The 115,343-nt window shown below is 64.3% G+C and carries 95 protein-coding genes, 1 tRNA gene and 1 other RNA gene (2 of these 97 cut by a window edge); 60 read left to right on the plus strand and 37 right to left on the minus strand.

Annotated elements, in window-relative coordinates; all coding sequences use genetic code 11:
- On the minus strand, window positions 1-750 hold the 5' end (the start) of the coding sequence (locus VOI18_RS09750) for a marine proteobacterial sortase target protein (protein WP_323762216.1). The gene continues 1,473 nt to the left of window position 1, outside the view; the window shows 750 of its 2,223 coding nt (coding positions 1-750); its start codon is at window positions 748-750; its stop codon lies off the left edge, out of view.
- A gap of 293 nt (window positions 751-1,043) precedes the next feature.
- Here VOI18_RS09750 and VOI18_RS09755 point away from each other — a divergent pair, with 293 nt between their 5' ends.
- Window positions 1,044-2,249 (plus strand): pyridoxal phosphate-dependent aminotransferase, encoded by a 1,206-nt coding sequence (locus VOI18_RS09755; protein ID WP_323762217.1) that lies wholly within the window; start codon window positions 1,044-1,046, stop codon window positions 2,247-2,249.
- 118 nt (window positions 2,250-2,367) lie between these two features.
- A complete protein-coding gene (locus VOI18_RS09760) occupies window positions 2,368-2,835 on the plus strand; it encodes a DNA starvation/stationary phase protection protein (RefSeq protein WP_323762218.1) in 468 nt (155 codons plus the stop codon).
- Between the two features lie 435 nt (window positions 2,836-3,270).
- Here the strand turns inward: VOI18_RS09760 and VOI18_RS09765 are convergent, their stop codons facing one another.
- The 5 genes from VOI18_RS09765 to VOI18_RS09785 all read right to left on the minus strand — a co-directional run bounded on the left by VOI18_RS09765 (window position 3,271) and on the right by VOI18_RS09785 (window position 8,126).
- Window positions 3,271-4,164, minus strand: a complete 894-nt coding sequence (locus VOI18_RS09765; RefSeq protein ID WP_323762219.1) for a LysR family transcriptional regulator — start codon at window positions 4,162-4,164, stop codon at window positions 3,271-3,273.
- Between the two features lie 65 nt (window positions 4,165-4,229).
- Window positions 4,230-5,432, minus strand: a complete 1,203-nt coding sequence (locus tag VOI18_RS09770; protein ID WP_323762220.1) for a DUF547 domain-containing protein — start codon at window positions 5,430-5,432, stop codon at window positions 4,230-4,232.
- A gap of 173 nt (window positions 5,433-5,605) precedes the next feature.
- The gene (gene trxB, locus VOI18_RS09775) at window positions 5,606-6,550 is read right to left on the minus strand and encodes a thioredoxin-disulfide reductase (RefSeq protein ID WP_323762221.1); all 945 of its coding nucleotides are present in this window, start codon (window positions 6,548-6,550) and stop codon (window positions 5,606-5,608) included.
- 116 nt (window positions 6,551-6,666) lie between these two features.
- Complete coding sequence (locus tag VOI18_RS09780; protein WP_323762222.1) at window positions 6,667-7,110, minus strand: beta-lactamase hydrolase domain-containing protein; 444 nt, start codon at window positions 7,108-7,110, stop codon at window positions 6,667-6,669.
- 41 nt (window positions 7,111-7,151) lie between these two features.
- Complete coding sequence (locus VOI18_RS09785) at window positions 7,152-8,126, minus strand: mitochondrial fission ELM1 family protein (RefSeq protein ID WP_323762223.1); 975 nt, start codon at window positions 8,124-8,126, stop codon at window positions 7,152-7,154.
- A gap of 150 nt (window positions 8,127-8,276) precedes the next feature.
- Here VOI18_RS09785 and VOI18_RS09790 point away from each other — a divergent pair, with 150 nt between their 5' ends.
- From VOI18_RS09790 to VOI18_RS09800, 3 genes are all read left to right on the plus strand, one after another.
- Entirely contained in the window at window positions 8,277-8,669 is a 393-nt protein-coding gene (locus VOI18_RS09790) for a BlaI/MecI/CopY family transcriptional regulator (RefSeq protein WP_323762224.1), read from the plus strand.
- The gene (locus VOI18_RS09795; RefSeq protein WP_323762225.1) at window positions 8,666-10,621 is read left to right on the plus strand and encodes a M23/M56 family metallopeptidase; all 1,956 of its coding nucleotides are present in this window, start codon (window positions 8,666-8,668) and stop codon (window positions 10,619-10,621) included. The genes VOI18_RS09790 and VOI18_RS09795 overlap by 4 nt, the downstream gene beginning before the upstream one ends.
- Before the next feature lie 169 nt (window positions 10,622-10,790).
- On the plus strand, window positions 10,791-11,960 hold the full coding sequence (locus tag VOI18_RS09800; protein ID WP_323762226.1) for a saccharopine dehydrogenase family protein: 1,170 nt from the start codon (window positions 10,791-10,793) through the stop codon (window positions 11,958-11,960).
- Window positions 11,961-12,338: 378 nt separating this feature from the next.
- Here the strand turns inward: VOI18_RS09800 and greA are convergent, their stop codons facing one another.
- Window positions 12,339-12,812: a transcription elongation factor GreA gene (greA, locus tag VOI18_RS09805; RefSeq protein ID WP_323762227.1), complete on the minus strand. Its 474-nt coding sequence runs from the start codon at window positions 12,810-12,812 to the stop codon at window positions 12,339-12,341.
- Between the two features lie 55 nt (window positions 12,813-12,867).
- Window positions 12,868-16,125: a carbamoyl-phosphate synthase large subunit gene (gene carB, locus VOI18_RS09810; protein WP_323762228.1), complete on the minus strand. Its 3,258-nt coding sequence runs from the start codon at window positions 16,123-16,125 to the stop codon at window positions 12,868-12,870.
- A gap of 446 nt (window positions 16,126-16,571) precedes the next feature.
- Between carB and VOI18_RS09815 the strand changes: the two genes are divergently transcribed.
- Together VOI18_RS09815 and VOI18_RS09820 are read left to right on the plus strand one after the other, a co-directional pair.
- Entirely contained in the window at window positions 16,572-17,141 is a 570-nt protein-coding gene (locus tag VOI18_RS09815; protein ID WP_323762229.1) for a DUF2975 domain-containing protein, read from the plus strand.
- Window positions 17,138-17,374, plus strand: a complete 237-nt coding sequence (locus VOI18_RS09820) for a helix-turn-helix transcriptional regulator (RefSeq protein WP_323762230.1) — start codon at window positions 17,138-17,140, stop codon at window positions 17,372-17,374. The genes VOI18_RS09815 and VOI18_RS09820 overlap by 4 nt, the downstream gene beginning before the upstream one ends.
- On the opposite strand, the gene VOI18_RS09825 is transcribed toward VOI18_RS09820, so the two are convergent.
- The 3 genes from VOI18_RS09825 to carA all read right to left on the minus strand — a co-directional run bounded on the left by VOI18_RS09825 (window position 17,371) and on the right by carA (window position 20,951).
- A complete protein-coding gene (locus tag VOI18_RS09825; RefSeq protein ID WP_323762231.1) occupies window positions 17,371-18,012 on the minus strand; it encodes a hypothetical protein in 642 nt (213 codons plus the stop codon). The two genes, VOI18_RS09820 and VOI18_RS09825, sit on opposite strands and share 4 nt — an antisense overlap.
- Window positions 18,005-19,510, minus strand: a complete 1,506-nt coding sequence (locus VOI18_RS09830; protein WP_323762232.1) for a peptide ABC transporter substrate-binding protein — start codon at window positions 19,508-19,510, stop codon at window positions 18,005-18,007. The genes VOI18_RS09825 and VOI18_RS09830 overlap by 8 nt, the downstream gene beginning before the upstream one ends.
- A gap of 268 nt (window positions 19,511-19,778) precedes the next feature.
- On the minus strand, window positions 19,779-20,951 hold the full coding sequence (gene carA / locus VOI18_RS09835) for a glutamine-hydrolyzing carbamoyl-phosphate synthase small subunit (protein WP_323762233.1): 1,173 nt from the start codon (window positions 20,949-20,951) through the stop codon (window positions 19,779-19,781).
- Between the two features lie 218 nt (window positions 20,952-21,169).
- Between carA and VOI18_RS09840 the strand changes: the two genes are divergently transcribed.
- The 5 genes from VOI18_RS09840 to VOI18_RS09860 all read left to right on the plus strand — a co-directional run bounded on the left by VOI18_RS09840 (window position 21,170) and on the right by VOI18_RS09860 (window position 28,874).
- Window positions 21,170-23,359 (plus strand): tetratricopeptide repeat-containing sulfotransferase family protein, encoded by a 2,190-nt coding sequence (locus VOI18_RS09840; RefSeq protein ID WP_323762234.1) that lies wholly within the window; start codon window positions 21,170-21,172, stop codon window positions 23,357-23,359.
- 260 nt (window positions 23,360-23,619) lie between these two features.
- Window positions 23,620-24,084, plus strand: coding sequence for a GatB/YqeY domain-containing protein (locus VOI18_RS09845; protein WP_323762235.1), 465 nt, complete (start codon window positions 23,620-23,622; stop codon window positions 24,082-24,084).
- Between the two features lie 107 nt (window positions 24,085-24,191).
- The gene (dnaG, locus tag VOI18_RS09850; protein WP_323762236.1) at window positions 24,192-26,033 is read left to right on the plus strand and encodes a DNA primase; all 1,842 of its coding nucleotides are present in this window, start codon (window positions 24,192-24,194) and stop codon (window positions 26,031-26,033) included.
- A 53-nt stretch (window positions 26,034-26,086) separates the two neighbouring features.
- Window positions 26,087-28,219, plus strand: coding sequence for an RNA polymerase sigma factor RpoD (gene rpoD / locus VOI18_RS09855; protein ID WP_323762237.1), 2,133 nt, complete (start codon window positions 26,087-26,089; stop codon window positions 28,217-28,219).
- Window positions 28,220-28,451: 232 nt separating this feature from the next.
- The gene (locus tag VOI18_RS09860) at window positions 28,452-28,874 is read left to right on the plus strand and encodes a secondary thiamine-phosphate synthase enzyme YjbQ (protein ID WP_323762238.1); all 423 of its coding nucleotides are present in this window, start codon (window positions 28,452-28,454) and stop codon (window positions 28,872-28,874) included.
- Window positions 28,875-28,893: 19 nt separating this feature from the next.
- Here VOI18_RS09860 and VOI18_RS09865 read toward each other — a convergent pair whose 3' ends face one another.
- The 4 genes from VOI18_RS09865 to VOI18_RS09880 all read right to left on the minus strand — a co-directional run bounded on the left by VOI18_RS09865 (window position 28,894) and on the right by VOI18_RS09880 (window position 34,169).
- On the minus strand, window positions 28,894-31,350 hold the full coding sequence (locus tag VOI18_RS09865) for an ATP-binding protein (RefSeq protein WP_323762239.1): 2,457 nt from the start codon (window positions 31,348-31,350) through the stop codon (window positions 28,894-28,896).
- A 102-nt stretch (window positions 31,351-31,452) separates the two neighbouring features.
- Entirely contained in the window at window positions 31,453-32,406 is a 954-nt protein-coding gene (locus VOI18_RS09870) for a DUF4349 domain-containing protein (RefSeq protein WP_323762240.1), read from the minus strand.
- Between the two features lie 96 nt (window positions 32,407-32,502).
- Complete coding sequence (locus VOI18_RS09875) at window positions 32,503-33,408, minus strand: M23 family metallopeptidase (RefSeq protein WP_323762241.1); 906 nt, start codon at window positions 33,406-33,408, stop codon at window positions 32,503-32,505.
- Window positions 33,408-34,169 (minus strand): hypothetical protein, encoded by a 762-nt coding sequence (locus tag VOI18_RS09880; protein ID WP_323762242.1) that lies wholly within the window; start codon window positions 34,167-34,169, stop codon window positions 33,408-33,410. The genes VOI18_RS09875 and VOI18_RS09880 overlap by 1 nt, the downstream gene beginning before the upstream one ends.
- Window positions 34,170-34,436: 267 nt before the next feature.
- Here VOI18_RS09880 and panD point away from each other — a divergent pair, with 267 nt between their 5' ends.
- Window positions 34,437-34,802, plus strand: a complete 366-nt coding sequence (panD, locus tag VOI18_RS09885) for an aspartate 1-decarboxylase (RefSeq protein ID WP_011644060.1) — start codon at window positions 34,437-34,439, stop codon at window positions 34,800-34,802.
- A gap of 6 nt (window positions 34,803-34,808) precedes the next feature.
- On the opposite strand, the gene VOI18_RS09890 is transcribed toward panD, so the two are convergent.
- Window positions 34,809-35,516: an SIMPL domain-containing protein gene (locus VOI18_RS09890; protein WP_323762243.1), complete on the minus strand. Its 708-nt coding sequence runs from the start codon at window positions 35,514-35,516 to the stop codon at window positions 34,809-34,811.
- A 215-nt stretch (window positions 35,517-35,731) separates the two neighbouring features.
- Here VOI18_RS09890 and VOI18_RS09895 point away from each other — a divergent pair.
- Both VOI18_RS09895 and VOI18_RS09900 read left to right on the plus strand, forming a co-directional pair.
- A tRNA-Ile gene (locus VOI18_RS09895) sits at window positions 35,732-35,808 on the plus strand.
- 434 nt (window positions 35,809-36,242) lie between these two features.
- Window positions 36,243-38,066: an ATP-binding protein gene (locus VOI18_RS09900; protein WP_323762244.1), complete on the plus strand. Its 1,824-nt coding sequence runs from the start codon at window positions 36,243-36,245 to the stop codon at window positions 38,064-38,066.
- Window positions 38,067-38,069: 3 nt separating this feature from the next.
- On the opposite strand, the gene VOI18_RS09905 is transcribed toward VOI18_RS09900, so the two are convergent.
- From VOI18_RS09905 to VOI18_RS09925, 5 genes are read right to left on the minus strand one after another with little or no spacing between them, the layout of a single operon-like run.
- On the minus strand, window positions 38,070-39,623 hold the full coding sequence (locus VOI18_RS09905; protein WP_323762245.1) for an acetolactate synthase large subunit: 1,554 nt from the start codon (window positions 39,621-39,623) through the stop codon (window positions 38,070-38,072).
- Window positions 39,624-39,669: 46 nt separating this feature from the next.
- Complete coding sequence (locus VOI18_RS09910) at window positions 39,670-40,815, minus strand: alpha-hydroxy acid oxidase (protein WP_323762246.1); 1,146 nt, start codon at window positions 40,813-40,815, stop codon at window positions 39,670-39,672.
- A gap of 20 nt (window positions 40,816-40,835) precedes the next feature.
- Window positions 40,836-43,979 carry an efflux RND transporter permease subunit gene (locus VOI18_RS09915; RefSeq protein WP_323762247.1) on the minus strand — a complete coding sequence of 1,048 codons (3,144 nt, stop codon included), beginning with the start codon at window positions 43,977-43,979 and terminating at the stop codon, window positions 40,836-40,838.
- A complete protein-coding gene (locus VOI18_RS09920; protein ID WP_323762248.1) occupies window positions 43,976-45,052 on the minus strand; it encodes an efflux RND transporter periplasmic adaptor subunit in 1,077 nt (358 codons plus the stop codon). Before VOI18_RS09920 ends, VOI18_RS09915 begins: the two co-directional genes overlap by 4 nt.
- Window positions 45,049-45,600, minus strand: a complete 552-nt coding sequence (locus VOI18_RS09925) for a TetR/AcrR family transcriptional regulator (protein WP_323762249.1) — start codon at window positions 45,598-45,600, stop codon at window positions 45,049-45,051. Before VOI18_RS09925 ends, VOI18_RS09920 begins: the two co-directional genes overlap by 4 nt.
- 267 nt (window positions 45,601-45,867) lie before the next feature.
- On the opposite strand from VOI18_RS09925, the gene VOI18_RS09930 reads away from it, so the two are divergent.
- Entirely contained in the window at window positions 45,868-46,767 is a 900-nt protein-coding gene (locus tag VOI18_RS09930) for a S1/P1 nuclease (protein ID WP_323762250.1), read from the plus strand.
- A gap of 3 nt (window positions 46,768-46,770) precedes the next feature.
- On the opposite strand, the gene VOI18_RS09935 is transcribed toward VOI18_RS09930, so the two are convergent.
- Window positions 46,771-47,697, minus strand: a complete 927-nt coding sequence (locus VOI18_RS09935; RefSeq protein WP_323762251.1) for an SIMPL domain-containing protein — start codon at window positions 47,695-47,697, stop codon at window positions 46,771-46,773.
- A 189-nt stretch (window positions 47,698-47,886) separates the two neighbouring features.
- Here VOI18_RS09935 and VOI18_RS09940 point away from each other — a divergent pair, with 189 nt between their 5' ends.
- Both VOI18_RS09940 and VOI18_RS09945 read left to right on the plus strand, forming a co-directional pair.
- Window positions 47,887-48,939: an SDH family Clp fold serine proteinase gene (locus VOI18_RS09940; RefSeq protein ID WP_323762252.1), complete on the plus strand. Its 1,053-nt coding sequence runs from the start codon at window positions 47,887-47,889 to the stop codon at window positions 48,937-48,939.
- A 91-nt stretch (window positions 48,940-49,030) separates the two neighbouring features.
- A complete protein-coding gene (locus VOI18_RS09945) occupies window positions 49,031-49,504 on the plus strand; it encodes a GAF domain-containing protein (protein WP_323762253.1) in 474 nt (157 codons plus the stop codon).
- A gap of 132 nt (window positions 49,505-49,636) precedes the next feature.
- Here the strand turns inward: VOI18_RS09945 and VOI18_RS09950 are convergent, their stop codons facing one another.
- Both VOI18_RS09950 and VOI18_RS09955 read right to left on the minus strand, forming a co-directional pair.
- Window positions 49,637-50,551, minus strand: a complete 915-nt coding sequence (locus VOI18_RS09950; RefSeq protein WP_323762254.1) for an OmpA family protein — start codon at window positions 50,549-50,551, stop codon at window positions 49,637-49,639.
- Between the two features lie 2 nt (window positions 50,552-50,553).
- Window positions 50,554-51,699: a hypothetical protein gene (locus VOI18_RS09955; RefSeq protein ID WP_323762255.1), complete on the minus strand. Its 1,146-nt coding sequence runs from the start codon at window positions 51,697-51,699 to the stop codon at window positions 50,554-50,556.
- Window positions 51,700-51,798: 99 nt separating this feature from the next.
- Between VOI18_RS09955 and VOI18_RS09960 the strand changes: the two genes are divergently transcribed.
- Both VOI18_RS09960 and VOI18_RS09965 read left to right on the plus strand, forming a co-directional pair.
- A complete protein-coding gene (locus VOI18_RS09960) occupies window positions 51,799-52,407 on the plus strand; it encodes a TetR/AcrR family transcriptional regulator (RefSeq protein WP_323762256.1) in 609 nt (202 codons plus the stop codon).
- Entirely contained in the window at window positions 52,404-53,126 is a 723-nt protein-coding gene (locus VOI18_RS09965; protein WP_323762257.1) for a SprT family zinc-dependent metalloprotease, read from the plus strand. Before VOI18_RS09960 ends, VOI18_RS09965 begins: the two co-directional genes overlap by 4 nt.
- Here the strand turns inward: VOI18_RS09965 and VOI18_RS09970 are convergent.
- Both VOI18_RS09970 and VOI18_RS09975 read right to left on the minus strand, forming a co-directional pair.
- Window positions 53,123-55,381, minus strand: coding sequence for a DPP IV N-terminal domain-containing protein (locus tag VOI18_RS09970; protein ID WP_323762258.1), 2,259 nt, complete (start codon window positions 55,379-55,381; stop codon window positions 53,123-53,125). The two genes, VOI18_RS09965 and VOI18_RS09970, sit on opposite strands and share 4 nt — an antisense overlap.
- A gap of 814 nt (window positions 55,382-56,195) precedes the next feature.
- Window positions 56,196-57,341 carry a hypothetical protein gene (locus VOI18_RS09975; protein WP_323762259.1) on the minus strand — a complete coding sequence of 382 codons (1,146 nt, stop codon included), beginning with the start codon at window positions 57,339-57,341 and terminating at the stop codon, window positions 56,196-56,198.
- Between the two features lie 85 nt (window positions 57,342-57,426).
- Here VOI18_RS09975 and ettA point away from each other — a divergent pair, with 85 nt between their 5' ends.
- From ettA to VOI18_RS09990, 3 genes are all read left to right on the plus strand, one after another.
- Window positions 57,427-59,094, plus strand: a complete 1,668-nt coding sequence (ettA, locus tag VOI18_RS09980) for an energy-dependent translational throttle protein EttA (RefSeq protein ID WP_323762260.1) — start codon at window positions 57,427-57,429, stop codon at window positions 59,092-59,094.
- Window position 59,095: 1 nt separating this feature from the next.
- On the plus strand, window positions 59,096-59,803 hold the full coding sequence (locus VOI18_RS09985; protein ID WP_323762261.1) for a helix-turn-helix transcriptional regulator: 708 nt from the start codon (window positions 59,096-59,098) through the stop codon (window positions 59,801-59,803).
- An 89-nt stretch (window positions 59,804-59,892) separates the two neighbouring features.
- The gene (locus tag VOI18_RS09990; RefSeq protein WP_323762262.1) at window positions 59,893-60,636 is read left to right on the plus strand and encodes a CPBP family intramembrane glutamic endopeptidase; all 744 of its coding nucleotides are present in this window, start codon (window positions 59,893-59,895) and stop codon (window positions 60,634-60,636) included.
- 83 nt (window positions 60,637-60,719) lie between these two features.
- Here VOI18_RS09990 and VOI18_RS09995 read toward each other — a convergent pair whose 3' ends face one another.
- A complete protein-coding gene (locus VOI18_RS09995; protein ID WP_323762263.1) occupies window positions 60,720-61,988 on the minus strand; it encodes an FAD-dependent oxidoreductase in 1,269 nt (422 codons plus the stop codon).
- A gap of 98 nt (window positions 61,989-62,086) precedes the next feature.
- Here VOI18_RS09995 and VOI18_RS10000 point away from each other — a divergent pair, with 98 nt between their 5' ends.
- The 5 genes from VOI18_RS10000 (at window position 62,087) to VOI18_RS10020 (ending at window position 66,435) form a co-directional block, all read left to right on the plus strand.
- Window positions 62,087-63,040, plus strand: a complete 954-nt coding sequence (locus tag VOI18_RS10000; RefSeq protein WP_323762264.1) for a metalloregulator ArsR/SmtB family transcription factor — start codon at window positions 62,087-62,089, stop codon at window positions 63,038-63,040.
- A 66-nt stretch (window positions 63,041-63,106) separates the two neighbouring features.
- Window positions 63,107-63,748: a hypothetical protein gene (locus VOI18_RS10005; protein WP_323762265.1), complete on the plus strand. Its 642-nt coding sequence runs from the start codon at window positions 63,107-63,109 to the stop codon at window positions 63,746-63,748.
- A gap of 208 nt (window positions 63,749-63,956) precedes the next feature.
- Window positions 63,957-64,430 (plus strand): ATP-dependent zinc protease, encoded by a 474-nt coding sequence (locus VOI18_RS10010; protein ID WP_323762266.1) that lies wholly within the window; start codon window positions 63,957-63,959, stop codon window positions 64,428-64,430.
- A gap of 65 nt (window positions 64,431-64,495) precedes the next feature.
- Window positions 64,496-65,401: a 30S ribosomal protein S6--L-glutamate ligase gene (gene rimK / locus VOI18_RS10015; protein WP_323762267.1), complete on the plus strand. Its 906-nt coding sequence runs from the start codon at window positions 64,496-64,498 to the stop codon at window positions 65,399-65,401.
- Entirely contained in the window at window positions 65,398-66,435 is a 1,038-nt protein-coding gene (locus VOI18_RS10020) for a succinylglutamate desuccinylase/aspartoacylase family protein (RefSeq protein ID WP_323762268.1), read from the plus strand. The genes rimK and VOI18_RS10020 overlap by 4 nt, the downstream gene beginning before the upstream one ends.
- 48 nt (window positions 66,436-66,483) lie before the next feature.
- Here VOI18_RS10020 and VOI18_RS10025 read toward each other — a convergent pair whose 3' ends face one another.
- Window positions 66,484-67,275, minus strand: coding sequence for a helix-turn-helix transcriptional regulator (locus VOI18_RS10025; protein WP_323762269.1), 792 nt, complete (start codon window positions 67,273-67,275; stop codon window positions 66,484-66,486).
- A 34-nt stretch (window positions 67,276-67,309) separates the two neighbouring features.
- Here VOI18_RS10025 and VOI18_RS10030 point away from each other — a divergent pair, with 34 nt between their 5' ends.
- Window positions 67,310-67,810, plus strand: a complete 501-nt coding sequence (locus VOI18_RS10030; RefSeq protein ID WP_323762270.1) for a hypothetical protein — start codon at window positions 67,310-67,312, stop codon at window positions 67,808-67,810.
- Window positions 67,811-67,874: 64 nt separating this feature from the next.
- Here VOI18_RS10030 and VOI18_RS10035 read toward each other — a convergent pair whose 3' ends face one another.
- Window positions 67,875-68,411 carry a fasciclin domain-containing protein gene (locus tag VOI18_RS10035; RefSeq protein ID WP_323762271.1) on the minus strand — a complete coding sequence of 179 codons (537 nt, stop codon included), beginning with the start codon at window positions 68,409-68,411 and terminating at the stop codon, window positions 67,875-67,877.
- Between the two features lie 284 nt (window positions 68,412-68,695).
- Here VOI18_RS10035 and VOI18_RS10040 point away from each other — a divergent pair, with 284 nt between their 5' ends.
- Entirely contained in the window at window positions 68,696-70,306 is a 1,611-nt protein-coding gene (locus VOI18_RS10040) for an FAD-dependent oxidoreductase (protein WP_323762272.1), read from the plus strand.
- A 38-nt stretch (window positions 70,307-70,344) separates the two neighbouring features.
- Here the strand turns inward: VOI18_RS10040 and VOI18_RS10045 are convergent, their stop codons facing one another.
- A complete protein-coding gene (locus VOI18_RS10045; protein WP_323762273.1) occupies window positions 70,345-73,935 on the minus strand; it encodes a hydantoinase B/oxoprolinase family protein in 3,591 nt (1,196 codons plus the stop codon).
- 153 nt (window positions 73,936-74,088) lie between these two features.
- Here VOI18_RS10045 and VOI18_RS10050 point away from each other — a divergent pair, with 153 nt between their 5' ends.
- The 28 genes from VOI18_RS10050 (at window position 74,089) to ligA (ending at window position 104,908) form a co-directional block, all read left to right on the plus strand.
- Window positions 74,089-74,790: a molecular chaperone DjiA gene (locus VOI18_RS10050; protein ID WP_323762274.1), complete on the plus strand. Its 702-nt coding sequence runs from the start codon at window positions 74,089-74,091 to the stop codon at window positions 74,788-74,790.
- A gap of 58 nt (window positions 74,791-74,848) precedes the next feature.
- Window positions 74,849-75,175: a hypothetical protein gene (locus tag VOI18_RS10055; RefSeq protein WP_323762275.1), complete on the plus strand. Its 327-nt coding sequence runs from the start codon at window positions 74,849-74,851 to the stop codon at window positions 75,173-75,175.
- 131 nt (window positions 75,176-75,306) lie between these two features.
- Window positions 75,307-76,542 carry a hypothetical protein gene (locus VOI18_RS10060; RefSeq protein ID WP_323762276.1) on the plus strand — a complete coding sequence of 412 codons (1,236 nt, stop codon included), beginning with the start codon at window positions 75,307-75,309 and terminating at the stop codon, window positions 76,540-76,542.
- 39 nt (window positions 76,543-76,581) lie between these two features.
- A complete protein-coding gene (locus VOI18_RS10065; RefSeq protein ID WP_323762277.1) occupies window positions 76,582-77,496 on the plus strand; it encodes a DMT family transporter in 915 nt (304 codons plus the stop codon).
- The gene (locus VOI18_RS10070) at window positions 77,493-78,170 is read left to right on the plus strand and encodes an N-acetylmuramoyl-L-alanine amidase (protein WP_323762278.1); all 678 of its coding nucleotides are present in this window, start codon (window positions 77,493-77,495) and stop codon (window positions 78,168-78,170) included. The genes VOI18_RS10065 and VOI18_RS10070 overlap by 4 nt, the downstream gene beginning before the upstream one ends.
- 49 nt (window positions 78,171-78,219) lie before the next feature.
- Window positions 78,220-78,608, plus strand: an RNA gene (gene rnpB / locus VOI18_RS10075) — RNase P RNA component class A.
- Between the two features lie 319 nt (window positions 78,609-78,927).
- Window positions 78,928-79,386, plus strand: a complete 459-nt coding sequence (locus tag VOI18_RS10080) for a division/cell wall cluster transcriptional repressor MraZ (RefSeq protein WP_323762279.1) — start codon at window positions 78,928-78,930, stop codon at window positions 79,384-79,386.
- Window positions 79,386-80,390 carry a 16S rRNA (cytosine(1402)-N(4))-methyltransferase RsmH gene (rsmH, locus tag VOI18_RS10085; protein WP_323762280.1) on the plus strand — a complete coding sequence of 335 codons (1,005 nt, stop codon included), beginning with the start codon at window positions 79,386-79,388 and terminating at the stop codon, window positions 80,388-80,390. Before VOI18_RS10080 ends, rsmH begins: the two co-directional genes overlap by 1 nt.
- Window positions 80,387-80,770 (plus strand): cell division protein FtsL, encoded by a 384-nt coding sequence (gene ftsL / locus VOI18_RS10090; protein ID WP_323762281.1) that lies wholly within the window; start codon window positions 80,387-80,389, stop codon window positions 80,768-80,770. Before rsmH ends, ftsL begins: the two co-directional genes overlap by 4 nt.
- The gene (locus tag VOI18_RS10095; protein WP_323762282.1) at window positions 80,770-82,524 is read left to right on the plus strand and encodes a penicillin-binding protein 2; all 1,755 of its coding nucleotides are present in this window, start codon (window positions 80,770-80,772) and stop codon (window positions 82,522-82,524) included. Before ftsL ends, VOI18_RS10095 begins: the two co-directional genes overlap by 1 nt.
- A complete protein-coding gene (locus tag VOI18_RS10100; RefSeq protein WP_416374873.1) occupies window positions 82,521-83,972 on the plus strand; it encodes a UDP-N-acetylmuramoyl-L-alanyl-D-glutamate--2,6-diaminopimelate ligase in 1,452 nt (483 codons plus the stop codon). The genes VOI18_RS10095 and VOI18_RS10100 overlap by 4 nt, the downstream gene beginning before the upstream one ends.
- Window positions 83,965-85,389 (plus strand): UDP-N-acetylmuramoyl-tripeptide--D-alanyl-D-alanine ligase, encoded by a 1,425-nt coding sequence (locus VOI18_RS10105; protein ID WP_323762283.1) that lies wholly within the window; start codon window positions 83,965-83,967, stop codon window positions 85,387-85,389. Before VOI18_RS10100 ends, VOI18_RS10105 begins: the two co-directional genes overlap by 8 nt.
- A gap of 7 nt (window positions 85,390-85,396) precedes the next feature.
- Entirely contained in the window at window positions 85,397-86,500 is a 1,104-nt protein-coding gene (mraY, locus tag VOI18_RS10110) for a phospho-N-acetylmuramoyl-pentapeptide-transferase (protein ID WP_323762284.1), read from the plus strand.
- Window positions 86,501-86,511: 11 nt separating this feature from the next.
- Window positions 86,512-87,936 carry a UDP-N-acetylmuramoyl-L-alanine--D-glutamate ligase gene (gene murD / locus VOI18_RS10115; RefSeq protein WP_323762285.1) on the plus strand — a complete coding sequence of 475 codons (1,425 nt, stop codon included), beginning with the start codon at window positions 86,512-86,514 and terminating at the stop codon, window positions 87,934-87,936.
- Window positions 87,937-87,962: 26 nt separating this feature from the next.
- Window positions 87,963-89,060 carry a putative lipid II flippase FtsW gene (ftsW, locus tag VOI18_RS10120; protein WP_416374875.1) on the plus strand — a complete coding sequence of 366 codons (1,098 nt, stop codon included), beginning with the start codon at window positions 87,963-87,965 and terminating at the stop codon, window positions 89,058-89,060.
- On the plus strand, window positions 89,057-90,163 hold the full coding sequence (gene murG, locus VOI18_RS10125) for an undecaprenyldiphospho-muramoylpentapeptide beta-N-acetylglucosaminyltransferase (protein ID WP_323762287.1): 1,107 nt from the start codon (window positions 89,057-89,059) through the stop codon (window positions 90,161-90,163). Before ftsW ends, murG begins: the two co-directional genes overlap by 4 nt.
- Window positions 90,160-91,569 carry a UDP-N-acetylmuramate--L-alanine ligase gene (gene murC, locus VOI18_RS10130; protein ID WP_323762288.1) on the plus strand — a complete coding sequence of 470 codons (1,410 nt, stop codon included), beginning with the start codon at window positions 90,160-90,162 and terminating at the stop codon, window positions 91,567-91,569. The genes murG and murC overlap by 4 nt, the downstream gene beginning before the upstream one ends.
- A 274-nt stretch (window positions 91,570-91,843) precedes the next feature.
- Window positions 91,844-92,791: a UDP-N-acetylmuramate dehydrogenase gene (murB, locus tag VOI18_RS10135; protein WP_323762289.1), complete on the plus strand. Its 948-nt coding sequence runs from the start codon at window positions 91,844-91,846 to the stop codon at window positions 92,789-92,791.
- Window positions 92,788-93,378, plus strand: coding sequence for a hypothetical protein (locus VOI18_RS10140; protein ID WP_323762290.1), 591 nt, complete (start codon window positions 92,788-92,790; stop codon window positions 93,376-93,378). The genes murB and VOI18_RS10140 overlap by 4 nt, the downstream gene beginning before the upstream one ends.
- Before the next feature lie 18 nt (window positions 93,379-93,396).
- The gene (locus VOI18_RS10145; protein WP_416374876.1) at window positions 93,397-94,344 is read left to right on the plus strand and encodes a D-alanine--D-alanine ligase; all 948 of its coding nucleotides are present in this window, start codon (window positions 93,397-93,399) and stop codon (window positions 94,342-94,344) included.
- Window positions 94,345-94,463: 119 nt separating this feature from the next.
- Window positions 94,464-95,240 carry a cell division protein FtsQ/DivIB gene (locus tag VOI18_RS10150; protein ID WP_323762292.1) on the plus strand — a complete coding sequence of 259 codons (777 nt, stop codon included), beginning with the start codon at window positions 94,464-94,466 and terminating at the stop codon, window positions 95,238-95,240.
- Window positions 95,237-96,568: a cell division protein FtsA gene (gene ftsA / locus VOI18_RS10155; protein ID WP_323762293.1), complete on the plus strand. Its 1,332-nt coding sequence runs from the start codon at window positions 95,237-95,239 to the stop codon at window positions 96,566-96,568. The genes VOI18_RS10150 and ftsA overlap by 4 nt, the downstream gene beginning before the upstream one ends.
- A gap of 105 nt (window positions 96,569-96,673) precedes the next feature.
- The gene (locus VOI18_RS10160) at window positions 96,674-97,069 is read left to right on the plus strand and encodes a hypothetical protein (protein ID WP_323762294.1); all 396 of its coding nucleotides are present in this window, start codon (window positions 96,674-96,676) and stop codon (window positions 97,067-97,069) included.
- A 139-nt stretch (window positions 97,070-97,208) separates the two neighbouring features.
- Entirely contained in the window at window positions 97,209-98,852 is a 1,644-nt protein-coding gene (ftsZ, locus tag VOI18_RS10165; RefSeq protein ID WP_323762295.1) for a cell division protein FtsZ, read from the plus strand.
- 204 nt (window positions 98,853-99,056) lie between these two features.
- The gene (gene lpxC, locus VOI18_RS10170) at window positions 99,057-99,953 is read left to right on the plus strand and encodes a UDP-3-O-acyl-N-acetylglucosamine deacetylase (protein ID WP_323762296.1); all 897 of its coding nucleotides are present in this window, start codon (window positions 99,057-99,059) and stop codon (window positions 99,951-99,953) included.
- A gap of 256 nt (window positions 99,954-100,209) precedes the next feature.
- Window positions 100,210-101,040, plus strand: a complete 831-nt coding sequence (locus VOI18_RS10175) for an outer membrane protein assembly factor BamD (protein ID WP_323762297.1) — start codon at window positions 100,210-100,212, stop codon at window positions 101,038-101,040.
- Between the two features lie 27 nt (window positions 101,041-101,067).
- Window positions 101,068-102,765 (plus strand): DNA repair protein RecN, encoded by a 1,698-nt coding sequence (gene recN, locus VOI18_RS10180; protein WP_323762298.1) that lies wholly within the window; start codon window positions 101,068-101,070, stop codon window positions 102,763-102,765.
- A 37-nt stretch (window positions 102,766-102,802) separates the two neighbouring features.
- The gene (gene ligA / locus VOI18_RS10185) at window positions 102,803-104,908 is read left to right on the plus strand and encodes an NAD-dependent DNA ligase LigA (protein WP_323762299.1); all 2,106 of its coding nucleotides are present in this window, start codon (window positions 102,803-102,805) and stop codon (window positions 104,906-104,908) included.
- 11 nt (window positions 104,909-104,919) lie between these two features.
- Here the strand turns inward: ligA and VOI18_RS10190 are convergent, their stop codons facing one another.
- The 3 genes from VOI18_RS10190 to VOI18_RS10200 form a co-directional block, all read right to left on the minus strand.
- Entirely contained in the window at window positions 104,920-106,671 is a 1,752-nt protein-coding gene (locus VOI18_RS10190; RefSeq protein WP_323762300.1) for an ATP-binding protein, read from the minus strand.
- 121 nt (window positions 106,672-106,792) lie between these two features.
- On the minus strand, window positions 106,793-107,323 hold the full coding sequence (locus VOI18_RS10195) for a hypothetical protein (RefSeq protein ID WP_323762301.1): 531 nt from the start codon (window positions 107,321-107,323) through the stop codon (window positions 106,793-106,795).
- Window positions 107,323-109,161 (minus strand): aminopeptidase P family protein, encoded by a 1,839-nt coding sequence (locus VOI18_RS10200; protein ID WP_323762302.1) that lies wholly within the window; start codon window positions 109,159-109,161, stop codon window positions 107,323-107,325. The genes VOI18_RS10195 and VOI18_RS10200 overlap by 1 nt, the downstream gene beginning before the upstream one ends.
- A 177-nt stretch (window positions 109,162-109,338) precedes the next feature.
- On the opposite strand from VOI18_RS10200, the gene VOI18_RS10205 reads away from it, so the two are divergent.
- Window positions 109,339-109,500 (plus strand): hypothetical protein, encoded by a 162-nt coding sequence (locus VOI18_RS10205; protein WP_323762303.1) that lies wholly within the window; start codon window positions 109,339-109,341, stop codon window positions 109,498-109,500.
- On the opposite strand, the gene VOI18_RS10210 is transcribed toward VOI18_RS10205, so the two are convergent.
- A complete protein-coding gene (locus VOI18_RS10210; RefSeq protein ID WP_323762304.1) occupies window positions 109,501-110,970 on the minus strand; it encodes a LytTR family DNA-binding domain-containing protein in 1,470 nt (489 codons plus the stop codon). It lies immediately after the preceding gene.
- A gap of 97 nt (window positions 110,971-111,067) precedes the next feature.
- Between VOI18_RS10210 and VOI18_RS10215 the strand changes: the two genes are divergently transcribed.
- The gene (locus VOI18_RS10215; protein ID WP_323762305.1) at window positions 111,068-112,096 is read left to right on the plus strand and encodes a serine hydrolase domain-containing protein; all 1,029 of its coding nucleotides are present in this window, start codon (window positions 111,068-111,070) and stop codon (window positions 112,094-112,096) included.
- Between the two features lie 3 nt (window positions 112,097-112,099).
- Here VOI18_RS10215 and VOI18_RS10220 read toward each other — a convergent pair whose 3' ends face one another.
- The 3 genes from VOI18_RS10220 to VOI18_RS10230 form a co-directional block, all read right to left on the minus strand.
- Window positions 112,100-112,960 (minus strand): 50S ribosomal protein L11 methyltransferase, encoded by an 861-nt coding sequence (locus VOI18_RS10220; protein ID WP_323762306.1) that lies wholly within the window; start codon window positions 112,958-112,960, stop codon window positions 112,100-112,102.
- A gap of 276 nt (window positions 112,961-113,236) precedes the next feature.
- On the minus strand, window positions 113,237-114,160 hold the full coding sequence (locus VOI18_RS10225) for an alpha/beta hydrolase (RefSeq protein WP_323762307.1): 924 nt from the start codon (window positions 114,158-114,160) through the stop codon (window positions 113,237-113,239).
- A 328-nt stretch (window positions 114,161-114,488) separates the two neighbouring features.
- Window positions 114,489-115,343 carry the final stretch of an ATP-dependent helicase gene (locus tag VOI18_RS10230; protein ID WP_323762308.1) on the minus strand. 1,437 nt of this gene lie beyond the right edge of the window, so only the last 855 of its 2,292 coding nucleotides appear in the window; its start codon lies off the right edge, out of view; it ends in the stop codon at window positions 114,489-114,491.

The following is a 115,343-nucleotide window of genomic DNA, read 5'->3' on the forward strand; positions in this document are numbered from 1 at the left end:
GGGCAGGCGCAGCCGGTCGCGCGGTTCGGCCGAGGATGGCATGACAGGCGGGGTAATGCGGGACGCGTCGGACACAGCGGGGCTGTTGGTCGACACCATCTGTAATCCGTCACCGTCCGGAATATAGCGCGGGGTCAGACCGAGTGGCTGGGTCAGCCGGTAGCGACCGTCGGAAAATCGCGCCACGTCCTGATACTCGAACTGGACGATGATGGTCTCGCCCGGCCCGATATTGGCGACCGAGGTAGTGAACATGTTGGGTCGCTCCTGCTCGACCAGGCTGGCGCGCTGGCCGTTGGCACGGGCGGCCTCATACGTCCGGCGGGCGGCCTGGCGTTCCTGGATTTCGCCTTCGATGAAGCGGTCGCCGACTTGCATGCGCAGCCGGTCGACACCGCTGTCTTCCGGCATCGGAAACACATAGGTGGCTTCGACCCAGGCGTCGGTCGGGTTCTCGAAACGCTGGGTAATGGTGGCGCGCACGACCGGTCCGGAGATGTCGAAACTGATATCGGTCGCCACCATCGGTGCGGGAATGTAGCGGCCGGGCTGTATGGTCTTGATGAGGAGGGCGCCCTCATTGATCTCGGACAGGCGGACCATGTCACTTTCACCGATCTCGACCGGGTCGGGCACATCCGCTCGCGCGTCCGACCAGAGCAGCGCCGAGGCGGCGAGCACCGCGATGGCGAGTGTGAGCGCGAACCAGGCCTGTGAGCCTGCCGGATGATGCGTGTGTGCGGCCGCCATGCGAACCTCCCCGTCATGTGCCGGTCGCCTCGCGTTGCGAGGGTGCGTGCGGGGCGACCGGCTTCCCTGTCCACGGTCACGCTGTGCCCCGATCGCGATTGGGACAGGGCGGTAATGCGGCGATTGCGGGGAAAATTGGGGCCATGTCAGGGCGGTCGCCCGGGGTCGACATGATGGCGAGCCATGCATATTCGCTGCCTTGGCATGGCGATCTTGCACGGCTGGGGGATTGGCGGGCCGGGCGAGCGGGACTAGGCTTTTGCCTTCCAGTCGACCTTCACCGGGACATCATCATGACCTTCACGCCGTCCGCCGCGCTCCAGCGCGTCAAACCCTCCGCCACGCTTGCCGTCACCCAGAAGGCGCGCGAACTCAAGGCCAAGGGGATTGACGTGATCTCGCTCGGTGCCGGTGAACCGGATTTCGACACACCTGACCACATCAAAGAGGCGGCGATTGCTGCCATTCACCGCGGTGAGACGAAGTACACCAATGTCGATGGCACGCCGGCACTCAAGAACGCGATCATCAAGAAGTTCCGGCGCGACAACGGCCTCGATTATGTCGCCAACCAGATCCACGTCTCCACCGGCGGCAAGCCCGTCATCTACAATGCGCTGCTGGCCAGTCTGAATACCGGTGACGAAGTCATCATCCCGGCGCCCTACTGGGTGAGTTATCCGGAGATGGTCCGCCTGGTCGGCGGGACACCGGTCGTGGTCAAGGCCGGGATCGAGCACCGTTTCAAGATCAGCCCGGACCAGCTCGCCGCCGCGATCACACCGAGCACCCGCTGGCTGATCCTCAATTCGCCGTCCAACCCGACCGGCATGGGCTATACCCGCGACGAGCTGCGCGCCCTCGCGGACGTGCTGCTGGACCATCCGCATGTCTGGGTGATGACGGACGACATGTATGAGCACATCGTCTATCCGGGGTTTGAGTTCGCGACCATCGCCGAGGTCGAGCCGAAGCTCTATGACCGGACCCTGACGATGAACGGGGTATCGAAGGCCTATTCCATGACCGGCTGGCGGATCGGTTATGCCGGTGGACCGGCGGCGCTGATCAAGGAGATGGGCAAGGTTGCCTCCCAGACCACCTCCAACCCGTGTTCGATCTCCCAGGCGGCGGCGGTTGAAGCGCTCAATGGCGATCATTCATTCCTGGAAGCTCGCAACGCGGCGTTCCTGCGGCGCCGCGACAAGGTGCTGGAAGCCATCAACGGGTCGGACGGGCTGGTCGCGCCGACACCGGAAGGCGCCTTTTATGTGTTTGCCGATTGCTCTGGCACGATCGGCAAGAGAACCCCGGATGGGACCGTGATCAACAATGATACGGATTTCTGCGCGGCCTTGCTCGGGTCCGAAGCGGTGGCTGCCGTGCCTGGCATTGCGTTCGGACTGGAGCCCGGTTTTCGCATCTCCTACGCCACATCGGATGAAGCCCTCGCCGAGGCCGGAAAGCGGATCCAGAGGTTTTGCGCCTCACTCCGTTAGCTATAGATTATATTGATACGAGACCCAATAAATCCTGATTTGAATTATAGAGTCCCGCACCCTACATAGGGGTCAACGCAGCGGAAATTCCGCCAGCAAGGCAATCAAGGAGAACGACATGGGTATCAATATGGGACTGACCGACACGCAGCGTGAAGCCATGGCCAACGCGGTGACGGCCGTCCTGGCGGACACCTATGCGCTCTATTTCAAGACGCATGTCTACCACTGGAACGTCACCGGCCCGCGCTTCCATGACCTGCACGCCCTTTTCGAGACTCAGTATAATGAATTGTGGATGGCGACCGATGTCATCGCAGAGCGGATACGAGCCCTCGACGTCGTCGCTCCTCGCTCCTACGGCGAGATGACCGACGCAGCGTCAATCAAGTCGGGCGGAGACGCTACCGAGGCCAATGACATGCTGCGTGATCTCCTGAAAGGGCACGAGACCGTGGTCGCGACCATCCGCAAGGCCCTGACCCTCGCGTCGGAGCATGGCGACGAAGCTACGGCCGACATCCTGACGCCGCGTCTGACCGAGCACGAAAAGTCCGCATGGATGCTTCGCTCGACGATCGGCTGATTGTCCCGGCGAGGTATGTGATGAACGCCCCGGCACCCCAGGTGTCGGGGCTTTTTCATGCCCGGACGTGCAGTTGGTCCGGACAAAAAAATGCCCCGACTCCAAGAGCCGGGGCAGTGATGGTTGTGCGGGCCGGGGAGCCCGAAGGATATGGCGCCGGGTCCGAAAGGGGAGGAGAGGGACCCGGCGCGATCTTGCGCGCCCAAATGGGGAGGAGGGGCGCACAAAACTCAGAAAGGGGAAATCTGAGGAGCGGCGTGATCGCCGCGTCGGGTGGGTATATGTGTGATTGTTGCCGCGAGCGGAAGCGCCATCGCGTCATGTCTGATATGCAAAAATCGAGATTTGACACAAAGTTGCCATGCAATGCCGGATAGGCAAGCTGGCCCACTCACAAGTGACTGATTTTCCGGTGCCAGCCGGGCGAAAATGTGGCTAGCTCTGCCAGCGGCGCGCCTGCTCGATCAGAAAATCCCGGAAGGCGACAATGCGTCGTGAGCCGCGCAGTTCGCTGGGATAGACGAAGAACACCTCGAAATCGGGTCCGTCGAGGTCGGGCAGCACGCGGACCAGGTTCTTGTTCTCCCGGGCCACATAGTCGGGCAGTGCGGCGATTCCCATGCCGGCCTCGACGGCTTTCATCACGCCATAAATGGTATTGACCTCGATCACTGCCGGGCGGGGTGCGGCGCCGTCCGCGCGACCGGCTTTTGCCGCCCAGTCAAGGCCGGGGATGGGGGCCAGCTGTGGCGGGCCATAATAGATGATCGCGTGGTCATCCAGCTCGGTCGGCGCACTTGGGGCCCCTTTGCGCTCGATATAGTCGTGGCTGGCATAAAGGTGCTGGCGTACGGACAGGAGTTTGCGCTGGACAAGATCATTCTGCGTCGATGGCCAGGGCCGGATGCCGACTTCCGCTTCCAGGCCGGCCAGGTCGAGTTCGTGGTCATCGAGCATCAGGCGGATGCGGATATTGGGATACTCATTGTTGAACTCGGCCAGGCGCGGCGCCAGCCAGATTGCCCCGAGGGCGGTCGGCGCGGTCACCTTCAACTCGCCGGACGGCTCGTCGCGGGCGTCATGCACATGGGCTTCCGCGATGGCAACCTTGGAGGCGATCTCGTGGGCCGCACCGTAGAGCAGATTGCCTGGCTCGGTCGGGATCAGTCCGCGCGCGTGCCGGTGGAACAATGTCACACCGAGATCATCCTCCAAGGCGGCGATCTGGCGGCTGACGGCGGACTGCGACAGACCCAGCATCTCGGCGGCCTTGGTCAGGGACCCGGCCTGCGCCGCGGCGTGAAAGGTTTTCAGCTTGTCCCAGTCCATGCCCGGCATCTCCCCCGATTGGAATCAATGCGGGCAGTCTAGACACAAAGTGGCAAAGCGCGAGCCTAGCGGTTGGTCTCGCCTTCGCTGTCAGGGGCATTGTCGGACGCTTGGTCGGACGGCAGGTCCGGATCGATGGTCGGCAGGTCTGTGGTAAAGACCTCGCCATAGCGGCCTTCATTGATCAGCTCGATCCGCCGTTCGCGGACCGCGGTCAGCAGGATTGCCGCGTTCGGCGGCAGGGTCGCGCAATTGGCGACCACGCCGGTCGGCTGGGATTGTGGGCCGCTGCCAAAGGCGAATGATGTCATGGTGGACGGGCCGGCGACGCCTGTACAGCGGCGCGAGCCATTGATCATGTCGGCGATCTGCCAGTCCGACACCCGCGCGGAGACAGGGCGATCAACGTCGATCTGCTCGGCGGTTTCCTCGTTGGCGTACTGGCGCAGATGGGAGCGGAGATCGGCGTCGAAATCCGGGAACAGAACGCGCGCCTCATCATAGACCTCCGAGACTCGCAGCTCGCGATTGTTGACCTCGACCCCGCGCAGGGAGTTGACGAATTCGCGGGCCGTCCCATCCAGCTGCTGCCACACCGCATTTCCCGTATAGGCGGAGCGACGCAGCTCCGGGCTTCCCACAGAGCCATTGAAAAAGCCGTACATGACCCGAGGGTCGTCCCAATTGGCATAGACAATGCCGTGGCGGATGTCGTTGAGGCTGAGGCGTTGTCCCTCAACGGTCAGGATCTTGGCATCGAACACGTTCTCATCGGTTCCGTGGGCCTCCATGCGGTCGATCCAGTGAACCGGGTAGTTCAGCATGGTCTGTTCGATGATGGCGACGTTGTAGAGGTTGAACCAGTAGGCCAGTTGTTCGTCGCGGTTGAGCCGGGCAAGGCCACCGAACTGGTCAGGCAGGGCCTCCAGATCTTCGCGCATGAAGGTAATGGCTTCGCTGTATTCATCGTTGAGCACGTGATAGACGACGCGATTGCCTTCATGCCGGTAGCGGCTGGTGTTCGCGGTGTTGATGCGGGTGCCGGTCAGCACCGGACGGTCACGCTCCGGCATCCGGTCCATCGGTGGAACGTTGAGCACGATGCCGCGCAGGATCACCGACCAGCCCTCGTGGTCAATGACCAGGTTTGAATTTTCGTTCGCCTGCGCGAAGACGGACAGGTTTGTCGGCGTCTGGGCGTGAGCCGCACCTGCGGGCACTGCAGCCAAGGCAATCAGGGCGATGCTGGCAAGGAATGTACGACGCATGGGCTTGTCTCCACTCACGGAACGAATGCGCGACTGCGCTTTTATCGGCGCGAATCTAGCCCGACATGCCGCCAAGGCAAGGGGGACTGGCGTTAAATGAATTCCATGTTGCCGGTCCGGCATGCTCTGACGGAGACGCCACATTGCGCCTCCCGGAACCGTCCACGACCGGCCTATTCCTGCGACGCGAGGAAACGTTCGGCATCAAGGGCAGCCATGCAGCCCATGCCGGCCGCGGTGACAGCCTGACGATAGATGTCGTCGGTCACGTCGCCCGCGGCAAACACGCCGGGAATGGAGGTTTTTGGCGTTCCCGGCTCGACCACCAGATAACCGCCCTCCTTGGTCTCGAGCTGTCCCACGAACAGCTCTGTCGCCGGCGCATGCCCGATCGCCACGAAAAACCCGTGGGCCGGGATGTCAGTGGTCGTGCCGGTCTTGACGTTTTTCACGCGGACTGCGGTCACGCCGGCCGGATCACTGTCCCCGAGCACTTCTTCGACTTCACTGTCCCACACCACTTCGATCTTCTCGTGCTTGAACAGGCGGTCCTGCATCACTTTCTCGGCCCGCAGGCTGTCGCGGCGGTGGACCAGCGTGACCTTGGAGGCGAAATTGGTCAGGAAGAGCGCTTCCTCGACGGCGGTGTTGCCGCCGCCGACCACGACGACTTCCTTGCCGCGATAGAAGAAACCGTCACAGGTCGCACAGGCCGACACGCCAAAGCCCTGGAATTTCTGCTCGCTCTCCAGGCCCAGCCATTTGGCCTGGGCACCGGTGGCGATGATGACGCTGTCAGCCGTGTAAACCGTGCCGCTGTCACCCTTGAGCACGAAGGGGCGGGCGTTCAGATCCGCCTCGACAATGATGTCGGCGACCATGTCGGTGCCGACCTTTTCAGCCTGCTCGCGCATCTGGTCCATCAGCCAGGGGCCCTGGATCACGTCGGCGAAGCCGGGATAGTTCTCGACATCGGTGGTGATCGTCAGCTGGCCGCCCGGCTGCAAACCGGCGATCAGCGTCGGCTCGAGCATGGCGCGGGCCGCATAGATGGCAGCGGTGTATCCGGCAGCGCCGGAGCCGATGATGATCAGGCGCGAGTGGCGCGTCTCGGACATGGTCGAACCTCGAAGTCGTTTCGGGGGCGTGCCCCGGCATGGGAGTGATTGGGGTCTATATAGGCAATCGTTCGGACTTTGCCTGCCCGGCGTTGCAGTCCGGCTTTTGCGCCGGTCTACTCGTTGGCGGGTGGCAGCAGGGCGCGCACCAGGTTGGCATCTCGACCGCCTGGCCAGTTCATGGTCGCGAACGGGTCCTCGCCGGCCGCCTCGGTGGCGATCAGATGGGCGGCATACAAGTGCGCCGAACGGGTGCCCGACCGGCAATGCATGACGACGGGACCGTCCTGGGCCGCGAGAATGTCCGCCAGTGCCGTCGTCAATGACGGATCGGCACCGTGGGCGCCGCCGATGGGCATGTCCACATAGCGCATGCCGCGCGCTTCAACGGCGGCTGCCAGGTCGAAGGGCAGGCCGGCGGTTTCTTCCGGCGTCCGAGAATTGATCACGGTACGCGCACCGGCGGCGGCCCAGGCATCCAGATCGGCTTCATCCGGCTGGCTGGCGAGCCAGACCTGGTCGTGGCGGGCCACAATCGAGGCGTCGTCCTGCAGGGTCATGGTCACTCCCAAAAGGCTTAGAAAGGCGATGAATATCGGCATCAGGCGGCCTTGATGTCCGATTGGCCACGGTGGCCCCGGAATTGGTCGAGAACAGCGCGGGCGGCGCGTCGGGTCTCGTTAAGTGGCGGGTAGGTCCAGCGATCCAGCCGACCGAGATAGGGGCGAACCGCGCCGCAGGCCTCCAGTTCGGCATGAAGCAGGGCGAACTTGCCCGGCGTGCCGGTCAGAGGCAGGACATAGACCGGCGCGCCGGTCGTGCTGGCCTCAACCAGCATATTGGTCGATTCTTCCGTCACGAAAATCCACTCGGCCGCCGCCAGGAAGGTGAAATAGGGGTTCTCGCCGGCGCCGCCACCCTCTCCCTCGCCATCATGATACCAGACCCGCTCACGCTGCCCGAAATGCGCTCTCAGGGTCGCCCGCACGGTGGCCGGGGTCCGGCGGGACACCGTGACCATCAAGGACGCACCGTCTGCGAGCAGGCCATCCAGGCGGCTGGTAAGGTAACGGGCACTGGCGTTGTCCAGCTTGAAGCGCTTGGAATTCCCTCCGATCAGCACAGCCACGCGCGGGCCGGGAAGCATTGCGAGGCGCTTCGGGAAGCGCGCGTTCGCTGCCGCCAGGACTTCCGGTGTCACGCGATTGGGCGAGCCGGTCATGGACAGGGCGTTGGACCGTACCAGGCGGTCGTGTGACGGCGCGACGATCAGGTCGAAATCGTCGTGACGATGTCTCGGGTCCTGCACATAGACAAATTTACAGTCCGGGAAAATGCGCCGGTGTCGGCCGGCAAACGGCACTGCGGCACGCCCGCACCCGATCCAGATATCGGGATGGGAGTGGGCCGGTAGCGTCACAAACCCGTCCTGTCGAACAGTGATCCGCTCGATGCGGTGCGGCACTTTCAGTTCGCGCCCGACCGCCTCGGCCAGGCCGAGGGCCTGGTTTTCTATGCCGCGGCGACCGTCGGAAACGACCCAGATCGTCGTGTCATGGCGTGCAGGATCAGACATGGGCACAGTTAGTAGCCGCACGCCCGGAGCCGTCAAGCACGCGGCTCGCTTGACAGGGCGTGTTACGCGTGTAGCGTAATGTGACATCTGTAGCGTCAGTCGCCGCTGCCTGCCCGGCATGCCGCGCGAAAACTGGACCGGAGTGATCGCATGACCGCCACCGCCCCCTCCCAGGCCGAATTGGCCATCCTGAAGCATCTGTGGACCGCCGGCCCCCAGGCCGCCCGGGAAGTCCAGGACCGTATCGCCGGCTCGACCGGTTGGTCCTATTCGACCACCCGGACACTGCTTGCGCGGATGACGGAAAAGGGTCTGGTCGCGCGGCAGGACGTGCACGGCCTGTCCGTGTTCAGCGCCAAGGTCGAAAAAGTCACCCTGATGGGACGGTTGATCCGCGACTTCGCGGCCAATGTGCTGGACATGGACGGCCCGATGCCGGCGACCGCCTTTGCCAACAGCCGCCTGTTCTCCGAGCAGGAGGCCGAGGCGCTGACCCGGTTGCTGGAGACGTCCGGCGATGCCAGCGAGGGAGATCCGAAATGAACGGTTTGCTGGACGCCATCCTGATCGGGGCAGCGTTGTCCCTCCTGTCGGGTCTTGTCGCTTTGTGCTTCGCGAGCTGGCAGACCCGCCGCGGTCGGGGCGGATCGGCGCTCTGGCGCGCGGCCCGCTGGGCCGCCCTGGCTCCACTGCTCCTCGCTCCGCTGATCTATGCCATACCCGAAACAAGTGTCGCGCCGATGCACGCGCCGCTTCCGGACGCCGACCTTCCGGCAACGCTTGGTGGCCCGGCTACGGGCATCGCCGGATCTGACCCCTTCACAGTTTTCATGGCTTTCGAGTGGCTGCCGGTTCTGGTGGCGCTCTATGGCCTTGGCTTGCTGTTCACCCTGGCTTGCGCGGGCCTCCGTCACTTTCGGCGGTCGGCCCTGTTGAAAGGCAGCCGACCGGCGCCGGATGTCGCACAGGACTACCTGTCCGTCCTGGCCTCGCGGGTCGGTGTTGAAACGCCCGACTTTCGCCTGCGGGACGGACTGGCATCGCCGCTACTGACCGGGTGGTCGCCGGTGATCCTGGCGTCGCCGGACCTTCTCGATGACACAACCGCCAGCCGTTACGCCCTGACCCATGAGCTGGTTCATTTCCGGCGCGGCGATGAGCAGGACCGTTTGCTGGGTGCGGCTCTGGTGGCGGTGTTGTGGTTCCACTGGCCGCTGCGCCGGATCGAACGCGAACTCCATGAGGCCCGCGAAATCGACTGCGATGCAGAAAGTCTGGAGGCGCTGGGGGGCGCTGAGCGCAAGCCCTATGCGGCGACGCTTATCACCATGATGCGAAGCCCGGCCCATCCGGTGTCGGCCTTCGGCCCCGATGACAGGAGACATCGAGAAATGCGTATCAAAGCCATACTGTCCGGCCGTTCGGCCCGGTCGTCCTCGCGCCTGCTGGCCGTGCTGCTGACCGGCGTGTCCATCCTGCCCGTGGCCTGCGCCCAGGCCGCCCTCACTGATCGCACACAGTTGGCGGTGGATCTGTCCACCCCGGCCGACCATCGGGTGGCCCGCTTCCACGCGGCGCCGCATGTGGACGGCGAAATCGACGCGGATCATGAGCTCCACTTCGACGAGAATATTCATGCCGAGCATGATGTCGAGAGGGAGTTCCGACATGACAGCGAGTACGGCCACAGGGTTTTCCGCACCGAAGAGGGCAATGAGCTCCGTTTCGATCCGCGTGACCTGGATGCCGACGAGACTGTGATGTTTATTCCGGAGGATGATGAGGGCGAGACCGTTATCTTCACCTCCCGCGATGGCGGGACAGGCGGCTATACCTTCATCGACGAGGACGGCACTGTCGCCCGCTTCGATCCGGCGCCGGGTTCGGTGTGGGAGACTGACGATGGCATCTTGCGTCCGTTGGCCCCGCCCGCCGATCCGGCAGAGGCTGTTCCGTCCGCAGAGCCTGCACCTGCCGCTCCCGCGAGCGAGCCGGCCCCGGTGCGTGATGCGGCCGAACCCGCCGCTGCGCCGCGGCCTGACGGCCGCAAGCTGACGGCCCCGACGCCGGCTGCCGCGCCGACGGCTCCAGCGTTCACCCACACCGTCGCCGATGGCCGCATCTCCAGCCGCTACGGGCATCGCCCCGCGGCGCCGGCCGGAATTCCCCGTGATCACCGGGGCACAGACATTGCCGCCCCGACCGGTACGCCGATCCATGCACCGGGGGCCGGCACCGTCACCCACGCGGCTGCGGGCCTGAATGGCAGCGAGGCGTGGGGCAATACGGTGGTCATCGACCACGGTGCCGGCTGGCAGACGGTCTACGCCCACATGGACGGGTTTGACGTCGAGGTCGGTGATTTCGTCGATGCCGGCGAGCAGATCGGCCGCGTCGGATCCACCGGTCGCTCGACCGGTCCGCATGTCCATGTCGAACTGCGCCATGATGGTGAGCGGATTGACCCAGCCACCTGGCTGCCCGGCCTGCGCTGACTTCAAGCCACTGCAAGCGTATGAGGAAATTGGAGCCGGTCCGGCAACGGGCCGGCTCTTTTCATGGGGCGGGGATAGCTGGGCTTTCAACTTGCCGGTACGGCCCTGATCGGCCCATCATCCCCGTATGAATGACCTCCAAGCAGTTTTTCAATGGTCGGGGATGAAAATGGCAGAACGTGAATTCGATATCGTCGTATACGGGGCAACAGGCTTTACCGGGCGTCTGGTGGCCGAGTATCTCGCTGCAGAGCATGGCGCCGTGTCCTGGGCCATGGCCGGACGGTCAGAGCGGAAGTTGGCCGAGGTGCGCGACTTGATCGGCGCTCCTGCGAACACGCCCCTGATCGTGGCTGACAGCGCCGACGCGGCCTCGCTTGATGCGCTGGCGGCCCGTGCCCGCGCCGTCATCACCACCGTCGGCCCGTATCAGCTCTATGGCGAGCCGCTGGTGAAGGCCTGTATCTCCGCCGGGACTGACTATGTCGACTTGTGCGGCGAGCCGGCCTGGATGCACGACATCATCGCCGATCATGATGCCGCGGCGCGCGAGAGCGGGGCCCGCATCGTTCTGTCCTGCGGGTTTGATTCCATCCCGTTTGATCTCGGCGTCTACCACCTGCAACAGGCCGCCATTGCCAAGACGGGTGCTCCGATCAGTCGGGTGAAAGGCCGCGTCCGCAAGATGAGGGGAACTTTTTCCGGCGGGACCGCGGCGAGCTTTGCCGAGACGATGGTCCGGGCCGGCAAACAGCCCGAGATCATCGACTGGCTGCGCGACCCCTTCTCACTGGTCCCCGGTTTTGATGGCCCCAAGCAGCCAAGCGGCTCGAAGGTGATCTTCGAGGAGGACCTCAATTCCTGGGCCGCACCCTTCGTCATGGCCACGATCAACACCAAGAATATCCACCGCTCCAATGCCCTTCTGGGTCACCGCTATGGCGAGGACTTCGTCTATGACGAAATGTTCCTGACCGGGCCGGGCGATCAGGGCGAAGGCTTCGCCAAGATGGTCGCCAACGACAAGTCGATGTCGGAAAACCCGCCCAAGCCGGGTGAAGGACCGTCTAAAGAAGAGCGCGAGACCGGCTTCTACGATGTGATGTTCACCGGCCTCACCAAGGACGGAGACCGCATGACCGCCAGCGTCTCCGGCAAGCGCGATCCGGGCTACGGCTCGACCTCGCGCATGATCGCCGAAGCGGGCCTGTGCCTGGCGTTCGATGTCGACCGCGACACCACGCCGGGCGGTGTTTACACGACGGCACCGGCGATGGGAGAGGCGTTGATTGAGCGCCTGCAAAGGCATGCGGGACTGACGTTTGCGATTGAGGAGTAGGCTCCGCGGTCTGAAACGCGAGGCTCTTTGAACTCGTCATTGAACACGGGACCTGGTACTGCGCCAAGCAAGGCCGGGCTCCAAGTCGGCAGTCGAGAAACGCTCGAACCGGGCCATAAATCCCATGCCAGCCAGCGGGCCTCAGAGGTTCAGTCGGGTCAAGGGCGCTTGCGCCGCGTCGCGGTTTCACCCTTGACCCGACTGAACCTCTGAGGCGGAATCCCGGCAAGAGAATTAAGGGGAACTCCGCTCGCGCGCACCGATTGACGGCTCGTCCTGACCGTGGAGAGGCAGGAGTCCTGCGGGCATCCCCACAACGCAAAACCGGCACCCCATCGGAGCGCCGGTTTGGCAAGTCATCGCGTGGGACGAGTGGGCCTAGCCCCAGCTCACCGACATGATCTCATAGCTTTTCAGCCCGCCGGGCGCGTTCACTTCCGCGACGTCGCCGACTTCCTTGTTGATAAGGGAGCGGGAGAGGGGGGAGGAGATGGAAATCTTGCCGGATTTCACATCCGATTCGTCCTCGCCGACGATCTGGTAGGTTGATTCCTGCTCGGTATCCTCGTCGAGCACGGTGACGGTGGCACCGAACTTGACGGTGTCGCCGGACATCTTGGTGATGTCGATCACCTGGGCACGGGCGAGCTTGTCTTCGAGCTCCTGCACCCGGCCTTCGATCCAGCCCTGGCGCTCCTTGGCCGCGTGATACTCAGCGTTTTCAGACAGATCGCCATGCTCGCGCGCCTCCGAAATCGCCGCGATCACGGCCGGGCGTTCGATGGTTTTCAGACGTTTCAGCTCTTCGTCGAGGGCGATCTGCCCGGCAACGGTCATCGGGATCTTGTTCATGCGACCACTTATCTTCGGGAAAGAGGAGACAGGCTAGCCTCCGCTTAATTGACCATCAAGAGTAGGTCTGCAGCGCTTGGGGTTCAAGCGCTCCCTCATCAATGCGACGCAGCGATGCAATCGCCGCCCTCGCGGCCGAAGCGGTGGTGTAACAGGGGATGCGGGCTTCAAGGGCAGAGCGGCGGATGGAATAGCTGTCCAGATGTGACTGGCGCCCCTCTGTCGTATTGAAGATCAACTGCACTTCGCCATTCTTCATGGCGTCGACAATGTGCGGGCGGCCCTCAAACACCTTGTTGACCCGGGTCACCGGAATGCCTGCATTCTCGAACGTGCTGGCCGTGCCGCCGGTCGCAAGAATGGTAAAGCCCAGCATTTTCAGGACACGGACCGGTTCGATCATCGCGGCCTTGTCGCCTTCCTTCAGCGAGATGAAGACGGCGCCCTTGCGTGGCAGCGCGATGCCGGCCCCCAGCTCGGCCTTGGCAAAGGCGGCTTCGAAGGTGGTGTCGATGCCCATGACCTCTCCGGTCGAGCGCATTTCCGGCCCCAGCACCGGATCGACGCCCGGAAAGCGCGACCACGGCATGACCGCTTCCTTGACCGAGATATGTTTCGGCGCCGGCACTTTCAGGCCGAACTCCTTGAGCGGTGTGCCGGCCATCACCTTGGCGGCGATCTTGGCGACCGGCTGGCCGATGGCCTTGGCCACGAAGGGCACGGTGCGCGAGGCGCGCGGATTGACTTCGAGGACAAAGATCTCGCCATTCTTGACCGCGAACTGGACGTTCATCAGGCCCTTCACGCCAATCGCCTTGGCCATGGCGACGGTTTCGGCCTTCAGCTCGGCGATCATCTCGTCGGACAGGTTGTAGGGCGGCAGCGAGCAGGCGCTGTCACCGGAATGCACGCCGGCTTCCTCGATATGCTGCATCACGCCAGCGACCCAGACATCTGTGCCGTCACAGATGGCGTCGACATCGATCTCGTCGGCATCGGTAAGATAGCGGTCGAGCAGGAGCGGCGATTTGCCGGACACATTGACGGCCTCACGGATGTAGCGCTCGAAACTGTCCATCTCGCGGATGATTTCCATGGCCCGGCCGCCCAGCACGTAGGACGGTCGCAGAACCAGCGGGAAGCCAAGCTGTTCTGCCGCCGCCCGGGCTTCCTCGTCGGTCGAGGCAATCGCGTTGGGCGGCTGTTTGAGACCCAGATTGTCGAGCAGGTCCTTGAAACGTTTGCGGTCTTCGGCCAGGTCGATGGCATCCGGCGCGGTGCCGAGGATCGGTACGCCCTCGTCTTCCAGCTCTCCGGCCAGCTTGAGCGGCGTCTGGCCGCCATACTGGACGACAACACCCAGCAGCGTGCCGTTCTCGCGTTCGGTCTCGATCAGCTCGAGCGTGTCCTCGATGGTCAGCGGCTCGAAATAAAGGCGGTCGGCGGTGTCGTAATCGGTCGATACGGTTTCCGGATTGCAGTTCACCATGATGGACTCGATGCCCATCTCGCCAAAGGCAAAGGCGGCGTGACAGCAGCAATAATCGAACTCGATACCCTGGCCGATGCGGTTCGGTCCGCCGCCCAGGATAATGGCTTTCTTCGCATCCGTAGGATTGCTCTCGCAATCGGTCTGGCCGCCAAAGGCCGGCAGCTCATAGGTCGAATACATATAGGGCGTCGCGGCGAAAAACTCGGCGGCGCAGGTATCGACACGTTTGAACACCGGGCGAACGCCAAGGGCGCGGCGGGCCTTGCGGATGTCCGCCTCCTCGACCTTGACCAGCTTGGCGAGGCGGGCATCCGAGAAGCCCATCGCCTTGATGTCACGGAAGGCGTCGGCCGTGTCGGGCAGGCCCAGCGTGGCGATGTCATCCTCTGTGGTGATCAGTTCAGCGATCTGGCGCAGGAACCAGGGCTCGTAGAGTGACGCGCGTTCGACCTCGTCAACCGTGAGCCCCTCTCGGAAAGCCTGGGCAATGACCCGCAGACGGTCCGGCGTCGCCAGGGCAAGCGCTGCGCGGACGGCTTGCTTGCGGGCATCGATATCGACGGCGTCATCAACGCCGGGGATGTCGATTTCGTCAAAGCCTGTCAGGCCGGTTTCCATCGAGCGCAGGGCTTTCTGCATGCTCTCCTGGAAGGTGCGGCCAATGGCCATGGCCTCGCCGACCGACTTCATCGAGGTCGACAGCTTGGCTTCGGCGCCCGGATATTTCTCGAAGGCAAAGCGCGGGATCTTGGTGACGACATAGTCGATCGTCGGCTCGAAGGCGGCTGGTGTCGCACCATCGGTGATGTCGTTGGCGATCTCGTCGAGCGTGTAGCCGACGGCCAGCTTGGCGGCGACCTTGGCGATCGGGAAACCGGTTGCCTTGGACGCCAGGGCCGAGGAACGCGATACGCGCGGGTTCATCTCGATGACGACCATCCGGCCGTCAGCCGGATTAACGGCGAATTGAACATTCGACCCGCCGGTCTCGACACCGATCTCACGCAGCACGGCGAGCGAGGCCGAACGCATGATCTGGTATTCCTTGTCGGTCAGGGTCAGAGCCGGGGCAACGGTAATCGAATCGCCCGTATGGACCCCCATCGGGTCCACATTCTCGATCGAGCAGACGATGATGCAGTTGTCGGCCTTGTCGCGGACAACCTCCATCTCGAACTCTTTCCAGCCAACAATCGATTCCTCGACCAGGATTTCGTCGACCGGGGAGGCATCAAGGCCTGTGCCGCAGATATGGCGGTATTCTTCGACATTGTAGGCGATGCCGCCACCGGTGCCGCCCAGGGTGAAAGACGGGCGGATAATGGCTGGCAGGCCGATCTCGCTCATCACCGCCTCGGCTTCGGCCATTGAGTGGACGGTGCGCGAACGCGGGCTTTCCAGCCCGATCTTGTCCATCGCGTCGCGGAAGCGCTCGCGGTTTTCGGCCTTGTCGATGACGTCGGCCTTGGCGCCGATCATCTCGACGCCGAACAGGTCCAGCACACCACGCCGGTCCAGTTCGAGGGCGCAGTTCAGCGCCGTCTGGCCGCCCATGGTGGGCAGCAACGCGTCCGGGCGTTCCTTTTCGATCACCTTGGCGACCATGTCCGGCGTGATCGGCTCGATATAGGTGGCATCGGCCAGTTCCGGGTCGGTCATGATGGTGGCCGGGTTGGAATTGACCAGGATGACCCGGTAACCCTCTGCCTTCAGCGCCTTGACCGCCTGAACCCCTGAATAGTCGAACTCACAGGCCTGTCCGATGACGATGGGACCGGCGCCGATGATCAGGATGGACTGGATGTCGGTACGTTTGGGCATGGGCGTGGCCTTCTTTTCCCGTCTCGTGCTTGTCGCGGCGTGCAAGTCATGCGCGCGCGCTTGTCGCGGCCTTCCGGGGACGGAGTGCCGTGCAAGCGATCAGTTTTGGTGCTGAAGCGGGTACCTATCGCGGAATCGGCGTCATGGCGAGGGGTAAACTGTGCGAATTGGTGATTTCGCGACAAGCCATTGAAACAACCGAGCTTCACCCGCTCACAATTCATCGTTCCAAGACGCCCGCGCGCCAGGCCGTGTGTCGGCAATCGAAACAGCACGCTTTCGGCTGACCCGGCGTGAGGGTGGGGCAGCGAAGAGGGCTGGACGTCAGTTTCCGCGACGGCTGGGGGTTGGGTTGATCACGGTGACGCGTCCGATTGCCGACACTGCTTGATTCAACTAATATCAGAAAAAATTCAAGTTAAACTTTAATTCATAGTCAGGTTGCCATGTCTGCCATCGATGCTGCGGAGCGCCCCTCCGATCACCATATCCGCCGTCTCAGCCGATTTCTGGTCTGGGGCGTGAGCCTCGCGGCCATCCTGCAATTGCCTGTGGTCTGGTGGATGTGGCTCTTCCCGGTGACGTCGGACCTCGCGGCCAATCCGATGCCGGGTGACGGGTTGGGCGGCGGCGATTTGAGCTGGTTCATCTTGCCGGTGCGGCTCGGCGCGGCCGGGCTCGCCTCCATCGGCGCGCTGATCACCTTGTACGGTTTCTACCATTTGCGCAGCCTCTTCCGGGAAGCGGCCAGAGGCGCTTATTTTTCCGCCGCGGCTGTGACCGGTTTCCGGCAGTTTGCGCTGGCCAGCCTGGTCGGCGCGCTTTGGGACCCGGTCGAGCATGCGCTGATGGGAGTCTATCTCACCGTTGCCAATCCCAATATTCCCAATGCGCTGGAGATATCGCTGGGATCGGGCAATCTGGGGTCTATCGGCGCAGCCCTGGTCTACTTCCTGATCGCCTTCATCCTCGCCGAGGGGCGCAAGCGCACTGAGGAACTGGAGCTGATCCTGTGAGCGAGCCGGATGCTGCTCCCGGAGAAATCATTGTCCATCTCGACGTGCTGCTGGCCCGACGCAAGGTCCGCTCGAAAGAGCTGGCCGACCGTATCGGCGTGTCCGAGCAGGCGCTGTCGATGATCAAGACCGGCAAGATCAAGGGCATCCGCTTTTCCACCCTGATCGCCATCTGCGACGCGCTGGACTGCCAGCCGGGCGAGTTGTTCGAATTCAGGCGGCTGCCGGACTAGAGCTTGCCGCCCAGTGCCAGGAATTCGCGCCGCATGTTGGCTCGGGCCTTGTCGCCGAGTTCCGTTTCGAATTGATCCGTCAGGAAAGTGCGTTCTGCCGCCTGCGCGTCCTTGAGGAAGGCACGCCGGCCCTGTCGATAAAGCAGGCCGGGTGCCCAGCCATATTCTTCCCGCACGCCCCCGGCATAGCGGTCATAGACATCCTCTGGAGCGCCAAGGATGGAGTAGTCGACGTCAAGAAACAGAGCGTCATCATTGTCCTGCCCGCCATCCTGATGGCTGGCGGTGGCCCGGATCAACGTATCCACCCGCCCTACCAGGCCGGGATCGGCACCGAGGCCGGGCAGTTCCGCACTCGCCCGGTCAGCGCTCTTGGCTTCATTATCCCTTCGATGCGTGTCGTAGAAGATGTCGTGATACCAGGCCGCCATCCACACCCGCGCCGGTTCGGTCAGCGTGTCGTGCAGGCCGTCGAGCCGATCGAAGATATCGATCAGATGCGACAGGCCATGATAGCGGCGATGGGGTTCGCTGTAGGCGGACAGGATGCCGACGATCTCCGTGTCGCCAGGCTTCCAGCCGAGCCCTTTCATCTGGACGTGCCAGCGCGATCTGAGCACATGGGCGAGGTCAGTCATTGATCAGCTCCAGATCGCGCCACAACATTGGCTGGATGTCGGCCCGTGTCCCGGCCACCCGCTCCCCGACCAGCCAGTGGGCGCGTTCGTGGAGGAGGGGGATGATGGCCATCTGGTCGTGGATGCGTTCCATGGCCGCCAGGTAGAGCTGACCGCGAGCTCGCGGCTCGTTCTGCCGTCTGGCCGCTACCATCAGATTGGCGAAGGTTTCGTCATCCCAGTTGAAATTGGCGGCGAACCCGTCCGGTGCGAACGGGTCGAGCATGAAAAACGGGTCTGATTTCAGGCCGCGATTGAAGCTGGCGATGGCGATGTCGAAACCGCCGCCATCGACGGCCTGGTAGAGATCGGTGGGATAGCTGACCAGCAGCTCGGTCTCGATGCCGAAACGGGACCAATCGTCGCTAATCGCCACGGCAAGACGTTCGCCTTCACCGGTTGTGGTGCGGATCTGGAGCGGACGGCCGACGCCGCCGGCCTGCGCGGTCAACTCGGAGTGTGTTACGACCGCGCCGGGCAGGACAAATTCGGTGGCTGCCGCCGTGTCGGCGTAAAACTCATGCGCCAGAAACTGCCGGTCGATGGCCCGGGACAGCAAGCGCCGAACCCGCACATCGTCCAGCGGAACGCGCGCATGATTGACTTTCAGGTATCGCAGGATCGGCGCGTCGAAGCTTTGGAACTGATCGCCCAAGCGTTCGCGCCAATAGTCGATCTGGTTGGCTGGCGGCCGGTCGGCGAGGTCGTAATCGCCGGCGCGGAAGAGGCGCATGCGAGTGGCGTCCTCGCGCACACCGTCAATGCGGATGGCGGGGATGGCGACCTGGTCCGCAGCGAAATGGCGAGAATTTCGGACCAGATCGAGGCTCATCTGGCTCTCGGCGGTGACGGTGTAGGCGCCAGACGTGACGATATGCTCCGGGCGGACCCAGTCCAGGCCGACGCGTTCGATGACATGGCGCGGGAAGGGGTAGAATTCGCGCATCAGCGTTGGCAGCAGGCCCAGCGGTGTGTCGAGTCGGAATTCCACAGTGCGGGCGTCGAGCGCGTTTACGCCCAGCTGGTCCGGCCCCATCTCCCCGGCATGTATCGACCGGGCATTGGCCACCGCATAGAAATCGCCCAGCACGGCGAAGCTCTGCGCCGGATCGACAATGCGCCGGGCCGACCAGGCCACGTCTTCAGCCGTCAATGGATGTCCGTCCGACCATGTGAGCCCGTCGCGCAGCCGGAAGGTCCAGACCAGGCCGCTCTCATCCACCGACCAGCTCTCGGCGAGGCCCGGCCCAACCGAACCATCCGGTGCGTACTCCGTCAGACCGGCATGGATCTGCTTGTAGACCAGAGCCGCCGCCGCAAATTCACCGCGCGCCGGATCGAGACTGTCGGGCAGACCGCTGGTGGCAACGCGCAGGAGGTCTGGTGGAGGCCCGGAGCGGCCGCAGGCGGCGAGTGAGGTGGCAGCAGAGGCCGCGAGCAGGGTGCGTCGGTTCAGCATGCCGCCATGATGGCGTGATTTGTGGCGGGCTTGTCCAGAAAAAGTGGGAGATAACTTGTTTGATCCCGGCGCCGCTCGCGGCGCAGGCCTGACCATAACCATCTTGTCAGCCAGCGCGCCGTATCCGGATTGTCAGGTCAAGGGTCGCGTAGCGGCCGCTTCGCGGTTGCACCCTTGAGCTGACAATCCGGATACGGCTGAATGCCGCCAAGAGGTGTATGGGCAATCTCGCGCGTCGCGCCAGCCGGTTACTGATGGACGCCTGCCCCTAAGCCTCAACCCGCCCATTCAACTCACCGACAAACCGGTCGAAAACGCCGAAGCTGTCCTGCGGGCCGGGGCTGGCTTCGGGGTGGTGTTGGACGGCCCAGACGGGCTTGTCGGTCAGCTTGAAGCCGGAATTGGAACCGTCGAAGAGCGAGACATGGGTCTCTGCGGCATTGGCGGGCAGGGTGGTGCCGTCGACGGCGAAGCCGTGATTCATCGATACGATCTCGACCTGGCCGGTCTCGTGGTTTTTCACCGGGTGATTGGCGCCGTGATGGCCCTGGGGCATTTTCGCGGTCTTGGCACCAATGGCGAGCGCCAGCATCTGGTGGCCGAGGCAGATGCCCAGGGTCGGGATATTGGCGTCGAGGACGGCCTTGATCGTCGGCAGGGCGTATTTGCCGGTCTCGGCGGGATCGCCCGGGCCGTTGGAGACGACGACGCCATCGGGATTGAGCGCCTTGATGTCATCGATCGAGGCCTTGCCGGGCAGCACGGCGACGCGGGCACCGGCCCCGGTCAGCAGGCGCAGGATATTGGCCTTCACGCCATAATCGAGCACCACGACGCGAGGTCCGTCTTCCGGTCCGACCGCATAGCCTTCGCCGAGCGTCCAATTGCCTTCCGTCCAATCGCCGCCCTCGGTGCGGGCGACGTCGGCGGCCAGTTCGCGGCCTTCCATGGTCGGCGCGCCGGCGGCGGCGGCCTTGAGGGCCTCAATGTCGATATTGCCGGCAGCGTCATGGGCAATGGCGCACATTTGCATGCCGCCTTCGCGGATCTTGCGGGTCAGGGCGCGGGTGTCGATGCCGGTCAGCGCCACAATGCCGCGCGTGCACAGCCATTCCTCGAAAGTTGTATCGGCGCGCCAGCTGGCCGGCGGGGTGATCCTGGCGCGGGCGATCATGCCGACAGCCGCTTTGCGGGCCTGCGGCGAGGCGGCTTCCTCGTCTTCCCCGTTGGCGCCGACATTGCCGACATGGGGGAAGGTGAAGCAGACGACCTGGCCGGCATAGGACGGGTCAGCCAGGATTTCCTGGTGCCCGGTCATCGCGGTGTTGAAGCAGACTTCGCCCAGGGCGATGCCGGTCGCGCCCGTGCCATGGCCCAAAAAGACGCTGCCATCGGCCAGAGCCAGCGCGCCGGTCGGTGTGGGGGTCGGCGTGGACGTCATGGCTAGTCTCCAAGCATCTGGCTGGGCGCGTCGGAGCCGACCGGAATCGGTTGGCGGCGAGGGGCGGGTAAACGGGCGCTCTGCTAGTCTCTAACGCGGGTCGGGTCAATAGCCCAGCGTTGCGGCGGCGCGTCGGTTTTGCCGCCTGCGCGCCCGGCTTGCCGAGCCGGTCGACCGGTCGTGATACTGCCAGTGAATTCGCAAGGAGCGGTCCAATCATGTCCGACGACGTGCAGGCCTACATCTCGGAAGGCAATGCCTGTCTGAAATCCGGCGACCGCAATGGCGCAGCGCTGGCCTGGTGCAGGGCCCTGGATGTCGACCCGCACCTGGCGACCGCTTGCAATAATCTCGGTGCCATCAACCTGATGGGCCGTGCCCCATGGCTGGCGCTTCCCTTCTTTCTGACCGCGACCCGTCTCCGGCCCGACCAGGCGAGCTTCTGGATCGGGCTTGCGCGCACGCTGGTTGAGCTGGGAGAGCCGCGGCGCGCTGCGGCCTGCCTCGACAAGGCGGCCAGCCGGATCCCCGAAGACCCGGCGCTGCGGGAAGCCTGTCGGCAGTGTCCCGCCGACGCGGAGATCAGGGCCCGCTTTGACGGCCTGGCTGACCGGTCCGGGCAGACCGAGGCAGTGGAGCAACTGGCGGCGATCGGTGACGTGCCGCCCGGCAGCGATCCGGCAGTCTGGTTGGACCGGGCGAAGGCGCTGGTCTGGAGCCTGCCCGACCGACCGGCGCTGTGGATTGTCTTGTCCCGCTTGGCCTTGCAGGCCGGTGATCCTGTGGCGGCCGAATTCAATGCCCGTCACGCCGTCGCGCTTGCGCCAGACGCAAGCGAGAGCTGGTTGGCGTTGGCCGGCGTGCTCGCACAATCCGGCCACCGATCCGAAGATGTGGTGCGGGTCCTGACGCGGGCCTTGGTCCTGTGCGGCCCGCGACTGCTCCTGGCTGAAGCCCTGTGCAACCGGTTGATCGCCACGGGGCGGGCAGACGAGGCGCTGGCGGTATTGGACCGCCTGCCGTCCGAGCGGATCGGTGATTCCGCCCGCTGGTTATTGTTGAAGGCCCGGGTCCATGAGGCGGCGGGAGATCGTTCGACGGGGGCGGCGCTGTTTTCGGACGCCCTCGCCACAACAATCGAACCGGTGGCCCTGTTGCTCGCGGCGGCGGAGTTTCACGAGCGTGACCTGAAGCCGGGCGCGTGGCTGGAGCTTTACGAATGCGCCCGGCAGGCGGGGGCGCCTCTCGACCAGCCCGACATCCACCATGCTCTGGCGCGCGCCCTGTTTCGGTCGGGTAAGGTCGAGGCGGCGCAGGCCGCGGTCAGGCGTGCGCTCGACGGTGCGCTGAGCGATGATGCCCGCCGGGTCGCCGGCTTCATCGCTGGCCAGATTGCCGACCGCCTCGGCCAGCACGACGAGGCCTGGCGGCATTTTGTGACCGCGAACGCATTGCTTGAGGCCGTATGGGAGGTGCCGGGGCGGTGCGACCACACCGTTCCGCTGGCACGGCTGGCCAGCCTTGATCAACGTCTCGAGGCCGAGATCACAAGCGCCAGGCCGGTCGCGCAGACGCCGGATGACCGTACGGACAGGCAGGGCGGCGCCGATCTCGCCTTCCTCGTCGGTTTCCCGCGTTCGGGTACGACCCTGCTGGACAGCGTCCTGCGTGCCCACAGCCGGGTCTTGGTGCTGGAAGAGGCGCCGGTTCTCATCGAGGCGCTGCGGATGCTGGTGCCGGGCTTCAGTGGTGACGAGACTCTGTTCTCCGAGGACTGGCTCGATGCCATCGCCGCGGCTGAGGTAGCCGACCTCCGCGCCGCCTACCGCACCCGGCTGGCGCACCACGCCGGGACGGTGTCCGCTGGCGTGACCGTGATCGACAAGCTGCCGCTCAACATGAACTGGGCGGCGGTGATCCACCGGATCTTCCCGGCGGCCGGCTTCATCCTTGCCCGGCGGAATCCGCTGGACGTGGCGCTCAGCAATTTCACCCAGGATTTCGCGCCCAACAATGCAATGATGGTGATGACACGGCTCGAGCGTATCGCCCGCTTCCACGCCGCCAGTTTCGACCACTGGGACCGGTTCGTGGACTGGCGCAAGCCGAGGCTTGCCGAGGTTCGCTACGAGGCACTTGTCGAGGACCTACGATCCGAAGTCGCTCCGATCCTGTCGATGTTGGGCCTGGAATGGGAGGATGGACAAGCGCGGTTTTACGAGACCGCCCGGGCGCGAGGCCGGATTTCCACGCCGAGTGCCAATCAGGTCACACAACCGCTCTACACCCGGGCCCGAGATCGCTGGCGCAATCATGCCGAGGCCTTGTCCGACCCTGTTTGCGAACCCTTGCGGCTGCGGGCCAGAGCTTGGGGTTACGATGTCGATCCGTATCCTGAAACCCGTTGATTTGCGGCGGACCCGGTCGATCTTGCAAGGTCGCCAATCGATCACCATTTACAATCGGACTTGATTCTTTGCTGCCAACGGAATAATCCCCGGCCCCTCGTTTCGGGGGCAAATGTCGCTTGCGCGTTTTGCCAACAACAAAAGGCCCGGCATTGTTCGAAACAATCGGCACGCGACCGCGTGCAATCGACAGGTTCTTCTCCCCGGAGAGCCCGTCACAAAGCGCCACCAAAGGCGCCCGGATAGGTTTGATTGCCACCATGTCACTTCGTGAACGCATCACCACGGATATGAAAACGGCCATGAAGGCCCAGGACAAGGCGCGTCTGTCGACGCTTCGCCTGATCTCGGCTGCCATCAAGGATCGCGATATCGCCGCTCGTGCGGAAGACCGCTGCTCCGGCTGCGGCGACACCGAAATCATGACCCTTCTCACCAAGCTGGTGAAACAGCGTGAAGAGAGCGCGGAAACCTACGAGAAGGCCGGTCGTCTCGACCTCGCGGAAGCCGAGCGGGACGAAGCCGCGATCGTGCGTGAATACCTGCCCAAACCGATGGATGACGGCGAGATTGCCGACGCGGCCCAGTCCGTGGTCAGCGAGCTCGAAGCCAATGGCCTGAAGGACATGGGGCGCTGCATGGGCGAGCTGAAATCGCGCTATGCCGGCCGCATGGATTTCGCCAAGGCGGGCGCCAAGGTGAAAACCCTGCTGGCTTCGGCCTGATCCGGATGCGGCCTGCAGATTGAGGGCGTGACGCGCGCGGCTTTCGCGCGCATCATGCACGGCTGATCTGTGTGGGGCGGGTCGCGGTCACAGGGTAGTCGACGGTCATGCGTCTCAATGAGGACTTCATCGACGAGATCAAGGCGCGTGTGCGCCCGTCGGACCTCATTGGCCGGTCGGTCCCCCTGAAACGGCAGGGCCGCGAATTCGTCGGTCTCTCACCCTTCAAGAAAGAGCGCTCGCCCTCGTTTTTCGTCAACGACGAGAAGCGCTTCTATCACTGCTTCGCGTCCGGCAAGCATGGCGACATCTTCACCTGGCTCGAAGAGATGGAAGGCCTGTCCTTCATGGAGGCGGCCGAGCGACTGGCTGGTGAGGCCGGGCTGCGCCTGCCCGAGCCGGATCCGGAAAGCCAGCAGAAGACCCAGCATCGCAAGTCCCTCGTCGAGTGGATGGAAAGCGCCCAGGCCTGGTTCATCCGCGCGCTGCGGTCACCCCAGGCCGAGGAGGCGCGCCGTTATCTCAAATCACGCGGCCTGACCGGTGAGGATTGTGTGCGTTACGGCATTGGTTATGCGCCGGACAGCCGCACCGCCCTCAAGGACGAGCTGGTCACCGCCGGGGCGCCGGTTTCCGACCTGATCGAATGCGGTCTGTTGATCGAGCCCGACAGCGGCTCGCCCTATGATCGTTTCCGCGACCGCATCACCTTCCCGATCCATGACCCGCGCAATCGTCTGGTCGGTTTTGGCGGACGGGCGCTGTCGAAGGATGCGCGGGCGAAATACCTCAACTCGCCGGAGACCCCGATCTTCCACAAGGGCTCTGTTCTGTATCGCTACCCCGAAGCCCGCAAGGCCGCGTCCGACCCCAAGCAGGATATCCGCGGCCTGATCGTCGCCGAGGGCTATCTCGACGTGATCGCGCTGTCGCGGGCCGGGCTGGAGCAGGGTGTCGCGCCGCTGGGGACCGCCATCACCGAGGAGCAGATCCAGCTGTTGTGGCGCGCCGGCGGTGAGCCTGTAATGTGCCTGGATGGTGACAGTGCCGGCCGCGCTGCGGCGTTCAAGGCGGCCGACCGTGCCCTGCCATTGCTGCAGCCGGGCAAGACGCTGCGCTTTGCCTTCATGCCTGACGGCAAGGACCCCGACGACATCCTGCGCGAGGAGGGTGCCAATGCGCTCCGGGCGGTGTTTCGCGAGACACGCTCGCTGGCCGATCTGATCTGGGAGCGCGAGGTTCTGGTCGAGCCGTTGGACGATCCCGACCGCCGGGCCGGTTTCCGTCGCCGTATCCGGGCCCTCGTCAGCCAGATTACCGATGGCGATATCCGCGAGGAGTACAAGCGCGAGTTCGACCAGCGCATGGATGCGCTTTTTGGCGCCCGTCCGCAGCCCGGGCAGCGTGGCCGTCGCGGACCGTGGAAACCGGGCAAGGGCGTGGCGCTGGGGGCGACGGCGGAGCTGCGCAACAAGCAGTCCAGACAGGCGGATCCGACCGCACGGCTGGGACATCTTCTGCTTGTCGCGGCCATGGAATACCCGGAAATCGCCGCCTCGCAGGTCGAAACCCTGGCGCTTTTGCGGTTGGGATCGCTTGACAGGCTGCGCGACGCCGTTCTAGACGCCTGCTCTTCTGGGCAGTTTGTGCAGACCGACACGCTACGGGCCGAATTGGCCGATGCCGGATACGCGGCAGAGATAAAGCGGCTCGACGGTGAGCGCAGACCCATGCGAGCGGAACTGGGCGGTATGGAGGCGTCTCCAGAGGTGAGGGCAGAAGCTTGGAAGCGGCTGGCTCACGCCTATATGGAACGAAGCGAAGCACAGACACGTCGTGATGAGGCGCGCGCCCGTCTGGACGAAGAACTCAAGCAGGCGGATTCGGAACGCTTTCGGCAGGTAGTTGACGCCTACCGGCATGAAAGCTCTCGTTCGGAGTCATCCTGATGCGTATAATTCTGATTGCGCGCCCCAAGGGCGGCGCGACAAGGGACGATTAGATGAGCAAATCGGCTGAAGCCAATGAAGCGACGGAAAATTCGGACGGTCCGCTGCTGGACCTGACCGACCAGTCCGTCAAGAACATGGTGAAGACCGCCAAGAAGCGCGGTTATGTCACCCATGACGAGTTGAACGCGGTGTTGCCGAGCGAGGAGTTCTCGTCCGAGCAGATCGAGGACGTGCTGGCCCAGCTGTCCGAGATGGGCATCAATGTCGTCGACAATGACAGCGATGTGGATGACGACGCGGCCGAAACGGCGAAGCCGGCGAAGGGTGCTGCCGCCGCGTCTGCCTCATCATCAGATGATGATGACGATGACAGTGACGATGAGGAAGAAAGCGACAGCCGCGCAGTGGCCGGCGCCTCGAAGACTGCCGTCACCGGCCTCAACACACCGTCCTCTGCCGATCGCACCGACGACCCGGTCCGCATGTACCTGCGCGAGATGGGTTCGGTCGAGCTCCTGTCCCGTGAAGGCGAGATCGCCATCGCCAAGCGCATCGAGGCCGGCCGCAATGCGATGATCCGCGGCCTCTGCGAGAGCCCGCTGACCTTTGAAGCCATCATGGTCTGGCGTGACGAGCTGCAAGAGGGCCAGGTCCTTCTGCGCGACATCATCGATCTCGACGCCACCTATGGCGGCCAGCAGGCCGAGGCCGCCGAGGACGATGACGAGAATGCCGACGGTACGGGCGAGGGTGAAACCCCGACGCCGGCCGGTGGCACGACGCCGAAGCCGGAGTCCGATGATGAGGACGACGACGAAGACGGCAAGAAGTCGGAAAAATCCGGCGATGATGACGACGAAGAAGACAGTGAATCATCATCCAGCGATGATGATGACGATGATGATGAAGACGGTGTTTCGCTGTCGCTCTCGGCCATGGAAGCCGAGCTGCGCGACGGCGTCATGGAGACGCTTGATTCCATTGCCACCGACTTCGCCGCCTTCCGCAAACTCCAGGACAAGCTGGTTGCCGCCCGGATTGAAGGCAAGGACCTGACCAAGCAGTCGCGTGAGAAGTACGAAGGTTTCCAGAACGCCATCGTGACCAATCTCAACACGATGCACCTGAACAATGCCCGGATCGAGGCGCTGGTCGAACAGCTCTATGCGATCAACAAGGAACGCATGGCGCTGGAGGGCAAGCTGCTGCGCATGGCCGATGCCCATGGCGTGCCGCGCGCCCAGTTCATGGACAGCTATTTCGGCAATGAGCTGAACCCGGAATGGCCAACCTCCATGGCGTCGACCTCGAAGGCCTGGGCCCGTTTCATCGACCGTGAAGGCGTTGACGCCGGCAAGATTCGCGACGATCTCGCCGATCTGACCCAGCGTGCCGGCGTGCCGATCGAAGACCTGCGCCGCATTGTCCGTACCGTCCAGAAGGGCGAGCGCGAAGCGCGCGTGGCCAAGAAGGAAATGGTCGAGGCCAACCTGCGCCTCGTCATCTCCATCGCCAAGAAATACACCAATCGCGGCCTGCAATTCCTGGATCTGATCCAGGAGGGCAATATCGGCCTGATGAAGGCCGTCGACAAATTCGAGTATCGCCGCGGTTACAAGTTCTCGACCTATGCCACCTGGTGGATCCGCCAGGCGATCACCCGCTCGATCGCCGACCAGGCGCGCACCATCCGTATCCCGGTGCACATGATCGAGACGATCAACAAGATTGTCCGCACCAGCCGCCAGATGCTGCACGAGATCGGCCGTGAGCCGACCCCGGAAGAACTGGCTGAGAAGCTCGCAATGCCGCTGGAAAAAGTGCGCAAGGTGATGAAGATCGCCAAGGAGCCGATCTCCTTGGAGACGCCGATCGGCGACGAGGAAGACAGCCATCTGGGCGATTTCATCGAGGACAAGAATGCCGTCCTGCCGATCGATGCCGCCATCCAGGCCAATCTGCGCGAAACCACCACCCGGGTCCTCGCCAGCCTCACCCCGCGTGAGGAACGTGTCCTGCGCATGCGCTTCGGCATCGGCATGAATACCGACCACACGCTGGAAGAAGTCGGCCAGCAATTCTCGGTCACTCGCGAACGTATCCGCCAGATCGAAGCCAAGGCCCTGCGCAAGCTCAAGCACCCAAGCCGGAGCCGGAAGCTTCGGAGCTTCCTGGATAACTGATCCACGCCATGCGTGGATCATCCCGGTCGGCGTAAAGCGGCGATCCGGGATCCGGATGTGACGGGTTCAGACATTGAAAAAGCCGGCCCTTGGGCCGGCTTTTTTGTGGCTGTGTGAGGACGCCTTTCTTCCCCATTAAATGGGGGTATTGCCCCCACGGGCGACCCACCGCCCCCAAAGCGGGGAGGGAAGCGCCTCGCCAGACGCGTGCATGGCCGCTAGGTTCTGACCCATGCCCCTTCACCGCCTCCATATCCAGACTACCGGCCCCGGCCTCTACGATGTCGCGCAACAGGCCGAACGTTTCGTATCCGAACAAAGTTGTGCAGACGCACTCCTCACGGTCTTCGTGCGCCACACTTCCTGCTCGCTCGTGATCCAGGAAAACGCCGATCCGGACGTCCAGCGGGACCTTCAGTCCTTCTTCGCCCGGTTGGTGCCCTCGGGGGACGATCCGTCGATGTCGTGGCTCGCCCATACCGCCGAAGGGCCGGATGACATGCCAGCGCACATCAAGGCAGCGCTGACCCAGACCTCGATCGGGATCCCGGTGGCTGATGGGCGGCTCGCACTGGGGACCTGGCAGGGCATTTACCTGTTCGAGCACCGTCGTCGGCCACACCGTCGTGAACTGGTGTTGCACCTGACCGGCTGATGGTCCCGGCCGGTCCGGCTCAGCGGGGCCCTGCGGTCGCGGGCCGGGAGGAGCGACGGATGTGATTGCCAAGCAATAGGCGCCGCATGGTCCGCTCCAGCGCCTCCGGATTCAGCGGTTTTTCGGTATGTGCATCGAAACCGAGCATGGCATAGCGATTGACCTGATCAGCCATGACATTGGCCGTGATCGCCACCGTCGGTGTCGGCAGACGACCCTCGGCGCGTTCGATCGCCCGGATCTCGCTGAGTGCGTCCTCGCCATTCTGCACCGGCATCTGTATGTCCAGCAGGACGATATCGTAGCGGCCGGTGCGGAAGGCGCTGACCGCTTCTTCGCCGTTTTCCACCATGGTCAAATCGACCGAGAGCTTGTCGAGATAGGCCTTCAGGACAAGGCGGTTGGTCAGATTGTCCTCGGCGGCCAGGATGCGCACGGGCTGCCCGTCCACCGTCAGGGGGCCGCCAATCGAGATCAGGTCGGGGGTTCGTGTCGCCTGGACGCCGGCGACGACAGGCTCGAGGGGCAGGCGAACGGTGAATGTCGCCCCTTCGCCCGGCACGCTGGATACGTCGATTCTGCCGCCCATTTGCTCGGTCAGCCCCTTGCAGATCGCCAGTCCCAGACCGGTGCCACCGAAGCGCCGCGTGGTCGAACTGTCGGCTTGCACGAACTTCTCGAAAACCGCGCGGCACTGGTCATCGCTCATGCCGATCCCGGTATCGCGGACCGTCAACACGATCTGGTCGTCGTCGACGCCCTCCGCCGGCCCGGATGCCGGGCCCAGCGTCATGGACACCTGCCCGGCGGCGGTGAACTTGATCGCATTGGCAACCAGGTTGTTGGCGATCTGTGACAGGCGAAGCGGGTCTCCGAGGCGCGACAGCCCGGCACGATCACTGACCTCGACGAGGAGCGTCACGCCCTTCTCTTCGGCCGCATCGCGGTACAGGGCCTCGATGCGAGATCCGATAATGGCGAGATCAAACGGAACCACATCCAGCTCGATCTGGCCGGCTTCGATCTTCGACAGGTCGAGAATGTCATCGAGCAGGTGCATCAGCGTGTCGCCGGATCGAACGATGACATCGAGCTTGCTGAGGACGTCGGCGGGCAATTCCCTGTCGGCCAGCACCCGCGCCATGCCCAGAATGCCATTCATCGGTGTGCGGATTTCGTGGCTCATATTGGCGAGGAAGTCCGACTTCGCCCGATTGGCCGCATTGGCTTTGTCGCGGGCCTCGATCAGGTCGGTGATGTCGGTGATCGACCCGGCCATGCGCACGGCCCGCCCATCATTGCGCTGGGCGACTCCGCGGGTGCGAAACCAGCGGTACTCGCCGTTTGCGCATCGGAATCGGACTTGCAGGTCATGTTCGATGCCATGCCTGATATGTTGCTCCAATGCTTGCGCCGAGCGCTCCCGGTCGTCCGGGTGGATGTCTGCGGAGTAGGTGCGGGCGTCGAAGTGTGCCGCCTCCTCCGGGTAGCCCAACAGGGCCCGGAGCCGGGGTGAGTGGTAGAGTGTTCCGGTATCGAGGTCCCAATCCCAGAAGCCGTCCGATGATCCGCGAACAGCGAGTGCCATCCGCTCCCGATTGCGCTCAAGCTCGTCGAATGCGGTCTCGCGCTCGAGCGCGAGTTCGGATTGCCGCACCCGGCCGCTCAAAACGAGGTGGGTGCCAAAGCCGATGGCAATCGAGAACAGCACGCCGAGACCGAGGAGGAAAATCGGAATGGAGCTGAACTCCTCGGCATAAAGCTGCCGTGCCGGGTAGAGGTTGACCGTCCAGACAGACCCGGGCAGCGCGACTGTCCGTTCGGCTGTCAATTGCAGGCTGACCGGAGTCCCGGTCGCATGGATCGTCTCGCCGGCCTCATTGACCTGGATGGCGACGGCTTCGGCGTAGTCCTGCGGCAGGCTCGCGGCGACCATGTTGGCCGCGTCAAACACGCCCACAATCAGGCCATTAAACCGGTCGCCGTCAAATAGCGGGAAATAGGCGAGAAACCCCGAGCCGCCCTGCAGTAAATCGATCGCGGCGCTGTTGTTGGGCCGACGGGTGTTGACGGCTTGCATCACCGCCCGTGACCGATACTCCTCAAACAGGATGTCGAGCCCGACAACCGCCTCATTGCCCGCCAGCGGCTCAACCCATTCAAGCTCGAAATCCGGATTGGCCCACTGGACAGAGCGAAGCTCGGAATGGTCACCAATGTATTCCAGCGCGTCGGCTCGCCAAACGGCTTCGTCCGTCCCGCCCGCCCGGATCCAGCGCCTGGCCATCCGCTCCAGGCCCGTCAGGTTCATCCCGACACGTTCGGTCAGATTGTATTCGAGATTGGAGGCGATCTCTTCGAGATGCACACGAACGGCATAGTGCTCCTGGGAGCGGACATGCAGCGATAACGCGGTGAAGGCCACCAAGCAGAAAAGGGCCGCGCTGAGCGGAATGAGCAGGCGATAGCGTGGCATGGGGGACCTCAGCTGTCCCCAACACACACCAGCAGGGTTAATTCCCGCTTTACGGGGCTGCCACGCTGTTGTCGGCCCGGGTCGGCCCCGGGCCGGACCGGGTCAGGTTTTCGATTTGGTCTCGCGACGACGTTTCAGCAGACCGGCCAGCCAGCGTGAAGCGAACCAGCCGGTCGGTACGATCACCACCAGCCAGGGCAGGAAGCCGGCCAGGAAGGTGAGCATGTTCGCCAGTCCACGGGCAAAGTTGCCGGTCAGATTGTGCAAGGCGCGATTGAGTGGATCGAAGGCGCTGCGGGAAACCGGATCGACTCGTGAGGTGTAGTTCAGCGTGAGCGCGGACATCGACACCCGTCCGCGAAGCGCTCGGATGCGCGCTTGCGAACCTTCGATATCGCCCTGGACCCGGGCCAGTTCACGCTCGACCCGAACCAGTTCGTCGACGCTTACGCTCGGTCGTTCGAGGAGCGAGGTCAAACGGTTGCGCAGGGTTTCCTTGGCAATCAGGCGCGCTTCCATATCGACAATAGTGGCGGTCAGGTCTTCAGCGGTCTGGGTCTGGTTGCGGATCCGGCCATCGGCGTTTTCAAGCTGGCCCGACAGGTCTGACCGGAAGCGATCGATCCAGGCCGGCGCGGCGCGCAGGGAGAGCGTGGCGGAGACGCCGCGATTGCCTTGCTCACGGATGTTGGCGCTGACGACCTGGCAGGAGTCCGGGCCAGACCCAAGGCAGGCGTCGCGATGGGATTCGACGAGATCCGATGTTGCGGAGGCGGCGGTCTCGAGCTGATACCCGTAGCTGTAGGCGACCAGGCGTTCGCTGTCTTCGCTGCCTGATGGCTCGAGCCCGTTATCGCGTCCGCGGGCAGCGCTGTCCTGTGGTGATTGCGGTGCCGGAGCCGGTGCAGCTGCGTAGCCGGGCTCCTCTTGGATCGCGTTGCTGACGGCGAACATGCCGAAGGCTTCTGCGGGCCGGTCATCGTCAAACACGGAGCGCTGCTCGCACGCGGCGAGCAGGCTGAGTGAGGCGAGGCCCATCACAATAACTCGTTTCATCGTCGATTCCCTTCGGCCGCCGCGAAGACGGGGCGTTGCATCCTTCCCGGTACCATCCATCCTGATGAGAATGGCGACCAAAGGAAGGCGGGCGCCCTAGCTGTCCTCTTCCCCGGTCAGCAGGCGCTCATAACTGTCCACCAGGGCGAGATAGGGAGGCACCGGCGTGTTTTGAATGCCCGAGCCCGTATCGACCGCCATCTTGATCTCGAAATGAAGATGGATCGTGGTGGCGGTATCGCCAAACTCGTTGGAGACATAGCCAAGACGCTCGCCACGCTCGACCCGATCGCCCGGTTCGACCCGTAGTGTGTCCTTGTCGAGATGCAGGTAGGTGTAGCGGACCCCGCCATCGGTCATCAGGCGGACCGAATAGGTGCCGATCGAGGTGATGGTCCCGGCGTCCGACGCGACGGCCCAATGGGTGTCGTCCTGGCAGCTGGCCGGGCGGATGTCCTGGCCCTGATGGCCGACACCGGCCGGGCACATCGGGGTGCCATAGCCGCGGGTTTCGCAGAAATTGTCGCGCCAGGCATAGGCATAATTGGCGGCGTTGCACTGGCCTCCGGCCGGCCCGAGATATCCGCCATGGCCGTAGACCTGGCTGTTGGCATAGGCCTGGCCGGCCTCCATCGGGAACCGCATGTCCGGCGCATAATTGATCTGGACTGTCTGGCCGGTGCCCGAATCCTCCGCCAGGTCGCCGGCAGGCATGTAGGCGAAAGGATCGCCGGACCCGTCCACGGGAACTGCGGGTGGTTCCGGTTCGGGCTCCGGTTCGGGCTCCGGTTCGGGCTCCGGTTCGGGTTCGGGCAAGGCGTCGGGCTGGGCATCGGATTCTGTGTCCTCTGCACCGACGGGGTCCTGATCGGGTCCGGCCGGATCGGTTTGCTCGACCCCGGCCGACGGTGCCGGAACCTCATCGGCGGGCCACCAGATCATGGCGGCAATGCCGGCTGTGGCGACCGCGGCGGCGAGGGTGAGTTCGGCTTCGCGTGACATTACTGACCTCCTGCGTCGGGTGTGCCGGCGGCGATGATCAGCGAGTCGGCGAGATTGCGAATGTAGGCGTCGGAAGAACAGCGTGGATCGCCGGTCGGGCGGTCACATTCCACCGTGATGGAATAGGCCGCTCCGTAGCGGTTGAAGCTGAGCTCACGGCCATATTCGGTTTCGCTGATGCGATAGCCGTCAGCGTTGGTCGCATTCAGGCGGCGGGTGCTCAGCGGGTCCGATGCGTGTGCGTGAGCCAGCCGGGTGCCGAACACCTCGACCACGAGGCCCGGCGCGATCACCGACAGGGTGTAGAAATCCTGCTGCGGGAACAGCAGCGTCCGGGCGTCATTGCTGACCGCAAGGGCGGCAGTGTCCGGGATCAGGACCGGCAGCCGTGTCGCAACGACGCCGGCCGCTTCCGGGTTGGTCGGTCGGGCGAAAGGCAGATTACCCTGGGTGACCGCCGAAACGGTGTCAAAGCGACGCAGTTGACGGGCCTGGAGCAACGCATCCTCGGCGGCGGCGACCCAGTTGATCGACATGGCCACCGGAGCATCGGGCCTTGGCTCGCGGCCCGGCTGCAGCCGGGCCACCCGGCGCAGTGCGGCTGTCGCGAGATTGTCCGGCACAGCCTGGCCCGTTGCTGCCAGGCCAGCCTGTTGACCGCCGGCCTGTTGCAGGGGGGCCTGTTGGTGTTGCGCAGGTGAGCCCGCGGTGACCAGCACCATCGCAGCGAGCGGGGTCACAAGGGTCAGTCGGGACGTCATGATCATCTCCCCAGAGCAAGAGTATTTCCTGTTCTTGCACGCCCAGCATGAACCGTGGCTGAGGCTGGACCGGGGCGATCGTTCATCGGCAATGATCAGACGGTGCCCGGCGGCCGATGGCGGAGGTCGGAGGCGGCCGGCCGCGGAGGAGACGAGCCGGCGAGGTAGGCCAACACTGTTGTGACGCGCGCATACGGAGGCCGGGCGTTGAAATTCATCGCGCCAACCCGTATGTGCAGCGCAATATGTTGTTGCTGGAGTAGCGCGATGCGCCTCACCATGATGAAATGCAAGCTGCACCGGGCCACGGTGACCCAGGCTGACCTGCACTATGAAGGGTCGATCTCGATCGATCGCGACTATCTCGAGGCGGCGGGTATCCTGCCGCACGAGCAGGTCGATGTGCTCAACATCAATAATGGCGAGCGCTTTACCACCTATGCCATCGAGGCTCCGCGCGGCAGCCGGACCTTCGGCATCAATGGAGCCGCGGCGCGTCTGGCCCAGGTCGGGGACCGGATCATCGTCGTGGCGTATGCCGAGATGGAGGCCGCCGAGGCCGAGCAGCATGATCCGGTCGTGGTCCTGCTGGACGAGCACAACAAGGTCATCGCCAAGCCCCAGGCGGCCTGATTTCGCTCACTGATTGATGCAGAAATCGGCGCTGACCGTAGCCGTGAGCGTCAGCTCGCCGGCGGCAATGGGCGTCGATCCGAAGCTGTCTGCGGCCATCATCCGGCTTTCATAAACCGGTTGCGGGCGGTAATTGCTTTCGCCCATCCGGCGTATCCCGCACAGTTCGAAACCGGCCGCATCGGCGAACAGGTCAGCCTTGGCCAGCAAGGCCGCAATCGCTTGGCGACGCGCATTGTCCATCGCCTCACCGGTGTCTTCCGCGCCGAAGGTCACACCATTTATATTGTTGGCACCGGCCGACACCATCGCATCGATGACCTGCCCGACCCGGCTCGTGTCGCGGACCTTGGCGGAGACTTGGTTACGAGTCTCATAGCCGATGATTGTGCGTTCGATCTGGTTGGGGGCCTGGCGGTCGGCATAGACCGGCGATACCGACAGCTGGGCCGTCTGCATGTCGTCACTGTCGACGCCGGCGCGGCGCAGGGCGTCAAACACCTGGCTCATCGCGGCTCCGTTGGCGCGGACGGCATCCCGGGCGGTTTCGGCGCGGGTCACCACGCCTGAGGAGACCGTCGCGAATTCCGGAGCGATCTGCACTGTTGCGCTTTCCGAGAGCGACAGGGTCGGCTCGCTCTCACCGGCCTGGGCGAAAGCCGGTGCGGCGAGGCTGGCGACGAGGGCGGTCGAGGTAATCAGGGCGCGGATCATGAACAAAACTCCGTGGCGAATGCGCCGACCGCTCCGGGATGGAGGCGGCAGCTCGTTGGCGTTGAGGACGAGACTAGCACTTTCGCGCCTGAGCGCACGCTGAACGCGCGCGGTCCATTTTCGCCATCATGATGTCAATGCCGTAACATTGCCTGCACACCCGTCTTGGCGCGCCCGCGAAGAGCCAGTAACCATGGGCCCACGCTTTAACAGCGGGGCCTGTAGCTCAATTGGTTAGAGCCGGCGGCTCATAACCGCTTGGTTGGGGGTTCGAGTCCCTCCGGGCCCACCATATTCCCGATCTCACGGCAATTTGCTTCGCAAATGCCTCCGATGGGGCGGCCTGGCCGGCCGACGCGCGGTCGCGCTTGCGAACCCTTCGGGTTCGATGTTGTTTCGTCCAGCTCCACCATTCCTTCGACCTTCCGGCGGTCCGCTGCGCGGACGCCTTCGATGGGGTGGGCTGACCGCCCGGCGCGCGGTCGCGCTTGCGAACTCCGCGGGTTCGAGGCCGGTTCGCTCGGCTCCATGATTTTTGCATCGCGTCGAAAAGCGGCTTCAGGTGATGTCCTGCGGTCATTGTCTGGCCAGCGGCCGAACCCACAATGGCTGTGCGAGAATGTGATTGCCTTACGCAATCAAAGGTGTGAATCCTTGTCAAGCACACGGTTTTATTAACCTTGGGTGCGCTAGCCTCCACAGGCACTCGAGGAGGGACACGGCGACATGCTCTGGAGACAGATCGACCGCTGGACAGGCGCTGATCCGCAGATCGATTTCGATTATGCGGTCAAGTCGCGCATTGCCGTCGCCTATACTGCGATTTTCACCCTCATGGGTCTGGTCAATGCCGGCGTGCTCGCCTTTGTCCTCGACGGACGTCCCGGCATGGTCGAGTTGGGACTGGGTTCGGCTGCAATTGCGGCCGCCGTCGGGATAGTCGGTTTGCGCCTGCGTCGACCGAACCTGACCATCCTGGTGATGATCACGTTGGCCACGCTGGTCCTGTTCGCAGCGGCTTGGGCCAATCGGGGCTCCTTCCCTCCGGCGACGCTGTATCTGCCCGGCATTGTCCTGGGCGCCTATATCGCCTGGGGCGCGCGGGCGGCGATCGTCGCCATCGTTCCGCTGGCGGCCTATTTCGGACTGATCCTGGTCACCGCCGATCATTCCAATACCGGCGCCTTGGGGTTTCGACCGACGGAATTGCTCAACATGCTGGTCGCAGCCGGCTCGCTGTCCTGCGTCTGGATTGTCCTTTTCGGCTCGAGTTTCCGGTCGGCGACACGAGATGCCCAGAACGCTCTGACTGACGCGAACCACCAGCTGGAAACCGCTCTGATTTCGGCGCAACAGGCCAATCGCGCCAAGTCGGATTTCATCGCCAATATGAGCCATGAGGTCCGCACACCGCTGAACGGCGTGCTTGGGATGACCAATGTGCTACAGGCGGACACCACGCTGACCGATGAGCACCGGCGCCGTCTCGACCTGATCGATGACAGCGGCAAGGCCCTGCTCGAACTGCTCAATGGCATTCTCGACCTGTCCAAGATCGAGGCCGAGGCGCTTGAGCTTGAAGCGCGCAGCTTTGACCTTGCCGGCTTGGTCAACAGCACAACCGAACACTGGCGACCGCAGGCCGAATCCAAGGGTTTGACGCTGACTGTCAGCAATCAACTGGGTGACGAGGCTTTTGTGATTGGTGATCCGATCCGCTTGCGCCAGGTGATCAACAACCTGTTGGGCAATGCGGTGAAGTTCACCCATACCGGTCGGATCAGCGTGTCATTGGCGGCGATTGGTGAGGTCCGTGACGGCAAGACCCGAATTCGCCTCGCTGTCCGGGATACCGGCATAGGCATTCCCGGCAGCAAGCAGGAAGCGATCTTCGATCCGTTCAGCCAGGTCGACGCAACCGTGACCCGGCGCTTTGGTGGCACCGGGCTCGGGCTGGCGATCTGTCGACGCCTGGTCGCGAAAATGGACGGCAAGATCACACTGTCGAGCAAGATGGGCCGCGGCTCGACCTTTACGGTCGACCTGCCGCTCGAACGGGTTGCGGCGAGCGCACAGGAGACCGTCAAGCGCGGCGTCGTGTCCCTTGAACCGATCGAGGCATCGGGCCGCGTCCTTGTGGTCGACGACGTGATGACCAACCAGCTGGTGATCAAGGCCATGGTCCAGCAGATCGTGAAGGCGGACGGGTTGATCGTCGACTGTGCTTCGGGCGGACGCGAGGCGGTCAACAAGGCGACGTCGCTCGCCTATGACCTCGTGCTGATGGACATCCAGATGCCTGAGATGGATGGCGTCAGCGCGATGCAGTGCATCAAGGGAACGCGCAAATCGGCGGACGCCCGGATTGTCGCTGTGACGGCCCTAGCCTCCGACGATCACCGGCGCGAATTCCTGGCGGCCGGGTTTACCGACTATCTGCCAAAGCCGGTCGAGATCAGCGAGCTTCGCCGAGTGCTCGAACAGGCCCTCGTGACCGAACGGCGTTCGGAGGAATCCCCGCCGGACGAGAGCCGGGCGATCCGGACCTGACGGTCAGATTTCCGCAACGATCATTTGCGGGCCGCCCGCCGCCAGCGCCCGCTGAAGCGCCGTGTCGAACTCACCGGCAGTGCGCGCCGTCTGACCGGGCACGCCAAACCCTTCGGCCAGTTTGATCCAGTCCATCCGCGGGTTCTCGAGCGACAGCATCTGCTGGGCCGCAGGTCCCGGATCGCCGGCCCCCACGCGTGCCAGTTCGACATTGAGTACCAGATAGGAGTGGTTGGCGAACACCACGTTGATGACGTCGAGCTTTTCCCGGGCCTGGGTCCAAAGGGCCTGTAGCGTATACGCCGCCGCGCCATCGCCGCAGAGTGCGAAGACCTGTTTGTCAGGACAGGCCATTGCGGCGCCGATTGCCTGGGGCATGCCCGAGCCGATGGCGCCGCCGGTCAGGCAAAGCCAGTCATGTCGGGGCCCATGCTCGATCCACGGAAAGACGCCCATCCCGGAGGTGGTGGCATCATCGCAGATGACGGAATCGTCGGGCATGTGACGCAGCAGGGAAATGCCGACATAGCCGGGATTGAGGGCTTCGTCGGGAAACAGCTTGGGCGCTTGCGACTGCGCGGGCAGGTCGGGCGCTGCCGGATTGGCATCCAGGGCGTCGGCCAGGGCATTCAGCCCGGCGATGACGTCGTCCGCAGGACCGGCCAGGGTCTCGGTAGTCGTGCCGGGCGGGGTCAGCTCACCGGGCTGGTCGGGATAGGCGAAAAAGGCGACCGGAGGCTTCGATCCGGCGATCACCAGGAGGTCGGTACCGGCCAGCTCCTCGAGGGCCTGTTCCCCAAAATAGCCAAGGCGTTTGGGGGAGACGCGGCCATGCCCGCGCGCGATGCGGGGCACGAAAGTGTCCATGAACAACCGGGCGCCCGTGGCCGCGGCAATTCGGCCGGCAGCAGCCAGACCGGTTTCGAGGCAGGCGTCATTGCCAAGGAACAGGACCGGAGCGCTGGCGGCGCGAAGAGCGGTGGCGACAGCCGAGATGCGGGCCGCGGAAACCGGATTCGGGCCGGGTACGGGCCGGGCCTCCAGCACGCTGGGTTCCTGGTCCGACCAAGCGCAATCGGCCGGCAGGATGAGTGACGCGACACCCCGTTCCGGACCGTATGACTGCTGCACCGCCTCGATCGCCATGGTGGAGACGTCCGACGCCTCAGCCACGCATCCCACCCAGCGCGACATCGGCCGGCACACGCCGGCGGCATCCGAGGTCAGCGGCGCGTCGAGCTTGATGTGATCGCGGGCGTGGTCGCCGACAATGTTGACCACCGGTGCATAGGCGCGGCGGGCATTGTGCAGGTTGGCGAGGCCATTGCCGGCGCCCGGGCCGAGATGGAGCAGGGTACAGGCCGGCTTGCCGGCCATGCGGGCATAACCGTCCGCGGCACCGGTTGCGACGCCTTCAAACAGGCACAGGACCGAGCGCATCCCTTCGGTTCGGTCGAGTGCGGCGACCATGTGCATTTCGGACGTGCCCGGATTGGTGAAGCAGACATCCACTCCCTGATTGATCAGCGTTCTGACCAGGCTTTCAGCTGCAAACATTGATCGACCCCGTTGTGTGCTTGGTTGCTTGGATTTGGTGGCGAGACTAGCGCGGCTGGCGGACAAAGTCCGGCGACAAATCGCGCGGGCGCGCGGCGCCGACCAGTGCCATGTCGCGCGCCAAGGCGGTGATCAGGATGTCGAGTGCTCTCTCGACACCTGGCTGACCGCCGGCACCCAGGCCGAACAGGTAGGGCCGTCCGACCGCGACGGCCGTCGCACCCAGCGCCAACGCCTTGATGATGTCGGTGCCGCGGCGGATGCCGCCGTCAAGGATAACCTCGGCCTGTCCCGCCACCGCAGCCACAATATCGCCAAGGGTGTCGATGGTTGCGGGTGCGGTGTCGAGCTGGCGGCCGCCATGATTGGAGACCCAGACCGCATCGGCACCGATATCCAGGCACCGGCGGGCATCATCGGGCCGGGCGATGCCCTTGACGGCGAACGGTCCGCCCCAGGCCTCCTTCATCCATTTCGCGTCGGCCCATGTCACGGTCCGGTCAAACTGGCTGTCGAGAAACTGGATGATGCCCATCCCGCCGGTATCCATGTCGGCCCAGTTGGCGGCTTGGATGGGCGGCGAGCTTGCCATGTCCCAGAGGTAACCGGGGCGGGCAAGGACCTGGGCGACCGTCCTGGTGCTGATCTTGGGCGGAATGGTGAAGGCGTTGAGATGGTCTCGCTCGCGATTGCCGGCGACAGGGACGTCGACGGTCAGGATCAGACCGGTAAACCCCGCCGTCCGCGCACGCTCCATCGCCTGTTCGACCAGTGCCCGGTCTTTCCAGACATAAACCTGGAACCATTTCGGCCCGTCGGTGTGCTGCGCGATGTCTTCGATGGTGGTCGAGGCGAGGGTGGACAGGCAATAGACCAACCCCTTGGCCTTCGCGGCCCTGGCCACGGCAGCCTCTCCGGCTCGCGGATTGAACAGGCGCTGGGCCGCCGTCGGCGAGACAATGATCGGCGCCCGGCAGGGCGCGCCCATCACCGTCGTCTCCAGCTCGATCCTCGAGACGTCGACCAGTGACCGGAAATTCAGCTCATAGTCCGCATAGCGCCGGTCGTTGCGACCCAGCGTGATCTCGTCGTCGGCGCCGCCGTCGATATAGTCGAACACCATGCGCGGCAGCCGTTTGCGGGCCAGGTGCCGCAGCGCCTCGATATTGTGGGCCTGGTCAATCGCTGTCATGGGCGCCAGCGTTGGCCCTTTCAGTCCGGACGGTCAAGGCTTGGCGGACGGGGCTGGGCAGGTATGGCTGGGCGGGTATCCGAGCGGATGCCGAAGAACAGCGCATACAACACCGGTACCGCAACCATTGTCAGGACCGTCGCGAAAGTCAGGCCACCGATAATGGTCACGGCCATGCCCTGGAAGAAGGCGTCTGCGAGCAGCGGCGTCATGCCGAGAATGGTGGTGCTGGCGGCCAGCAGGACGGGACGCAACCGGCTGATCGATCCCTCGCGCACCGCGTCATTGCGGTCCGCCCCGCTGCGGATGCGGACGTCGATCTCGTCAACGAGGACAATCGCGTTCTTGATCAGCATTCCCGACAGCGACAGCAGGCCAAGAAGGGCAGTGAAGGAAAAGGCGACATTGGTCGCCAGCAGGCCGATCACGACGCCATTCACCGACATCGGCACGACCGACCAGATGATCAGCGGCTGGCGGACCGTGGCGAAGAGCAGGAAGGAGATGGTCAGCATGGCCACGAAGGTCAGCGGCAATTGCCCGCCCAGCGAGGCGTTGGCCTCGGCGGATGCCTCGAACTCGCCGCCCCATTCCAGCGCATAGCCGGGCGGTAATTCAATGGCTTCGATGATTGGGGCAAAACGCGCAAAACCTTCTGACGCCGTCTCCCACGGATGAGGGTTGGCACGGACCGAGATGGTGCGGGTCCGGTCACGGCGCTGGATCAGCACGTCTTCGAATTCCAGCGTGAATTGCGACACGATCTGGCTGATGGGGACATAGGCGGATTGTTGCGGACTCCACACCAGGCGATTGTCCAGATAGCCAGGGTCGGCGCGCTCGGATGCCGGTGCCCGGGCGAGGATCGGGATCAGGGTTTCGCCCTCGCGATAGGTGCTCACCTGACTGCCCTCGGTTGAAAAGCGCAGCGCGTTGGCGATATTTTCGCGGGTCACGCCGATGGTGCGGGCCCGCTCCTCGATGATGCGGGGGCGCAGGACTGGTGTCCGGTTGCGCCAGTCCGTGCGCAGGTCAATCACGTCCCCATCGCGGGCTAGCGCGGTGATCGCCTGTTCGGACAGGGCGCGCAGGACATCGGCGTCGGGACCGGAAAAGCGTGCCTCGAGCTTGGCGCCGGTGGGTGGCCCGAAAATGATGCGGTCGGCCCGGACTTCGGCATCCGGCACGGTCTCGCGCACATGTGCCACAATCCGGTCGGCCAGCGCCGGAATGACGTTGATATCGGCGGTCCGCACAATCACCTGGCCATAGGCCGTGTTGGGTTGCTCGGCGGAATAGGTCAGCATGAAGCGGGTCGCCCCGGCACCGACGAATGTGTCGATCGCCACGGTCTCCGTTTGATCGGCGATGAAGACGCCGATCTCGCGCAGGGTCTCGTCGGTGGTCAGGATGTCGGTGCCTTCAGGCAGCTCCACATTGATGTAGAACATCGGCGTGTTGGTGGCCGGAAAGAAGGAGTTCCGCACCTGACCGAAGCCGGCATAACAGACGACCGTGACACCGATCAGCAAGGCAAGAACCGTCCAGCGGCGTGACAGGGCGAGGTTCAACAGGCCGCGATAGCCGTTGAACAAGCGACCCGAATAAAGGCTGGTCTCATCCGGCGCGCCACCCGTCGCGGCTTGGGCGGCCTGGCGCTGCGCCGCAAACAGATGAAAGCCGATCAGGGGCACCACGGTCACCGCAATCACCCAGCTCAGCAGCAGGGAAATGGCGATTACGGCGAACAGGGAGAACAGGAATTCGCCAGTCGCATCCGGTGACAGGCCAATACCGGCAAAGGCCAGGATGCCGATGATGGTGGCGCCCAGCAACGGCCACTGGGTTGACGCGACGGCTTCTTCGGCAGCCTGCATGCGGGGCTTGCCGCGCATCACGCCGGTCAGCATGCCCTCGGTGACGACAATGGCGTTGTCGACCAGCATGCCCATGGCGATGATCAGGGCGCCCAGGGAAATGCGTTCCATCTCAAGGGAGAACATGTTCATGAAGAACAGGGTTCCCGAGACGGTCAGCAGCAGGACCGCGCCGACCGTCAGGCCGGCCCGCCAGCCCATGAAGATGCACAGCACGCCGATCACGATGGCGATGGACAGCGCCAGACTGACCAGGAAATTGTTGATCGCGGCGCCCACCACCAGGTGCTGCTGGTAGATCGGGTGCAATTCGACGCCCAGTGGCAGCGTCGGCTCGATCTCGGCCAGGCGGGCTTCCACCGCATGGCCGACATCGACGATGTTGGCGGTCGGCAAGCCGGCAATGCCCAAGGTGAATGCGCGGACATTGTTGTGATAGATCAGCTGGGACGGGCGTTCGACGGCGGCGCGGCTGACCTCGGCAATGTCCGACAGGCGGATGGCCTGGTCGCTGTTGCGCGGCGTGATCAACAGGTCGGATATGGCATCGATCCCGCCAAGCGTCTGTGGAATGTCGACCCGCACCAGGCGTCCGTCGAGCGGGGCCGAACCGGCGAGGACGACCGCGTTCTCGCGCTCGAGATTTTCCAGCAGGTCGGAATAGGACAGGCCCAGCCGGGCCAGGTTTTCCTGCGGTATCTCGATATAGATGCGTTCGTCCGGTTCGCCGTCAACGGCGACCTTTGCCACATCCTCGACCGTCAGCAACTCGCGCCGCAGGGCGCGGGCAATGTCGCGGATCCGACCGTCGGAATAGCCGTCCGCGGTGACGGCATAATAGATGCCATAGGTGTCGCCGAAATCGTCGTAGACAACCGGTGCTCCGGCGCCCGGTGGCAGGGCGGCGACGGTGTCGCGGACCTTGGCACGCAGGCGGGTCCAGACGTCGGGCATGTCGTCGCTGTCGATGGTCTGGTCGATGGAGATGTGGATTTCCGACATGCCCGGTGATGATTCCGAACGGATCTCCTCGACCTCGCCCAGCTGCTGGATGGCGATTTCCAGCGTCTCGGTCACTTCCTGCTCGACTTCCTCGGCGGTGGCGCCGGGATAGGGCGTGAAGATGATGGCTTCCTTGATCGTGAAGGCCGGATCCTCCAGCCGCCCGACATTGAGGAAGCCGGTCAGCCCGCCGATCAGGCAGAACAGGATGACCAACCAGGTCAGGACCGGCTTCTCGATCGACAGTCGGGCGAGCGTGCTCGCCAGAGGGGCGGGCGAACTCATTGCGACGTGCCAAAGCGGGCGGATTCGGACAGGGGCCGGACCGGCATGCCGTCGTGAAGCGCCGATACACCGGCCGTCACGACACGGTCACCAGGCGCGATGCCGGCGGTGACAATCACTGTGTCGCCGTCAAATCCGGCGCTGGTGATGGTCTGCGGGACCACGGTGCCGGTTTCGTCCTGATACACCCAGACCCGTTGCGTCCCGTCCGGCGCGGCGGACACCGCTGAGAGTGGCACGCGGAGACCGGTCGGGGCGTCGGCCGTCGTCGCAAACTCGGCATATACCGTCGCGGTCATGCCGGGCAGGATGTTGGCGGGCAGGTCGGCCGGCAGTGCAGCCAGCGCCCGATAGGTTCGGGACGCGGCATCCGGTTCCGATACCAGTTCGCGCGGGATCAGGGGGAAGGTCTGGCCGGGCAGGAAGGCAAAGGCCGCTTCCAGGGTCACCAGGTCGTCTTGGTCGAACGTGGCCACCATGCCCTCGGAGATCGGTATGGACACCCGGAGCTCGGACACGTCCATCAGGCGCACGACCGGCTGGCCGGGGGCAACGATCGTGTAGTTGTCGACCAGGCGGCGACTGACCAGGGCGTCGAACGGGGCCGTCAGGGTCGCATAACCCAGATTGCGGCGAACCGTCTGCAGCGCTACTTCGCGCAGATCGTAATTGGTCTGGGCGCTGTCGAGCGCTGCCTGGGAGGCGATACCCCGCGCATGCAGGGTGCGCTGGCGTTCCAGCTCGGTATTGGCTTGCTGCAACTGGACACGGGCTTCGCGCTCGGCCCGCTGGAAGTCTTCCCGGTCCAGCGCCGCCACCCGGGTGCCTTGTGTGATCAACTCGCCCTCGTTGAGGGGGAGGTCGGCCAGTTGGCCACCAACCTGAAAGGCCATGTCGACGCTCAGTCGCGCCTCGACCCGTCCGACAAATTCGTGCCGCGTTTCGCCACTCTCGGCGACCACTTCGGCGAGCTGGACCAGGCGCGCAGCGGGCGGCGCCGATACCGGCTCCTGCGTGCAGGCAGCAAGAGCCAGGCTGGTGCCAAGAGCGATGGGGAGGAAAGGGCGGGTCATGCGTAAATCTCGTGAGCCAGGCTCAACACCCGATCGCGGATCGGCTGGAGCTGGTGGTCGGGGACGTGGTTGAAACCCAGCAGGATGGACAGTTTGAGGCCGTCCATGGCGAGCAGGAGGATTTGTGCGGCGATGGGGTCGGGTGTGGCGTCCGCCAGGCGCTGGAAGGTCGACGACAGGAACTCACGTGCCGGGTCCAGCAATTCGGGGTGTTCAGCGGAGGCCGCGAGCAGGGCCATGGAGACACTGTCATGGGTGCCCGAGCGGTTGAACATGTCCTGGATAACCAGCGGCAGCACCGGACTTCCGTCCGCCGTGGCCCGGGCCTCGGCGGCCGCGATCTCAGCGCCGATTTCCGCCATCATGCGTTCGACCATGCCGGTCAGCAGGGCAATCTTGTTGGGGAAATGGTAGAGCACGCCGCCTTTTGAGACGGCGGCTTCGGCGGCGACGGCATCGATTGTCAGACGACCGGAGCCTTCGCGGGCGACCACTGTTTCAGCGGCATCCAGAATGGTGTCGCGCGTCGACGGTTTGCTGGTGGTCATGACGAATACCTGTCTGATGTTGCGCCGCATATAAACCGTCCAGACGGTACAGTCAATACCGTCCGGACGGTGCAGTTTCTCCCCTATGAGGAAACCAGAGGGCACAGTCTGCGACGCGCGCGGTCGAAAAGAAGATTACAAATTCCCATTATTCTACCGGTCGTTGCGTTGCGGGCGACTTGCCCGCCCTGACTAGTGGAGGCTGGGCGCTGGCTCTTCTACAGACCGGGGATGGCACCGGGCGGGTGCCGTTACCCGGAGCAACCCATGTCGTCCTTCCTGCGCCTCTTCGCAGCCGCCAGCCTTATGGCCGCTGTTGTCACTGTGGCCCCCGTTGAAGCCTATGGCCGCGACGGCCACCGCATTGTCTGTGACCTGGCCTGGCGCTACCTGTCCGATGAAACCCGCACCGAGATCGAACGGCTGGTCGCCCAGGATCCTGAATTCGATCATTTTCGCGATGTCTGTTCCTGGGCCGACCAGGTGCGGGGTTCCACCCACCGGCACACGGCGCCCTGGCACTATATCAATCAGACCCGCGACGATCCGCATGTCGACGCCGAAGACTGCGCCGAGGGCGGCTGCATCACCTCGGCCATCGACCTTCATGCCGGAATCTTCGTCGACCGCTCGCGTTCGGATGAGGACCGTCTGGAAGCCCTGAAGTTTCTCGCTCACTGGATGGGCGACATTCACCAGCCCCTGCACGTCTCGATCGAGGGTGATCGAGGCGGCAATGACATCAATGTCCTGTGGCGCGGCGAACGCCGCTCCAATCTGCATCGGGTCTGGGACAGCGAGATCCTGCTCGACTACATGGCCGAGACCTGGCCCTATATCGATGAAGGCGACCGCTGGGCCCAGCTGGCCGACCAGCTTGCCGCTGACATCCCGCTCAATGGGATCAGTGTCTACACACCACTCGCCCCGATCGACTGGGCCCAGGAAAGCCACGACATCGTCCGCTCACGCGGCTTTGCCTATTACTGGGCCAATGCCGAGGAATTGATCGAACCGGGCGACGCCTATTACGCCCGCAACCTGCCGATCAATCTGCAACGCCTCAAGCAAGGCGGCGTGCGCCTGGCCGGTCTCCTCAACCAGCTGGTCGAGGAGCGCCAGGTGTCCGGAACGGGCGCGGCCACGGGGTCCGGCGCGCTGAACTAGGCTCTATTCGACGGCGAATACGGCACAAACTTGTGTCTCAAACCGCATCGGTTCGAAGTCGGCGGCGAGGGCAAAGTTGCCAGCCTCGGCCACAAGGAATCGTGGGTCGATCGTGTTTGCGACTGCGAGGGATTCCCCACTGACGTTCGTGATCGGTGACGGAGCCGCAGTGTCTGATCGCCGTATCCGGCTGCCTGTGACCACGACCCGGTCTCCGTCCTCATTGCGACCAAGCTGCCGATAATCACCATTGTCCAGCCCGGCTGGCGTGGCCGGCGGACGCAGGCAGGGCTGCTGGCCTTCCAGCAGGATTTGTACGGGTCCAAGTTGGCCACCGGCTGACTCGGCGACAATGCGGGCGCGTTCGGTGGCATCATCTACGGCGGCGGCGAAGGCCTCTCGATAGAGCTCGGCGCTGGGTTGCATCGAGAATTGCACATCGCGTGAACGGGCTGGCCCTGCCGCCATGGCGGCACCGCGCACGTCGGCAAGGTGTTCGAGATCAAGCGCGATCACGTCGATGGTCACCGATGCCGTATAGCCCAGCAAAGCGTCGGGATGGCGATTCTCGACCAAGCGTTCCGTGAATTCACCCGTCGCTTGGGTGACCTGCTCGTAATAAGGCGACACCGACAAATCGGAGGTGATGCGGATATTGTCGCCATCGATCTCACGCATCGCTTGCGTTACCGAGTTGGCGCGCGCCACGGCCTCGGCGACGGCGTCTTCGCTGACTACATTGCGGGCCTCGAACGTAACCGAGAATTGGCCGCGATTGGGCAGGACTTCGATATAGGCGCGGCCAATGGCCTCAACGGAGGCGGTCCGGGACCAAACCGGTCCGCTTGTATCGGTTTCGCTCCCCCCAAACCCGCATCCGGCCAAGACCATGGCCGGCAGCGCCACCGCCGATAGTATGACTGATCGCATGTCAAATACTCCCCATTTCCGGTCGACATACGGTGCCGATTCCTGGGCGGCTCCAACCGCAAATGGTGCCGCATTGTCACGCAGGCACAGATTTTCGGGGAATCATCCGATTGCTCACGAGTTCTGCTTGTCGCGCTTGTTAGGGTTTGGTTAATATCCGGCCCGTGCGGCGTACGCGTGGGGGTGAGTATGATCGACGGTGTGGACAATACGGTGCTCTACGGCGTGGCCGGGGCCGGCCTGTTTGTCCTGATCGTGGCGATCAGTACCATCTCCCTGTATCTCAACCGTCAGCGCGCGGTGTCTGACGAACGTCAGGTTTACAAGCTGCGCCGCAAGCGGGTGGCACGCTATGAAGACGCCAAGAAAGACTACGAGAAATTCCGCAAGAAGATCGAGAGCGGCAACACTGTCCTGATCGATCTCATTCATGATCTGGGCGATGATTTTGTCGGTCGCGACAGCGCCCAGCAGCAGATCGCTTTCGACGAGGCGTTTGAGGCCGTCGCCTCGATCCGCCAAGCCAATCCGCGGGCCCGGATCATTGTTGTTTTGCACACGCTGGGTGGCTATGCCCGCCCGGCGCACATGATCTCGCTGGCCTTGAAACAGCACCTGGCGAAAGCCAGGGCCAAGGGCCACTACAATCCCAAGCGCGAGCCGCAGGTGATCGCCTATGTGCCCTATGTGGCCATGTCGGGCGGAACAATGATCGCGCTGGCCGCCGACAAGATCGTCATGGACCCGACCGCCTCGCTCGGCCCGATCGACACGATCTATGGCGGCTTCCCGACTGAGGCCTACAAGGAACTCCTCGCCCAGAAGGGGCCACTGGCGACCCAGGACGTGCTGGTCATGCTGGCGCATGAAGCCGAAAAATATGATCGCTATGCCGGCAAGGTGGCGCGCGACATTGTCAATCCGGTGCACCGGGTCGACGAGAAAGTGGAGCATCACATCGCTGATACCCTGTCAGCGGGCACGCTGTCGCACAGCCAGGCGATCACGCCGGAGGACGCCAAGGCGCTGGGGATGAACGTCAAGACCAAGATCCCTGATCTCATCTACGGTCTGGTTGATGCCCGGATCCGCATGATCCATACCCGGCTCGAATTCGAGGCCCGGCGGATGGAGGATGAGGACGGGCCAGGTGACGGCAAGGGCGATGAGGCGGAGCAGGCGGTTGGCATGGCTATTGAACGTGCCATTCGTCAGTCGCTGCGCGGCAATGTGCGCCTGTGACCATGCGCCTGTGACCGTTCACGCTGCCGACACCCCTTGAACCTTCGCCGCCGGGCTCCGATCTTCCCGTCAGCCAGCAAGGGATGATCCGATGAGCTCGAAAGCCGACGACTACCAGGAAGTGCGAAAGCAGATCGCCGCCGTGATCGCCGGTGAAACCAGCCGCACTGCCCGTCTGGCAACCGCCAGCTGCCTGCTGCGCGAAATGTTCGGCGAGCGCTTCTTCTGGACCGGCTTTTACGAAGTCGATCCGGCCAAGCCGACCGAACTTGTTGTTGGCCCCTATCAGGGCACGATGGGCTGCTTGCGCATTCCTTTCGGTCGCGGTGTTTGCGGCGCGGCGGCGGAGACCGGCGAGACCCAGCTGGTCGAGGACGTCCACGCCTTCCCGGGCCACATCGCCTGCGACAGTCGCTCGAACTCGGAAATCGTCGTGCCGGTCCGCGATGCCGGCGGCAAGCTGGTCGCCGTGCTGGACATCGACTCGACAGAGTTCGGCGCTTTTGATGCGGATGACCAGGCCGGGCTGGAAGCGATCTGCGGCGATCTGCTGACGGTCGACTGAGGCAGGGCAAACGGTCTGAAAAATACGGGTGGTCGTGCCTTCAAGGGTTTGGGCATGGCACGACCACCCTGTCCCGCCCGTTTGGGGTCCGCGTTCAACGGCGGCGTGCGGGATATGAGGATGTGGCGCTCGCTATCGCGCCACGATTTCGACACGTCGGTTGAGCGCCCGGCCATCGTCCGAGCCATTGCTGGCTTCCGGGGCGAGGGGGCCGACGCCGGCTGCTTCGAGCCTATCAGCGGCAATCCCGTAATCTTCGACCAGGGCCGTGACCACGGCCGCGGCGCGGCGCTGTGAGAGTGACATGTTGTAGGCCAGCGCGCCGGACATGTCGGTGTGGCCGACCACGTAGAGTGACAGCGTCGGTCGTTCGGTCAGCAAGTCGCGCAGGGCGGTCAAGGCGGTGACCGAGTCCGGCAGCAGGACGTCGCTGTCATGGGCGAACAGCAGGCCGTCGACACGGACATGACCATCGGCGTCCAGCCCGGCGGCCAGCGCTTCGGCGGAGATGGTGACCATGCCGCGATCCATCTCGTCGGTCTCGACAATGACGATCGAGGTGGTGTGGCGACCGACGCCGATGGCGACATAGGCAAGGTGGCCGTCAAAGCTCAGCGTGCCGGCGGTGTAGTGTGAGTTCGGTCCGTTGATCGCCCGCATGCCATTGGCCTGGTAGAAGGCGTTGCGAGTCGAACCGGTGGTGCACGATCCGTCGCGGGCGCAGGACCAGATCGGCTGGTAGCCGGCGGCGTCGAGCGCGTCGCGATAATTGGTGAAGATCTCCAGCTCCGAGCGATCGTCGGGATTGTCATAGTCCAGCTTGGTGACCCGGCCTTGCACCGGCGTCGTGATGGCGGCGCGGGCGTCGAAATCGAAACCGGTGATCAGGGCGTATTCGTCGAACCGCCAGAACTCGCCGCTTCCGGTCGAGCCTTCATAGGGTGTCACCAGGGGGTGGCCGTCGACGCTCTCCTGGGCCAGCACGACGGTCGCTGTGGCGGCGAGGATGAGGGCGAGGGTCAGGCAGGTGGCGATTGCGCGGATCATGATCATCCTCCTTCACATTGGCTCATGGCGGCAAAGCTGTTGGTCGGGGCGTGGTAGCAATGAACGATGCGATTATCGCCCTCCGCCGTTTCGCGGATCCGGTTGGTCGCATCGAGGGTGACCGCGATCAGCACGTATTCGTAGTCCTGGCCCCATTCGCCTTCCAGGTCATCACCGGCACCGAGCAGGTTGGCGTTGATGTCGAGGGGTTCGACAGCATTGGCTGCGAGGTCGGGGACGCGGACGACATAGGGCGCGGACCAGCCGTCCCCGCTGCGTTGCCCGGGGCCTTCATTGAGGCTCAGATGAACTTCGACCGGGCAGCGATGCAGGGCGTGGAAGTCGCGACTGCCGGCATTTTCCACCCGGATGTGATTGGCCAGCCGGTTCAGCGTCATGGCGCCACCACCATTGGTCCGGGTCTCGACCCGCAGGGCCATGTCGGGTGACAACGGTCCGGGATTGGCTGGCATCTGGCCAAAGCGAAACTCGATGTCGAGATCGATGGGCAGCCGGTAAACGTGGCAGGGATCTTCCTGCGCGGTGGCGACCGGTTGGCCAGGGTGTTCATCGTCATCGTCTGTGTGCGGGTCTTCATCCCCGCCATCGTCGGCCTGACCGGTTCCGTCGTCGCCGACACTGGTCCAGGTGGTGGGGGGCTCGCCGATATTCTCGATGAAGATCACGCCGCCGCCGCGAAACTCGCCATTCAGGACCAGATTGCCGATGGTGACCGGGTGGACCGGTGCGGGAATGAACAGGCCCAGATGGTCGGAGTGGCCGGGTGTCGACTGCTGATGCACGGTGCGCCAGCTCATGCCGGTATGGAAACTGCGGACCTGGACGCGAAACTCCCGGGCTGTCTGGCAGTCCGGGTCAGCGAAGGCGACGGCTGATGTGATCTGGACAAATCCGTTGGCGTCGGAGGCTGTCTCCGGCCAGTTGATGCTGTTCCACAGGCCGCCGGGTGTGCGGGCCTGGACCCGGGTTGCCAGCGCTCCCAGAGGCCAGGAGCTGGCGGCGAAATTTCCAACGGCGGGCTGGTGTCCGACCAGTCGTGTCGAGACCTGCCAGCGGCAATTGGCGTCCGCCGGCGCGGTCATCGCCAGCGCCGTCATCATGCTTGCCACAAATACCAGAATCCGCATCGCGTCCTCCCATCCATTGTCGGGGACAGAATACAGTTGTTGAATTTTTATTCAATGAATATATTTTCAACCAACTTGATTTGCGTGTGGAGTGGTGATTTGGCGAAAGGACGGCGCGAGCAAAAGGACGAGACCCGGGCCAAGCTGGTCCGGGCCGGCAGCGTCGTGTTCGCCGCCAAGGGCATTGAAGGTGCCCGTATCGGTGACATTGCCCGCGAGGCCGGTGTCGCCATGGGCACGCTCTACACCCACTTTTCCGACAAGGAGGCGCTGTTCATCGAGGTGATGCGGGCCGGCAAGGATCTGGTGCTGGCCGGACTGGCCATCGCCCAGCAGACGCCCGGCTCGCGCGAGGTCAAGGATCGCGCCGCAATGGAGGGCGTCGTCGCCTTTGCCGCCGAATTCGGTCCGCTTTTTCGCCTGCTGCTCAGCCGCGGCGCCGGCTCCGACCCGATGCAGCGCGAAGTGGTCGACGCGATCGCCGGAATCCGGATTTCCGAACTGCAACAGGGCCAGCGTGACGGCTGGGCCCGCTCCGATCTGGATCCGCAGGCCACCGCCCGCTGTGAGGTCGGCGCCGTCTTCCACCTGCTGGACTGGTGGCTGGACGATCGCAGCCGTTTGAGTGATGAGGCGGTGGTGGAGCAACTCTGCCTGATCCGCCGCTTCGGGGTGGAAGGGGTGATACCGGATGGCGCAGCCTCATGACCGATCACAGTATCGAACTGGACGGACGGGTCGTCAGATACGCGCTGCGTCGGTCGGCCCGGAGGACGATCGGCTTCACCATCTCGCGTGACGGTCTGACAGTTGCCGCGCCCAAACGGGCCGGAGCGCGCGAAATCCGTCGCGGACTGGAAAGCAAGGCGGGCTGGATCCTCGCCAAGCTGGACGCCTGGGCCAGCCGTCCGGCGCCGCGAGAACCGGGTTTCCAGACCGGCGAAACCCTCCCCTGGCTGGGCGGCGAGCTGACTCTCGAGCTGCGCGGCGAGGGTGTCCGAACAACGGTGCGCCGCGATGGTGACAGACTGATCGTCCGCCATGATCCGGACCTGACCGGCGAGCTGCGTCGCCGCACGCTGGGGCAGGCGCTGCAACGCTATTACAAGCGCGAGGGCACAGCGCTGATGACGCCCCGGGTCGAGCACTATGCCGCCCGGCTCGACCGCCCTGTTCGCAAGGTCATCGTACGCGACCAGAAACGCCGCTGGGGGTCTTGCGCACCGGACGGGACGATCCGGCTGAACTGGCGATTGATGGGTTTCCCCGAACCATTGATCGACTATGTCTGCGCCCACGAAGCCGCCCATCTGGTCGAGGCCAACCACTCGCCCGCCTATTGGCGTGTGGTGGAGAGCCTGATGCCGGACTGGAAGCCCCGTCGCCGGCAAATGCGTGACGAGGCGGATCGCTGGGTGGCGTTCTAGTCTGATTGCCTCTCGTCCATCAGCTTGCGGTTAAAATAGTCCACGATCATCGTCCAAAGATGCACCGAGCGGTCTTCCCCGCGCACGCCGTGGCGCTGGCCCGGATAGGTCATCATTTCGAAATCGGCGCGTTGCTGTTGCAATTCCGAATAGAGCCGGACTGAGTTGGCGAAGATGACATTGTCGTCGGCCATGCCGTGGATCAGCAGGAGCGGGGTCACGTAATTGTCCAGATGGGCAAAGACCGAGGATTGCTCATAGCCGTCGAAATTGGCGTCCGGATGACCCATGTAGCGTTCGGTGTACGCGGTGTCATAGAGCGTCCAGTCAGTGACCGGCGCCCCGGCGACACCTGCCGCCCAGGCGTCCGGCGCCTGCAGGGTCGCCATCAGCGTCATATAGCCGCCATAGGACCAGCCCCAGATGCCGACGCGGTCCGCATCAACAAAGTCGAGGCTCTTCAGGTAGTCCAGCCCGACCAGCTGATCCTCGACTTCGACCGAGCCCATGCGGTGACGGATGTGACCTTCAAACTCGCGGCCGCGATTGGCGGCACCGCGATTGTCGAGGGTGAAATAGACATAGCCGCGCTGGGCAAACATCTGCGCCCGCATAGACTGCCAGCCACGATGGACCTGCTGGCTGTGCGGTCCGCCATAAAGATACTGGATCGCCGGGTATTGCCGGTTCGGATCAAAGTTGGCGGGGAGGAATATCTGGTAGTGCAGCTCGGTCCCGTCGGCCGCGGTCAGCGTGCCGTATTGCGGCGTGATGTGATCCTCGACATAGGGGAAATAGGGATGCCCCTCGGCCAGGGCATTCTCCTCGATCCAGCGGATGCGGGTGCCGTCGACCGCGTAGAGTCCCGTTTGCGGCGGGGTTTGCGGGTCTGAATAGGTGCCGATGAAGGTGGCTGCATCACCGCCGAACCGGGCCGACCAGCGCCCGTCTCCCGAGGTGATGCGGGTCGGCGCTGCGGCACCGTTCAGTGGCACCGAATAGATGTGCCGTTCCAGCGGTGTCTCGATCCAGCCGGTGAAATAGACCAGCCCGTTGTCCCGATCGACCGCATTGATGCCGTCGACGACCCAGTCGCCCGAGGTCACCTGCGTGATCAGGCTGCCATCGGACGCGCGGTGCTGGATGTGGCGGAAACCGCCGGGCGTGTCCTCGCTGGTCCACAGGACTGTGCCATCTGACAGGGCGCGGAAATCATTGGTCAGATTGATCCAGATGTCGGTGGTTTCAACTAGCCAGGGCGAGGCCGCCCCGGTCGCCGGGTCGGCGGCCAGGATGGTCAGCTGGTCCTGCATCCGGTTGAGAACCTGGACATAGGCCGTCTGGCTGTCGCGGGCCCAATTCACCCGGGCGAGATAGATATCATCGGTTTCGGCCAGTTCGACCTGCTGACGTGCCCCGGTTGCCCGCTCGGCGATGAACAGCTCGACGATCGCGTTGTCGGTTCCGGCGCGGGGGTAGCGCTGGTCGACCACGCGGGCCGATCCGTCGGCATCTATTTCCATGCGCTGGACATTGTCGACCGGGCTTTCATCGACGCGGGCGAGGGCGATGTATTGCTCGTCCGGCGACCACCAATAGCCGGTGCGACGGCTCAGCTCTTCCTGGGCGACGAATTCCGCCATGCCCCAGGAGACGAGGCCGCCGCCTTCGGTGGTGATGGCGGTCTCCGCGCCGGTTTCCAGATCAATCACGTAGAGGTTTTGGTCGCGCACAAAGGACACGAAATTGCCGCGCGGGGAGATGCGGGCATCGGTCTCGTATTGCGGCGTCTCCATCAGCCGCCGCGCTGCGCCGGTCTCCACATCGACATAAAAGACATCGCCGTCCAGCGGCACCAGGATCGCGTCGCCCTGAGTGTCCCAGTCATAGCGCACGATGCCGGTCGAGGAGATACGGGCGCGTTCACGCAGCTGGCGTTCCGCCTCGGTCAGCTCGCGCTCGTCCGGCGCCAGGACCTGGCTGTCGACCAACAGATACGGCTCGCCGCCATCAATATCCATCGCCCAGAGATCGAGCACCGAGGCGTCGTCTTCCTTGGCCCGCAGGAAGGTCACGCGGGAGCCGTCCGGCGAGAAGCTCAAGGCCCGCGGCGCGGCGCCGGTCAGGGAGGGGCTGGCATAAAGGCGCTCGATGGAGAGAGCGGGTTCCGGCGTGACAGCGGGTGTCTCGGCGGCGGGCTGGCAGGCGGCCAACAGCGTGGTGGCGGCAGCAAGGCTGGCGAGGCGAGTGAGCATGAAGTTTCCCCGGTAGGCTTTGTCGTCAGTTCTAGGGGCCTGGTCCATCGCTGGCCAGACCGGTTTCAGCAACCTCCCCGCCCCTACTGGGGGACAGGTATAATTAACGCGCGGACCGGGCGTCGCCGGGCGGATCCATCGTGGCGCGTTAATTATACCTGTCCCCCGTTCAGCACCTATGGCGCCACGGCGCTTACGCCTGGCGTTTGGATGGGAGGGAGCGGGATGTCGGCCGGAGCCGATAAAGCGCTGATTTGATAACGGTAGGCTTCGACAAGCATCCCGCTCACGGAGGTTTCCCGGGCTGTCTCCACCCCGATTCCAATGCGCCAGGTACTGAGGGTCGGTCGTTTAGTGCCCTTGGACCTGATCGCACGCCCTGCCGGAGTGTCGGGCTGTCATCCCCGCACGCGGACAGGCTCCGCTCGTTTCCGGGCACAAGTGACTGAGCTCGCGCCTCCCGTCCCGAAAACCAAAGCCATTATGGGTTGGCGGGAGATGGGTGGGGATAAGTTTTCGCGGATTTTAGCTGACACGCACTTTCCCTCTCCCTCGGGAGAGGGTCAGGGTGAGGGGTAAGTCCCGGTTAAAGCAGGAAAATTCCCCCTCATCCGGCCTCCGGCCACCTTCTCCCAGGGGAGAAGGAAAGGGGTGCGTGGGCGGGGATAGGCGGTGATCTTTCCACCTACGCCGCCACACCGCCGCCGCCACAAACCCGTACTCATATTCCCGGATGGCGCGGCGCGCCTCCGGGAAAATGAGAGGGGACGGAAATACAGAGCGGCGTGTCGGAGTCACGTCGCGGGGCGAAACATCAGCACAGCACATAGGGCTGGTCAGCCGGCGGGCATTCGCCGCCGCCGTCCCAGAACCCCGTTCCGCCGCCGCCGGCCGCAGCGCCACCGCCACCGCCGCCACTGCTGCTGTTGCCGCCGCCGTCATCTTCCAGCGCAGCACCCAGGCCGATCAAGCCGCCCGCAACGCCTCCAACAACGGTGCCCGGGCCCGGCACACCGCCGGTCGCCAGCGTTCCGAGAGCAGCTCCTGCGGCGGCGCCGGTCAGAACTTTGAGCGCACCGCCAAAAAATCCGCGTTTCCTGAGGAGCGAACGCGTTGAAACTTTCTGACGCGGGCGCATGCGCGGCGAATTTCCAAGTTGGGTCAGATGCGCGGTGACAGTACCGCTGCCTCTTGTGATGCTGACCTGGAGGCCGCCCGACAGGTCCAGCCCGTCGTCTTTTGTAAGCGCAACCTGACCGCTTGTGGCCGCGTGCAGTGTGTCCACGATGTCGTCCCAACCGTAGCCGGAAGCCGCGCTGACTGCGGCGTAAGCCATCAGAGTCGGCCCCGAGAAGTCATCGCCGCCATCCACAAGCATGGTGGTCAGGGCCCGGCTGGGAGCTTGGTCGTTCAGGGAGGGCAGCCACGATGTGAAGGCCCGCTGGGCAGACGGATTGTCAAACACCATACGTGCCGCGTCACGCAGCCAAGCGTCGTTCATCAGGTTGCGGCTTGCGGTCACTCTCTGAGCGAGAAAGGCGTCGGTATCCGGCAGGTCTCGCAATGCCGCTGACGCGGTTGCGCGTCTTGTCGCGGCGGACGCCCGGCGAACTCGGCCGATCGAAGCGCTGGCGCGCCGGCCTATGTTCAGCTGATACGGTCCCTGAGCTGCTCTGAGACCAGCGGCGCCTCGTCGTGGCAAGGTTGGTGCAGTTCGGTCCTGGGCCAGCGAAAGTCCGGTGAGTCCGGCTGATGCGACGACCGCGGTCGAAGCTGCCAGAAATGCGCGTCTGTCCATGTTGTCCCCCATTGTTGAACTCGCCATGCAATCCTGTTTCCCGAGATTTGTGAACCCAGGCTTGTTTGTTTCTTGATTGTCGCCTGTGAGGCCAGTTGCGACCGCTGTCATGAGCCGGAATCCGACCGGTGGCGCCGCAGCCGGCTCCGGCGCTTCGGTCAACTCTCCTCCCGCATTGCCCTTGCAGCATCTCTCAGCTACACGGTGCGGCTCAAGATTCCCTGCCAGACAAGAGAGCCTCTCCCCCATGGCCGCTTACAAATTCGTCTATCACATGGACAAGCTGTCGAAGACCTATCCGGGCGCTGCCAAGCCCGTCTTTGACGGAATTTCCCTGCACTTCCTGCCCGATGCCAAGATCGGTGTTGTCGGCGTCAACGGTGCCGGTAAATCGACCCTGCTGAAGATCATGGCCGGCATGGATACCGAGTTCTCCGGTGAGGCTTGGGCGGAAAAGGGTGTGAAGGTGGGCTATCTCGCCCAGGAGCCGCAGCTCGACGAGAGCAAGACGGTCTGGGAAAACGTGATCGAGGGCTCGGCGCCGAAGCAGTTGCTGGAAGCCTTCAACGCCATCTCGATGAAGCTCGCGGAAGATTATACCGACGAGCTGATGGAAGAGATGACGGCGCTCCAGGAAAAGATCGACAACGAGAACGCCTGGGACATCGATAGCAAGATCGAGATGGCGATGACCGCCCTGCGCTGTCCGCCCGCCGACTGGCCGGTCACCGACCTGTCCGGTGGTGAGCGCCGCCGGGTTGCCCTGTGCCGCCTCTTGCTGTCCGACCCGCACATGCTGCTGCTCGATGAGCCGACCAACCATCTCGACGCCGAGAGTGTGCAGTGGCTGCAGAACTATCTGGAAGACTTCAAGGGCGCCGTCCTGGTCGTCACCCACGACCGTTACTTCCTCGACTCAATCACCACCTGGACGCTCGAGCTCGATCGCGGCCGCGGCGTGCCCTATGAGGGTGGTTACTCGGCCTGGCTCGAGCAGAAAGCCAAGCGCATGTCCCAGGAAGATCGCGAAAAGAGCGCCAAGGATCGCGCCCTGATGCGCGAACTGGAGTGGATCCGCTCCTCGCCGAAAGCCCGTCAGGCCAAGTCCAAGGCCCGTATCAAGTCCTATGAGGACCTGCGTGACGCGGCCGAGCGCGCCGAGATCACCACGGCCCAGATCACCATCCCGCCGGGACCGCGCCTGGGCGGTGTCGTGGTCGAGGTCGAGAATCTCAAGAAGGGCTTCGAGGACAAGCTCCTCATCGACGGCCTGTCATTCAAGCTTCCGCCGGGTGGTGTGGTCGGCGTGATCGGCCCGAACGGTGCCGGTAAATCGACCCTGTTCAAGATGATCACCGGCCAGGAAACGCCGGACGAGGGCACCATCCGTCTCGGTGACACGGTCAAGCTGGGCTATGTCGACCAGTCGCGCGACACGCTCGATCCGAACAAGACCGTCTGGCAGGAAATCTCCGGCGGCAATGACATGATCGAGCTGGGCGGCAAGGAAATCCCGTCGCGCGCCTATGTCGGCACCTTCAACTTCAAGGGTGGCGACCAGCAAAAGAAGGTCGGCCTGCTGTCGGGCGGTGAGCGCAACCGCGTCCACCTCGCCAAGATGCTGCAGACCGGCGGCAATCTGCTGCTGCTCGATGAGCCGACCAACGATCTCGACGTGGAAACCCTGGCGGCGCTGGAACAGGCGCTGGAAGCCTATCCGGGCTGCGCGGTGGTCATCTCGCACGACCGTTTCTTCCTCGACCGTCTGGCCACCCACATCCTCGCCTTTGAAGGCGACAGCCATGTGGAATGGTTCGAAGGAAACTTCGAGGACTATATCGAGGACAAGAAGCGCCGGCTCGGTCCGGACGCCGACATGCCCAAGAAGATCAAGTTCCAGAAGTTTGGGCGGTAGCTTGCTGTCCGACGACGAGCTTCGTGAATTGAGGGCCTGGCGGTCACGCCAGGTCTTCTTCATGTTCGCGCTGATTGTCTTCGTTTTGCCGCTCTTCGCCGTCCTGGTCCTCGCGGCTGTGCGTGGTGCGGACGGGGATTCGCGACAGGTGCTGTGGCTGTCCGTACTGGCCTTTGGTGGTGTGGCAGCATTCCTGGCCCGGGCTCCCTGGCGGTGGTGGCAGGCTGGGCTGGACCTTGCGGACAACAGCGCGCAGGAAGTCGGTGGGTTTGCGGATATCCGGATGCGCGGCGGGTTCGGTCTGATTTCCCTGCCCCGGGAAACCTTGCATCTGGGCGGCGAGCGCTTTGCACTTCTTCCGTTCTGGCGCGAACAGCTGACGCCGGGCCTTGCCTATACGATCCGCTACGCGCCGCGCAGTCGGGCCATCCTGTCGGTGTCGTATCGCGCCAACGCCATGGCAGACGCGCCCGTCGAGCCGCTGCCGGACTATCTGCGCGACCTGACCGCTCGCGACCGCCAACTCATTGGTTTGCTCGCTGAGGGTCTCACCGACAAGGATATCGCGCGGGAACTCAACCTCTCGCCGACCACGGTACGGACCTATAATTCCGATCTCTACCTGAAGCTCGGCATCAAGCGCCGCGGCCAGGTGCGGCCGCTGGCGCTGCGGTTTGGCTTGCTGGATGGGCCGACCGACAAGGCCTGACACCTGTCAACTGACAGATTGCCAACATCTGTCGATGGTCGGCTGACCAGCGGCGCGACAGCCTCTCTGCGACCACTCAGGGAGAAAACATGTCCGCAAAATCCGCAAGCTTTGACAGTCCGTGGCGATTCTGGCCCGGCGTCGCCATCCTCGCCGCCGCCATGACGGGATACATGCTGCTCAGCTGGGCGCATATGGAATTCGTGCGCCAGACGGTCGGCCTGGACGCCTATCTGGGCGAGGGGCCGCGTCTGCCGCCTGAAGTGCTGATGATCGGTCAGATCAACAAGGCGGTCGCCGTACTGGCCGCCATCGCGATCGGAGCGCTGGCTCTGCACCGGGTCGGGCCGAGCCGGGTCGGTCTGGTGGCCGTGTCGGGACGATGGATATGGCTGGCGGTGTTGGTGGGGGCGGTCGCCTTTGCCCTGCGCCTGGTGCTGGCCAAGTTGATGGTTGTCGTCATGCCGGACTGGATCGCTTTCATGGGCACACCCTTTGCGCTCGACCCGGGCAACGGGGTGTGGATGAGCGTCGGGTTTCTGGTCATGACCATTCTGGTCACGCCCTTTGCCGAAGAGGTTTTCTTTCGCGGCTTCCTGTTTCGCTGGATGTCGGGCAACCGGCCGGTCTGGCTGGCGGCGCTGGTGTCCTCGGTGATGTTCGGCGTCGCCCATATCCTGCCGCCGCAAGCCATCTCGGCGGCGCTGATGGCGCTCATCCTGTGCTGGCTCTACTGGCGCACCGGCTCGATCTGGCCGGCGATTGCGGCCCATGTCACCAACAACGCGCTGGGCATCGGGCTGGGCCTCGTGCTGGCTGGGGGACAGGTATGATTAACGCGCAGCCATAATTAACGCGCAGCGCGATCCGTGAAACGGGACGATGCCTGACGCGTTAATTACACCTGTCCCCTTTTCTAGAACCGTCGCGCCGAGAACGCCTCGGCCGGTACCGGTGTTGCCTCGCCATCCATCAGCGCTGCCAGCAGTCCGGCCGAGCCCATCGCCTGGGTCCAGCCGAGGTGGCCGTGGCCGGTGTTGAGCCACAGGCCCGGCGCACGGGTCTCGCCGATGAAGGGGCGTCCATCCGCAGACATCGGACGAAACCCGCACCAGGCCTTGTTGTCGCCGGCCAGCAGGGTGTCGGCGAGGGTCGGGTAGAGGCGGCCCAGCAACAGGCGCAGATTGTCCACGCGCTCGCCGCGCAGGGTGCGGTCCTCACCGGCGAACTCCGCTGTACCGGCAATCCGCAGCGTGTCGCCCAGCGGGGTGACGATGGCATGCAGTTTCTCGTCGACGACCGGCAGGCCCGGGCGCCGGGTCAGCTGCGACATGTCGAGGCTGAGCGAATAACCCTTCACCGGGCGAACCGGCAGATGCAGACCCAGCGGGGCCAGCAGCCGGCGCGAGGCATGGCCGGTAGCGAGGACGACATGATCGGCCTCGATCTCTTCGGTCGGGGTGCGCACGCCGGTGATGCGGCCGGCCCGGTCGATCAGGCTGGTGACCGGTGAGCTGTACTCGAAACGGGCGCCCATGTCGGTAGCGACGGCTGCCAGCGCGCGGGTGAACATGTGGGCATCACCGCTCTCATCATCGGGATAGAAGACCGCGCCCGCGAGATCTGCGGCAACGTCCGCCAGCATGGGTTCGCGCTCTACCATTTCCGCCCGGTCCAGCACCTGCCAGCGCAGACCGGCATCGGTCAGGGCCTGGCTGGTCTGGCGGTCGGGTTCCAGCGCCCGGGCATCGCGGCAGACTTTCATCGTCCCGCGGGCGAGATTGGCGAAGTCGAGCTTGTGGGTGTCGCGTGCGGCCTGGGTCTCGGCCAGCGAATAACGCGATAGCGCGAAGTTCGCGAGCGACGCCGCCTCGAACCGTTTGCGTGTTGAATTGGCGAGGAATTTCAGCCCCCAGGGGATGAGACCCGGCAGCGGCGCCAGGCGCAGCTTCATGGCCGAATGCGGGTCAGGCAGGGAGGCCAGCAATTGCCAGTGCACGCCCGGCGCATTCCACGGCTCGGGCTCCGACGGTGTCAGCGCACCGGCATTGGCGAAGCTGGTCTCGCAGGCCGGGCCGTCATGGGCATCGAGGACGAGGACATCATGGCCGCGCTGGCGCAGGGCGTGGGCCGCGGCGACCCCGGCCAGTCCGGCACCGACAATGATGACATCCTGATTGCTCACACGGAACTCCTTCACAGCCAGCCTGAGCGGCTTGGTTTGAACTTCGCGGGGATACAGATAAAAGCAAGGCACAATCTGCACCTCTCAACCGGGATTTCATGGACGCTCTCGTCACACAGCTCAAAGCGCTTGCCGAACCGACGCGCCTGCGGATCATCGCCCTGTTGTCGCGTGGTGAGCTGACGGTGTCGGAACTGGTCTCGATCCTGGGCCAGAGCCAGCCGCGGGTATCCCGTCATCTCAAACTGCTCACCGATGCCGGCCTGGCCGAGCGTTTGCCCGAGGGCGCCTACGTCTTCTACCGGCTGACCGATGCCGGCGGCGGTCGCAAGCTGGCCCAGATGGCCAATGAGCTGGTGCCCGAGGACGATGCCGTCCTGACCCGCGACGTGTCGCGCCTCGAGGCCATCAAACAGGCCCGCGCCCAGGCGGCCCAGGCCTATTTCGAGAGCGTCGCCGAGGATTGGGACACGATCCGCTCGCTGCATCTGGCCGACCACAAGGTCGAGGCGGCCATGCGCGAGCTGGCGGGAACGGGCCCCTTCGATCTGATGATCGATGTCGGCGTCGGCACGGGGCGCGTGCTGGAGTTGTTCTCCGACCGCGTCGAACGCGGCATCGGCGTCGATATCAACCACTCCATGCTCAATGTGGCGCGCCTGAACCTGCAGGCGGCCGGCCTGAAACATTGCTCGGTGCGCCATGCCGACGTCGGTGCCCTGCCGTTCGATACCGCCGTCGCTGACCTGGTGACGGTGCACCAGGTGCTGCATTATCTGGAAGACCCGGCCCTGGCGGTGGACGAGTGCGCCCGCGTGCTCAAGCCCGGTGGCAATCTGCTCATCGTCGATTTTGCCCCGCACCAGCTTGAAAACCTGCGCGAGGACCATTTCCATCGCCGCCTCGGTTTTGCCGATGAGGAAATGGCCGACCTGATCGGTCATGCCGGTCTGGAACTGGCGCATCAAAGCGCGCTGCATCCGGATGAACCGACCGGGCAGCTGACCATGAAAATCTGGGTCGCCCGGCGCAAGGCCGCGACTCCCGCCTGACGCGAATGCGCTTCCAGCGATCGCGGTGTCGGTGTAGCGTCTGCCCGGTCTTGCAGGGGGGCAGACATGAAAACCACGTTGAACATTATCAGTATCGCCGCGCTCGGCGCGCTTGCGGGCGGCCTTTATCTGGGGTCCGGCAATGAAAGCGTTGATCCGCAACCGGTCGTCGAAGACCTCGTCGCGGTCACACCGGACCCGGCACCGTCGGCTGATACCGTCCCGGCGGATCCGCTGGATGCCGCCGACGCCGATGGCAGCGTCATGATCGATCCGATCGACAATGGCATTGTCTACACGGTCGCCGGAACGCAGTCGGGCTATCTGATCGCCAATTCCGAGATCCGCTTCGGGGACATCATTCTCGAGAATATCGAACTCTGGCCAGCCATGCCGGAATGCGACGAGCCGGCCTATCTCCGACTGGCTCTGGAAGACACGGCCGACCAGCTGGGCGAGAATGAGTACGGGCCGTATTACCGGATGTACGCGATGACCATCGACAGCGCGTCGATCACCGATGACGGTGTCATGATCACGGCATCAGACCCGGATCTTGGAACGCTGGTGATCGAAGCGGGCTATGTCGACGGGGCACTGGCCGAGTGGCAGGCCGGTGCCGACGCGATCGACACGCTCGCCATTGGCACGGCGACGCTCAACGGCGACACCCAGCCGGCCGGTTTCGCCTTCTGGATCGGCGACTGATCGGCGTAAATCGGGGTGCGGCGCGTTCCATCGAACTCAACGCCAACCATCCCCAACCCGACTGTCATCCCATGGTCGCGACCATGGGATGACAGCGGTCACAGGTTTGTGGGAGGGGAAGGTCGAGCATCCGCACCTCTTCCCGCTTGCCTTTTCCCGCGCGCCGGTGCTTGCATGCCCTTGAATGCCTTACGGGACTGCCAGAGCCATGGTTCGCAAGACAAGATCGAAATCCGATGCCCAGCCGGGTGCGCCCTCTGTCGTCATTGGCTGGCGTGAATGGGTGTGCCTGCCAGATCTGGGCGGGGTGCGGGTCAAGGCCAAGATTGACACCGGAGCGCGCACCTCGGCCATCCATGCCTGGAAGATCCAGCCGTTCGAGAAGGACGGGGCCAGTTGGGTCCGCTTCGAGCTGCATCCCAACCAGGATGACAACAAGACCCGGATCGCCTGCGAGGCTGCGGTACTCGAGAGCCGCATGATCAAGAGTTCAAACGGGCAGGAACAGCGTCGCTACGTCATCCGCACGCCGCTGCGTATGGGGCCCTATGTGTGGCCAATCGAGTTGACGCTGACGCGTCGGGATGAAATGGGATTTCGCATGCTGGTCGGTCGCACCGCCCTGAAGCCGGGTGCGCTGGTCAATCCGTCAAAATCCTTCCTCTGCCCGACCCCGGCTTAGTCCGAGGCGGGTTTCGTGATACCCGTTCCCGGCAACCACTATCCGCCACCCTGGAGACCGTCCTGATGAATTTGCTCATGCTGGCCCGTAACGCGAACCTCTACTCGCACAAGAGGCTCGTCGAGGCGGCCGAGGCGCGCGGCCACGAAATCGACATCTACGATACGCTGAAGATGTATATGAACATCACCTCGCATCGACCCGAAGTGCGCTATCAGGGCCGCGTTCTGAGTGGTTATGACGCGATCATCCCGCGGATCGGGGCCTCGATCACCGGTTACGGCATGGCCGTGGTCCGACAGTTCGAGATGATGGGCGTGTGGTCGGCCAATGAATCGGTCGCCATCGGCCGTTCGCGCGACAAGCTTCGCTCGCTTCAATTATTGTCACGCGCCGGACTGGGCCTGCCTGTCTCGGCATTTGCCCACGACACCTCCATGACGGATGACGTTCTGGACATCGCCGGAGGCGAGCCTGTCGTCATCAAGCTCTTGGAGGGCACCCAGGGCGTCGGCGTGGTGCTGGCGGAAACGCGTCGGTCTGCGAAGTCCGTGATCGAGGCTTTCCGCGGCGCGAAGGTTGATATCCTCGTCCAGGAATTCATCAAGGAAGCCGGCGGGGCCGATATCCGCACCATCGTGGTCGGCGGCAAGGTGGTCGCAGCGATGAAGCGTCAGGGTGCCGAGGGTGATTTCCGCTCCAACCTGCATCGCGGCGGCTCGGCCTCGAAGATCAAGCTGACCCCGGAAGAGCGCTCGACCGCGGTGCGGGCCGCGAAGGTCATGGGGCTCAATGTGGCCGGCGTTGACATGCTGCGCGGCAATCATGGCCCGCTGATCATGGAAGTAAATTCCTCGCCGGGCCTCGAAGGTATCGAGAATGCCACGGGCGTTGATGTGGCCGACAAGATCATTGATTTCATCGAGAAGACCGCCGTCACAGGCAAGACGAAAACCCGCGGTACCGGATGACACGCGACCCGTTCGAGATTGCCGGCGAGACCGTCGCGCCGGGTACGACCAAGATCGTCCAGATCCCGGTCTCTGTTCTTTCCGACCACACACCGATGTCATTGTCCGTGCAGGTCCTGCACGGCAAGCGACCCGGTCCCGTCATCTTTGTCTCGGCCGCCATCCATGGTGACGAGATCATTGGCGTCGAGATCATCCGCCGCCTCATCCGGACGCCGCAGATGCGCTCGATTGCCGGCACGCTGATCTGCGTGCCGGTGGTCAACACCTATGGCTTCATCACCCATTCGAGATACCTGCCGGACCGGCGCGACCTCAATCGCTGTTTCCCGGGCGCACCGACGGGCTCGCTCGCGGCACGGCTGGCCAACATCTTCCTGACCGAGATCGTGGAGCGCTGTGAGGCGGGGATTGATCTTCACTCGGCCGCTGTCAATCGCACCAACCTGCCGCAGATACGTGTCGATACGAAAGTGCCCAAGGCGCTGGAACTGGCCCAGGAATTCGCGGCGCCGATCATTGTCCACTCGTCCCTGCGCGACGGGTCGCTGCGCGAAGCGGCGCAGAAGCGTGACATTCCGGTGATTGTCTATGAAAGCGGCGAGGCGCTTCGCTTTGACGAGACGGCCTTGCGGATGGGCGTAAAGGGTATTCTGCGCGTGCTCGGCAAGCTGGGGATGATCCGTCCGGACAAGCGTATCAAGGCAACCTTGCGGTCAGAGCTGGGCAACAAGTCCAGCTGGGCCCGCGCCTCGATGGGCGGGGTCCTGCGCATGCACCGTGATTGCGGCGAGCATGTCGAGGAAGGCACGCTGATCGCCACCCTGTCCGACCCGCTGGGCACACAGGAAGTCGAGATCACGGCGCCCTGCGACGGGCTGATCATCGGCCGCACCGTCCTGCCGATCGTCAATGAGGGCGACGCCGTCGTCCACATCGCCGAGATCATCAAACGTCGCAATGAAGAACCGATGGTCCAGCTCGGCGAAGCGTTGGGCAATGACCCCTTGTTCGATGAGGACGAGATTATCTAGCGGGGGTGGAATGGTCTGTGCCGTGACTGGCGCCCTCGCCCAATCGGATCATGGTTCGTGCGGGCCGGACCCGAGTTGATCCAGCAACTCCCGGCTTTGCCGGTTGGCCGGGAAGAAGATTTCCAATCTCAGGTCGCGCAACGTAAGATCTTGGGCCGAGGATAATTCGGCTTCGGTCGTGAACAGCGTGAGGTCGCCCAGCGGCGTTGCGTATCGCAAAGTCAGGATGGGTTGATCTGTGGGCAGCTCAGCCGGCCTCGCTGCGTGAGGGGCCAGCCGCTCGGCGAGCGCGTCCAAATGGCTATCACCGCCCGCTTGGCGGGATTCAGAACGCAGCCGGTTGGTCATGACGGCCGCAACCTCCGGCCAATTCCGGATTGGCGCCCTCAGCGCCGGGTCGTCGACGAGCCGGTCGATCAGGCAGGTTCCGACTTGCCAGTCTCCACCCATCAGCAAGGCTCCGGTCGGGTTTGCATCAAGAACGCGCCACCGCGCGTCGAAAATCAGCGCCGGCGACGGCGCATGTGCATGCATCATCCGGGTCAGGGTCTGCCGGATCGGTTCGAGGTGTTCGGACTCAAGTGGGGTCCGTGCATAGACCGGCGCGAACCCGGCAGCGGCGAGGAGCGCATTCCTAGCCTCGAATGGCATGTCCAGGCACTCGGCAAGATTCTGCACCATAGTGCGACTGGGGCGGGCCCGCCCGCCCTCCAGAAAACTGATATGGCGCGCGGAGACATTGGCCTCCAGTGCCAGCGCGAGTTGGCTGTAGCGGCGGCGCTGTCGCCAGTCGCGAAGACAGGAGCCGAACTGGGGACGGGAGCGCGTAGAGTCTGTCATTGCGCGATGGTCGCATAGTCTTGGCGGTGCGGCCATGACCTCGCAGGTAATTGCTCAACCTACCTTTTTGGCTGCAAATCCCTCGAAACCTGTTGAGGAGATTGCAATGCTTCGATTCATTCTGCCCGCGTGGATCCTGATCGTTTTCGGCCTTGTTGTCGCGCTTGCGGCGTCTCCAATGGCCGATGCACCGCTGGAAATGATGGCGGACCTGATATTCTGGCCCCTCGATGGTGGGCCACTTGTCACGACACCGGCGGAGCGATTGCTGGCCGGGATCAGTGGAGGATTGATGACGGGCTGGGGGGTGACAGTGTTGACGGTGGGTCGTGGGGGGGAGCTGCCGTCGGCCCTGTTGAGAGGCGGGATCGCATGGTTTGCCATCGACTCGATTGCGTCGGTTATTGCTGGGGCGCCGCTGAACGTGGCTCTTAACATCGGCTTCCTGGCCTTGTTCGTATACGCCGGTTGGCCACGTAAGTCGGTTGCAGCGGTTACCACTGAAGCGGCCGGGCCGTTTCCGACTGGGCAGTAACCTGGCACGATTGGGTGTCGGCGCGGGCGGGCCCTTGAGCCCGCCCGGTCCGCAAGTTCGGTGATCAACCGTTCGGGATGATCACCCGGTCGACGATGTGGATCACACCGTTCGACGTGGCAATGTCGGCCTGGATGACCTGCGCATTGCCAACCCGGACGCCGTCGGTCGCATCAATCACCACGGTCGAACCCGAAACAGTCTCGACAGCCAGGATCTGGCCGCTCAGCTGGTCTGCCGTGATGGCGCCGGAGACCACGTGATAGGTGAGCAGGTCGGTCAGCTCATGACGGTTTTCCGCCAACAAGAGGCGCTGGACTTCACCGTGTGGCAGCGCTTCGAAGGCGGCGTCAATCGGGGCAAAGACCGTGAACGGGCCGTCGCTCTTCAGCGTGTCGACGAGGCCGGCGGCCTGGACGGCGGCGACCAGCGTATTGAACTGGCCGGCGGCGACAGCGGTGTCGACAATGTCAGCCTGGGCCATGGCAGAGTGACCGCCGTGATGGTCCATCTTGGTTTTGACGACGGAGTGCGGGTCCGACGCGAGGGCCGGGGCGGAAATCAGGGCGGTCGACAGGGCGACCAGAGAGACGAGACGCATGTGTGCGCTCCCTTGTTGGCTGGATGTGTTCCGGCGGTGGCCGCCGCCGGTTCACTGGAGGGTCGTTTCATGCATGTGACAGCCAGAGGTACGCACACGGTTGCAGATTGGATCTCAACCTTGCGGGAGTTTAATTTTTGCGTGAATTCAAAGATTCGGCTCGCATGCCAGCAGCCGACGCTTTTGCCGGCGTCATGTCGTGTCGAATAAGCGGTGCAATTGATTGTAACAATCCGCCAGGTTTCGCGCCATGCTGGCTCAAATCAGTCGGATGGAATTTCATCATGGAAAGCCTTGCAGCAAATCTGCGTGAGATGACGCGCACACCGCTTCATGACAGCCATGTCGAGGAGCTGCGCGCGCTCGGGCAGGAAGTCGTGTTCGAGGTTGGAGATATTGTCGCCGAGGCGGGCGACCCCATGGATCGTTTCCTGTACATTCTGTCCGGGCGGATCGAGGTGATCGACGCCTATACGCGTCAGTCTCACAAGGATATGTCGCTAGGGCCGACCCAGTTCGCCGGCGAAATCGCCTTCCTGAGCGGCGGGGCTAATCCCCTGACGCTGCGGGCCCGTGAAGCGACGCGCGTGATCGCGGTGCCCAGGCCCGCCATGCTGGACGCAATGGCGCGTATTCCGGAAATGTCCGACATCATCATCACCGTCTATGCGGCCCGTCGGCGGCGCCAGATCGAGGAGAGCGATACCTCCTTGAAGCTGATCGGTGTGGATGAGGACCGCAATATTCGCCGCATCGCCGAATTCGCTTCGCGCAACAAGATACCGTTCAGTACCATGGCGCCGGGCTCTGAAGACGCGCTCATCGCGGCACAGGGATGCAATACGTGCGGCCGCCGGCCGGCGGTGATTTTCGGCAAGTCATCGGTAATCGAGGATGCGACCCCGGCCAAGGTCGCCCGCCTGTTGGGCCTGGCTCAGGATATCGCCGAAGACGAGGTCATCGATGTGCTGATCGTGGGTGGCGGGCCGGCTGGTGTTGCCGCTGCGGTCTATGCCGGAGCCGAAGGCCTGAACGCGGTTCTGATCGAGGATCTCGCGGTTGGCGGTCAGGCGGGTACGTCCAGCCGTATCGAGAATTATATGGGTTTTCCGACCGGGATCTCAGGGGCTGATCTGGTCTGGCGCGGAGAGGTCCAGGCCCTGAAATTCGGTACCCGTATCGTGCGACCTCGACGCGCTGAGCGTCTGGAGCGACGCGACGACGGCACATTCTGTATCACCCTGGACAATGATCAAACGCTGTGTGCCCGCGCCGTCATTGTGTCCACCGGGGTGCAGTATCGCCGTTTGCCGCTGGAGCGGCTCGAGGATTTCGAAGGGTGCGGGATTTATTACGCCGCGACCGAAATGGAGGCGCGCTATTGCAAGGGCATGGAGGTTGTCGTGGTGGGTGGCGGCAATTCCGCTGGCCAGGCGGCGATGTATCTGTCGCGCTCGGCCAGGCACGTCCATGTCCTGGTCCGAGGTCCCTCGCTGGCGGCCTCGATGTCCGACTATCTTGTCTCCCGGCTCGAGGCGGACCCGCGCATCACCATTCACTATCGCTCGCAACTCAAGACATTGCATGGCGATGACAGTATGAGCCAGGCCGTTATCGACAAGGATGGCGCCGATTGGCGATTGGACACGACTGCGGCCTTTATCATGGTCGGTGCCGGTCCCAATACCGATTGGCTGGCCGGCAATTGCCAGCTTGATGCGCGCGGTTTCGTCCTGACCGGCGTCGATGCGGGCGCACCATCGCCATACGAGACGTCCTGTTCCGGATTGTTCGCCGTGGGGGATGTCCGGGCCAATTCGGTCAAGCGTGTCGCTTCAGCCGTTGGTGAAGGTTCGGTCGTCATCTCGAAAGTGTGGGAGCACGTTCACCCCTAGCCTTCATGCCCCTCGCGCCCCGGCGCTTCGCGGCTGGATTATCCGGGCCGGTCCGACTTGCCGATGCCACCGCCGCCCGGGGTTGAAATCTCGACCTTGTCTCCCGCGTCCACAGTGACGCGAAACAGTCCGTCGAGCGGCTCGACCGAACCATCGGCCCGGATCAGGCATTGCGTGCCCGATTGCGCCTCGCCGCCGCCATTCAGCCCGAACGGATGCTCGATCCGGCGGGAGGAGAGCAGGGCGACCTCCATCGGTTCCAGGAAGGTCAGGCGGCGCACCGAGCCGTCGCCGCCGCGCGCCTGACCGTCTCCGCCCGAGCCGGGACGGATACGATGATGCTCGACGCGGACCGGGAAGCGGCGTTCCAGCACTTCCGGGTCGGTCATGCGCGAATTGGTCATGTGGGTGTGGATCGCGTCGGTACCGGCAAAAGGTTTGCCGTCGGCATCGAAGCCGGCACCGGAGCCGCCGCAAATGGTCTCGTAATACTGGTGCTGGTCATTGCCGAAGGTGAGATTGTTCATCGTGCCCTGGCTGGCCGCGAGCCGCCCGGTGGCGCCGAACAGCGCATCGACCACCAGCTGGCTGGTCTCGACATTGCCGGCGACCACGGCGGCGGGTGGTTTCGGGTTGAGCAGGCAGCCCTCGGGCAGGATGATCTCGATCGGCTTGAGACAGCCCTCATTGAGCGGGATGGCGTCGCCGACCAGGCAGCGGAAGACATAGAGGACCGCGGCGCGGGCGACCGAGGCCGGGGCGTTGAAATTGCTGGGCCGCTGGGGCGAGGTGCCGGTGAAGTCAACGACCGCCGAGCGAGCCTCGTGATCGACCCGGATGGCGACACGGATCCGGGCGCCATCGTCCAGCTTCACCGTGTGGGTCCCGTCCGACAAAGCATCGATGACCCGGCGCACGGCGCGCTCGGCATTGTCCTGGACATGGCCCATATAGGCTTTGACGACGGCCAGGCCGTTGTCCGCGACCAGCCGGTGCAATTCGCCCGCCCCCTTGGCGCAGGCCGCCAGCTGGGCCTTCATGTCAGCGATGTTCTGGGACGGTTTGCGGGCCGGAAGCGGACCGGAGGTCAGCACGCCCATGACGATGTCGTCGAGGAAACGGCCCTTCTCCATCACCTTGATATTGCGAAACTGTACGCCTTCCTCCTCGATCGAGGTCGAGAAAGGTGGCATCGAACCCGGCGCGATCCCGCCGACATCGGCGTGGTGGCCGCGCGCAGCGACATAGAAGATGCGTGTCCCGGTGTCGGGATCATGCACTGGCGTGACCAGCGTGATGTCGGGCAGGTGGGTGCCACCATCATAGGGCGCGTTGACCGCCACCGCGTCTCCGGGGCCGAGATCGGGATGCGCTTCCGCCGCCGATCGCACCGAAGCCGACATCGAGCCCAGATGGACCGGCATGTGCGGGGCATTGGCGACCAGTCCGCCGTTTGCGTCAAAGACCGCGCAGGAAAAATCGAGTCGTTCCTTGATGTTGACCGAATGGGCCGTGCGTTCCAGCGCCACGCCCATCTGCTCGGCAACCGACATGAAGCGCTTGTTGAACAGTTCCAGCCGGATCGGGTCGAGCCCGGTGTCGCCGTCGGCCTCGGCCATCCCTGCAGCGCGCTGCAGGGACAATGTGCCATCCACCAGCCGGGTCGCCGTCCATCCGGCATCGACGACGATGGTCGCATTGGGATCCATGATCAGTGTCGGCCCGGCCGCCTCGCTGCCGACGCCCATCGCATCCAGCATGTGGACCGGCACGTCCTGCCAGTCGCCGCCATCATAGAGGCGGGCCCTGGCAGCGGTCGCCGGGGTGTCGCCGGAGGCCTGCGGCATGTCGATGGTCCAGTCGCCGGAGCCTGGCGGTGCGCATTTCGCCTCTGCCGTCACCGACTCGATGACCATCCCGCCCTCCGGGACAAAGCCGAACAGGCGCTCGTGGGCAACGATGAAAGCCGAGGTCATGGTCGCAGCGGGCGCCTCGGTGACCGGGATAGAGGTGTCCGACCCGGCCACTTTCAGGCGCCATTCGCGCGTCACCCGGACGCCGTCGCCCGGCAGGCCCTGCGCGGCGAGCGCCTCGCGGGCCTCGTCGGACAGGCGTTCGGCGATGGCACTGGCCGTATCGAACGCCTCGGTGAAATCGGCCTCGACGGCGGCCATGCGGGTCTCGCGGATATCGGCCAGACCGATGCCCAGCGCCGAGAGCAGACCGCCATAGGGATGGATCAGCACGGTCTTCATGCCCAGCGCATCGGCGACCCGACAGGCATGCTGGGCTCCGGCGCCACCAAAGGCGGCGAGCGCGTAGCCGGACGGATTGACGCCCTGGCCAATGGAGATTTGCTTGATGGCTTGGGCCATGCTCTCCACGGCAACCGCGAGGAAGCCCTCGGCGGCGGCTTCCGGACTGTCCAGCCCCATTGCGTCGGCCAGCGCTCCGAGCGCGGCGCGTGAGGCCGCGACATCAAGCGGCTGGTCGGAGGTGGGGCCGAAGACGTGCGGGAACCAGTCCGGCTGGACCCGGCCGAGCACGATATTGGCGTCGGTGACGGCGGCCGGTCCGCCGCGACCATAGCCGGCGGGACCGGGCATGGCGCCGGCACTCTCCGGTCCGACCCGGGCCCGTTCGCCGTCAAAGGTGAGGATGGAACCGCCACCGGCAGCGACCGTGTGGACGGCCATCATCGGCGCGCGCAGACGATGCCCGGCGACCAGCGTCTCCTGGACCCGGTCATAGGTGTCGCCATCATAGCGGGAGACATCAGTCGAGGTGCCGCCCATGTCGAAGCCGATGACCTTCCCGTGGCCTGCCTGTTTCGCCGTTTTGGCCATGCCGACCACGCCGCCGGCGGGGCCGGAGAGGACCGCGTCCCGGGCATGGAAGGCGCCGGCCGGCGCGAGGCCGCCCGAGGACTGCATGAAAAAGAGTGGCGTCCCGTCCAGGCCGCGATCGACGCGGTCGACATAATCGCGCAGGACGGGTGTCAGATAAGCGTCGAGCACGGTGGTCGAGGCGCGCGGGCCGATCTTGACCAGCGGCGAGGCGATCGAAGAGCGGATCACCGTGGTAAATCCGGCTTCGCGGGCGAGCGCCTCCAGCCGCGCTTCGTGTGTGACATTACCGTAGGCATGCATGAGTGCGATGGCGACCGTGGTCAGCCCGTCGGCTTTGGCAGCCGCGAAGGCGGTACGAGCGGCATCCTCGTCCAGCGGCTCAAGGACGACACCGTCGGCGTCCAGGCGTTCATCAATCTCGGCGACCCGGTCATAGAGCGGGCGCGGGCGGGTGAGGTCGAGGGCGAATATGTCCGGACGGGTCTGGTCGCCGATGACCAGCAGGTCAGCGAAACCGCGGGTGACGAGGAAGAGGGTGCGTGCGCCCTTGCGTTCCAAGAGGGCATTGGTGGCGACCGTCGTACCCATCTTGACCGCACTCACCGGCGCGCTCGCCGAAAGGCGCTTGACGCCTTCGGTGGCCGCGTCGGGATAGTCCGGGCTTTCGGAGAGGAGTTTGAGCGCATGCAGGCGGCCGTCCGGCGCCCGTCCGATCACATCGGTGAAGGTGCCGCCCCGGTCGATCCAGAATTCCCAGGCTTCGCGTGTGCGCTCGCTCATGTCCGTGACCCCGAAATTTCGTCGTTGCGGAGGTTAAGCATGGCATGGCGGGGTGCAACCGGATTAAGCTGACAGCGAACTGTTCAAGACCGGCCCGACCCACTCGCGCATTGGCTGCGTGCTTCCTACATGGGCGACCGGAGGGTGACGCGCATGGGCTTCTGGCGAAATCTGGCCGACCGCATCAGTGGTCGCGATTGCTTCCTGGAATGCGAGGGCTGCGATGATCGCGCCGCCGCGCACAAGGTCAATGATGCCGATTTCGCCATGGCGCTGATCGGGCTGGGCGCCAAGATGGCCAAGGCCGACGGGGTTGTGTCACGCAGTGAGATCCGGGCGTTCTACGAAGTGTTCAGGCCGCCACCGGAAGGCCGCGACGCGCTGGACCGGGCGTTCGAGCTGGCCATGCAGACAACGCTCGGTTTTGACGGCTATGCCCGCCGGCTCGCCCGCCGTTTCCGTTGTTATCCGGCCATCCTGGAGGACGTGCTCGACGGCCTTTTCCATGTCGCCAAGGCTGACGGGACGATCACGCCGGACGAGATGGGTTATCTCCAGCGGGTATCCGACATTTTCGGGTTCTCCGAAACCGAGTTCCGCCGCATCCTCGCCGGTCATGTCGAGCCCGATGACAAGGACCCGTATGTGATTTTGGGGATCGAGGCGGGAATCTCCGATCTCGACCTGCGCAAGGCCTATCGCCGGATTGCCTCGCAGAATCACCCGGACCGGTTGATCGCGCGCGGCGCGCCGCTCGAAATCCAGCGGCTGGCGGATGAAAAAATGGCAGCGATCAACGCGGCTTACGGTGAAATCCTGTCACAACGCGGTTTGGTCGCACCTCTGGCCAATTGACCTTTGAGGCCATGATGCCAACATGTAGGTCAGCGGGGGCGAACACGGAAAGAGGTTCATGACGGACACTCGAAACATATTCGCAGCAGGTTTTTCCGGACGCGCCAGCCGGGTGGTCCGCGATATTCTCGCGGCCCTCATCGCGCTGGCCGTGGTCGGACTTGTGATCTTCCTCGCCGCCATGCTGACAGCTGCCTTCCTGGTTGTGGCCGGGATCGCTGTCCTCGCCGCCGCCGGTTTCTGGGTCTGGCGCAAGCTGCGCGGTGGACGGGTAGCCGGCACCGGGGCGAGGTCGCAGGACCGGCCGTCCGGACCGGAAATCCTGGTTGCCACGCGCGGCCCCGAAGGTTGGACCGTGGACGGGGTTGGCCCGACCTCACGCTGATCGGGCGTGACGGACCACCCGAAGCCGTCACCCACAAGCCCTAAAGCAGTCACCCACAAGAATGTGATTGGGATGACGCGGACCTGCCGCTAGGGTCGGTCCATGTTCAATCCGACCCGAATTCCTGCCCTGTGATCCGCGCGTTCTTCTTCCTCGCTGCCATCACCCTGCCGATGATGCTGATCGGTTGTGTGTCCATGGTCCTGCCCCTCGTGCCGACCGTGAATGACGGTCCACCAGCCCGTCCGGCGATCGACACGACCGGGTTGAGCGCCGACGACTGGGAGGCCCGCCGGCCTCTCCTGCGCCAGCGCTTCGAGGCTGAGGTCTATGGCGACTGGCCCGGTGACGTGCCAGCAACTGTGACGGAACAGCGGTTGGTCGAAGCCGGGGCCTATGACGGGCTGGGGCGGATCGAGGAGTGGGATCTTGATCTCGGCCCGGTTCGCGCGCGGTTGGTTGTGATCCTTCCGGAAACCGTGACCGGTCCGGTCCCCGTTATCGTGATGCAGACTTTTTGCGGTACGCGCACGGCCTTGGGTGGACGTGGTGATCTGTCTGCACCGGTCAATCCGGCCGCACGGGAGTGCGGTGGAATTGATGGCTGGCAGGGTCACCTGATGTCGGCCATTTTCGGGCGCCATATCGCCGAGCCGCCCATCGAGACCATTCTCGAGCGCGGTTATGCGCTCGCCTTCCAGCATCCCGGCGAGATCGTGCCTGACAATCCAGCGGATGCGCCTGCGGCACTCGACGTCCTCATGCCCGAACGCGAAAGCGGCGCCATCATCGCCTGGGCGTGGGGGTATTCCCGCGCCATCGATGCGCTGGAAAGCGATCCGCGGTTTGACCCGGACCGCATGGCCGTATGGGGGCATTCACGCAACGCCAAGTCGGCTTTGGTCGCGGCGGCCTTCGACACCCGTGTCGACCTCGTGCTGGCCCATCAGGGCGGGACCGGCGGTACCACACTCACCCGCAGTCATGCCGGTGAAAGCGTCGCCCAGATCACCGGGACCTATCCCTACTGGTTCAATGAGCGCTACGCGTCCTATGCCGACAACGAGGCCGCCATTCCGCTCGACCAGCACGCGTTGATCGCCCTGATGGCGCCCCGGCCCCTGCTGATCGGCGGCGGATGGCGGGATGCCTGGTCAGACCCGCAGGGCAGTTACCAGGCCGCGCTCGGTGCCAATCCGGTCTATGCGCTCTACGGGTCGGACGGGTTGCGTCAGCCAAGTCTCGGGGCATTTGATCCCGCGGCCGACATCGCCGTCTTCATGCGGCGCGGCCTGCATGGCGTCCAGCCGTCCGACTGGGACGCCTTTCTGGAATTTCTGGACGCGCATTTCGGCCATTCGCAATAAGGGCTTGCCGGTGTTGCGCGGGACGTCCATGAGTGATCCATGCGTCTCAAGGATTTCATTCTTCTGGTGGCGGTCTGCGTCGTCTGGGGCTTCAATTTCGTGGTCGCGAAATTTGCGGTGACGGGCGCGCCCGGCTGGGTGCCCGGCTTTGACGGTGTGCCGCCGATCTTCTTCGCCTTTCTACGCTTTGCCCTGCTCTATGCCTTCCTGGCGCCCTGGCTGCGACCCCGACCGACCGACATGAAGACCATGATCGGCGTCGCCCTGTGCATGGGGGCGCTGCAATACGCACTGATGTTCCTGGGCATGCGTTGGGCGACCCCGTCCGGCATGGCCATTGCGGTGCAGATGGGGGTGCCGTTTGCCACCATCCTGTCCGTCATCTTCCTCAAGGAGACGGTTGGGCTGCCGCGGATCGCCGGCATGACACTGGCCTTTGGCGGGGTGATGCTGGTGATCATGAACCCGGAGGCGATGGACATGTCGATCGGCATGCTGCTGGGCGTCGGTGCTGCCTTCGTGGCGGCACTGGGGATGATCCTGGTCAAGCGTCTACCGATGGATTCCATTCGCATGCAGGCCTGGATCGGGCTGCTGTCCTGGCCGCCGCTGCTCCTGTTGTCGCTGACCTTCGAGCAGGGCCAGCTGGGCTCGGTTGTGTCAGGCGGTTGGGCCTTTGGTGTGGCGCTCCTGATCACCGTGGTGCTGGTCAACATCTTTGGGCACGGCGTATTCTACAACCTGCTGCAACGCTATGACGCGACCCTGATCGCGCCGATCACGCTGCTGGCCCCGCTGGTCGGCGTGGTGTCGGGCATCCTTTTGATGGGGGACCCCATGGGTTGGCGCCTGTTTGTCGGCGGTGGTCTGACCCTGGCCGGTGTCGGCATCATTGCTCTGCGCCAGAACAAGAAACTGCCGGCCGCCGCGCTGGCGCGGGAGAAGACATTGTGAGCCTTGGGGTCGTGGCAGCGCCATCGCCGAACTACAATGATCGCAAGACGCCGGTCAGCCTGATCCTGCTCCACTATACCGGCATGGAAAGCGGGGCCGCGGCGATCACCCGCCTGCGTGACCCCAAGGCCCAGGTCAGCGCCCACTATGTGGTCGAGGAGACGGGCCGCATTCTTCAACTGGTCGGGGACGACAAGCGCGCCTGGCATGCCGGTGTGGCGAGCTGGCGCGGTGAGAGAGATATCAATTCGGCCTCGATCGGGATCGAGATCGTCAATGGCGGCCATGATTTCGCGCTGCCGGACTACCCGGCGGTCCAGATCCAGAGCGTGATCGCCCTGGTGCGCGACCTGATGGACCGGCACGGCATCGCCGCCGAGCGGGTGATCGGTCACTCCGATGTCGCCCCCGGCCGCAAGCAGGACCCGGGCGAGCATTTTCCGTGGGCCAAGCTCGCCGCGGCCGGTTGTGCACTGGCGACGCCGAAGGCCGCCGCCGCTGCCGACGGCGATGTGGCGGATTGCCTGATCCGGATCGGCTATGCACTGGAGCCCGGTCTGGACGCCGTGATCGCTGCCTTCCAGCGGCGTTGGCGGCCGGCCCGGACGGATGGTGTGCTCGATGACGAGACCCGGGCGCTGATCGTCGCCGTGGCGGCGCGAGAAGTTGGCTGACGCGCGCGACGCTTGACGGTGGCGCCTGTCTGGACGATCTAGATCGCGATCAGGTGGCTGGACGGTCGCGGCAACTGGGCCGGAAACGGTGTTGTCGAGGAAAGTCCGGGCTCCACGGAGGCAAGGTGCCGGATAGCGTCCGGCGGGGGTGACCCCAGGGAAAGCGCAGCAGAGAACAGACCGCCGGGCCTTCGGGCCGGGCAAGGGTGAAACGGTGCGGTAAGAGCGCACCGCCCCGACCGCAAGGAAGGGGGCTAGGCAAGCCCCACCTGGAGCAAGACCGAATAGGGACAGGCCGCAGCCTTGGCTGCACATGCGCCTCCGCATGCTGTCCGGGTAGGTCGCACCAGGTCGTGCGCAAGCACGATCGCAGATGAATGACCGTCGTCCCGGATCTGATCCGGGGGACAAGACCCGGCTTACAGGCCGCCTGATCACTTTTTCCCGAATGGCACAGGCGAGGCCGGCACCGATATTCCGGAGCCGGGCGACCGGTTGCTTCGTGCATCTTTTTCCCAAATGGAACAAATCCACAGATTTCGGGATTTCGCGGGATTTCGTGGGCGGGCCTGGAAGCTGCCTGTGGATATTAACTTAATGTTCCGCGTCTGTTCTTCGATTTTGCATATTTGAATACTTCGATTGGCCTGTTGGTCCATGAAAAACGGCCCTCTCGTCATTGTTTCCCATCAAGTCCCATGTTATCCCATCATTAACCATGCGGGGTCGGTTGCAGGGTTTGGGGAGCCATCAAAGCGTGTTTCTGTCCACCACCATTAACGGCGTCGACGCCAAGGGACGGGTTTCCGTTCCGGCCGATTTCCGTGCGGTGGTCCGGGGCGGCCCGTTTGACGGCATCATTGTCTGGCCGTCCTTTGACGGCCCCTATCTGGAAGGCGGCGGTCAGGCCTTGCTCGAGCGCTATCAGGCGCTGATCGAGGAAATGGACCCCTATGATGATGCGCGCATCGCTTTCGAACGCGCGATCTTCGGTGCGGCCCGTCCGCTCGCCTTTGACGCCAATGGCCGCGTCACCCTGCCCAAGGACTTTGCCGAACATGCCGGTCTCGACGCCAAGGCGACCTTTGTCGGTCTTGGTTCGCGTTTCGAGATCTGGTCGCCGGAGCGGTTCGAGGACCACAAGGCCAACGCCCAGGCCTTCGCCCGGGACAACAAGCGCGCCCTGAAACTGCCTGCGCGTCCGGGAGGCGTGTGATGAGCGTCGCGCCGCACATTCCGGTGATGCTGGATGAGGTCCTGCACGCGCTCGAACCGCGCGGCGGGGCCTTGTACATTGACGGGACGTTTGGCGCCGGGGGCTATTCACGCGGCATACTGTCAGCGGCCGATTGCAAGTTGATCGGCATTGATCGCGACCCGGCCGTCCAGACGACGGCGACCCAGCTGGTCCAGGCGTCTGGCGGGCGGTTTGCCTTTGCCGAAGCGCCGTTCTCGGCGATGGGCGAGGTGCTGGCCTCGCGCGGTATCGACCAGGTCGACGGCATTGTCCTGGATATCGGCGTGTCCTCGATGCAGATCGACCAGGCCGAGCGCGGCTTCTCCTTCATGCGCAAGGGTCCGCTGGACATGCGCATGGCGGCGACGGGCCCGACTGCCGCCGATGCCGTGAACCGCCTGAAGGAGGCAGAGCTCGCCGACATATTTTATGTATACGGCGAGGAGCGCCGTTCGCGCCGGATCGCAAAATTCATCTGCACGGCCCGCACCGAAGCAAAAATCGAGACGACGGATCGGCTCGCCGAAATTGTTACCCGCGCAACTGGCGGAAAACATTCGAAAATCCATCCCGCTACGAAGGTCTTCCAGGCGCTGCGCATTTTCGTGAATGACGAGTTGGGCGAATTGGCCCGGGCGCTGGAGGCTTCCGAGCGTCTGCTGGCTCCGCTGGGACGGCTTGTCGTGGTTACTTTCCATTCACTGGAAGACCGCATGGTCAAGACCTTCCTGCGAAGCCGTGCCGGTCTCGCAGGGGGAGGCGGCTCGCGTTACGAGCCTGCGGTCGAAGCCGGCCCTGAGCCCAGTTTCTCGTTGCTGACCCGCCGCGCCGTATCGGCCAGCGACGAGGAGGCCGCAGAAAATTCCCGGGCCCGCTCAGCCAAGCTGCGTGCCGCCATCAGAAACGAAGCGCCGGCCTGGTCCGACAGCCCGTCGCTTCACACGAGTATTGTTCCGCTTGCCCGTCTGGAGGCCGCGCTATGATCCGCACGCTCAATGCGATTGCGTTCGTCGTTGCCGCAGCTCTGGCGGTCGCGCTCTACATCGCCAAGGCCGAGGCGAAGAGCTCGCAGGAACGCCTTGAAGACATCCAGGCCCAGCTCGTCGAGGAGCGCCGTCAGATCAATGTTCTCAATGTCGAGATCGCCCATCTGGAAGATCCGGAGCGCCTGCGCGCCCTGGCCCGGCGCTATCTCGGCTTCGAACCGCTGGACCCGTCGCGGGAGGTGGCCTTGAGCGATCTGCCGCTGCTGTCCGACCCGCGTCCCGCCGAGAACGACGTCCGCCGCGACGGGCAGTTCGTGGCCCAGCCGGATAGCGCCCTGGCCATGGCCGAGCCGACACAGGCGGGAGGCCCGGACTGATGCGTCTGTGGCCGTTCCGCAAACAGATATCATCGGAAACGCGCACCCTGGCGCCGCCGCCGCTGGCCGAGGCCGCGCCGGCCGACATGTCCCGGCTGCTGCGTATTGAAAGTGATGAAACCCGCGCGATGGATGCCTCGCGCGGGCGTTTGCGTGTGATGGGCCTGTCTCTGGCGCTGGGATTTGCCATCCTTGCCGGCCGCGCGATCGAGGTCGCCATTACCGGTCCGGCCGATGCTGTGCCGACCCGGCCGGTCGCGGAGGCGCACAATCGCGGTGACCTGTTTGACCGCACCGGCCAGGTGCTGGCCACGACCCTGGAAACCCATTCGCTCTATGCCGACCCGGCTTTGGTCTGGGATGCAGCGGAAACCGCTGAAATGCTCGCCACCGTCCTGCCGGAGGTGGATGTCGTGGCGCTTACGGAGAGTCTTGGGTCGCGCCGCCGCTTTGTCTGGGTTCGTCGCAATCTGACTCCGCGCCAGCGTCAGGCGGTCTTTGCGCTGGGCCTGCCGGGTCTGGAGTTCCGTACCGAACCTCGCCGCGTCTATCCGCGCGGGCGGTTGGCCTCTCATGTTGTGGGCTATACCAATCGCGACATGGACGGTCTGGCCGGTGCCGAGCGGGCCTTTGACGGAGCGCTGATGTCCGGCGATGGTCGCCCTGTTGCCCTGTCCATCGACATGGCCGTGCAATTCCATGTCGATGAAGTCCTGCGTGCGACGATGACCGAGTATCGGGCCCTGGCTGCGACCGGGATCGTGATGAATGTCCGCACCGGTGAAATCCTCGGCATGGTGTCGTTGCCCGATTTTGACCCCAACCGCCCCTCCGATGCCAGCCCCGGCGAGCGCCTCAACCGGGCGGCCCAGTCGGTTTACGAGATGGGCTCGACCTTCAAGGCCTTTACCGTCGCCGTGGCCCTCGAAGAGGAGACGGCAACGCTGGAGAGCCGCTACGACGCACGCGCGCCGCTCGCGGTCGGCGGTTACCGGATCTCCGACTATCATGGTGAGGAGCGCTGGCTGAGTGTACCGGAGATCTTTACCCATTCCTCCAATATCGGCTCCGGTCACATGGCGCTCGAAGTCGGTGCCGAGGCGCAGCGCGGTTTCCTCGGCGATCTGCGTCTGCTCGAACGCGCTCCGATCGAACTGGCCGAGAGTGCGGACCCCTTGCTGCCGCGCAATTGGGGGCCAACCGAGACGGTCACGATTTCCTATGGGCACGGCATCGCCGTCAGCCCGATCGCGACCATCGCCGCCTTCGCCGCGATCGCCAATGATGGCGTCTATGTTCCGCCAACCCTGTTGCCGGTGGCGGCTGACGAAACCATTCTCGGCGAGCGCGTCATGCGCTCGGATGTGGCCCGCGACGTGCTGGCCCTGATGCGGGAAAATGTGGTCGGCGGCACGGGCGGCAATGCCGAAGCTGTTGGCTATCTGGTTGCGGGCAAGACGGGTACTGCCGACAAGCCGTCGCGCGGCGGTTATGACACCTCGCGGCTGATTTCCTCATTTTCGGCGGTTTTCCCGGCCAATGATCCGCAATATGCGATCCTTGTGTTGCTGGATGAACCACAAATGCCCGAGCCGACCTATCTTCGCCCGACCGGTGGCCGGGTCGCGGCCCCGGCGGTGGGCGAGATCGTGGCGCGGATCGCGCCCATCCTGGGCGTCGAGCGGTCCAATGAGGACCCGGTCGGACGTGCTGCCATGGTTCGTGCTGCCCTCATGCCGGAGTTGATCCCGTGACTATGAACGACCTGTTGCTCGATGAAGGTCTGGTCCTTGAAGGTGGCGACCTTGTCGTGCGCGGTCTGACTCTGGACAGTCGCAAGGTCGAGCCGGGCTTTGTTTTCGCCGCGCTGCCAGGCGTGACTGTTCATGGTCGTGACTTCATCCCCAAGGCGCTGGCCGCCGGGGCGTCTGCCATTCTTACCGATCAGCCAGTCGAGGCGCCGGTCCCGGTGATTGCCGTAGCCGAACCCGCTGCGCTTCTGGCGCGGATGGCGGCGCGTTTCTATCCGCGCCAGCCTGAACACATCGTCGCCATCACTGGCACCAACGGGAAAAGCTCGACCGTTGAGTTCCTTCGCCAGATCTGGGCTGGAGCCGGTATCGAGGCCGCCTGCCTGGGTACACTCGGCGTGACGCGCGGCCATTCGGTCGAGGTGACGGGCTATACGACCCCGGACGCGGTCGCGCTGCAGGCCGCACTGGACCGGCTGGCGGGTGAAGGCGTCACCCATCTGGGCATGGAAGCGTCCAGCCATGGGCTCAAGCAACACCGCATGGACGGCGTTCGGGTGCAGGTCGGTGCCTTCACCAATCTGACCCAGGATCATCTCGATTATCATCCCGACTTTGCCGATTACTTCGCATCCAAATTGAAGCTGTTCACCGAGCGCCTCCCGGCCGATGGCCGGGCCGTGATCAATGTCGACAGCGAGTGGGGTGGCAAGATGGCCGCTGCCGCCCGCGAGCGCGGGCTGGAAGTTCTCACCATGGGCTGGCGCGGCGCCGATCTGGCGATCCGCGAGATCACGCCGCGGGCAGCGAGCCAGAGCGTCGTCTTCTCGTGGAGGGGGCAGGAATACGCCCTCGACATTCCGCTGGTTGGTGAATTCCAGATCCTCAATGCCCTTGGCGCGGCGGCTATCGCTCTGTCCGACGGCGTTGCTGCGTCCAGCGTGCTGGCCTCTCTCAAGGCATTGACCGGCGTGCCGGGCCGCCTCGAGAAAGTTGGCGAGACGGCGGCCGGTGCCCCGGTACTGGTCGACTACGCCCATACGCCGGACGGGCTCGACAAGTTGTTGCGGGCGGCACGGCCGCACACCCGCGGGCGGGTGATTGTGATCTTTGGCTGTGGCGGCGACCGGGATGCCTCCAAGCGCGCCAAGATGGGCGTCATCGCCGCCAATCAGGCCGATCGTGTCATCGTCACCGACGACAATCCGCGCTCTGAAGATGCTGCCACCATTCGCAAGGCCATCCTCAAAGGGTGCCCCACGGCCGAGGAGATTGCCGACCGGGCCGAGGCAATCCGGCATGGGGTCACGATGCTCAAGGCCGGGGATTGCCTGTTGATTGCCGGCAAGGGGCACGAAACCGGCCAGATCGTCGGCAATGTCGTGCATCCCTTCGATGACCGTGAACAGGGCCGCGCCGCGCTGTCCGCCAAGGAGACCGCCAATGTCTGAGGCAAGCGCGCACCCGCTGTGGACGTCCGGACAGGCCATGGCCGCGACGGGAGGCATGCTTTTGGGTGAGTCCGGCTGGACAGTCTCGGGCATCTCGATCGATACCCGCACGCTGCAACCTGGCGACCTTTTCGTGGCCTTGCAGGACGCACGCGACGGGCATGATTTCGTGGCGGCCGCGCTGGAGAAAGGTGCTTCGGCATGCCTCGTTGAGCGCGGTGACACTGGGGTCGAGCCGGCGCTGATGGTCAAGGACGCGCTGGAAGGCCTGCGCGCCCTCGGTGCGGCAGCCCGTGACCGGTCCGGCGCGATCCGCGTTGCGGTGACGGGCAGCGTCGGCAAGACCAGTGTCAAGGAAGCCATCGCGGCCGTCTTTCGCGCCGCTGGCCCGGCGCACTGGAGCGTCAAATCCTACAATAACCACTGGGGTGTGCCCCTGACCCTGGCCCGGATGCCACGCGACACCGGGCGCGCCGTATTCGAGCTGGGCATGAACCATGCCGGCGAGATCCGCGACCTGTCCTCCCTGGTCAGACCGCATGTCGCGCTGATCACGCGGATCGCACCGGCTCATCTGGAGCATCTGGGGACGGTCGAAGCGATTGCCGATGCCAAGTCGGAGATATTCGACGGGCTCGAGCAGGACGGGGTGGCGATCTACCCGTCCGATGACCCGTTCGCCGAGCGTATCGCCCGTCATGCCCGGCATTCGTGCGCGGCGTTCCTGCTGGATTTCGGCGCTTCGGCTTCCGCGGCGATCCGGATCGAGGATTTTGAGACCGGGCTGGATGGGTCGCGCGGTGTGGCCAATGTGCTTGGCGTGCGTGCGCCTTTCCGCCTCGCGGCCACCGGTGCCCACTGGGCCTGGAATGCCGGCGCGATCTTTGCCGCCGCGGCCGGCGCCGGGCTCGATGCCCGCGACGTCGCTGCCGCGCTGTCAGATGTAGGTGCCGAGCCAGGCCGCGGCCGCGCCGCCCAGGTTGAGCTGCCGGATGGTGGTCGGTTCACGCTGCTGGACGACGCCTACAACGCCAACCCGGTGTCGATGGCCGCCGCCATCGCCGCGCTGGGTGCAGCGGCGCCTGCGCAGGGCGGCCGCCGGATCGCGGTCCTCGGTGACATGCTCGAACTCGGTCCGGACGAGAACCATCTGCACGCGGCGCTCGCCGAGAATCTCGCAGCCGCAGGTATCGACGCGGTACTGACCTGTGGTCGTCGCATGAAGCATCTGCATGATGCCTTGCCCAAGCAGGTTCGCGCAGGCTATGCGCAAGATGCGGTTGGGGGGCTGGAACAGGTCAAGTCACTGGTGCGTTCGGGGGATGTGGTGCTCATCAAGGGCTCCAATGGTTCCGGCCTCCACAAGATTGCCTCGGTTCTCCTCGACGGTACCGCACTCGGATTGACGGAGGCCTGATCCGCCCATGCTCTATTTGTTGTTCGCGCCGCTGGCTGAAGACCTGCAGCTGGCGAACCTGTTTCGCTACATAACCTTCCGGACGGGCGGCGCCCTGATGACGGCGATGCTGATCGCCTTTGTTTTCGGCAAGCCGATGATCAGCTGGCTGCGTCGCAAGCAGGGCAAGGGTCAACCGATCCGGGCCGAAGGCATCGAGCGCCATGTTGTCGAGAAGGCGGGGACGCCGACCATGGGTGGCTTCCTGATCCTGCTGGGCGTTATGGTCGGCACGTTGCTCTGGGCCGATCTGTCCAATCCCTATGTGTGGATTGTCATTTTCGTCACTGCCGGTTTCGGCGTGATCGGTTTCATCGATGACTATTTGAAGGTCACCAAGCAGACGACGGCCGGTTTCGGTGGACGTTTCAAACTGGTTGGCGAGTTCGCCATCGCGCTGGTCGCGGTGATCTGGGCGACACATACCGCTCGCGCGCTGGGTGTCGATCCTGGCGTGGAAACCTCCATCGCCGTGCCTTTCTTCAAGGACCTGATGATCAATATCGGGCCGCTTTTCCTGGTTTTCGGCTGTATCGTCATCGTCGGATCCGGCAACGCCGTGAACATGACTGACGGGCTGGACGGGCTGGCCATCGTGCCGGTGATGATCGCCGCCGCAACGTTCGGCGTGATCGCCTATGTCGTCGGCCGGGTCGACTTCGCGGAATATCTGCAGGTCCACTATACCGCCGGGGCGGGTGAAATCCTGATCTTCTGTGGCGCACTGATCGGGGCCGGCATCGGTTTCCTGTGGTGGAATGCACCGCCGGCCATGGTGTTCATGGGCGATACCGGTTCGCTGTCGCTCGGCGGCGCGCTGGGCACAATCGCGGTGGCCATTAAGCACGAGCTGGTTCTGGCCATCGTCGGTGGCCTTTTCGTCCTCGAACTGGTCTCCGTCATGGTGCAGGTGGCCAGCTTCAAACTGACCGGCAAGCGGGTCTTCCGCATGGCGCCGATCCACCACCATTTCGAGAAAAAGGGGTGGGCCGAACCGACCATTGTCATCCGTTTCTGGATTATTGCGGTCATACTTGCACTAATTGGACTCGCTACGCTGAAATTGCGCTAGGATAGGCCCTCATGATCCCGATCCACGCATATGAAGGCCGCCGTGTGGCTGTGTTCGGATTGGGGCGCACAGGCATAGCCACGGCAAAGGCCCTCGAGGCAGGCGGCGCAGCAGTTTCCTGCTGGGACGACGCCGAGCCGTCCCGCGCGCGTGCCGCCGCGGAAGGCCTGACGCTGGATGATCTCAACCGGCGTGACTGGGGCGACATTGCCGCGCTGGTCCTGTCGCCGGGCATCCCGCTGACTCATCCCAAGCCGCATCACATGGTTGAGCTGGCCCAGGCCGTCGGCGCCCCGATCATCAGCGACATCGAGCTGTTTGCTCACGCCCTGGCCGGCTTGCCCGAAAAGCGCCGACCCAAGGTGATCGGCATCACCGGCACCAATGGCAAATCGACCACGACGGCATTGATCGGACACATCCTGCGGGCCACCGGCCGCAATGTGGTGGTCGGCGGCAATATCGGCGACGCCATTCTGGCGCAAGCGCCGCCGCGTCCGGGCAGTTATTACGTCCTCGAGCTGTCCTCCTATCAACTCGATCTGACCCACTCGCTGGCCTGTGACGTTGCGATCCTGTTGAACGTGACGCCCGACCATATTGACCGGCATGGCGATTTTGACGGCTATTTCCGCGCCAAGAAGCGCCTGTTCGAGATGCAACAACCCGGCGGCATCGCCATCATCGGCATCGATGACAATCCGACCTCGGCCTATTTCTCGACCCTGCGCCGCCAGCGCCGCGAGGAAGAGGTCATTCCGATCTCGGCCGGTCGGGTGTTTGCACGCGGCGTCTACGCGCTCGGGGACCGGGTCTATGACGCGTTGGACTGTGCCTCCCATCCGGTTGTCGACCTGGCCGGTGTATTGACCCTGCCGGGGCGGCACAATGCCCAGAACGCTGCGGCGGCGCTGGCCGCGGTGCGCGCCTTGGGGGTTTCCGGCCGCGCGGCGGCCGAGGCGATCGCGAGCTTTGGGGGATTGCCGCACCGCCAGGAGCGCGTGGCGAGTCTGGCTGGCGTGACCTATATCAATGACTCAAAGGCCACCAATGCCGAGGCCGCCGTTCAGGCTCTGGGCTGTTATGACCGCATCCGCTGGATCGTCGGTGGCCGGGCCAAGGCGGGAGGGCTGGATGCCGCGAAGCCGCAATTTCACCGGGTCGCCAAGGCCTATCTGATCGGCGAGGCCGCTGACGGTTTCGCCCGTGAACTCGATGGTCATCTGCCGGTCGAGCAATGCGGGGACCTGGCTGGCGCCATCGCCGCCGCCACCCGCGACGCCCGGGAGTGCGCAGAGGCCGGGCAGGTCGTGCTGCTGTCGCCGGCAGCCGCCTCCTTTGACCAGTTCACCAGCTATGAGGCCCGTGGCGACGCCTTCCGCGCCCTGGTCAATGACCGCGTCGCGGCTGACCGCACACCGGAGGGTGTTGCGTGATACAGAGATTCTCGCGGGCACTGGGCATGTGGTGGCGCGGCATCGACCGGACGCTGCTGTTTGTTGTCCTGGCTCTGGTCGCAACCGGGCTTGTCCTGTCGATGGCGGCCAGCCCGGCCGCCGCCGAGCGTCTTGGCCTGGATGACCCGTTCTACTTCCTCTACCGGCAAAGCGTGTTCGCCGGTCTCAGCCTGTTGTCCCTTCTGGGCATTTCGGCCCTGTCTCCCAAGGGCGCACGCCGACTGGCCGTGATCGCCCTGATGGGGGCCTTCATCCTTATGGCGGCGACACTGTTCGTCGGCCATGAGGTCAAGGGCGCGACCCGCTGGCTGCGATTTGGCCCGTTCTCCTTGCAGCCCTCGGAATTCCTCAAGCCGGCCTTGCTGGTCACCGCGGCCTGGTTGTTTTCCGAGGAGAAGCGTGGCGCCCCGGTGCCCGGGCGGATCATCGCCTTCGGTCTGTTTGCGGTCGCCATTGCCCTCTTGATGCTGCAGCCCGATTTCGGCCAATCGGTGCTGCTGACCCTGTGTTTCGGCGGCATTTTCTTCGCCTCCGGCCTGTCCTGGATCTGGGTGGCGGTGCTGGGCGGCCTGGCGGCGACCGGGTCGACGCTGGCCTATGTCACCTTCCCGCATATTGCCTCACGGGTGGACCGTTTCCTCAATCCGGAGAGCGGCGACACCTATCAGATCGACCGCGCCACCGAGGCCATCTCGCGCGGCGGCATTGCCGGGGTCGGGCCGGGCGAGGGCGAGGTGAAGCATCTTCTGCCTGATGCCCACACCGATTTCATCTTCTCGGTCGCTGCCGAGGAGTTCGGCCTGATGGCTTCGCTGTCCATCATCGGCCTGTTTGCCATCCTCGTGACACGGGCCTGGATGCAGGTGATGCGACTGCAGGACGGTTTCGCGCAGTTGGCGGTTGCTGGACTTGCGCTGCAATTCGGACTGCAAAGCCTGGTCAATATCGCCGTAAACTTGAACCTCATTCCACCCAAGGGCATGACTTTGCCTTTCGTCTCCTATGGAGGTTCGTCCATGCTTGCCCTTGCGTTTGGCGCCGGCCTCCTGCTGGCCTTCACCCGTCGCCGTCCCGGCGCCTACACGCCGCGTTTCTCCGCATGACACCGCGCCGCTGTCTGATTGCGGCCGGGGGAACCGGCGGCCACATGTTTCCCGCGCGCGCCGCGGCCGAAGCGCTGATCGCGCGGGGCTGGCAGGTGCGTCTGGTCACCGATGCCCGCGGCCTGCGTCACGCGACCGACTTCCCGGCGGTCGCGGTAGACGAGATCCATGCCGCCAGCCCGTCGACGAAGAACCCGATCAAGCTGGCCCGGGCCGCCCTCGAACTGACCCAGGGCTTTGCCCAGGCGCGCTCGATTGTCGGCAAGTGGAAGCCGGACGTGATCGCCGGCTTTGGCGGCTATCCGGCCTTTCCGGCCCTGGCGGTCGCCCGCTCGATGGGCATTGCCTTCGCCATCCACGAACAAAACGCCGTGCTGGGCCGGGTCAATCGGGTTTTTGCTGACAGGGCCGGATTCGTCGCCTCCGGTTTCGAACGCCTCGACCGTCTGCCCGCCAAGGCGAAAAAGCGTCACATCCTGACCGGCAACCCGCTGCGCGCGCCGATCATCGCCGCGCGGGCTGCCGGCTACCTGGCCATCGAAGCCGACAGGCGGTTGAACATCCTCGTGCTCGGCGGGTCCCTGGGCGCGCGCATCCTGTCGGAAACCGTGCCGCAGGCGCTGGCAATGGTCCCGGAAAAGCTGCGATCCCGCCTTGATGTGGTCCAACAGACCCGCGAGGAATCCCTCCCCATGGCACGCGAAACCTACCAGGCTGCCGGCATCACGGCCCGCTGCGAACCCTTTTTCGAGGATGTCGGGTCGCTGTATGCCGCCAGCCATCTGGTGATCGGTCGCGCTGGTGCCTCGACCGTTTCCGAAGTCGCAGGCGTCGGGCGTCCGGCGATCTTCTGCCCGCTGGCGATCGCAGCTGACGACCACCAGTCTGCCAATGTCGACGGCCTCGTCCAGGCGGTCGCCTGTGATGTCGTCCATGAGGGCGAATTCACCGCGGAGAAGATCGCGGCCCTTGTCGAAACCCGTTTGTCCAACCCTGACGACCTCGCCAGCCGTGCCCAGTCGGCGCGTGCGCTGGGCCGCCCTGATGCCGCCGACGGGCTGGCGCGGGCGGTCGATGGCCTGGTCACCGGAGCGCTCGTATGAAGTTTACCGCCCTGCCGTTTGAAGTCGGCCCCGTCCATTTCGTCGGCATTGGCGGAATCGGCATGTCCGGCATCGCCGAGGTCATGCTCAATCTGGGCTACAAGGTGCAAGGCTCCGACATCAAGGCCAACCCGAATGTCGAGCGCCTGACCGGGCTGGGCGCGACCGTCGCCATCGGTCACACGGGCGACAATGTCGACGGGGCGGGTGCCATCGTCGTCTCCTCGGCCATCAAGCCGGACAACCCCGAACTGGTTGCAGCCCGCGCCGCCAAGATCCCGGTTGTCCGCCGGGCGGAAATGCTGGCCGAGCTGATGCGCCTGAAATTCGCCGTCGCGGTCGGTGGCACACACGGCAAGACGACGACAACCTCGCTGGTCGCGGTGCTGATGGATGCCGCCGGGGTCGATCCGACCGTGATCAATGGCGGCATCATTTCCGCCTATGGCTCGAACGCTAAGGTCGGGCTGGGTGACTGGATGGCAGTCGAGGCGGATGAGAGCGATGGCTCCTTCCTCAAGCTTCGTTCGACCGTGGCCATTGTCACCAATATCGACCCCGAGCACATGGAGCATTACGGCGATTTCGACACGCTGAGGCAGGCCTTCTTCCAGTTTGTCGAGAACCTGCCCTTTTACGGGTTCGCGGTCCTGTGCACCGATCATCCCGAGGTCCAGTCCCTGGCCAGCCGGGTCGAGGACCGCCGCGTCATCACCTATGGCCAGAACCCGCAGGCCGATGCCCGGCTGGAAAACCTCAAAATGGATCCGACCGGCGCGACCTTCGATGTCCGCTTCCGCCTGCGTGGTCAGGACGAGACCGTCTGGCGCGATATCTTTTTGCCGATGATGGGCGAGCACAATGTGCTCAATGCGGTCGCTGCTTTGGCGACGGCCCGCGAGCTCGGCCTGACCGAAACGGGTGCCCGGACGGCTCTGGGTCAATTCGGCGGGGTGAAGCGTCGCTTCACCCGCACCGGCGAATGGAAGGGCGCGGCGATCATCGATGATTACGGCCATCACCCGGTCGAGATTGCTGCCGTGCTGAAAGCCGCCCGTCAGGCCGCGACCGGCAAGGTGATCGCGGTCATGCAGCCACACCGCTACAGCCGCCTGCACGATCTGTTCGATGATTTTTCGACCTGTTTCAACGATGCTGACAGCGTGCTGGTGACCCCGGTCTATACCGCCGGCGAAGACCCGATCGAGGGCGCCGACCAGGCGCACCTTGTCGAGAGCCTCCGCTCGCACGGTCACCGCGATGCCGGCGCCACGACCCGGGATGCTGTGGCTTCCGACGTCGCCAAACGGGCCGGCGAGGGCGATGTCGTCGTCTGCCTCGGCGCCGGTGATATCACGCAATGGGCCTATGCCTTGCCGGGTGAGTTGGAGGCTTTGGGCCAGTGAGGCGAGCCAGCGACTCCGTCACCGTTCCCGATCCAGGAAACGCACTCACCTTGTCATCCCGGCCGAATGCCTCGCGAAAGCGAGGCGCAGAGCCGGGACCCATAGCTACGGACGACCGCCAACAACAGGCGCGATTTCGACGCCGCGACCATTTCGGAACGCACCGGGATTATAGGTCCCGGCTCTCCGCCCGGCTCAGGGCCGGGCATCCGGCCGGGATGACAATCGGGACTGGTTTTTGTTTGCGGGATCGCGTGGGCGGATGGAGCGCGGCATGAGTCTCCTCGCCCAACTCCCCTCTGTCCGCGGCAAGTATATCGAGGCTGCGCCGCTGAAGGGCCTGACCTGGCTTCGGGTTGGTGGGCCGGCGGATGTGCTTTACCTCCCGGCCGACGAGTCTGATCTGTGCCGCTTCCTGGCGGAGACGCCGGACGGGATTCCGGTGACCGTGCTGGGTGCCGGGTCGAACACGCTGGTGCGGGATGGCGGGGTGCCGGGTGTGGTGATCCGTCTGGCGGGAGCGTTCGCGAAGACCGAGGCACTGGACGGGCATCGCCTGCGCGCGGGAGCCGGAGCGCTCGACAAGATGGTCGCCAAGGCGGCGGCCAAGGCCGGGATTGGCGGGCTGGAATACCTGGTAGGTGTGCCCGGCACGATTGGCGGCGCGCTGCGGATGAATGCCGGCTGTTATGACCAGGAAACATCCGACGTGGTGGTCGAAGTCATTGCGCTGGACCGGATGGGACGCCGCATCATCGCCTCGCCGGAAGAGTTGGCCTATTCCTATCGCCATTGCTCGGCGCCGGAGGACTGGATTTTCACCGCGGCGGTGTTCCTGGGGCAGGCCGATGATCCGGACGCGATTACCGAGCGGATGACTGCGATCACGGCGCGGCGCGAGAGCACACAGCCGATCCGCGAGAAGACCTCCGGCTCGACTTTTGCCAATCCCGATCCGCCCGGCACGCCGAACCAGCGCAAGTCCTGGGAGCTGATCGACAGTGTCGGCGGGCGCGGCTACCGCGTTGGCGGGGCGCATTTTTCCGAGCAACATTGTAACTTCCTGATCAATGATGGCACGGCCAGCGCGGCTGACCTCGAGCAGGTCGGCGAGGACGTGCGGGCGCGGGTTCGCCAGCAACATGATATCGAGCTGCGCTGGGAAGTCCGGCGTATCGGCCGGGTCTCCGGCGACCAGAAACAAGAGGGGCAAGCGGGATGACCGATCCAGTCGCCGCGGCGATCGAACCGATCCGAGAGAAATTCGTACAGGCCTACACCCAGTGGCTGCCGGAGATGCAAAAGCATTTCCCCCAGGGTGTCAGCGAGCATCCGTTCGCGATCCAGCACGACAAGTCGCTGATCCGGAATCTCTACCGCATTGATTTCGCGACCCAGCTCCAGCCCAAGCCGGAATTCCGAGAATTCCGCTTGCAGGACATGCTGGCCTTCAAGTCCTGGGATGGCCCGGTCGAGGGCGTCCATCTGCACCTCCATCCCTTCCGCTGGGACGCACTGGTGGTCCAGCTGCAGGACGCGAAATGGGATGAAGCGGCGGTAACGCGCTGGTTTGATCGCTGGTTCGGGATGATGAAGGACACGCCAGTGGTGACGCCGGGCGTGCAGACCGGTGGCTTCATTCACGCCGCGTCATTGCAGGATGAGATGCTGCACGTCGACCTCGGGACGGCACCGATCGAGGCTTTGACCGAATTGCTGACGCTGGCGCGCAGTACCGGTGCCAGTGCGATCGCCCTGTCAGACCCGGTCGTCCGTCCGACCACCCCCAAAGGCGAAGTGTTGAACTAGCCGGTCCGCCCGCACCCACTGACGAGGCGGGACTTCAACCAGGATGAGCTCATGAGCAAGCGTGTTGCGGTACTTCTCGGTGGCCTGTCGCCGGAACGGGATGTGTCTTTGGTGTCGGGCGCGGCCTGTGCCAAGGGGTTGCGCGATGCCGGCTATGAGGTGGTCGAGATCGATGCCGGCCGTGAACTCTCGCAGCAGCTCGCCGATGCCGCGCCGGATATCGTGTTCAACGCATTGCATGGCGAGTGGGGCGAGGACGGGTTGGTCCAGGGGGTACTGGAACATTTCGGCAAGCCCTATACGCATTCCGGCGTGCTGGCCTCGGCCCTGGCGATGGACAAGCAAAAGGCCAAGGACGTGCTGCGTGCGGCGGGGATCCCTTGCCCCGAAGGCATTATCGCCAACCGGTTCGAGGCGGCCAAAGCGCACGTCATGAAGCCGCCCTATGTCGCCAAACCCAATGCGCAGGGCTCGTCTGTCGGTGTGCATATCGTGCTGGAAGGCGCCAATCGACCGCCCGCCGAGCTGGGCTCGACGGCCTGGGCTCTGGGCGACGAAATCCTGATCGAACGCTACATCCCGGGGCGCGAGCTGACTGTCGCGGTGATGGAGGACCGGGCGCTTTGTGTGACCGAAATCAAGCCGAACACGACCTTTTATGACTATGAAGCCAAGTACACCGCGGGCGGGTCGGATCATATTTTACCAGCGCCCATCACCGAAGCCGTCGCGGATCTGGCGAAGCAATTGGCCGTAAAGGCGCACCAGGCCTTGGGATGCCGCGGAATGACCCGGTCAGATTTCCGGTATGATTCGGCAGCCGATACACCACTATGGTTACTCGAAATTAACACCCAACCGGGCATGACTCCGACATCACTAGCGCCAGAACAGGCGCAGTATTGCGGGATCGCGTTTTCTGATCTCGTTGCATGGATGGCGGAGAATGCGTCGTGTCGAAGGTGAGGCGTGCCGGTTCGCGTAAAGCGGGCCGTCGCAAGACCAAACCCCAGTCCGCCGCGGTGTCCGCACCGCGGCGTTTGCGTAACTGGGTCGAGGCCCAGGTCCGGGGTGTCAGATATCGTATGGCGAATGCAGCCCGCTTCGGCGGACTGGTCGTGGCCGGCCTGACGGCTGTCACGGTGGGCGGACTTGCGCTTTTCGGACAGCTTGACGATGTCGTCGACTGGGCCGGCGACCGGGTGGAAAGCCAGTTGGCTGATGCCGGTTTTGCCGTTCGCGCGGTCGATGTCACCGGTGCACGCGGCGAGATGGCCCACGCCATCGTCGTGGCCTCCTTGATCACTGACGGCGAGTCCATCTTCTCCATTGATCCGGAGGTCGTGCGCAGCCGTGTTGAAGCCATGCCGATGATCCGCCGGGCGCGCGTCGCGCGCCTGTTGCCGGACCGCATCGCGATCGTCGTTGAAACCCGCGAGGCCTTTGCGCTCTGGCAGGTTGAAGGCGGATTGCATGTGATTGACAGGGACGGGGTTGTGATTGCCGACGCCGACGTCATGGCGCCGCCTGACCTGCCGCTCGTTGTGGCGGATGGCGCCAATGAGGCGGCGACCGAGATTGTTGATGCCCTGGGTCACTTCCCCGAAGTGGCCGGCCGGGTGGTCGGTGCCGTTCGGGTTGGTGACCGGCGCTGGAATTTGCGCCTGGAGAGCGGCGCCGATGTGAAATTGCCCGAGAGCGATGTGATGGCGTCGATTGCCATCCTCGCGCGCCTGCAGGCCGAGCGCGGCGTGCTGCGGCTGGCGGCCGAGAGTTTTGACCTACGCGGTGAGGGCGATCTGATCGTCCGGGCCCTGCCTGACCGGGCAGCGGCGGCCGGTATGCGGGAGCGTGAAGCGTGAGTGTGTTTGATCTGTTCCGGTCGCGTCAGCCCAGTGCTGTCGGCGGCGCCAAGGCCCAGGGCGTCTGTGCCGCCCTCGATGTCGGTTCCTCCAAGATCGCCTGTTTCATTGCCCGGACGGATCAGACCATCTCCGGCCCGCGCCCGCGTGTGATCGGGGTCGGTCATCAGTCGTCGCGCGGCGTGCGCGCCGGCGCCGTGGTGGATATGGACGCCGCCGCAGAAGCCATCCGCACGGCTGTCGAACAGGCCGAGCGCATGGCCGGGATTGCCGTCAACGCTGTCACGGTTACCCTGTCGGCCGGACAGCCGGCCTCGACGCGGATTGCCGCTGAAATCGATCTGCCGCAGCGGGAGATCACCGAGCGCGAGCCACGCCGCCTGCTGGATGGTGCGCTGGCCGAATTTGCCATCGAGGACCGCGTCGTCCTGCACGCCATACCCTTGTCCTGGTCGGTCGATGACCATCGCGGAATCAAGGATCCGCGCGGCATGTTCGGCAAGACGCTGGGCGTCGAAGTCCATGTCATCACGGCGGCGATTGGCCCGCTGCGCAATCTGTCGACCTGTATCGAGCGCTGCCATCTCGACCTCAAGGGCGTGGTCGCCACGCCTTACGCGTCCGGTCTGTCGGCCCTGGCTGATGATGAGGTCAAGCTGGGCGCGACCCTGATAGACATGGGTGCCGGTGCCACCACCGCGGCCGTGTTCGCGGAAGGTGCGCTGCTGCACATTGATGCGGTCCCGGTCGGTGGCTCTCATGTGACGTCCGACGTGGCGCGGGGGCTGTCGACGCCGCTGGCTGCCGCCGAACGTCTCAAGACCCTGTATGGTTCGGCGCTCGACAGCCCTGAAGATGACCAGCAGATGATCGAGGTTCCCTCGGTTTCCGGTGAGAATGGCGCGCTCTACGACAGTGCGCCGCGGTCGCTGCTCAATTCGATCATCCGGCCGCGGCTGGAAGAAACATTCGAGCTCATTCGCGACCGCCTCGACGCGGCCGGTGTCGGCCGGACGTCCGGTCGTCGCCTGGTATTGACCGGAGGTGGCGCACAGCTGCCCGGAGCGGCCGAGCTGGCGGCGAGGGTGTTCGGCAAACAGGTCCGTATTGCCAGCCCGTGCGGGGTCAGCGGTCTGGGCGATGCCGTGTCCGGTCCCGCCTTCAGTGCGGCCGCCGGAATTGTCCGCCGAGAAACGCGCGGTGCGGCCGAAGCCATTGCCGGTCCGCCGCGGATGAGCGGTCTGCCGATCATGCCCCGACGGGTGCAGGCCGAGGCGAATGCCGGTCGGGCTTCGTCAATGTGGCGCTGGTTTGCCGAGAGCTTCTGATCCCGCCCGCCGGGCACGGATTTTCATAATCAATTACCGCCGGTGTTAAAGACATGGCGGCGTGTGCGCCTTACTCCTCCGACCTTGAGTCGCAAGAAGAGCGCAATGTCTTTCAATCGAGTGATAATCCTGCCTGACCACGCCTGTGTCGAAGCCATCATCGATGGTTACGAGGACTGGGACAGCGCCACCGAAGTCATAGTCGAGATGTGCGAGCAGGTGGAAGCGCGTTCCTGGAAGCGGATCCTGATCGACTTCAGGCGTGTGAACTTGCGCGTCTCTCGCTCGGAAGCCCATGATATCGCGAACTTTTTCAACTCGTTCGTCAATTATGCGATGAATATTGCAGTCTGGCTTCCCGCCGGCGAGCGCGATGCTGAAGTGATCAATACCTTCGCGCGAAGAATGGACGAGCTGGGGCATGCCATGACTCCAATCCGCACGGTCGCTGACCGCGACGCGTGGCTTGTCGGGCCGCTTCCCAAAGCTGCAAACGCCTGACCCGAACGGGCCCGGTGCCGGCCCGCCACAGAAATTTGCCACCCGAAATGATCATGGGTTTAACCCCTGCTTAAGCGTCTTGGGGCGAAACTTCATGGTGAATCGTTGTTTAATTTCCAGTGCCGAGAACGGGTCTGTCATGACGCTCAACCTCTCAATTCCCGAAACGACCGAATTGCGCCCGCGTATTGTCGTCTTTGGTGTCGGGGGCGCCGGGGGGAATGCCGTCAACAACATGATCGAGGCCAAGCTCGAAGGTGTCGACTTTGTTGTCGCCAACACCGACGCGCAGGCCCTGCAACGCTCGCAGGCTGAAAAGCGCGTCCAGATGGGTGCGGCGATCACCGAAGGCCTGGGCGCGGGTGCGCGACCGGAAGTGGGTGAGCAATCGGCTGAAGACTCGATCGAGGAAATCCGCGAACATCTGGGCGGCGCCCACATGGTCTTCATTACCGCCGGCATGGGCGGCGGCACGGGAACCGGCGCCGCGCCGGTCGTGGCGCGCGCGGCCCGTGACATGGGCATTCTCACCGTCGGCGTGGTCACCAAGCCTTTCCACTTTGAAGGCTCGCGCCGCATGAAGCTGGCCGATGCCGGTATTGACCAGCTGCAGGATCATGTCGACACGCTGATCGTGATTCCGAACCAGAACCTGTTCCGTATCGCCACCGAGAAGACGACCTTTGCCGAGGCCTTCTCCATGGCCGACCAGGTGCTGCACTCGGGCGTGCGCGGCATCACCGACCTGATGGTCATGCCCGGCCTGATCAACCTCGATTTCGCCGACGTCCGCGCCGTGATGAACGAGATGGGCAAGGCGATGATGGGAACGGGCGAAGCCGGCGGCGAAAAGCGCGCCGTGGAAGCCGCCCAGGCCGCGATCTCCAATCCGCTGCTCGACGATGTCTCGATGAAGGGGGCCACCGGCGTCCTGATCAACATTACCGGCGGCTATGACATGACGCTTTATGAGGTTGACGAGGCGGCGAATGAAATTCGTGCCGAAGTCGATCCGGACGCCAATATCATTGTCGGCTCGACCTTTGACGAGACGATGGAAGGGTCGATGCGCGTTTCGGTCGTTGCGACCGGTATCGATGCCGAGATCATGATCCAGGCTGATCCGCGCGCCCGTCAGTCACGCGGCGCTGCGACTGCCCAGTCCAGCCCGAACGACGCCATCCTGCCGTGGAAACGGTCCAACTCCGACCGTCCCGGCCGCGTGGTCGGAGACCGCCCTGCCGTCGAACGTGTCGCTGACACGCGTGCGCCTGAACCGCGCATCGCCGAAACGCGACCTGATCTGGAGGCGCAGGACACGGCGCCGAGCGAATCCGACAGCAGCGACGAGTTCCAGGTTGAGCCGATGAAGCGCGCGGTCGGGGCTGAAGACCTGTCCGATGCCATCGGAACGAACTCGATCAGCGCGGACCGGGATCCCTATGTGACCGAAGTTCGCACGACCCAGACCGACATGCGGGCCGAGGCGCCTCAGGTGGTCCAGGACCAGGCCCGTCTGGCCCAGGAGGCAGAGCGCCTGAACGCGCGCTATGAAGAGCGTCGCGCGTCGACGCCAACTGCCGACAGCAAGGACGAGAAGCGTGGCTTCTCACTGTTCGGACGTCGCAAGAAACCCGCTGAACCGGCCCCGAAAGCAGCGCCGATCACCAAGACATCACCGGTCCAGGCCGCGCAGCGTCCGGCCACGGGCGACCTGTTCGGCGACAGTCTCGAAGAGGGCGATCTGGAAATTCCGGCTTTCCTGCGTCGTCAGGCCAACTGACCGCCTCAATGAGCAGGCCAAGGTCCTGATCTGACATGTGAAAGGGGCGGCCTGACCGGGTCGCCCCTTTTGCTGCAATCGCGTAACAAACCGCAACAATGGTTTAATTGAATGCTGACCCGCCCTGTCGTTCACTGCACAGGTAGACGGCTGGGTTGCCGTCAAGCGTTTGGGCGTAAACCGTAAGCAAGATGGCGCGTTATTGTGATTAACCGGCACACATTGGCGGCACCTGTTGTGTTCGCAGGCATCGGTCTCCACTCCGGCGAGCGGGTCCGCATGGTCCTGCAACCGGCCAGTGCGGGTGCGGGTATCGTGTTTGTGCGTTCGGACATCACCGATCGCGACAACCGGATCGCGGCGCGGGCCACCAATGTCAACGAAGTCCGCTTGGGAACAACCATTACCAATGAAGCCGGCGCGTCGGTCGCAACCATCGAGCACCTGATGGCCGCTCTGGCGGGACTGGGCGTTGATGATGCCGTGATCGAAGTCGAAGGCTCCGAAGTTCCGGTAATGGATGGATCGTCAGCGCCTTTCGTCAAGCTGATCCGCCAGGTGGGTCTCAAGTCCCACGCCATGCCACGCCGCGCGATCCAGGTCCTGCGTCCGGTCATGCTGGAAGACGACGAGCGCAGCGCCGGTTTCCTGCCGGCCCTCAAGCCGTCGATCGAGATCGAAATCAGCTTCGAACACGCCTCTGTCGGCCGACAGTCCTGCGCTTTTGAGATTGCTCCCGATATATTCAGCGACGATATCGCCTCGGCTCGCACCTTCGGGTTCCGCAAGGATTATGAAGCGCTGCTGGCAGCTGGTCTGGCGCGTGGCGGCTCCATGGACAACGCCGTCGTGCTCGATGATGACGGCATCGCCAATCCGGAAGGCTTGCGCTTCAAGGACGAGTTCGTCCGCCACAAGGCGCTCGACGCGCTGGGTGATATTGCCCTGGCTGGCGCTCCGATCATTGGCTGCTATCGCGCGGCCCGTCCGGGCCATGCCATCAACAATGCCGCTGTTCGCGCCCTGCTTGATGACCCGACGAGCTGGAAATGGGTCAGCATGCGCGACGTTGATGCCGGCGCCATGGCCATGGCCCGCTGATCCATCCCTGACTTCGTACCAAGCCGCTGCCCGGCCTGGCCCGGCTTGAGAGCACTTGTTTCCAGCACCCCGGACTCCACGAACAACTCGCTTGCGAACCGCTCCTTGAGCCGTTGCCGTCCTGTGTTTTGACGCCTGGGAAGCAGACCTTTCGCACTGTGCAGTGACAGCGGCCTTTTGCCCGAGGCAATCATCCGCTACAAACTTGTCGGAACGGGTGGCTCTTCGGCCGCCAGAGCTGTTGAGCCGTGCTTTCATGACCCTTACGTCGCGTTTTATTGTCCCGCTTGCCCTGTCCGCCCTCTTGGCATCCTGTGCCAGTGGGCCTGATAATTCAGTCGCTTATGTCGAGCGACCGGCCGAGACGATTTATGCGACTGCGTTCGAATCGCTGGACCGCCAGCAATACGCCCTCGCGGCGGCGCGTTTTGACGAAGTGGAACGCCAGCACCCCTATTCGGAGTGGGCCCGCCGGTCGATGCTCATGGCCGCCTATGCCAACTACGAATCCAACAATTACGAGGAAGCGATTTCCGACGCCCAGCGCTTCATTTCGCTGCACCCCGGCAATCGCAATGCGCCCTACGCCTACTACCTCATCGCGATCAGCCATTTCGAGCAGATCATGGATGTCGGCCGCGACCAGGCCGCGACCCAGCAGGCCTTGCTGGCGCTGGAGCAGGTTGTTCGTCGTTACCCGGACAGCCGCTACGCCACTGATGCGCGGTTGAAGATTGACATGACGCGCGACCACCTGGCCGGCAAGGAAATGAGCGTCGGCCGCTGGTATCTGCGTCGCGGCTATCATCTCGCTGCCATAAATCGCTTCCAGAACGTTTTGCGCGAATACGGCAACACCTCGCATGTGCCGGAAGCCCTGCATCGCCTGGTCGAGTCCTACGTGTCGCTGGGCATTGACGAGGAGGCCCGTCAGGTCGCCTCGGTTCTGGGCTACAACTTCCCGGGCAGCGAATGGTATGAGGCCAGCTATGACCTCCTCACGCGTGAGGGAATTTCGATCGGCGAAGCGATCGAACAGGCCGACCCGTCCTTCATGCGGCGGGCCATGCAGCGGCTGTTTGGCTGATCCGGCCCGGGGGTGCCTACGCACTGAATGCTGCTCTCCCTCTCCATTCGAAATGTGGTCCTGATCGACGCGCTTGAAGCGACGTTTGAAAGCGGACTGTGTGCGCTGACCGGTGAGACCGGAGCCGGCAAGTCCATCCTTCTGGGCGCTTTGGGACTGGCTGCCGGCGAGCGGGCCGATCGCGCCCAGGTGCGCAGCGGTGCCGACGAAGCCCAGGCTGTCGCCGCCTTTGACCTGCCGGCCGGCCATCCGGCCTGGGCCTTGCTGGACGAGGCCGGTCTGATGGTCGAACCGGGCGAACCGCTGATCCTGCGCCGCCGCCTTGGCGAGGACGGCCGCAGTCGGGCCCATATCAATGATCAGGCGGCCAGTGTCGGTCTTTTGCGCGGTCTGGGTGATGTGCTGGTTGAGGTTCACGGCCAGCATGATGGTCGCGGTCTCATGGACCCGAAAAGCCACCGCACCTATCTCGACACCTATGCCGGACATGATCGCGAGCTGGCGGCCTGCCGCACCGCCTGGCGCGAAGTCAGCGCGGCCCGCAAACAGCTCGACGCCCTGGTTGACGCCAACCAGGCCTCCGATGACGAGCAGGATTATCTCCGTCACGCCATAGAAGAGTTGGACCGGCTGGACCCGCGCCCGGGTGAGGAGGCCGAGCTCGCCGAGGAGCGCCAATTCCTCCAGGGTGCCGAACGCGCGATCGGGGACCTGCAGGACGCCCAGCAGGCTTTGGCCGGTGAAGGAGGCGGGCTGGAAGCGCGCCTCAATGCTGCCCTGCGCGGGCTGGAACGGGTCCGTGACCATATCGGATCCGGCGGCGGCGAAGCCGGTCCCGCGCTCGAGCGAGCCTCCACCGCGATCGATCGCGCCTTGATCGAATTTGCCGAGGCGGAAGACGCGCTCTCAGATGCGGCGAAGGCCTTCGACGTCGAGCCGGGACGCCTCAACGAGGTGGAAGAACGCTTGTTCGCCCTGCGTGGACTCGCCCGCAAGCATCATGTCGTTGCCGACGATCTGGCCGCTCTGCATGGCCGACTGACAGACCAGCTCGACGGGATTGAGAATGCATCGGACCGGATCGCCGAGGCCGAAAAAGCCGTGAAGGCAGCGCAGGCGCGCTATGATGATGCCGCCCATGCGTTGACGCGCAGCCGGGAGGCCGCCGGCAAGGACCTGACCAACGCCGTCGCCGCCGAGCTGCCACCTTTGAAGATGGACCGGGCCCGGTTCCGTGTTTCCATCACATCGGAAGATGGGCGTGCCGGCCCTGATGGTCGCGATCATGTTGTCTTTGAGGTCGCCACCAATCCCGGCTCGCCTTTCGGTGCGCTCGACAAGATCGCGTCCGGCGGAGAATTGTCCCGGTTTGGGCTGGCGTTGAAGGTCGCCCTGGCGGGTGATGATGACGGACTTGTTCTGGTCTTCGACGAGGTTGATCAGGGTGTTGGCGGGGCCGTGGCTGATGCGGTCGGTCGGCGGCTCAAGCGATTGGCGGCCAAGGGGCAGACGCTGGTGGTCACGCATTCGCCGCAGGTGGCAGCTCTCGCCGATCACCACTGGCAGATCGTCAAGACCGATGACGGTAAGGGTGGCATGCGCACGACCCTGGTCAAGCTGGAGGGTGCGGCGCGGCGCGAGGAAATCGCCCGCATGCTGTCCGGCGCTGACATAACTGACGCGGCGCGGGCCCAGGCCGATGCACTGATGGCCGTGGACGCCTAGACTGCCGCTCCCGAATTGATTCCGCAGGGCAGGACTGATGAGCGCACTCAAGGATGTCGACCAGCTGACCGAGGTTGAAGCGCGGGACGAACATGCCCGTCTGTCCCGTGAGATCGCCGGACATGACAAGGCTTACTACCAAGCCGACGCGCCGAGGATATCGGATGCGGCCTATGACGCCTTGCGCCGCAAACTCGAGGCGATTGAGGCCCGTTTCCCGCAGCTGGTCGATCTCCTCAGTCCCACACAGCGTGTCGGTGCGGCGCCATCCGGCAAGTTCGGCGAGATCCGGCATGCGGTCCCGATGCTGTCGCTGGGCAATGCGTTCAATGATGGCGATGTCGCTGATTTTGTTGGTCGGGTGCGGCGCTTTCTGGGGCTTGGCGAGGACGAGGCAATCGCGGTGACCGCCGAACCCAAGATCGACGGCTTGTCCGCCAGCCTGCGCTATGTTGGCGGACGGCTTGTTCATGGCGCCACCCGCGGCGACGGCCAGACCGGCGAGGACGTGACGCAGAACCTGCTCACCCTGGATGACGTCCCCGACACCCTGCCGCCGGGCGACTGGCCGGACGTGGTCGAGGTGCGCGGCGAGGTCTACATGTCGCACGCCGACTTTGCGGCCCTGAACGCACGACAGGCCGAGGCTGGCAAGGATGCCTACAAAAACCCCCGCAATGCCGCCGCCGGCTCATTGCGCCAGATAGACCCGAAGATGACCGCGCAGCGCCCATTGCGGTTCTTCGCTTATGCCTGGGGCGAAGTGTCCGAGCCCCTGTCGGACACCCAGATGGGGGCTGTGGCCCGGCTCGGTGACATGGGCTTTCCGGTTAATGAGTTGATGGCCTGTTGTGACAGCGTCGAGGCCCTGCTGGCGGTCTATCGCGATATCGAGGCGAAGCGGGCTGGCCTTGGCTATGACATTGACGGTGTCGTCTACAAGGTCGACCGGCTCGACTGGCAGGAGCGGCTGGGTTTCGTGGCCAGGGCCCCACGCTGGGCCATCGCCCACAAATTCCCGGCCGAGCAGGCAACAACCGTGCTGGAAGCCATCGACATCCAGGTCGGTCGGACGGGTGCCCTGACGCCGGTCGCGCGCCTGACCCCGGTCACGGTCGGTGGGGTGGTGGTCACCAATGCCACCCTGCACAACCAGGACGAGATCGAGCGCAAGGATATCCGAATCGGCGACACCGTGGTGATTCAGCGCGCTGGCGATGTCATTCCGCAGGTCGTCCGCGTGGTCGACCCGGAGAGGCCCGGTCGTGGCGCGCCCTTTGATTTTCCGACTGATTGTCCTGTCTGCGGCAGCCAGGCGCTGCGTGAGCATGACGCCAAGACCGGCAAGCTGGATGTGGTGCGGCGCTGTACCGGCGGCCTCATCTGTGGCGCCCAGCTCAAGGAGCGCCTCAAGCACTTCGTGTCGCGCAAGGCGTTCGATATCGAAGGGCTGGGCATCAAGCAGATCGAGGCCTTCCAGGAAGAGGGCCTGATCACCGAGCCGGCCCATATCTTCACCCTGAAGGCCCGCAATGAGGCGGGTGAAATCACGCCGCCACTGCAGCAGCGCGAGGGCTTCGGCGAGACCTCGGTCAACAATCTCTTCAGCTCGATCGAGGGTCGGCGGACCATAGCCCTGGCCCGTTTTCTCAACGCGCTCGGCATTCGCCATGTCGGTGAGAACACTTCGGCGCTGTTCGCTCGCACCTATGGCCGCTGGGCGGCGTTTCATGCCGCGGCGGCCAATCTCGCCGACGAGACGGTTCGCACCGAGATGCTGGGCATTGACGGCGTCGGCAATGCAGCGGTCGAAGCGCTGGAACAGTATTTCGCCGAACCCCATAATCGCGAGCTTCTGGATCGCCTTGTCGCCCAACTCACCATCGAGGACGCCGAGGCCATCGCCAATGACAGCCCGGTGGCCGGCAAAACCGTGGTATTCACTGGCGCGCTGGAACGCATGACCCGTGATGAGGCCAAGGCCAAGGCGCAAGCGCTCGGTGCCAAGGTGGCCGGGTCGGTGTCGGGCAAGACGGATTATCTGGTGGCAGGTCCGGGCGCGGGTTCGAAAGCCAAAAAGGCTGCAGAGCTGGGCGTCGAGACCCTGACCGAGGATGAGTGGTTTACGCTGATCGGGGCTTGAAGTGACCCGCCTCAGCGTGCTGCCGGAATGCCGTCGCTCGGGCCGGTGCCGAACCGGCGTGCGGTCTGCCACTCCACCAGCAGGTGCTGCAATGCGTCCACGGATGTTGGTTTGGGCAGTACGCCCTGGAACAGGCCGGGCGGCAGGATCCGGGCCCTTTGCGAGGCTTCCAACGCGGATACCGCGATGATCCAGGCGTCCCTGCCCGGTGCAAGCCGGCGGATGGTACCGGTGGCAGTTGCGCCGTCCATCCCGGGCATCTGTATGTCCATGAAAATCAGATCGAACTCGGTGTCGCTGACAGCCTGGATTGCCTCGCTGCCGGAGTTGGCGATTTCGATGGAGAGCGGGGTCCCGGCCAGGACCTGCTCAAGCAGGGCACGCAGGACGATGTGATTGGTGGCCACGTCATCCACGGACAACACCCTTACCCGCCGCGACGACGTGACCAGCGGCGCCGGGCGGGCCGAGGCGGCGATCTCCGATACGGCTGACGGCACAATTCGGCCGGCTGCCAAGGGCAGGTCGAGCGTGAAGCAACTGCCACCGCCGGGCGTCGAGGTAACGGCAAGCTCGCCACCCATCAGACGGGCCAGCTGGCGACTGATCGACAAACCCAGGCCCGTGCCGCCATAGCGCCGCGTGATCGACGCATCGGCTTGATGAAAGGCTTCGAAAATGGCGTCAAGCTTGTCCGCCGGAATGCCGCTGCCGGTGTCTCGCACCTCGATTTTCGTGTTCCAGGTCGCATCGGTCCCGTCGGCGGATTGGCTGACCTTCAGGGCGACATGACCGGTCTCTGTGAACTTGAGTGCGTTGGACACCAGATTGTTGAGGATCTGCCGGATCCGCAAGGGATCGCCCTGCAGGACGGGTTGCTGCAAGCCGCTGAGGTCGAGCGCCAGGTCGAGCCCCCGGCTCTCGGCCTCGGGCCGCCAGCTCGACGCGGTCTTTTCTGCCAGCTGGCCGAGGTCGAAATCGACGCGCTCGGCAACGACCTGTCCGGTTTCAATCTTCGACTGGTCGAGGATCTCGTTGAGCAGTTCCAGAAGTGTGGAGCCGGAATCCCGGATCAGGTCGAGGCGTTCGGCTTGGTCCGATGGCAGTCCGCCGACCCGGTGCATCACATCCGCCATGCCCAACATGCCATTGAGCGGGGTCCGCACCTCATGGCCGACATTGGCGAGGAATTCGCTTTTCGCGCGCTGTGCGGCCTGGCTGGACGACAGGGCTGCGGCCTGGTCGGCATTGGCGTGCCGCAATTGTGACTCGGCGAGGTTCTGGACGGACCGGAAAACCGCAGCGAGAGAAATCAGCCAGATGCAGGAGAGCATCAGGGCGACACTGAGGGTCACCATCGGGTATTCGGGCGGGGCCTCCGAGATGCTGGCCATCGCAAAAACGCCGGCAAAGGCAGCACCGACTGCGGGTAGTGCGGCATACAGGCTGCGCGGACCCCAAAATTGGTAGAAGCCGAGCAGGATGCAGGGCAGATAGGCGAAAGCCGGCGGGACGCTGCCTCGATTGCCGTAGATGGCCCCCGCATAGACGAGTATCGTGCAAACAGCGACGAAGCTCATGGTGATCGACGGACGTCGAAGCCAGATGCCGGCGAGCCCGCTGGCAGCGATGGTGGCCGCGCCGCCGACGCCCAGCAGCGCCATGCCTCGGCGGGCCTGGTCCGACAGCACCAGAAGTGTTGCATTGGCCAGTGCAACAAGTGTGAGCATGGCCGCAAACACCAGGGCGACCCGCGCGCGCATGGTCTGCGTCAGATCGTCGGATCCGTCGCAGCCGATCAGCTTGTCGATGGGTGTCCAGATGCTCAGCGGCCCAGCTCCCGTGCAACCGGCAGCCTAGGCATGGCAGGGTTAAGGAAAGTTCCTACTCGACGCGCCGGTAGACACCGTCGATCGGCAAATTCTCGCCCATGGCATCGACATAGCTGAGCATGACGCCAACCAGCCGGTCCCAGTCATCGACCCGGCAATATCCGCGTTCTTCTTCGTGTTCGGTCACGTCATAGCGGTCGAGAATCGCGGCCTCGACATTCTGGCATTCCGGCGCGTGATAGGTGGCGACCCCGCCGGGGAAGACACGGATCAGGCCATAGCTCCAATTGTCCTCGTCGCGTCGCATGGCGATGTAGAGTCCGTCCGCGATTTCCTTCAGGCGTGCACCGTCATGGGGAAAGCCGTCATCGTCGGAGACATAGCGCCCCCAGCTGCGTTCGATCTCGCCGGTCCAGGCCGGGCGGTCGAAAGGGGTCACGCCGTCGGCCAGATAGGGCGTGTGGCTGTAGAGGCCTTCCTCGAGCGGCCAGTCGGCCTGACCGCGCGAGATCAGGGCATCCTCGGAATAGAAGCAGCCGCCCAGAAGGGCGGCTGCCATCGCGATGATCGCGGCTGTGCGCACTAGGGCGTGGCTCCCGCTATCGGCTCGGTGGCCTTGATCAGCCAGTCGGCGACATCACCGTCCACCAGCGGCAGGACCTTGGTCCGCACCATGGCGTGATAGCTGTCCAGCCAGGCAATCTCTTCGGCGGTCAGAAGGTGGGTGTCGATCAATCCCTTGTGGATCGGCGCGACGGTGACCGTCTCGAAGCCCAGCATCGGACGTTCGCCGCCGGGAATTTCGGCCGCCTCGGTGACAACCTGCAGGTTCTCGATCCGGATGCCGAACCCGTCTTCCTTGTAGTAGCCCGGCTCGTTGGACAGGATCATGCCCGGCTCCAGCGGCACCGCATTGGGGGCCTTGGAAATGCGTTGCGGACCCTCGTGCACACCCAGGAAACTGCCGACGCCATGACCGGTCCCGTGATCATAGTCAAAGCCGGCCTGCCACAGCGGGAAGCGGGCCAGAATGTCCAGCTGCGTGCCCGTCGTTCCCTTGGGAAAACGCACCATCGACAGGGCGATATGGCCCTTGAGGACGCGGGTATATTGCGCCTTCATCTCGGCCGTCGGATCACCGATCGGCACCGTGCGGGTGATGTCGGTCGTGCCGTCCGGATACTGGCCACCACTGTCGACCAGGAAGAGCGAGCCCTTGGCCAGTTTGAGGTTGGAGGCTTCGGAGACGCGATAGTGGGCGAAGGCTGCATTGCCCTGGGCGCCCGAGATCGTGTCGAAGGACAGGTCGCGCAGTTCCGGCAATTCCTTGCGCAGGCTTTCCAGCTTCTGCGCCGCCTGGATCTCGTCGACCTCGCCGGACTGGGCTTCGGTGTCGAGCCAGTGCAGGAAGCGGGCAATGGCGCCGCCATCGCGGATATGCGCCTGACGCGAGCCTTCCACTTCGGCCGGGTTCTTGGCGGCCTTGGGACGCATCACCGGGTCTTCCAGCGACTGCACCTTCGCACCGCCGGACTTGAGCGTCTCGAACACCCAGGCCGAGGCCGTGGTCGGGTCAACGCGGACGGTCTTGCCGTCCAGCTCGGCGAGAGCCGGGCCGAATTCGCTCTCCGGCCGCACCGCGATCTCATTGCCGAGATGGGAGCGGGTTTCGTCGGTCAGCTTGTCCGGGTCGACGAAGAAAGTCGCGGTGCCGTCCTTGTGGATCAGCGCGGCAGACAACGGCAGCGGCGAGCGCGAGACGTCACCGCCGCGCACATTGAACAACCAGGCAATCGAGGGCGGCGCGGTGATCACGGCGGCGTCGGCACCGCCACGCTCGATGGCAACACCAATGCGCTGGCGCTTGGAGCTGTGCTCCTCGCCGGAAAATTCGATGGGATGGGGGATGATGTCGGCCTTCGGCGCCGCCGGACGGTCGGTCCAGGCAACATCGATCGGGTTTTGCGCGACCGAAACCAGCTCGACGCCTGCGCGCATGGCGGCGGTCTGCAGCAAGTCGAGCGCGGCCGGGCTGTGCAGACGGGCGTCATAGCCGATCTTCTCGCCCTTGTGCGCATTCTCCTCGATCCAGCCGTAAAGGCCCTGGCCGACCAGATCGCACTGGTCGAACAGCGTGGTGTCAGTCTGCTGGCGGCCCTGCGCGGTATAGCGGCCATCGACCAGCAGCGCGGCGCGGTCGGCCATGACGATGGCGGCGCCGGCAGAGCCGGAAAAGCCGGTCGCCCACAGAAGCCGCTCATTGCAGTCCGGCAGGTATTCATTGTCATACTCATCCTCGTGCGGGATGAGAAAACCGTCCAGGCCAAGCGTTTTCAGCGCGGCGCGCAGCTTGGGCAGGTTCTCGCGGCCATAATGCGGGCCGCCCTTAACGTCGAAAGTCTGGGAAATCATCTGGGTCATGGCGGCAAGGTATGCCCGTCGCAGGACCGGTTCAATGGCTGTCTCAGCCGGGTCTGCAGGCCTGCGTCCCCGCTGGTCACTCGGGCCATGCATTTGCGCAGGCCGGGCTTGCTGAACCGCCTGTTCGCAGGTCCGGCATTCCATGGCTAAAGCGCGGGGAAATCACAGGAGTTTCCCATGCTGTACGGGATTGATGACTGGCGCTCGATGAACGCCAACGACATGCTCAACCGCTCGATGGACCGCAACCGGTCCCGCGCCGGCGTGCGCACCCTGCCGCGCACCAACGACGTCAACGCCTTCCTCGCCGCCTTCGGCGTCAAGGGCAAGCGCGCCTGATCATGCCGGCCGACCGGCCAGGTGCTCACGCAGGCGGGCGACCTCCCGGCGACTGACCGGAACCTGGTGGCCGCCTGTCAGGACCAGCTGGTAGCGACTGCCCACTGCGCTGGTCAGCGCTTCAACATGGTCCAGATTGACCGCGTGCGAGCGGTGATTGCGGACGAAACCGTCCGGCAATTGCGCGAGCAGCGTGCTCAGATTGCGATTGTCCAGATGGGTCGCCCCGCTGCGGGTGTGGACCTCGGTGTAATTGCCCGCTGCGACGAGATGGACAATGTCGCTGCAGGCCAGCCGGGTCAGCCGCCCGGTAGACTGCAGCGCCAGTGTTTTGGGTGTCGCCGCCGGTTCCGGCTGAAGCAGAGACGGCCAGCGAGTGGCGGGCAGGGCCAGCAAGCCCAGAGCAAGCGCGTAGACGCCGCGGTCGATCAGGTCCCCGGGCAGCAAGAGCGCATAGAGCGGTATGACCATCACCCCGGCAGCCAGTATCCGGGCCTTGGCGTCGCCACGCCAAGCCATCCAGATGGCGGCTGATCCAGTCAGGCAGGCCGTCACCGCCGCCGACCTGGCATCATAGCCGGCCATCGACGCAAAGCCGACCAGGGCGATGAGGCCGGTGACGCCGATCCACACCGGACTGATCCGGCCAGACGCTGGCCAGCGCTGTTGCGCAAAGCGCAGAAAGGCGGCCCCGAAAACCGCCAGGCCGATCAGGCTGAGCGCCTGACGGGGCTGATGCCAGTCGTAGGGATAATTGATCATCGCCCGGGAAATTTCCGCCAGCCCGGTCAGGGCCAGTCCGGCCAGGGCAACGGCCAGCCAGTTACCGAGACCATCGCCGATACGTCGGGCCCGCAGCGCAAAGGCCAGCCCCAGCGCCACCAGGCCGGCTCCCAGAACGGTCAATGGCAGGTAGTAGCGGACCGGCCGACGTGGTTCGGCACTGTAGGGCATCAGGAAGAGTGACTGCACCAGGCTATAGGGTGTGTAACCGGCCCGGTGGCTGGACAGGCGCATGACAAGCCGGTTGCCATCCGGCCGGATCAACCGCTCCGGTACGGCGAACAGGCTGTCGATCGAGCCCGCGACCTCATCGGCCGCATTCGTCCCCGGCCGGCCTTTCTCGCCGATCAGCGCGCCGTTGAACCAAAGCGTGGCGGAGAACGGGCCGGATGTGCTGATCGCGGGCGGCGGTCCATCGCGTGCGATCGGGACATCATCCCAGACCAGCCACCCCGCGGTGGCGGGACGTTTGATGCTGCGATAAGGCAGCCGCGCCCCGGCGGCCGGGTCGGCCAGCGTCGCGTCCAGACCGATATCCGCATCGACGTAACGCACGGTCTGCGGCATGCGCGCATCGATCCATGGCTGCGGCGCAGTCAGAAGGACGACCAGAGCCAGCAGCATCAGCCCGACACTTTCCAGACCGGGACGCCGGTCCGTTATCGCCTTGAGCCATCCAGCCATCATGTGAGCCATTCATCCTTTTGCGATGGTCGGGTCGCTGCCGTCACGGCATGACCGCCCAGTGCCGGGGGGCAAGTCAACAACAGGAACACACATTTCGATGATTGGAAGTCTTTTGACGGCAAGCGCCGGAGTCGCAAGTCTCTGGCTCGGTATGGCCGGGCAGGTCGCAGCGCCGCCGCTCGCAGAACAGTCGCAGGCGGCCTTTGACCCGGTGGCCCGGACCTATCCGGCGCTGAACGCCACGGTGATGGTGGGTGGCGAAATTGTCTGGGAAGCTGAAGGGGGTTGGCAGCGCGACGCCGCTGATGGTGCCGGTCGCGCCTATAATGTTTATTCGGTGGCCAAGATGTTGACCGCGCTGGCCTATGTCCGTCTCGAGCAGAGTGCGGGCCTCGATCTCGACACGCCGGTCCGACAGATCGACCCGGGACTGCCAGAGCATTATGACGCTGTCACGCTTCGCTCCCTGCTCGAACACCGGGCGGGCGTGCGCCACTACACCTCGCGGGCGGACTGGATGAGCTTCTCGGATCGTCGCTGCGAAACCCCGGCCGACGCGCTGGATCATTTCATCGACTCGCCGCTTTCGCCGCCTGAAGGCGATGAGATAGCTTACTCGACCTATGGCTATGTCCTGCTGAGCCACCTGTTGGTGCAGCTGACCGGGACCGACAGTTTTGATGCGGCCATGCGTGATGCACTGGGTGACACCTATCTTGCCCGTCGTGACTCAGATGATGCCGAGAAGGCCACCAACTGGGTCGATCTGGGAGAAGGCCCGCAGATCATCGACGGGCTGTCGGCCGAGTGCAAATTCGGTGCGGGTGGTCTGCTGGCCAGCTCGCGGGAACTGGCCGAAATGGGGCATGCCCTTGCGGCTGGCGAGTTGGTCGATCTCGGTGGCTGGACAGAGCTGCCGGGGCCCTGGGCTGGCTATGCCCCCGAGGCGGACTTGCACTATGCGGCCCACTCCGGCGGCTCGCCGGGCGGTCGGTCTTTCATGTTGATCTACGTCGAACCGCAAGTTTCGGTGGCGCTGGTCGGCAATGCTGACAGCGAGAACCTGCAGGCGATCGCGATAGAGCTGGCTGACCTGTTTGCCGGCCTGGCGCCGGCAGCCGAGTAGCAACTAGCCCTTTGTCGCGACGAGGGTTTCCCAACCTTCCAGCGGCGGCTGGCGATGCACGGTCAGGCCGGCGGCTTCGTAGGCGGTGCGGACCATGGCTTCCTGTTCGGTCAGCAGACCGGACAGGATGACCTTGCCGCCGGGCGTCAGGATGTTGGCGACACCCGGTGCCAGCTCGACCAGCGGCCCGGCGAGGATATTGGCGAAGATCAGCTCGAACTGACGTCCGGCCAGCTTGGCATGATCGAGGCCCTCGGCGACGAAACAGTCGATGCCGGGGGTGTCATTCTTGGTGCAGTTCTCGATGCTTTCATCGACCGCTTCAGGATCGATGTCCGATGCCAGCACTTCCGTGTCCGGCAGTGCCTTGGCCGCGGCAATGGCCAGGACGGCCGTACCGCAGCCCAGATCGAACACGGTCTTCGGCGCGGCGCCGGCGTCCAGCATTTCGGAAAATGCGATCAGGCAGCCGCGCGTGGTGCCGTGATGGCCGGTGCCGAAGGCCGGGCCGGCTTCGATCTCGATGCCGATCTGACCGGCCGCGACGGCGTCGCGATCATGGGCGCCAAACAGGGTGAAACGCCCGCCTTCGACCGGCTTGAGGCCCTGCAGCGACAGGCGGACCCAGTCCTCCTCCGGCAACGGTCCGAACTCGACCAGTATGTCCTCGGCAAGGCCCGAGGCACGGCGGAAGGCGGCCTCGTCCGGCATGGACTGGAACAACACGTCCAGCCGCGCCCCATCGCTCTCCTCGAAAATCGCCCAGCTCAGCGCGACGGCCGGATGGGCCTCGTCGAGCCGTTCAACGACATCGGCAAGGGTGGCAAAATCGGACAGGGCTGTCAGGCGCCAAAGCGTGGTCATGGGCAAGGTCTCCGGATCAGGCGGCGGGTGTGGACGCTGGGACGCCGGAAATCAAGCGGGGAGGGGTGTGGGGATGGGGGGAGGTTGCGAGCGAGTGCTCGGAGAAGGCCTTGAATGTCTTGCCGGGATTTCGCCGCATGGGCTCAGCGCCGTCAAGGCGCATGCCCGCTTCGCGGCGCCGAAGGCGGCCTTGACGGCGCTGAGCCCATGCGGCCCGCTGGCTGGCATGACAAGTAAGGATGGGTGGGGACGAAGTCCCCGGGGGCGACATGCGGCTTACTTCTCCAGCGCCTCGACCAAAATCGCCCGTATCTCCTGCCAGGCCGGTGAGGTCGGATCGATCAGCTCGAAATGTCCCGCCTCGCGCAGCACGACATGGCGGACAGTGTCGCCGCGCGCTTGCGCCAGCGCCGTGTAGTGAGTGCCCAGTGAGGGTGGCACGATCGGATCGAGTTCGCCGGAAACAATGACCTGCTCGACGGCCAGTGGCCCCATCGCCGCAGGTGAGACCTGGGCCATCAAGACCGGTGTCTGGCCCTCCACCGGGCCGATCAGATCATCCACCGTGCCGGGCTCGCCGCATCGCCCCGGTCCGTTGGCACGATAGTTCGCCAGATCATTGATGCCGGCGAGTGTGACTACTGTCTCAGGCAGAAGCGGATCGTCGCGCCAGGCCGCGCTGTCTTCCGGCAAATTTCCGCGCGCCGCCGCCCACAGGGCCAGATGCCCGCCCGCGGAATGGCCGGTGAAGACCAGCCGGTCGAGATCCAGCGGATGATCCTGCGCCACCTCGCGCAGATGATCGACACCATCGGCGATGTCCCCGAACGTGCCCGGCCAGCCACCGCTCTCATGCCCGATCCGCGCATACTCCAAATTCCACACCGCCACGCCGTGATCACGCAGATCGGCAGCGACATAGTCCTGCAGGATCGTGCCCGGTATCTGCGACAGCCAGCACCCGCCATGCACCATCACCACCACCGGAAACGGCCCATCTCCGTGGGGCTTCCACAACTCACCAAACTCCAGCTCCCCCTCGCCAAAGGCGATGCGCGCCGTTGCGGTTTCACGTGGGCGGTCGAGCAGCTGATCCCATGTGATGGGGCGTGCGGCGGCGTGCGGGTCGACATGGGGCGCTGGCGCCTCGGGCTGACAGGCGGCAAGGAGTGTGGCGGCGATAAGGAGAGGGCGGATCATGGGGGCTCGCTGGTCTGTTCCAGCGCCAACTTTCCCCGAAACACACACTTTGTCATCCCGGGCGGACGGCCTGACTTGATCAGGGCGCAGACCCGGGACCTATTCGCTCAAGCCTGCGCCCGCGAAGGCGGGTGGCGGGGATAACAAAAGGGAATTGAAACAGCGCGGAACGAGGTCCTTCCCCTCGATGGGGAAGGTGGGCCGAGGCGCAGCCTCGGCTCGGAAGGGGTGAGACGCGTCAGCGTTCCTGCACCGCCCGTGCGTCACCCACTCCGTCTGGCCGCCATCGCGCCCAGCCACCTCGCCCATCAAGGGCGAGGACCTGACTTCAAGGCAATTCCCGCAGGAAATTCTCCACCACCTTCTTCTCGCCCGCCTTGTCGAATTTCACGGTGTATTTCGAGCCATCGGCCTTCTTCACCGTGCCGTAGCCGAACTTGTCGTGGAAGACGCGGTCGCCGGCGCGCCAGGTGCCGTTGGTATCGGAGCCTCCGCTTTCGATGAGCGTGGCCTTGGCATTGATGGTTGGCGGTGAGGAGCGGCGGCCGGATTGTTGATTGGCCTGATAGCGCTTCCAGCCGGGGCTGGAATAGCTCGACGCCATCGCGTCGGGCTGCTGGCTGACACTCTCAAAGCCCGGACCGCTGTCATAATAGCCCGTTTCTGAGCGCGCCTCGACATGGTCGACCGGCATTTCATCGATGAAGCGCGACGGGATGACCGTCTGCCAGCGGCCATAGATCATGCGATTGGCGGTGAAGGTGATGATGGCGCGTTCGCGGGCGCGGGTGATGCCGACATAGGCGAGACGGCGTTCTTCCTCGAGCGAGCGCGTGCCGCCCTCATCCAGCGAGCGCTGCGAGGGGAAGACGGTCTCTTCCCAGCCGGGCAGGAAGACGAGCGGGAATTCCAGACCCTTGGCGCCGTGCAGCGTCATCAGGGAAATCTCGTCCTCGTCCGGCTTGCGGTCGGCATCGGTCAGCAAGGCGACGTGTTCGAGATAGGCTTCCAGCGTGTCGTACTCGCCCATCGAGCGGACAAGCTCCTTGAGGTTTTCCAGCTTGCCGGCGGCCTGGGGCGTCTTGTCCTCGCGCCACATGGCGGTATAGCCGCTCTCGTCGAGAATGATCTCGGCCAGCTCGTCCAGCCGGCTCTGTTCGGATTGCTCGCGCCAGCGCTCGAC

Origin of the sequence: Maricaulis sp. (assembly GCF_034670125.1) — a bacterium.
In the GTDB taxonomy this organism is placed as follows: domain Bacteria; phylum Pseudomonadota; class Alphaproteobacteria; order Caulobacterales; family Maricaulaceae; genus Maricaulis.

What these genes read in the sequence shown, in the direction of transcription:
- VOI18_RS09755 (WP_323762217.1), top strand. Translation starts at nt 1,044, where the DNA reads ATGACCTTCACGCCGTCCGCCGCGCTCCAGCGCGTCAAACCCTCCGCC.
- VOI18_RS09760 (WP_323762218.1), top strand. Translation starts at nt 2,368, where the DNA reads ATGGGTATCAATATGGGACTGACCGACACGCAGCGTGAAGCCATGGCC.
- VOI18_RS09765 (WP_323762219.1), bottom strand. Translation starts at nt 4,164, where the DNA reads ATGGACTGGGACAAGCTGAAAACCTTTCACGCCGCGGCGCAGGCCGGG.
- VOI18_RS09770 (WP_323762220.1), bottom strand. Translation starts at nt 5,432, where the DNA reads ATGCGTCGTACATTCCTTGCCAGCATCGCCCTGATTGCCTTGGCTGCA.
- trxB (WP_323762221.1), bottom strand. Translation starts at nt 6,550, where the DNA reads ATGTCCGAGACGCGCCACTCGCGCCTGATCATCATCGGCTCCGGCGCT.
- VOI18_RS09780 (WP_323762222.1), bottom strand. Translation starts at nt 7,110, where the DNA reads ATGACCCTGCAGGACGACGCCTCGATTGTGGCCCGCCACGACCAGGTC.
- VOI18_RS09785 (WP_323762223.1), bottom strand. Translation starts at nt 8,126, where the DNA reads ATGTCTGATCCTGCACGCCATGACACGACGATCTGGGTCGTTTCCGAC.
- VOI18_RS09790 (WP_323762224.1), top strand. Translation starts at nt 8,277, where the DNA reads ATGACCGCCACCGCCCCCTCCCAGGCCGAATTGGCCATCCTGAAGCAT.
- VOI18_RS09795 (WP_323762225.1), top strand. Translation starts at nt 8,666, where the DNA reads ATGAACGGTTTGCTGGACGCCATCCTGATCGGGGCAGCGTTGTCCCTC.
- VOI18_RS09800 (WP_323762226.1), top strand. Translation starts at nt 10,791, where the DNA reads ATGGCAGAACGTGAATTCGATATCGTCGTATACGGGGCAACAGGCTTT.
- greA (WP_323762227.1), bottom strand. Translation starts at nt 12,812, where the DNA reads ATGAACAAGATCCCGATGACCGTTGCCGGGCAGATCGCCCTCGACGAA.
- carB (WP_323762228.1), bottom strand. Translation starts at nt 16,125, where the DNA reads ATGCCCAAACGTACCGACATCCAGTCCATCCTGATCATCGGCGCCGGT.
- VOI18_RS09815 (WP_323762229.1), top strand. Translation starts at nt 16,572, where the DNA reads ATGTCTGCCATCGATGCTGCGGAGCGCCCCTCCGATCACCATATCCGC.
- VOI18_RS09825 (WP_323762231.1), bottom strand. Translation starts at nt 18,012, where the DNA reads ATGACTGACCTCGCCCATGTGCTCAGATCGCGCTGGCACGTCCAGATG.
- VOI18_RS09830 (WP_323762232.1), bottom strand. Translation starts at nt 19,510, where the DNA reads ATGCTGAACCGACGCACCCTGCTCGCGGCCTCTGCTGCCACCTCACTC.
- carA (WP_323762233.1), bottom strand. Translation starts at nt 20,951, where the DNA reads ATGACGTCCACGCCGACCCCCACACCGACCGGCGCGCTGGCTCTGGCC.
- VOI18_RS09840 (WP_323762234.1), top strand. Translation starts at nt 21,170, where the DNA reads ATGTCCGACGACGTGCAGGCCTACATCTCGGAAGGCAATGCCTGTCTG.
- VOI18_RS09845 (WP_323762235.1), top strand. Translation starts at nt 23,620, where the DNA reads ATGTCACTTCGTGAACGCATCACCACGGATATGAAAACGGCCATGAAG.
- dnaG (WP_323762236.1), top strand. Translation starts at nt 24,192, where the DNA reads ATGCGTCTCAATGAGGACTTCATCGACGAGATCAAGGCGCGTGTGCGC.
- rpoD (WP_323762237.1), top strand. Translation starts at nt 26,087, where the DNA reads ATGAGCAAATCGGCTGAAGCCAATGAAGCGACGGAAAATTCGGACGGT.
- VOI18_RS09860 (WP_323762238.1), top strand. Translation starts at nt 28,452, where the DNA reads ATGCCCCTTCACCGCCTCCATATCCAGACTACCGGCCCCGGCCTCTAC.
- VOI18_RS09865 (WP_323762239.1), bottom strand. Translation starts at nt 31,350, where the DNA reads ATGCCACGCTATCGCCTGCTCATTCCGCTCAGCGCGGCCCTTTTCTGC.
- VOI18_RS09870 (WP_323762240.1), bottom strand. Translation starts at nt 32,406, where the DNA reads ATGAAACGAGTTATTGTGATGGGCCTCGCCTCACTCAGCCTGCTCGCC.
- VOI18_RS09875 (WP_323762241.1), bottom strand. Translation starts at nt 33,408, where the DNA reads ATGTCACGCGAAGCCGAACTCACCCTCGCCGCCGCGGTCGCCACAGCC.
- VOI18_RS09880 (WP_323762242.1), bottom strand. Translation starts at nt 34,169, where the DNA reads ATGACGTCCCGACTGACCCTTGTGACCCCGCTCGCTGCGATGGTGCTG.
- panD (WP_011644060.1), top strand. Translation starts at nt 34,437, where the DNA reads ATGCGCCTCACCATGATGAAATGCAAGCTGCACCGGGCCACGGTGACC.
- VOI18_RS09890 (WP_323762243.1), bottom strand. Translation starts at nt 35,516, where the DNA reads ATGATCCGCGCCCTGATTACCTCGACCGCCCTCGTCGCCAGCCTCGCC.
- VOI18_RS09900 (WP_323762244.1), top strand. Translation starts at nt 36,243, where the DNA reads ATGCTCTGGAGACAGATCGACCGCTGGACAGGCGCTGATCCGCAGATC.
- VOI18_RS09905 (WP_323762245.1), bottom strand. Translation starts at nt 39,623, where the DNA reads ATGTTTGCAGCTGAAAGCCTGGTCAGAACGCTGATCAATCAGGGAGTG.
- VOI18_RS09910 (WP_323762246.1), bottom strand. Translation starts at nt 40,815, where the DNA reads ATGACAGCGATTGACCAGGCCCACAATATCGAGGCGCTGCGGCACCTG.
- VOI18_RS09915 (WP_323762247.1), bottom strand. Translation starts at nt 43,979, where the DNA reads ATGAGTTCGCCCGCCCCTCTGGCGAGCACGCTCGCCCGACTGTCGATC.
- VOI18_RS09920 (WP_323762248.1), bottom strand. Translation starts at nt 45,052, where the DNA reads ATGACCCGCCCTTTCCTCCCCATCGCTCTTGGCACCAGCCTGGCTCTT.
- VOI18_RS09925 (WP_323762249.1), bottom strand. Translation starts at nt 45,600, where the DNA reads ATGACCACCAGCAAACCGTCGACGCGCGACACCATTCTGGATGCCGCT.
- VOI18_RS09930 (WP_323762250.1), top strand. Translation starts at nt 45,868, where the DNA reads ATGTCGTCCTTCCTGCGCCTCTTCGCAGCCGCCAGCCTTATGGCCGCT.
- VOI18_RS09935 (WP_323762251.1), bottom strand. Translation starts at nt 47,697, where the DNA reads ATGCGATCAGTCATACTATCGGCGGTGGCGCTGCCGGCCATGGTCTTG.
- VOI18_RS09940 (WP_323762252.1), top strand. Translation starts at nt 47,887, where the DNA reads ATGATCGACGGTGTGGACAATACGGTGCTCTACGGCGTGGCCGGGGCC.
- VOI18_RS09945 (WP_323762253.1), top strand. Translation starts at nt 49,031, where the DNA reads ATGAGCTCGAAAGCCGACGACTACCAGGAAGTGCGAAAGCAGATCGCC.
- VOI18_RS09950 (WP_323762254.1), bottom strand. Translation starts at nt 50,551, where the DNA reads ATGATCCGCGCAATCGCCACCTGCCTGACCCTCGCCCTCATCCTCGCC.
- VOI18_RS09955 (WP_323762255.1), bottom strand. Translation starts at nt 51,699, where the DNA reads ATGCGGATTCTGGTATTTGTGGCAAGCATGATGACGGCGCTGGCGATG.
- VOI18_RS09965 (WP_323762257.1), top strand. Translation starts at nt 52,404, where the DNA reads ATGACCGATCACAGTATCGAACTGGACGGACGGGTCGTCAGATACGCG.
- VOI18_RS09970 (WP_323762258.1), bottom strand. Translation starts at nt 55,381, where the DNA reads ATGCTCACTCGCCTCGCCAGCCTTGCTGCCGCCACCACGCTGTTGGCC.
- ettA (WP_323762260.1), top strand. Translation starts at nt 57,427, where the DNA reads ATGGCCGCTTACAAATTCGTCTATCACATGGACAAGCTGTCGAAGACC.
- VOI18_RS09990 (WP_323762262.1), top strand. Translation starts at nt 59,893, where the DNA reads ATGTCCGCAAAATCCGCAAGCTTTGACAGTCCGTGGCGATTCTGGCCC.
- VOI18_RS10000 (WP_323762264.1), top strand. Translation starts at nt 62,087, where the DNA reads ATGGACGCTCTCGTCACACAGCTCAAAGCGCTTGCCGAACCGACGCGC.
- VOI18_RS10005 (WP_323762265.1), top strand. Translation starts at nt 63,107, where the DNA reads ATGAAAACCACGTTGAACATTATCAGTATCGCCGCGCTCGGCGCGCTT.
- VOI18_RS10010 (WP_323762266.1), top strand. Translation starts at nt 63,957, where the DNA reads ATGGTTCGCAAGACAAGATCGAAATCCGATGCCCAGCCGGGTGCGCCC.
- rimK (WP_323762267.1), top strand. Translation starts at nt 64,496, where the DNA reads ATGAATTTGCTCATGCTGGCCCGTAACGCGAACCTCTACTCGCACAAG.
- VOI18_RS10020 (WP_323762268.1), top strand. Translation starts at nt 65,398, where the DNA reads ATGACACGCGACCCGTTCGAGATTGCCGGCGAGACCGTCGCGCCGGGT.
- VOI18_RS10025 (WP_323762269.1), bottom strand. Translation starts at nt 67,275, where the DNA reads ATGACAGACTCTACGCGCTCCCGTCCCCAGTTCGGCTCCTGTCTTCGC.
- VOI18_RS10030 (WP_323762270.1), top strand. Translation starts at nt 67,310, where the DNA reads ATGACCTCGCAGGTAATTGCTCAACCTACCTTTTTGGCTGCAAATCCC.
- VOI18_RS10035 (WP_323762271.1), bottom strand. Translation starts at nt 68,411, where the DNA reads ATGCGTCTCGTCTCTCTGGTCGCCCTGTCGACCGCCCTGATTTCCGCC.
- VOI18_RS10040 (WP_323762272.1), top strand. Translation starts at nt 68,696, where the DNA reads ATGGAAAGCCTTGCAGCAAATCTGCGTGAGATGACGCGCACACCGCTT.
- VOI18_RS10045 (WP_323762273.1), bottom strand. Translation starts at nt 73,935, where the DNA reads ATGAGCGAGCGCACACGCGAAGCCTGGGAATTCTGGATCGACCGGGGC.
- VOI18_RS10050 (WP_323762274.1), top strand. Translation starts at nt 74,089, where the DNA reads ATGGGCTTCTGGCGAAATCTGGCCGACCGCATCAGTGGTCGCGATTGC.
- VOI18_RS10055 (WP_323762275.1), top strand. Translation starts at nt 74,849, where the DNA reads ATGACGGACACTCGAAACATATTCGCAGCAGGTTTTTCCGGACGCGCC.
- VOI18_RS10065 (WP_323762277.1), top strand. Translation starts at nt 76,582, where the DNA reads ATGCGTCTCAAGGATTTCATTCTTCTGGTGGCGGTCTGCGTCGTCTGG.
- rsmH (WP_323762280.1), top strand. Translation starts at nt 79,386, where the DNA reads ATGAGCGTCGCGCCGCACATTCCGGTGATGCTGGATGAGGTCCTGCAC.
- ftsL (WP_323762281.1), top strand. Translation starts at nt 80,387, where the DNA reads ATGATCCGCACGCTCAATGCGATTGCGTTCGTCGTTGCCGCAGCTCTG.
- VOI18_RS10095 (WP_323762282.1), top strand. Translation starts at nt 80,770, where the DNA reads ATGCGTCTGTGGCCGTTCCGCAAACAGATATCATCGGAAACGCGCACC.
- VOI18_RS10105 (WP_323762283.1), top strand. Translation starts at nt 83,965, where the DNA reads ATGTCTGAGGCAAGCGCGCACCCGCTGTGGACGTCCGGACAGGCCATG.
- mraY (WP_323762284.1), top strand. Translation starts at nt 85,397, where the DNA reads ATGCTCTATTTGTTGTTCGCGCCGCTGGCTGAAGACCTGCAGCTGGCG.
- murD (WP_323762285.1), top strand. Translation starts at nt 86,512, where the DNA reads ATGATCCCGATCCACGCATATGAAGGCCGCCGTGTGGCTGTGTTCGGA.
- ftsW (WP_416374875.1), top strand. Translation starts at nt 87,963, where the DNA reads ATGTGGTGGCGCGGCATCGACCGGACGCTGCTGTTTGTTGTCCTGGCT.
- murG (WP_323762287.1), top strand. Translation starts at nt 89,057, where the DNA reads ATGACACCGCGCCGCTGTCTGATTGCGGCCGGGGGAACCGGCGGCCAC.
- murC (WP_323762288.1), top strand. Translation starts at nt 90,160, where the DNA reads ATGAAGTTTACCGCCCTGCCGTTTGAAGTCGGCCCCGTCCATTTCGTC.
- murB (WP_323762289.1), top strand. Translation starts at nt 91,844, where the DNA reads ATGAGTCTCCTCGCCCAACTCCCCTCTGTCCGCGGCAAGTATATCGAG.
- VOI18_RS10140 (WP_323762290.1), top strand. Translation starts at nt 92,788, where the DNA reads ATGACCGATCCAGTCGCCGCGGCGATCGAACCGATCCGAGAGAAATTC.
- VOI18_RS10150 (WP_323762292.1), top strand. Translation starts at nt 94,464, where the DNA reads ATGGCGAATGCAGCCCGCTTCGGCGGACTGGTCGTGGCCGGCCTGACG.
- VOI18_RS10160 (WP_323762294.1), top strand. Translation starts at nt 96,674, where the DNA reads ATGTCTTTCAATCGAGTGATAATCCTGCCTGACCACGCCTGTGTCGAA.
- ftsZ (WP_323762295.1), top strand. Translation starts at nt 97,209, where the DNA reads ATGACGCTCAACCTCTCAATTCCCGAAACGACCGAATTGCGCCCGCGT.
- VOI18_RS10175 (WP_323762297.1), top strand. Translation starts at nt 100,210, where the DNA reads ATGACCCTTACGTCGCGTTTTATTGTCCCGCTTGCCCTGTCCGCCCTC.
- recN (WP_323762298.1), top strand. Translation starts at nt 101,068, where the DNA reads ATGCTGCTCTCCCTCTCCATTCGAAATGTGGTCCTGATCGACGCGCTT.
- ligA (WP_323762299.1), top strand. Translation starts at nt 102,803, where the DNA reads ATGAGCGCACTCAAGGATGTCGACCAGCTGACCGAGGTTGAAGCGCGG.
- VOI18_RS10190 (WP_323762300.1), bottom strand. Translation starts at nt 106,671, where the DNA reads ATGCGCGCGCGGGTCGCCCTGGTGTTTGCGGCCATGCTCACACTTGTT.
- VOI18_RS10200 (WP_323762302.1), bottom strand. Translation starts at nt 109,161, where the DNA reads ATGACCCAGATGATTTCCCAGACTTTCGACGTTAAGGGCGGCCCGCAT.
- VOI18_RS10205 (WP_323762303.1), top strand. Translation starts at nt 109,339, where the DNA reads ATGCTGTACGGGATTGATGACTGGCGCTCGATGAACGCCAACGACATG.
- VOI18_RS10210 (WP_323762304.1), bottom strand. Translation starts at nt 110,970, where the DNA reads ATGATGGCTGGATGGCTCAAGGCGATAACGGACCGGCGTCCCGGTCTG.
- VOI18_RS10215 (WP_323762305.1), top strand. Translation starts at nt 111,068, where the DNA reads ATGATTGGAAGTCTTTTGACGGCAAGCGCCGGAGTCGCAAGTCTCTGG.
- VOI18_RS10220 (WP_323762306.1), bottom strand. Translation starts at nt 112,960, where the DNA reads ATGACCACGCTTTGGCGCCTGACAGCCCTGTCCGATTTTGCCACCCTT.
- VOI18_RS10225 (WP_323762307.1), bottom strand. Translation starts at nt 114,160, where the DNA reads ATGATCCGCCCTCTCCTTATCGCCGCCACACTCCTTGCCGCCTGTCAG.